The organism is Vreelandella profundi, assembly GCF_019722725.1.
Taxonomy (GTDB): domain Bacteria; phylum Pseudomonadota; class Gammaproteobacteria; order Pseudomonadales; family Halomonadaceae; genus Vreelandella; species Vreelandella profundi.
Window position 1 is genome coordinate 1,434,795 of sequence record NZ_CP077941.1, and the last position, 115,343, is coordinate 1,550,137.

General features: G+C 53.7%; 94 protein-coding genes, 1 tRNA gene and 1 other RNA gene (1 of these 96 only partly in view). 62 read left to right on the plus strand and 34 right to left on the minus strand.

Annotation, left to right across the window (positions count from 1 at the left end):
• Together KUO20_RS06620 and KUO20_RS06625 are read left to right on the plus strand one after the other, a co-directional pair.
• Positions 1–469: the 3' portion of a TonB family protein gene (locus KUO20_RS06620; RefSeq protein ID WP_235042077.1), read on the plus strand. The gene continues 299 nt to the left of window position 1, outside the view; 469 of the gene's 768 nt are visible here — the last part of the coding sequence; the start codon falls outside the window, past its left edge; it ends in the stop codon at positions 467–469.
• Between the two features lie 4 nt (positions 470–473).
• Complete coding sequence (locus KUO20_RS06625) at positions 474–1,538, plus strand: tetratricopeptide repeat protein (RefSeq protein ID WP_235042078.1); 1,065 nt, start codon at positions 474–476, stop codon at positions 1,536–1,538.
• Here KUO20_RS06625 and xthA read toward each other — a convergent pair.
• Positions 1,535–2,362: an exodeoxyribonuclease III gene (gene xthA / locus KUO20_RS06630; protein ID WP_235042079.1), complete on the minus strand. Its 828-nt coding sequence runs from the start codon at positions 2,360–2,362 to the stop codon at positions 1,535–1,537. The two genes, KUO20_RS06625 and xthA, sit on opposite strands and share 4 nt — an antisense overlap.
• The gene (locus KUO20_RS06635; protein ID WP_096280520.1) at positions 2,362–2,607 is read right to left on the minus strand and encodes a hypothetical protein; all 246 of its coding nucleotides are present in this window, start codon (positions 2,605–2,607) and stop codon (positions 2,362–2,364) included. Before KUO20_RS06635 ends, xthA begins: the two co-directional genes overlap by 1 nt.
• A 145-nt stretch (positions 2,608–2,752) precedes the next feature.
• Here KUO20_RS06635 and rhlB point away from each other — a divergent pair, with 145 nt between their 5' ends.
• Together rhlB and dinG are read left to right on the plus strand one after the other, a co-directional pair.
• Positions 2,753–4,027 carry an ATP-dependent RNA helicase RhlB gene (gene rhlB / locus KUO20_RS06640; RefSeq protein ID WP_235042080.1) on the plus strand — a complete coding sequence of 425 codons (1,275 nt, stop codon included), beginning with the start codon at positions 2,753–2,755 and terminating at the stop codon, positions 4,025–4,027.
• Positions 4,028–4,032: 5 nt separating this feature from the next.
• Complete coding sequence (gene dinG / locus KUO20_RS06645) at positions 4,033–6,162, plus strand: ATP-dependent DNA helicase DinG (protein ID WP_235042081.1); 2,130 nt, start codon at positions 4,033–4,035, stop codon at positions 6,160–6,162.
• Positions 6,163–6,356: 194 nt separating this feature from the next.
• On the opposite strand, the gene KUO20_RS06650 is transcribed toward dinG, so the two are convergent.
• On the minus strand, positions 6,357–7,433 hold the full coding sequence (locus KUO20_RS06650) for a 3-deoxy-7-phosphoheptulonate synthase (RefSeq protein ID WP_235042082.1): 1,077 nt from the start codon (positions 7,431–7,433) through the stop codon (positions 6,357–6,359).
• Positions 7,434–7,848: 415 nt separating this feature from the next.
• Between KUO20_RS06650 and rpoE the strand changes: the two genes are divergently transcribed.
• The 12 genes from rpoE to acpS all read left to right on the plus strand — a co-directional run bounded on the left by rpoE (position 7,849) and on the right by acpS (position 19,012).
• Positions 7,849–8,448 carry an RNA polymerase sigma factor RpoE gene (rpoE, locus tag KUO20_RS06655; RefSeq protein ID WP_235042083.1) on the plus strand — a complete coding sequence of 200 codons (600 nt, stop codon included), beginning with the start codon at positions 7,849–7,851 and terminating at the stop codon, positions 8,446–8,448.
• 272 nt (positions 8,449–8,720) lie between these two features.
• Entirely contained in the window at positions 8,721–9,443 is a 723-nt protein-coding gene (locus KUO20_RS06660; RefSeq protein WP_235042084.1) for a sigma-E factor negative regulatory protein, read from the plus strand.
• Positions 9,444–9,510: 67 nt separating this feature from the next.
• Positions 9,511–10,533 (plus strand): MucB/RseB C-terminal domain-containing protein, encoded by a 1,023-nt coding sequence (locus tag KUO20_RS06665; protein WP_235042085.1) that lies wholly within the window; start codon positions 9,511–9,513, stop codon positions 10,531–10,533.
• 18 nt (positions 10,534–10,551) lie between these two features.
• A complete protein-coding gene (locus KUO20_RS06670) occupies positions 10,552–11,019 on the plus strand; it encodes a SoxR reducing system RseC family protein (protein ID WP_235042086.1) in 468 nt (155 codons plus the stop codon).
• Positions 11,020–11,086: 67 nt separating this feature from the next.
• Entirely contained in the window at positions 11,087–12,499 is a 1,413-nt protein-coding gene (locus KUO20_RS06675; RefSeq protein ID WP_235042087.1) for a DegQ family serine endoprotease, read from the plus strand.
• 196 nt (positions 12,500–12,695) lie between these two features.
• The gene (lepA, locus tag KUO20_RS06680; RefSeq protein ID WP_235042088.1) at positions 12,696–14,513 is read left to right on the plus strand and encodes a translation elongation factor 4; all 1,818 of its coding nucleotides are present in this window, start codon (positions 12,696–12,698) and stop codon (positions 14,511–14,513) included.
• Between the two features lie 15 nt (positions 14,514–14,528).
• Positions 14,529–15,332, plus strand: a complete 804-nt coding sequence (lepB, locus tag KUO20_RS06685; RefSeq protein ID WP_235042089.1) for a signal peptidase I — start codon at positions 14,529–14,531, stop codon at positions 15,330–15,332.
• A 67-nt stretch (positions 15,333–15,399) separates the two neighbouring features.
• Positions 15,400–16,092 (plus strand): ribonuclease III, encoded by a 693-nt coding sequence (rnc, locus tag KUO20_RS06690; RefSeq protein ID WP_235042090.1) that lies wholly within the window; start codon positions 15,400–15,402, stop codon positions 16,090–16,092.
• Positions 16,089–16,988 (plus strand): GTPase Era, encoded by a 900-nt coding sequence (gene era, locus KUO20_RS06695; protein WP_235042091.1) that lies wholly within the window; start codon positions 16,089–16,091, stop codon positions 16,986–16,988. Before rnc ends, era begins: the two co-directional genes overlap by 4 nt.
• 8 nt (positions 16,989–16,996) lie before the next feature.
• Positions 16,997–17,692 (plus strand): DNA repair protein RecO, encoded by a 696-nt coding sequence (gene recO, locus KUO20_RS06700; protein ID WP_235042092.1) that lies wholly within the window; start codon positions 16,997–16,999, stop codon positions 17,690–17,692.
• Between the two features lie 54 nt (positions 17,693–17,746).
• Positions 17,747–18,601 (plus strand): pyridoxine 5'-phosphate synthase, encoded by an 855-nt coding sequence (gene pdxJ, locus KUO20_RS06705; RefSeq protein WP_235042093.1) that lies wholly within the window; start codon positions 17,747–17,749, stop codon positions 18,599–18,601.
• Positions 18,602–18,634: 33 nt separating this feature from the next.
• Positions 18,635–19,012 carry a holo-ACP synthase gene (gene acpS / locus KUO20_RS06710; protein WP_235042094.1) on the plus strand — a complete coding sequence of 126 codons (378 nt, stop codon included), beginning with the start codon at positions 18,635–18,637 and terminating at the stop codon, positions 19,010–19,012.
• A gap of 37 nt (positions 19,013–19,049) precedes the next feature.
• Here acpS and KUO20_RS06715 read toward each other — a convergent pair whose 3' ends face one another.
• Positions 19,050–21,767 carry an ATP-binding protein gene (locus tag KUO20_RS06715; protein ID WP_235042095.1) on the minus strand — a complete coding sequence of 906 codons (2,718 nt, stop codon included), beginning with the start codon at positions 21,765–21,767 and terminating at the stop codon, positions 19,050–19,052.
• 91 nt (positions 21,768–21,858) lie between these two features.
• On the opposite strand from KUO20_RS06715, the gene cysM reads away from it, so the two are divergent.
• The 8 genes from cysM to KUO20_RS06755 all read left to right on the plus strand — a co-directional run bounded on the left by cysM (position 21,859) and on the right by KUO20_RS06755 (position 33,524).
• A complete protein-coding gene (gene cysM, locus KUO20_RS06720) occupies positions 21,859–22,803 on the plus strand; it encodes a cysteine synthase CysM (protein WP_235042096.1) in 945 nt (314 codons plus the stop codon).
• A gap of 2 nt (positions 22,804–22,805) precedes the next feature.
• On the plus strand, positions 22,806–24,206 hold the full coding sequence (gene rlmD / locus KUO20_RS06725; protein WP_235042097.1) for a 23S rRNA (uracil(1939)-C(5))-methyltransferase RlmD: 1,401 nt from the start codon (positions 22,806–22,808) through the stop codon (positions 24,204–24,206).
• Between the two features lie 159 nt (positions 24,207–24,365).
• Complete coding sequence (relA, locus tag KUO20_RS06730; protein WP_235042098.1) at positions 24,366–26,642, plus strand: GTP diphosphokinase; 2,277 nt, start codon at positions 24,366–24,368, stop codon at positions 26,640–26,642.
• Complete coding sequence (mazG, locus tag KUO20_RS06735; RefSeq protein ID WP_235042099.1) at positions 26,642–27,496, plus strand: nucleoside triphosphate pyrophosphohydrolase; 855 nt, start codon at positions 26,642–26,644, stop codon at positions 27,494–27,496. The genes relA and mazG overlap by 1 nt, the downstream gene beginning before the upstream one ends.
• Positions 27,497–27,549: 53 nt before the next feature.
• A complete protein-coding gene (gene ppc, locus KUO20_RS06740) occupies positions 27,550–30,198 on the plus strand; it encodes a phosphoenolpyruvate carboxylase (RefSeq protein ID WP_235042100.1) in 2,649 nt (882 codons plus the stop codon).
• An 80-nt stretch (positions 30,199–30,278) separates the two neighbouring features.
• Complete coding sequence (gene rluF / locus KUO20_RS06745) at positions 30,279–31,304, plus strand: 23S rRNA pseudouridine(2604) synthase RluF (RefSeq protein ID WP_235042101.1); 1,026 nt, start codon at positions 30,279–30,281, stop codon at positions 31,302–31,304.
• 44 nt (positions 31,305–31,348) lie between these two features.
• The gene (locus KUO20_RS06750; protein ID WP_235042102.1) at positions 31,349–31,624 is read left to right on the plus strand and encodes a DUF1294 domain-containing protein; all 276 of its coding nucleotides are present in this window, start codon (positions 31,349–31,351) and stop codon (positions 31,622–31,624) included.
• A 4-nt stretch (positions 31,625–31,628) separates the two neighbouring features.
• A complete protein-coding gene (locus KUO20_RS06755) occupies positions 31,629–33,524 on the plus strand; it encodes a monovalent cation:proton antiporter-2 (CPA2) family protein (protein ID WP_235042103.1) in 1,896 nt (631 codons plus the stop codon).
• On the opposite strand, the gene KUO20_RS06760 is transcribed toward KUO20_RS06755, so the two are convergent.
• The 9 genes from KUO20_RS06760 to KUO20_RS06800 all read right to left on the minus strand — a co-directional run bounded on the left by KUO20_RS06760 (position 33,521) and on the right by KUO20_RS06800 (position 44,002).
• Positions 33,521–34,084: a hypothetical protein gene (locus tag KUO20_RS06760; protein WP_235042104.1), complete on the minus strand. Its 564-nt coding sequence runs from the start codon at positions 34,082–34,084 to the stop codon at positions 33,521–33,523. The two genes, KUO20_RS06755 and KUO20_RS06760, sit on opposite strands and share 4 nt — an antisense overlap.
• 47 nt (positions 34,085–34,131) lie before the next feature.
• Positions 34,132–34,971, minus strand: a complete 840-nt coding sequence (locus KUO20_RS06765) for a class I SAM-dependent methyltransferase (protein ID WP_235042105.1) — start codon at positions 34,969–34,971, stop codon at positions 34,132–34,134.
• Between the two features lie 6 nt (positions 34,972–34,977).
• Positions 34,978–36,726 carry an AMP-binding protein gene (locus KUO20_RS06770; RefSeq protein WP_235042106.1) on the minus strand — a complete coding sequence of 583 codons (1,749 nt, stop codon included), beginning with the start codon at positions 36,724–36,726 and terminating at the stop codon, positions 34,978–34,980.
• 74 nt (positions 36,727–36,800) lie between these two features.
• A complete protein-coding gene (locus tag KUO20_RS06775; RefSeq protein WP_235042107.1) occupies positions 36,801–37,709 on the minus strand; it encodes a hydroxymethylglutaryl-CoA lyase in 909 nt (302 codons plus the stop codon).
• Between the two features lie 11 nt (positions 37,710–37,720).
• The gene (locus KUO20_RS06780; RefSeq protein WP_235042108.1) at positions 37,721–39,793 is read right to left on the minus strand and encodes an acetyl/propionyl/methylcrotonyl-CoA carboxylase subunit alpha; all 2,073 of its coding nucleotides are present in this window, start codon (positions 39,791–39,793) and stop codon (positions 37,721–37,723) included.
• Complete coding sequence (locus KUO20_RS06785; RefSeq protein ID WP_235042436.1) at positions 39,790–40,614, minus strand: enoyl-CoA hydratase/isomerase family protein; 825 nt, start codon at positions 40,612–40,614, stop codon at positions 39,790–39,792. Before KUO20_RS06785 ends, KUO20_RS06780 begins: the two co-directional genes overlap by 4 nt.
• Positions 40,615–40,643: 29 nt before the next feature.
• A complete protein-coding gene (locus KUO20_RS06790; protein WP_235042109.1) occupies positions 40,644–42,251 on the minus strand; it encodes a carboxyl transferase domain-containing protein in 1,608 nt (535 codons plus the stop codon).
• 48 nt (positions 42,252–42,299) lie between these two features.
• Positions 42,300–43,469 carry an isovaleryl-CoA dehydrogenase gene (locus KUO20_RS06795; protein WP_235042110.1) on the minus strand — a complete coding sequence of 390 codons (1,170 nt, stop codon included), beginning with the start codon at positions 43,467–43,469 and terminating at the stop codon, positions 42,300–42,302.
• Between the two features lie 53 nt (positions 43,470–43,522).
• On the minus strand, positions 43,523–44,002 hold the full coding sequence (locus KUO20_RS06800; RefSeq protein WP_235042111.1) for a MerR family transcriptional regulator: 480 nt from the start codon (positions 44,000–44,002) through the stop codon (positions 43,523–43,525).
• A gap of 325 nt (positions 44,003–44,327) precedes the next feature.
• On the opposite strand from KUO20_RS06800, the gene KUO20_RS06805 reads away from it, so the two are divergent.
• From KUO20_RS06805 to KUO20_RS06850, 10 genes are all read left to right on the plus strand, one after another.
• A complete protein-coding gene (locus tag KUO20_RS06805; RefSeq protein ID WP_235042112.1) occupies positions 44,328–45,116 on the plus strand; it encodes an ABC transporter ATP-binding protein in 789 nt (262 codons plus the stop codon).
• Positions 45,113–45,856 (plus strand): ABC transporter ATP-binding protein, encoded by a 744-nt coding sequence (locus KUO20_RS06810; RefSeq protein ID WP_235042113.1) that lies wholly within the window; start codon positions 45,113–45,115, stop codon positions 45,854–45,856. Before KUO20_RS06805 ends, KUO20_RS06810 begins: the two co-directional genes overlap by 4 nt.
• A 75-nt stretch (positions 45,857–45,931) precedes the next feature.
• Positions 45,932–47,167: an ABC transporter substrate-binding protein gene (locus KUO20_RS06815; RefSeq protein ID WP_235042114.1), complete on the plus strand. Its 1,236-nt coding sequence runs from the start codon at positions 45,932–45,934 to the stop codon at positions 47,165–47,167.
• 99 nt (positions 47,168–47,266) lie between these two features.
• Positions 47,267–48,154, plus strand: a complete 888-nt coding sequence (locus KUO20_RS06820; protein WP_235042115.1) for a branched-chain amino acid ABC transporter permease — start codon at positions 47,267–47,269, stop codon at positions 48,152–48,154.
• A 2-nt stretch (positions 48,155–48,156) separates the two neighbouring features.
• On the plus strand, positions 48,157–49,149 hold the full coding sequence (locus KUO20_RS06825) for a branched-chain amino acid ABC transporter permease (protein ID WP_235042116.1): 993 nt from the start codon (positions 48,157–48,159) through the stop codon (positions 49,147–49,149).
• Positions 49,150–49,356: 207 nt separating this feature from the next.
• Positions 49,357–50,511, plus strand: coding sequence for an acyl-CoA dehydrogenase family protein (locus KUO20_RS06830; protein ID WP_235042117.1), 1,155 nt, complete (start codon positions 49,357–49,359; stop codon positions 50,509–50,511).
• 17 nt (positions 50,512–50,528) lie between these two features.
• Positions 50,529–51,644 (plus strand): enoyl-CoA hydratase/isomerase family protein, encoded by a 1,116-nt coding sequence (locus KUO20_RS06835; RefSeq protein WP_235042118.1) that lies wholly within the window; start codon positions 50,529–50,531, stop codon positions 51,642–51,644.
• 31 nt (positions 51,645–51,675) lie between these two features.
• Entirely contained in the window at positions 51,676–52,569 is an 894-nt protein-coding gene (gene mmsB / locus KUO20_RS06840) for a 3-hydroxyisobutyrate dehydrogenase (RefSeq protein ID WP_235042119.1), read from the plus strand.
• A 52-nt stretch (positions 52,570–52,621) separates the two neighbouring features.
• Positions 52,622–53,248, plus strand: a complete 627-nt coding sequence (locus tag KUO20_RS06845; protein ID WP_235042120.1) for a glutathione S-transferase family protein — start codon at positions 52,622–52,624, stop codon at positions 53,246–53,248.
• 650 nt (positions 53,249–53,898) lie between these two features.
• On the plus strand, positions 53,899–59,127 hold the full coding sequence (locus KUO20_RS06850) for a DUF4011 domain-containing protein (protein ID WP_235042121.1): 5,229 nt from the start codon (positions 53,899–53,901) through the stop codon (positions 59,125–59,127).
• A 75-nt stretch (positions 59,128–59,202) separates the two neighbouring features.
• Here the strand turns inward: KUO20_RS06850 and KUO20_RS06855 are convergent, their stop codons facing one another.
• Complete coding sequence (locus KUO20_RS06855) at positions 59,203–60,132, minus strand: ketopantoate reductase family protein (RefSeq protein ID WP_235042122.1); 930 nt, start codon at positions 60,130–60,132, stop codon at positions 59,203–59,205.
• Positions 60,133–60,431: 299 nt separating this feature from the next.
• Here KUO20_RS06855 and KUO20_RS06860 point away from each other — a divergent pair, with 299 nt between their 5' ends.
• Entirely contained in the window at positions 60,432–61,292 is an 861-nt protein-coding gene (locus tag KUO20_RS06860) for a coiled-coil domain-containing protein (RefSeq protein ID WP_235042123.1), read from the plus strand.
• Between the two features lie 393 nt (positions 61,293–61,685).
• On the opposite strand, the gene KUO20_RS06865 is transcribed toward KUO20_RS06860, so the two are convergent.
• Positions 61,686–63,338, minus strand: coding sequence for a sensor domain-containing protein (locus KUO20_RS06865; protein WP_235042437.1), 1,653 nt, complete (start codon positions 63,336–63,338; stop codon positions 61,686–61,688).
• Between the two features lie 479 nt (positions 63,339–63,817).
• Between KUO20_RS06865 and KUO20_RS06870 the strand changes: the two genes are divergently transcribed.
• A complete protein-coding gene (locus tag KUO20_RS06870; RefSeq protein ID WP_235042124.1) occupies positions 63,818–64,612 on the plus strand; it encodes a 2OG-Fe dioxygenase family protein in 795 nt (264 codons plus the stop codon).
• 62 nt (positions 64,613–64,674) lie between these two features.
• Complete coding sequence (locus KUO20_RS06875; RefSeq protein ID WP_235042125.1) at positions 64,675–65,115, plus strand: isochorismatase family protein; 441 nt, start codon at positions 64,675–64,677, stop codon at positions 65,113–65,115.
• A gap of 254 nt (positions 65,116–65,369) precedes the next feature.
• Here the strand turns inward: KUO20_RS06875 and KUO20_RS06880 are convergent, their stop codons facing one another.
• Positions 65,370–66,323: a GlxA family transcriptional regulator gene (locus KUO20_RS06880; protein ID WP_235042126.1), complete on the minus strand. Its 954-nt coding sequence runs from the start codon at positions 66,321–66,323 to the stop codon at positions 65,370–65,372.
• 159 nt (positions 66,324–66,482) lie between these two features.
• On the opposite strand from KUO20_RS06880, the gene KUO20_RS06885 reads away from it, so the two are divergent.
• The 4 genes from KUO20_RS06885 to KUO20_RS06900 all read left to right on the plus strand — a co-directional run bounded on the left by KUO20_RS06885 (position 66,483) and on the right by KUO20_RS06900 (position 69,773).
• Positions 66,483–67,361: an MBL fold metallo-hydrolase gene (locus KUO20_RS06885; protein WP_235042127.1), complete on the plus strand. Its 879-nt coding sequence runs from the start codon at positions 66,483–66,485 to the stop codon at positions 67,359–67,361.
• A 124-nt stretch (positions 67,362–67,485) separates the two neighbouring features.
• On the plus strand, positions 67,486–68,031 hold the full coding sequence (locus KUO20_RS06890) for a cysteine hydrolase family protein (protein ID WP_235042128.1): 546 nt from the start codon (positions 67,486–67,488) through the stop codon (positions 68,029–68,031).
• A gap of 243 nt (positions 68,032–68,274) precedes the next feature.
• Positions 68,275–68,652, plus strand: coding sequence for a DoxX family protein (locus tag KUO20_RS06895; protein WP_235042129.1), 378 nt, complete (start codon positions 68,275–68,277; stop codon positions 68,650–68,652).
• Positions 68,653–69,380: 728 nt separating this feature from the next.
• Positions 69,381–69,773 (plus strand): DUF2784 domain-containing protein, encoded by a 393-nt coding sequence (locus KUO20_RS06900; RefSeq protein WP_235042130.1) that lies wholly within the window; start codon positions 69,381–69,383, stop codon positions 69,771–69,773.
• Between the two features lie 41 nt (positions 69,774–69,814).
• On the opposite strand, the gene kynU is transcribed toward KUO20_RS06900, so the two are convergent.
• Positions 69,815–71,059 carry a kynureninase gene (gene kynU, locus KUO20_RS06905; protein WP_235042131.1) on the minus strand — a complete coding sequence of 415 codons (1,245 nt, stop codon included), beginning with the start codon at positions 71,057–71,059 and terminating at the stop codon, positions 69,815–69,817.
• Positions 71,060–71,080: 21 nt separating this feature from the next.
• Complete coding sequence (locus tag KUO20_RS06910; protein ID WP_235042132.1) at positions 71,081–72,505, minus strand: M20 family metallopeptidase; 1,425 nt, start codon at positions 72,503–72,505, stop codon at positions 71,081–71,083.
• A 177-nt stretch (positions 72,506–72,682) separates the two neighbouring features.
• Between KUO20_RS06910 and KUO20_RS06915 the strand changes: the two genes are divergently transcribed.
• Positions 72,683–73,588 (plus strand): LysR family transcriptional regulator, encoded by a 906-nt coding sequence (locus KUO20_RS06915; protein WP_235042133.1) that lies wholly within the window; start codon positions 72,683–72,685, stop codon positions 73,586–73,588.
• A 28-nt stretch (positions 73,589–73,616) separates the two neighbouring features.
• Here the strand turns inward: KUO20_RS06915 and KUO20_RS06920 are convergent, their stop codons facing one another.
• Positions 73,617–75,050 (minus strand): YfcC family protein, encoded by a 1,434-nt coding sequence (locus KUO20_RS06920; RefSeq protein ID WP_235042134.1) that lies wholly within the window; start codon positions 75,048–75,050, stop codon positions 73,617–73,619.
• A 248-nt stretch (positions 75,051–75,298) separates the two neighbouring features.
• Between KUO20_RS06920 and KUO20_RS06925 the strand changes: the two genes are divergently transcribed.
• From KUO20_RS06925 to KUO20_RS06940, 4 genes are all read left to right on the plus strand, one after another.
• Positions 75,299–75,505, plus strand: coding sequence for a ParD-like family protein (locus tag KUO20_RS06925; protein WP_235042135.1), 207 nt, complete (start codon positions 75,299–75,301; stop codon positions 75,503–75,505).
• Positions 75,498–76,286: a type I methionyl aminopeptidase gene (gene map, locus KUO20_RS06930; protein ID WP_235042136.1), complete on the plus strand. Its 789-nt coding sequence runs from the start codon at positions 75,498–75,500 to the stop codon at positions 76,284–76,286. Before KUO20_RS06925 ends, map begins: the two co-directional genes overlap by 8 nt.
• 34 nt (positions 76,287–76,320) lie before the next feature.
• On the plus strand, positions 76,321–77,040 hold the full coding sequence (locus tag KUO20_RS06935; RefSeq protein WP_235042137.1) for a ZIP family metal transporter: 720 nt from the start codon (positions 76,321–76,323) through the stop codon (positions 77,038–77,040).
• A 78-nt stretch (positions 77,041–77,118) separates the two neighbouring features.
• Positions 77,119–78,432 (plus strand): DUF945 family protein, encoded by a 1,314-nt coding sequence (locus tag KUO20_RS06940; RefSeq protein WP_235042138.1) that lies wholly within the window; start codon positions 77,119–77,121, stop codon positions 78,430–78,432.
• A 131-nt stretch (positions 78,433–78,563) separates the two neighbouring features.
• On the opposite strand, the gene KUO20_RS06945 is transcribed toward KUO20_RS06940, so the two are convergent.
• Positions 78,564–79,265, minus strand: a complete 702-nt coding sequence (locus tag KUO20_RS06945; protein ID WP_235042139.1) for an FMN-dependent NADH-azoreductase — start codon at positions 79,263–79,265, stop codon at positions 78,564–78,566.
• Positions 79,266–79,385: 120 nt separating this feature from the next.
• On the opposite strand from KUO20_RS06945, the gene KUO20_RS06950 reads away from it, so the two are divergent.
• The gene (locus tag KUO20_RS06950) at positions 79,386–80,297 is read left to right on the plus strand and encodes a LysR substrate-binding domain-containing protein (protein ID WP_235042140.1); all 912 of its coding nucleotides are present in this window, start codon (positions 79,386–79,388) and stop codon (positions 80,295–80,297) included.
• Positions 80,298–80,391: 94 nt separating this feature from the next.
• Here KUO20_RS06950 and KUO20_RS06955 read toward each other — a convergent pair whose 3' ends face one another.
• Positions 80,392–82,308 (minus strand): DNA topoisomerase III, encoded by a 1,917-nt coding sequence (locus KUO20_RS06955; RefSeq protein WP_235042141.1) that lies wholly within the window; start codon positions 82,306–82,308, stop codon positions 80,392–80,394.
• Between the two features lie 212 nt (positions 82,309–82,520).
• Between KUO20_RS06955 and KUO20_RS06960 the strand changes: the two genes are divergently transcribed.
• Together KUO20_RS06960 and KUO20_RS06965 are read left to right on the plus strand one after the other, a co-directional pair.
• Complete coding sequence (locus KUO20_RS06960) at positions 82,521–83,762, plus strand: ABC1 kinase family protein (protein WP_235042142.1); 1,242 nt, start codon at positions 82,521–82,523, stop codon at positions 83,760–83,762.
• 123 nt (positions 83,763–83,885) lie between these two features.
• Positions 83,886–85,703: an SEC-C metal-binding domain-containing protein gene (locus tag KUO20_RS06965; RefSeq protein WP_235042143.1), complete on the plus strand. Its 1,818-nt coding sequence runs from the start codon at positions 83,886–83,888 to the stop codon at positions 85,701–85,703.
• Positions 85,704–85,765: 62 nt separating this feature from the next.
• On the opposite strand, the gene KUO20_RS06970 is transcribed toward KUO20_RS06965, so the two are convergent.
• Positions 85,766–87,133: an AmpG family muropeptide MFS transporter gene (locus KUO20_RS06970; RefSeq protein ID WP_235042144.1), complete on the minus strand. Its 1,368-nt coding sequence runs from the start codon at positions 87,131–87,133 to the stop codon at positions 85,766–85,768.
• Between the two features lie 97 nt (positions 87,134–87,230).
• On the opposite strand from KUO20_RS06970, the gene KUO20_RS06975 reads away from it, so the two are divergent.
• Entirely contained in the window at positions 87,231–87,749 is a 519-nt protein-coding gene (locus tag KUO20_RS06975; RefSeq protein WP_235042145.1) for an FKBP-type peptidyl-prolyl cis-trans isomerase, read from the plus strand.
• 87 nt (positions 87,750–87,836) lie between these two features.
• Here KUO20_RS06975 and KUO20_RS06980 read toward each other — a convergent pair whose 3' ends face one another.
• Positions 87,837–89,621, minus strand: a complete 1,785-nt coding sequence (locus KUO20_RS06980) for a putative bifunctional diguanylate cyclase/phosphodiesterase (RefSeq protein ID WP_235042146.1) — start codon at positions 89,619–89,621, stop codon at positions 87,837–87,839.
• Positions 89,622–89,868: 247 nt separating this feature from the next.
• On the opposite strand from KUO20_RS06980, the gene KUO20_RS06985 reads away from it, so the two are divergent.
• A complete protein-coding gene (locus tag KUO20_RS06985; RefSeq protein WP_235042147.1) occupies positions 89,869–90,249 on the plus strand; it encodes a hypothetical protein in 381 nt (126 codons plus the stop codon).
• Positions 90,250–90,257: 8 nt separating this feature from the next.
• The gene (locus KUO20_RS06990; RefSeq protein WP_235042148.1) at positions 90,258–91,475 is read left to right on the plus strand and encodes a PqqD family protein; all 1,218 of its coding nucleotides are present in this window, start codon (positions 90,258–90,260) and stop codon (positions 91,473–91,475) included.
• A 25-nt stretch (positions 91,476–91,500) separates the two neighbouring features.
• Here the strand turns inward: KUO20_RS06990 and KUO20_RS06995 are convergent, their stop codons facing one another.
• Positions 91,501–93,219 (minus strand): proline--tRNA ligase, encoded by a 1,719-nt coding sequence (locus tag KUO20_RS06995; RefSeq protein WP_235042149.1) that lies wholly within the window; start codon positions 93,217–93,219, stop codon positions 91,501–91,503.
• A 256-nt stretch (positions 93,220–93,475) separates the two neighbouring features.
• Between KUO20_RS06995 and KUO20_RS07000 the strand changes: the two genes are divergently transcribed.
• A complete protein-coding gene (locus KUO20_RS07000; protein ID WP_235042150.1) occupies positions 93,476–93,910 on the plus strand; it encodes a hypothetical protein in 435 nt (144 codons plus the stop codon).
• 41 nt (positions 93,911–93,951) lie between these two features.
• Here KUO20_RS07000 and KUO20_RS07005 read toward each other — a convergent pair whose 3' ends face one another.
• Positions 93,952–95,172 carry a benzoate/H(+) symporter BenE family transporter gene (locus KUO20_RS07005; RefSeq protein ID WP_422823128.1) on the minus strand — a complete coding sequence of 407 codons (1,221 nt, stop codon included), beginning with the start codon at positions 95,170–95,172 and terminating at the stop codon, positions 93,952–93,954.
• A 172-nt stretch (positions 95,173–95,344) separates the two neighbouring features.
• On the opposite strand from KUO20_RS07005, the gene KUO20_RS07010 reads away from it, so the two are divergent.
• Complete coding sequence (locus tag KUO20_RS07010; protein ID WP_235042151.1) at positions 95,345–95,941, plus strand: helix-turn-helix domain-containing protein; 597 nt, start codon at positions 95,345–95,347, stop codon at positions 95,939–95,941.
• Positions 95,942–95,999: 58 nt separating this feature from the next.
• Here KUO20_RS07010 and KUO20_RS07015 read toward each other — a convergent pair whose 3' ends face one another.
• Positions 96,000–96,755, minus strand: coding sequence for a glycerophosphodiester phosphodiesterase family protein (locus KUO20_RS07015; RefSeq protein ID WP_235042152.1), 756 nt, complete (start codon positions 96,753–96,755; stop codon positions 96,000–96,002).
• 235 nt (positions 96,756–96,990) lie between these two features.
• Here KUO20_RS07015 and KUO20_RS07020 point away from each other — a divergent pair, with 235 nt between their 5' ends.
• A complete protein-coding gene (locus KUO20_RS07020; protein WP_235042153.1) occupies positions 96,991–97,968 on the plus strand; it encodes an NADPH:quinone reductase in 978 nt (325 codons plus the stop codon).
• Positions 97,969–98,066: 98 nt separating this feature from the next.
• On the opposite strand, the gene KUO20_RS07025 is transcribed toward KUO20_RS07020, so the two are convergent.
• The gene (locus KUO20_RS07025; protein WP_235042154.1) at positions 98,067–98,711 is read right to left on the minus strand and encodes a TenA family protein; all 645 of its coding nucleotides are present in this window, start codon (positions 98,709–98,711) and stop codon (positions 98,067–98,069) included.
• Positions 98,712–98,968: 257 nt separating this feature from the next.
• Between KUO20_RS07025 and KUO20_RS07030 the strand changes: the two genes are divergently transcribed.
• The 3 genes from KUO20_RS07030 to KUO20_RS07040 all read left to right on the plus strand — a co-directional run bounded on the left by KUO20_RS07030 (position 98,969) and on the right by KUO20_RS07040 (position 102,349).
• The gene (locus KUO20_RS07030) at positions 98,969–100,834 is read left to right on the plus strand and encodes an SLC13 family permease (protein ID WP_235042155.1); all 1,866 of its coding nucleotides are present in this window, start codon (positions 98,969–98,971) and stop codon (positions 100,832–100,834) included.
• A 126-nt stretch (positions 100,835–100,960) separates the two neighbouring features.
• Positions 100,961–101,719, plus strand: coding sequence for a DeoR/GlpR family transcriptional regulator (locus tag KUO20_RS07035; protein WP_235042156.1), 759 nt, complete (start codon positions 100,961–100,963; stop codon positions 101,717–101,719).
• Positions 101,720–102,124: 405 nt separating this feature from the next.
• On the plus strand, positions 102,125–102,349 hold the full coding sequence (locus KUO20_RS07040) for a hypothetical protein (protein ID WP_180096060.1): 225 nt from the start codon (positions 102,125–102,127) through the stop codon (positions 102,347–102,349).
• A 76-nt stretch (positions 102,350–102,425) separates the two neighbouring features.
• Here KUO20_RS07040 and KUO20_RS07045 read toward each other — a convergent pair whose 3' ends face one another.
• The 5 genes from KUO20_RS07045 to betI form a co-directional block, all read right to left on the minus strand.
• Positions 102,426–104,069, minus strand: a complete 1,644-nt coding sequence (locus KUO20_RS07045) for a glycerol-3-phosphate dehydrogenase/oxidase (RefSeq protein WP_235042157.1) — start codon at positions 104,067–104,069, stop codon at positions 102,426–102,428.
• Between the two features lie 231 nt (positions 104,070–104,300).
• Positions 104,301–106,787: an acyl-CoA dehydrogenase gene (locus KUO20_RS07050; RefSeq protein WP_235042158.1), complete on the minus strand. Its 2,487-nt coding sequence runs from the start codon at positions 106,785–106,787 to the stop codon at positions 104,301–104,303.
• A gap of 231 nt (positions 106,788–107,018) precedes the next feature.
• The gene (gene betA / locus KUO20_RS07055) at positions 107,019–108,692 is read right to left on the minus strand and encodes a choline dehydrogenase (RefSeq protein WP_235042159.1); all 1,674 of its coding nucleotides are present in this window, start codon (positions 108,690–108,692) and stop codon (positions 107,019–107,021) included.
• A gap of 9 nt (positions 108,693–108,701) precedes the next feature.
• Positions 108,702–110,171: a betaine-aldehyde dehydrogenase gene (gene betB / locus KUO20_RS07060; RefSeq protein WP_235042160.1), complete on the minus strand. Its 1,470-nt coding sequence runs from the start codon at positions 110,169–110,171 to the stop codon at positions 108,702–108,704.
• Positions 110,172–110,194: 23 nt separating this feature from the next.
• The gene (gene betI, locus KUO20_RS07065) at positions 110,195–110,815 is read right to left on the minus strand and encodes a transcriptional regulator BetI (protein ID WP_235042161.1); all 621 of its coding nucleotides are present in this window, start codon (positions 110,813–110,815) and stop codon (positions 110,195–110,197) included.
• Between the two features lie 216 nt (positions 110,816–111,031).
• Between betI and KUO20_RS07070 the strand changes: the two genes are divergently transcribed.
• The 4 genes from KUO20_RS07070 (at position 111,032) to KUO20_RS07085 (ending at position 113,182) form a co-directional block, all read left to right on the plus strand.
• Complete coding sequence (locus KUO20_RS07070; protein WP_235042162.1) at positions 111,032–111,967, plus strand: choline ABC transporter substrate-binding protein; 936 nt, start codon at positions 111,032–111,034, stop codon at positions 111,965–111,967.
• 87 nt (positions 111,968–112,054) lie between these two features.
• Positions 112,055–112,131 (plus strand) — tRNA-Met (locus KUO20_RS07075).
• 50 nt (positions 112,132–112,181) lie between these two features.
• Positions 112,182–112,278, plus strand: an RNA gene (ffs, locus tag KUO20_RS07080) — signal recognition particle sRNA small type.
• A 139-nt stretch (positions 112,279–112,417) separates the two neighbouring features.
• Positions 112,418–113,182 carry a DUF3750 domain-containing protein gene (locus tag KUO20_RS07085; RefSeq protein WP_235042163.1) on the plus strand — a complete coding sequence of 255 codons (765 nt, stop codon included), beginning with the start codon at positions 112,418–112,420 and terminating at the stop codon, positions 113,180–113,182.
• A 3-nt stretch (positions 113,183–113,185) separates the two neighbouring features.
• Here the strand turns inward: KUO20_RS07085 and mntR are convergent, their stop codons facing one another.
• A complete protein-coding gene (mntR, locus tag KUO20_RS07090) occupies positions 113,186–113,662 on the minus strand; it encodes a manganese-binding transcriptional regulator MntR (protein WP_235042164.1) in 477 nt (158 codons plus the stop codon).
• Positions 113,663–113,956: 294 nt separating this feature from the next.
• Positions 113,957–115,165 carry an MFS transporter gene (locus KUO20_RS07095; protein ID WP_235042165.1) on the minus strand — a complete coding sequence of 403 codons (1,209 nt, stop codon included), beginning with the start codon at positions 115,163–115,165 and terminating at the stop codon, positions 113,957–113,959.
• Positions 115,166–115,343 lie beyond the last annotated feature (178 nt).

Sequence of the window (115,343 nt, forward strand, 5' to 3'; positions counted from 1 at the left end):
GGTTGAGATGGACAGTGAGCTACCTGAGTTGACCGAAGTGACCCCAGAGCCGACGCCAGAGCCTGCGCCAACGCCACGGCCTCAGCCAGCACCCGCGGAGCCCGCGCCTACTCCGCGTGAGGCTGCGCCTAGCGCCTCGGAGGCAGCGCCGGCCGATCGTGAGGCCGCACCACAGGCTGAGCCTGCACCGTCTAACGAGCCTGTTAGCGTTGGTCAGGCTACGCCGACTAGCCGGGTTAACCCCAACTATCCATCGCGTGCGCAGCGTCGGGGCATGGAAGGCTTTGTGGAAGTGGCCTTTATGATTCGTCGTGATGGCAGCGTTGACGCTTCCTCGATACGCGTCACTAACGCGCAGCCCCGCCGGGTGTTTGAAGAGGCTGCTCAGCAAGCCATCGCCCAGTGGCAATTTGAACCCAGCGATCAGTTGCGCAATGCCACCCAGCGGATCGAGTTTCAGTTGAGGTAGCGCTATGAAACGTCTGATGTCTATTGTATTACTCAGCGCCTGGTCTGTCGGGGCGCTTGCAAGCCCCGCGCTGCCGGGTGATGTCATTGCTGATCTCACTGGATTACAGCGTCAGTTGCAGGAAGGTTTATTAAGCGATGTTGTTGAGCGGGCGACGTCCCAGGCGGAGCGATTAGCCGGCGGTAACCAGTCAGACCGCTGGGCTAGCGCGCTCTATCAGCAGCTTGCAGCCGGTGCATTAATGCGCCAGGACCAGCCAGGTGATGCAGCCGACAGGCTCGCCATTGCCCGTGGATTAAATGGCGTTGATAGCGAGCAGGCGGCGCAGTGGTTGCGAGAAGAAGCGTCATTGCGTCGCGCTGCCGGTCAGCGTGATCAGGCAATTGAACTGCTCAGTGAGTGGTTGGCTAATCATCAAGATGCCGATACGAGCTGGCAGCTAATCCGGATGCTTGCCCAGCAAGAGCGCTGGGATGAGGCCGCTGGCCGGCTTGAAACGGCGCTGGAACAAACGCCACAGCCTAGTGATACTCAGCACGCCTTAATGCTGGCCGTTTATCGAAATGCAGGTCAGGGCGAGCAGGCGCTTGGGCGTTTGCTTGAGGGTTTAGATGCTCAAAGCGATGCCGCTCAATGGCGAGAGGCGGCTGGGCTGGCGCAGCAGGCAGGGCAGGCGTACGTTGCCGCTGGCCTTTGGGACATGGCGTGGCAGCTGGGCAAGCTAACCCAGCCTGAAGATCGCTGGTTGTTAATTCAGCTGCATCTTGCGGGAGGGACGCCTGCCCGGGCGGCGGAGTATCTTGAGCAAGCGCTCAGCGAAGGCGCTATTGTCCGTGAGGAATCAACCTTGCGCCTGCTGGCCAGCGCTTGGCAGCAGGCTAAGCATGTTGAAAATGCGCTGAATGCCTGGCAGGCCTTGGCGCTACATACCGAGTCAGCCGCTGATTGGCGCACCTATGGTCAGCTAGCTTACGCCTGGGGTGACGATCAGCAGGCGAAGCAGGCATTCACGCAAGCGTCAGCGTTGGGTGATGATGAAGCGGAACAGTGGCTAGCCAGCTTTAGCTAAGCCTTAAGCGTTAGTTTAAAATCGCTCCAAATCGGCGCATGATCTGAAGGGCGCTCGATGCCTCGCAGGTCATAGTCAATGCCTGCCTCGGAGGTGCATTCGGCCAGCGGCTTGGTGACCAAGATGTAATCAATGCGCAGGCCGCGCTTAGGATCCTGGTCAAATGCTTTGGAGCGGTAGTCAAACCAGCTGAAGCGGTCATCGATATGCGGGTAAAGAAGACGATAGCTATCGGTTAATCCCCAGGCTTTAATGCCTGCCAGCCACTCACGCTCAATCGGTTGGAAGCTGGCTTTGCCTTCGCGTAGCCAGCGCTTGCGATTAGCTTCACCAATGCCGATATCCTGGTCTTCGGGCGAAATGTTGAAGTCGCCCATCACCGCTAGCCGCTCGTCAGGCCGATGCTGTTCGTTAAGCAGTCTGGCAAGCTGGCCATAAAAGCGTTCTTTATGAGGAAACTTGGTGGGGTGCGTAACGTTTTCACCCTGAGGGAAGTAGCCATTCCAGATCGTTACGGCTTCACCGTCGTCAGCCAGCAGGCGTACGCCAATCATACGGCGCTGTGCGTCTTCTTCATCATCAGGAAAGCCGTAAAACACTTCTTGCGGTGCTTGGCGGCACATTAGGGCAACGCCATAATGTCCTTTTTGACCGTGATAAAAAACGTGGTAGCCCATCGCTTCTACGTCAGCGAGTGGAAATTCGCTGTCTTGTACTTTGATTTCCTGCAGGCCAATCACGTCAGGCTGCTGAGTGTCGATCAATGCCTGCAGCTGGTGAAGACGTGCACGAATGCCGTTGATGTTGAACGAAACCAAGCGCATTACGAGTCGCTTCCTTTAGGGCTGTCAGGCTTGTCAGGATGAATCGCAATGGTTTGGCCGCTCTGCTGGCGGGCGAGCTTTTTCACCGCTTGAAGCTTGCGCTGCTGCTGCTTTTTGGCTACAAAACGCACTGAGGAAACCACCTGGTCAGGGTTGTCGTGGCGCCATTTTTTGTAATCTTTGCGCCGTCCGGTACGTATAGTGACCTTGTCGGCCAGTGAGCGAGTTTTTTTCTTACGCGTCATGTCGCGCTCCTTACGTCGATTTGACGGCTATTCTAACAGGCCTTGGGCCTCCTTCGACAGCAGGACGCGCTCTTATCGCCAAGCCCTGGTACAATGCGCACTTCTTGATGCCTAACCTCCACAGCAATGGACAGATAGACAGCCTATGAGCGAGTCGGAACAGACCACAGCACCGGCCCAGAACCGCAAGCCAAAACGCCGCCGTCGGAAGCCGCGTCGTCGCCAGTCGAGCTGGGATCTTCGTCAGTTTCAGGTGCCCGCCGTGGCCGGCAAGTGGCGCTTTCATGACTTTGATCTGCCGCTGCCACTGATGCGCGCTATTCATGCCCAAGGGTTTGAATACTGCACGCCTATTCAAGCTGAGGCCCTGCGCCAGACGCTTTTAGGCGGTGACATTGTCGGCAAAGCGCAAACGGGAACCGGGAAAACAGCCGCCTTTTTGATCTCAGTCATGAGCTACTTCCTAGAAGAGCCCACGCCCGATGGTCAAAAGCCGGGTGCACCACGCGCGCTGATCATTGCGCCTACCCGCGAGCTGGCGCTGCAGATTGAAAAAGATGCCAAAGCATTAGCACGCTTTACGCAGCTTAACGTGGCTAGCGTCGTCGGCGGTATGGACTATCAGAAACAGCGTGAGAGCCTGGGTAGCAAAATCGATATTCTGGTGGCAACGCCAGGACGCTTGCTGGACTTCCATCAAAAGCGCGATATCGATCTCAGTGAAGTCGAAGTACTGGTACTAGATGAAGCCGACCGCATGTTGTCGATGGGCTTTATCCCTGACGTGAAGCGGATTATTCGCTACACGCCGAAACCCGAGGAGCGTCAAACGTTTCTGTTCTCGGCTACCTTTACCGACGACATTCTCAATCTCGCCAGCCAGTGGACGCTTGATCCTGCCCACGTCGAAATAGCCGTGACGGTTGAAAACCAGGCAGATATAGATCAGCGCGTTTACTTGGTGTCAGATGACGATAAGCAACGCTTGCTGGTCAATTTGCTACAGCAGGAAAGCTTTGAGCGCGTCATGGTCTTCGGTAATCGTCGCGATTTGGTGCGTAAGCTGAATGATTTGCTTAGCAAAGCCGGCGTGAGCGTGGCGATGCTGTCGGGCGATGTGCCGCAGAATCAGCGTATCAAAACCCTGGAAAGCTTTCGTGAAGGCGAAATTCAGGTGTTGGTCGCAACCGATGTGGCCGGCCGTGGGATTCATATTGAAGACGTAAGCCACGTCATCAATTACACCCTGCCTGAAGATCCTGAAGACTACGTGCATCGCATTGGACGCACCGGGCGTGCAGGTGCGAAGGGCGTCTCGATTAGCTTTGTCGGTGAGGAAGATGCGTTTTCACTGCCGGAAATCGAGCAGTACATCAATGACAAGCTGCCCTGCGTGCATCCGCCGGAAGGTATGCTCTAAACCGCATGCTTGATACAGCCCTAAAAGGCGAGATTCAAGACGCTTATCGTCGCGTGGTGGAAAGCCTTGGGCTAACCCCACGCTACGGGCAGCGTATGATGATCGCCGAAATTGCTCGCACCCTCGGTAATATCGAAAGCGATAGCGAGGGTAAGCGGACTAACGATACCCATGTCTGCGTGCTGGAAGCGGGTACCGGTACGGGGAAGACACTGGCCTATTTGATTGCCGCGCTCCCGATTGCTAAAGCACGAGGCAAGCGGCTCATAGTATCGACCGCAACGGTCGCCCTTCAAGAACAGGTGCTTAACCAGGACTTACCTTCGTTGGCTAGCCATAGCGGCATTGCCTTTCGCTACGCATTAGCGAAAGGGCGAGGTCGCTATGTTTGCGTGGCGCGTTTGGATCAAGAGCTGGAAGGCACTGACCCCAACCCAACGCTTTCGCTTTTTGAGCAGTCTTTGCAAACACAAAGTAGCGATTTTAGCGTCCTCGCCACCGATATGGCGCAGGCATACGGCCAAGGGGAGTGGGAAGGTGATCGTGATAATTGGCCAGCGGCCATTGACGATGCGCATTGGCGTCGTTTAACGGTCGATCATCGCCAGTGTACGGGCAGGCGCTGCGGGCATTTTGGTGCCTGCGCGTTTTTTCGTTCGCGGCGTGAGCTTGAAAATGCCGACGTTATCGTTGCCAATCACGATCTTGTGCTAGCCGATTTAGCGCTGGGTGGCGGTGCTATTTTGCCCGACCCGGCAGACTGTATTTTCGTGTTTGATGAAGGCCACCACCTGCCTGAGAAGGCGCTTTCCCACTTCGCGCATCGTTTTGCGGTACACGGCTGTTTGCGCTGGCTGAAGACGTTAAGAACTAGCTTGACTGATCTGCACCAGGGATTGGCCGTTCAGCCCACCGTCGCCCGGCTGTTAACAAGCTTGCCTGAGCTGATTCATAATCTTGAGCCTACGCTGGGCGATGTGTTTAGCGTGGGCCATCAGCTAGCGGGGCGGCCGAACGGATTAGCCGATGAAGAGGCGACGCATCAACTGCGGTTCGAGAAGGGGCAGATTCCGGATGCGCTGCGCGAGCAGGCCCAGCAGCTGCTGGTAATGTTTGCTTCGCTGTCGCGCTGTCTTGAAAGTATCAGCGATATTTTGCGTGAAAGCCTGGACCCTGATAAGCAAACCGGCTTGGATCGCGAGCAGGCCGAAACGTGGCTGCCACTCGTGGCGCTGCTTCATGGGCGGGCCTTAGAGGCTCATGCATTGTGGCAGGCATTTAGCGAGCAGGATGCGGCTAATGAGGCGCCCAGCGCTCGCTGGATTACCCTTAGCCGCGTAGCCGGAGAGGCAGAAATTGAGTTTTCGGCCAGCCCCGTATCGGCGGCATACACTCTGGCTAAGCACTTGTGGGGTCGCTGTCATGGCGCGGTAGTGACCTCAGCGACGTTGACGGCGTTAGGGCGCTTTGAGCGCCTGCAAGAGCGCGCGGGCCTGGCTAATCGCTATCGCTATCAGGCATTGCCTAGCCCGTTTGACTATGCCAACGCCGTGTTGCGAGTGCCGAAAGAGGCGACTGACCCTAGTGATAGAGAGGCTCACGAGAGAGCCATCGTCAGCTTTGTCTCTCAGTTGGCCGACAAAGAGGCTGCGCTGGTGCTGTTTTCTTCCCGTGCACAGCTGCGCGCGGTCGATAAAGCATTGCCTGCAGACGTTAAAGCTCGCGTATTGGCGCAGGATGCACTGCCCAAGCGTGAGCTTATTGAAAGGCATCGCGCCGCGGTTGATAAAGGCGATGGCAGCATTATTTTTGGCTTGGCCAGTTTTGCTGAAGGTATTGACCTGCCGGGCGACTACCTGACGCATGTGGTCATTACGCGCTTGCCGTTTGCGGTGCCCGACGACCCGGTGGGTGCCACCTTAGCCGAGTGGATAGAAAGTCAGGGCGGTAATGCGTTTATGCGCATTAGCGTGCCCGATGCGTCTATAAAGCTGGTTCAGGCCTGTGGGCGATTAATTCGTAAAGAAAGCGATCGCGGCACGATTACCTTGCTAGATAAACGTGTCATTACCCGCCGTTACGGACAAGCCCTGCTGGACGCACTGCCGCCTTTTCGGCGTGAAATTGTTCAATAAGTACCGCTGTGACAAGAGCTCTGAGATGTTTTCTTAGATCCTGCTTTCTTAGACCCTGCTTTCTTAGATCGGCTTGTTAGAGAGAGTTGCTCAGCAAGGCGTGTTCAAAGTGGAGCTGTTAAATAACGAAAATCCCCGCCGTGGCGGGGATTAAACGTTCTTTCTTAATAAGCGCTTACTTGATTAATAAGGCCTTACTGGGCAATGCGTTTCGCCAATGGAACGGTGAGTTTGTCGTTCATGCGGTTGAATGCTTCTACCGTGGTGTCCCAGTCGATGCATGCATCGGTAATGGATACGCCATACTGAAGCTGGCTGAGATCTTCGGTTAGTTTCTGATTGCCCCAGCCAATATTAGATTCAATCATTAGCCCTATAATGGAGGTATTACCTTCCAAAATTTGGTTAGTGACGTTTTCTAGTACTAGGGGCTGTAGCGCCGCATCTTTATTAGAGTTGGCGTGAGAGCAGTCAATCATGATGTTGGGTGAGAGCTTAGCTTTTTTCAGCTCTTTCTCCGCGAGTGCCACGCTTACGCTATCGTAGTTGGGTTTGCCGTTGCCGCCACGCAGTACTACATGGCCGTAGGCATTGCCGCGGGTACGAATGATGGCCACTTGGCCGGCCTGGTTAATGCCCAAGAAATTGTGCGGGCTGGCAACAGACTCAAGTGCGTTAATAGCGACATCAAGACTGCCGTCTGTACCGTTTTTGAACCCGACGGGGCAGGAGAGGCCTGACGCCATTTCGCGGTGAGTTTGAGACTCGGTGGTGCGTGCGCCAATGGCTGACCAACTGATACAGTCTTGCATGTACTGTGGCGAAATTGGGTCCAGCGCTTCAGTGGCCAACGGTAGGCCCATTTCGGCAAGATCGACCAGCAGCTTGCGCGCGATGTGCAGGCCTTCATCGATCTCAAAAGAATCGTTGAGGTGCGGGTCATTAATGAGGCCTTTCCAGCCCACCGTTGTACGCGGTTTCTCAAAGTAAACGCGCATAACGATATACAGGCTGTCACTGACTTGATCGGCCAGCGTGCGCAGGCGGCGAGCGTAATCCAGCGCGGCGTCGACATCGTGAATTGAACATGGGCCAACAACGACCAGCAGTCGCGGGTCGTTTCCATCTAGGATATTCTGGATGGTTTGGCGACCCTCAATGACAGTGCGCTCTGCCGCATCAGTGAGCGGTACTGCATTCTTAAGGGCTTCTGGCGTGGTGAGTACGTCTTGAGCGAGGACGTTAAGGTTATTAACCTGTTGTTCTGACATCTTGCTACCTGTGCTTGCGTAATGGCTGAAAAAAAGTGAGGGAGCGATAAAAGTGGGGCCTACTATCGCTTGCCGAGCAGGTAAAAATCAATTGCTGTGGAACTATCGGTGGTCGAAAAGTGTCAGCCACAAGGTTTTTATGTATTCAGATTAAGCCCTTGATGCGCCGCACAGAACGCGTAACACTGGCGCCATATTGTTATAAATGTAGCGGGTCAATGTATTTAACTTGTTAAAAAAATATAGCTTTATCATAGAATGTGGTAACAGGTGCGGACGATGCGTTCGCCGTTTACTTTCACTTATTATTAATCAATGCCCAAGGGACGCTATGCTGCTTGCTGTGAACGCCCGCTGTTTAGGGCTAATAGGAATGGGGCTCGGCGCATGCCGTACGAGCTTGAGGAGCGTGTGAATGGGCACTCGGGAAACAGACCAACAGCTTGTTGAACGTGCTCAAAAAGGTGATACGCGCGCTTTCGATCTGCTGGTGAAAAAATACCAGCATAAAATTATTGGCCTAATTAGCCGCTACGTACACGATCACTCTGAAGTTCAGGATGTAGCGCAGGAGGCATTTATTAAGGCGTACCGCGCCTTAGGCAAGTTTCGCGCCGAAAGTGCTTTTTATACTTGGATGTACCGGATCGCGATCAATACGGCGAAAAACTATTTGGTTTCGCGGGGGCGTCGGCCTCCCGGTAGCGATCTAGATATTGCTGATGCTGAGATTGTCGATCAAAGCGGCCGGTTGGCAGACTCCGAGTCGCCAGAAGCCGCCATTGCCAGAGACCAGCTAGAGGCGGCGGTCTATCAGGCAATTGATAACCTGCCCGACGATCTGCGTACGGCTATTACCTTGCGTGAGTTAGATGGCCTTGCCTATGAGGATATTGCGCAGGTGATGCAGTGCCCGGTGGGTACCGTACGTTCGCGTATTTTTCGCGCTCGTGAAGCGGTCGATGAACATATTCGTCCGCTTGTTTCCACGGCACGGAACAGTCGCGATGAATGATGGTCATAAGTAACAGGTAATATGACTGGCAAGGAATGCCTTCACAACAATTAGCTTTTACTTTTTTGTGAACTGTCTAGGAAATGACGCGTCATAGAGCTGACTGTCTTGATTAGCAGACATTGTCTTAATTGGCAAAATGAGTGAAATGACGGGCCTTGAACAGCAGTCGTTAAGACTTGCCTTGGCCAGTGAAGTCGTCGGGGCGATAGCGCGTTTAATTCGCAACCATTGCTCCAGTACTTCTTTTAAACAGTGTGAGGGTGTGAAGTATGAGTCATAACACACGGGAATCACTTTCTGTGTTAATGGATGGCGAGAGTGATGAGCTTGAGCTACGCCGAGTGTTGAAAGCACTGCCTAATGATGACGGTGCCGCAGAGACATGGAGGCGCTACCATTTAGCACGCAGCATGATGCAGCGTGAAAGAGGGGTTGATGTCAGCATCGATCTTTCTGCTGGCATCATGGCCCGATTGCGCGACGAGTCCGCGCCTTCCATGGATGTCGAAGAACGCGTTGCTACGCGTGCCGGTGGGATTTCATTCGCCCGCGGCGCAGGTGTGGCGGCGGCCGTATCGCTAATGGTGATTACCGGCGTACAGTTCTTTGGTAACGGTTTGTCTGTGAGCCAGGACGGTGGCGGTATCGCCGCGTCGTCTCCTAATGCGACTAGCCAAGTGCAGCCGGTCAACCTAGCCGCACAGCCTGCTATGGCATCAAATGCCGATATGCCTATGTTTGAGCCTACGCCTTTTCGCATTAGTGGTCAGTCAGCCCAGAGCGGCCTGATGAATATTAGTGAAACAGGTTTCTCTAACCAGGCATCTCAGGGCGTTAGCGCCTCGCAAGGGACTAACATTAACGTTGATCAAATTGGCATGCTGCAATCCTACTTAGAGCAACATACTCAAAGTGCTGCTTATGGAAGTGGTGACAGCTGGATGCCGCTCATGCGCTCTTCAGCGGTAACTGAGCCGCTGGGCCAACGCTAATTATCTGCCGTCACTCGGTGGAGTACTGTTAGGTGAGTAGAGCGTGCTAAGAAATAGAGCGTTCAAAGTGTTAATACCTTCCCGAGCAGGGAGCGCATGGGTACTGGCACTGTCGGTCAGTATGTTTTCGCTTCAAGTGCACGCGCAAAGCGATACCCATGCTAGCTCCGGCTACGAGTGCGCGGATACCTTGATATCGGCACCCAGTAACGGCGCTGAGTGGCTTGAGCGCGGCCTATGGGCGAGCCACTGCTATGCTTTTCAGGCAAGAGCCGTGGCTATAGATGCCATCAATGTACGTACACTGGCGCTTTCGCACCGTATTCAAGACGGCATACGTCAGCAGGTCGTGCAGTATCTGGATGGTCCCTCCGTCAGCATTGAGCGGCGTTCGCCGGTAGGCAGGCTCGCGTGGACCGAAGACAGTGGCAGCGGAGGACGTCCGTCCCCTGCTAGATGGGCAGCTCACCTTGAAGAATATTACCAGATTGATTTAGAGGAAAATGCGCGAGTCGCTGGACGAGAAGCGGTAAAGCTCATTTTCGAGCCTCTTGATCAATGGCGTTTTTCTCACGAGTGGTGGTTAGATCGTGAGACCGGGCTGTTGCTCAAGCACGTGCTTATTGATCAGCAGGGTCGCATTATTGAGACCTTTCAAATCACCCAGCTTCAGTCGCCTCAGCAGTACACCGGAAATATCCGCGTAGACTCCCCCAAGGTTGCGCTCAGCACTCCGTGGCGTACGACCTGGTTGCCTGAAGGTTTTGTGGGCCAGCCAGTTGCATTCTCTGGTAACGACGTTCAACAGCGTGTCTATAGCGACGGTTTAGCCACCGTTAGTATTTTTGTCGAGCCCCTCGAGCAAGATGAAGCGGGTGGCTTGCGCGAGGGTGTGCAGCAGCTGGGTGTCTCTGCCGTGGCTATTGAGCATTACACCACCGACGAGGGGCGCTGGCAGCTGATTGCCATAGGCGAAATGCCGGTCACCACCCTCCAGCGAATTGCGCGCTCAATTGCTTTTGATCAAGACGCTGTACAACAGCCCTCTGGGAGCGACGCTGAAGGAGAGAGCGGCCGTGCAGATTCCTAGCAATTTCAGAGAGGCCGAATGGTGACAGAAACTACCTGTGCCTCACTGCTGCGCGTGGCCACGATCGTTGCTCATGCTAATTACGGGCTTGTTGTCGAGGTGGCCGCTCAACAAGGCTGCGAGCAGTGCGCTAAGGGGCGAGGCTGCGGAGTAGGGCTGCTGGCCCGGCAGCGTAGCCAGCAATTAGTCGTCGTGCTTTCTCGAGAAGCCCCAGTAGATACCGACCAGTCAATTGAACAATGCTATCCATTAGGCCAACAGGTCACCATAAGCCTGCCGCGAACCTCTGTTACGCTGCTGGCTTTTTTTGTATATGCGCTCCCCTTAGTGGCGGCGCTGTTGTTGGCTGGCTTAGCCCCGTTTGTAAGCTCCGCCCAATGGCTTGCGCCACTGGTGTTTTTTGCGGCCCTAGTCGCGGGTGCGATTAGTATGAAAGTATTATTGCGTGAGCGAAGTGAACGCTTTCGCCCGCGCTTGGTCAGTTAATTCTCCCGCACCTCGCTATGAGTTGCACGACCCTTTGATGATTATTACGTTCAGCAGGAGCTCTTGCATGAAGCGCTTGATTCTCCCTTCCACGCTCTGGGTTTGCATGGTGGCATTACTAACCGTTGGGCAGGCTGCTAATGCCCAAAGCCTGCCTGATTTTACCGAGCTTGTTGAAGCCGCCGCGCCTGGCGTGGTGAATATCTCGACGAGCCGAACGATTCAACGCAGTAATGCGCCAGGATCTGAAGGGCTTGGTGGCCAGGAAGTTCCGGAAATTTTTCGGCATTTTTTTGGAGATAACCTACCATCGCCCCCCGATGGCGGGCAGGGGCGCAGTGAAGAGCGTCAGTCGTTAGGCTCTGGGTTTGTCATTAGTGATGACGGCTATGTCATGACCAACGCTCATGTGGTTCAGGATGCTGATGAAATATTGGTGCGCCTGAACGACCGCCGTGAGCTGAATGCCGAACTGATTGGCTCTGACCCACAAACTGACGTGGCGTTGCTGAAGATTGATGCAAACGACCTGCCGACACTGAGCATGGGTGATTCCGACGAGCTGAAGGTAGGCGAGTGGGTTGCCGCCATTGGCTCGCCCTTTGGTTTTGATCACTCGGTCACAGCGGGTATCGTTAGTGCGATTAATCGCACTCTGCCAAGCGATGCTTATGTGCCTTTTATTCAGACGGATGTCGCTATCAACCCCGGTAATTCGGGCGGGCCGCTGTTTAACTTAACCGGTGAAGTGGTGGGTATTAACTCGCAAATTTTTACCCGCAGCGGCGGCTTTATGGGTGTCTCGTTTGCGATTCCAATTAACGTGGCGATGGATGTGGTGGATCAGCTGCGTGAAAATGGCCGGGTAGATCGCGGCTGGCTGGGCGTAATGATTCAGCCTGTCTCACGCGATCTAGCAGAATCTTTCGGTATGGAAAACGCTATTGGCGCCTTGATTGCTGATCTCGATCCTGAAGGGCCTGCCGCGCAGGGTGGTTTACAAGCGGGCGATGTGATTATTCAGGTGAATGGTGAAGAGGTCGAACGCTCCAGCTCATTGCCGCGCCTGATTGGCCGTGGGGAGCCTGGTTCGGAGATAGCGCTAACCTTGATTCGCGACGGTGAGGAAATTTCTCAGTCCGTTGAGCTGGGCAGCTGGCCAGACATGGAAGAGCAGTCTGACCAAGCCGGTAGTAATAATCAGGTGCGCCTTGGAGTAACGGTGGCAGAAGTTGGCGAAGAGGCGCGCGAGCAGCTAAGTATTCCTGGCGGTGTAGAAGTTCGCCAGGTTGAGCCTGACAGCGTCGCTGCTGATGCCGGCATTCGTCCCGGTGATGTGCTGGTGAGTGTTGATCATCGCAGCGTATCCTCGTCAGACGAGCTGATGAAGATTGTCGAAGAATTGCCCTCTGATCGCGCCATTCCAATACGTCTATTCCGCGAAGGCCGCTCGCTTTTTGTCGCGTTACGCCTGGAATAACCCAGCTTTTTTCACGCCTAGTCCGGCGGTTCTCGCCGGACTGCTGTTCCTATCCTGCGCATATCGCTACAATAGCGATTATCTTTTTGTCGAAAATAGCCTTTATGAAAAAAATGGCAGCTGTTTTCGAGCTTTGAATTCTCGAAGCGGCCTGCAGCTGAGGCCGCTTGCGTACCACTAAGGCAGAACAGAATCGATGTCCCAAGACGTTCCCAACGGAAAACTTAAGCACATACGCAATTTCTCCATCATCGCGCATATCGATCATGGTAAATCGACGCTCTCTGATCGTCTTATTCAGACCTGTGACGGCTTAACCGCACGAGAGCTCAAAGAGCAAGTGCTTGATTCCATGGACATCGAGCGTGAGCGCGGTATTACCATTAAGGCTCAGTCGGTCACGCTGGATTACACCGCAAGCGATGGACAAGTTTACCAGCTGAACTTTATCGACACGCCGGGCCACGTCGATTTCTCCTACGAAGTATCCCGTTCGCTTTATGCCTGTGAAGGTGCGCTATTAGTTGTTGATGCCGCACAGGGCGTGGAAGCTCAGTCGGTCGCAAACTGCTATACCGCCATTGAGCAAGGCCTAGAAGTCCTGCCCGTGCTGAATAAGATCGATCTGCCCCAAGCTGATCCTGACCGGGTGGCGCAAGAGATTGAAGAAATTATTGGTCTGGATGCGACCGATGCCTGCCAGGTGTCCGCCAAAAGCGGCATTGGTATTGATGCGCTTTTAGAGCGCCTAGTGCGCGATATTCCGCCGCCCAAAGGTGATCCAGATGCGCCGCTGCAAGCACTGATTATTGACTCCTGGTTTGATAACTATCTAGGCGTTGTCTCGCTGGTGCGGCTATTTGATGGCACGCTACGCAAAGGCGATAAGCTGCGCATCAAATCGACAGGCCGCGACTGGAGCGCCACGGAAGTGGGTGTTTTTACCCCCATGCGCAAGCAGACCGATATTCTGCGTGCCGGTGAGGTAGGCTTTGTTGTGGCTGGTATCAAAGAGATTCACGGCGCGCCTGTGGGCGATACCATTACCCACACTAAAACACCCGATGTAGAACGGTTGCCCGGTTTTCAGAAAGTTAAGCCGCAGGTTTACGCCGGCATGTTCCCGGTGAGTGCGGATGATTACGAAGATTTTCGTGACGCCCTTGAGAAGCTGGCGCTTAACGATGCCTCGCTTGCCTATGTACCTGAAAACTCCGATGCATTGGGTTTTGGTTTCCGGGTGGGCTTTCTGGGCACGCTGCACATGGAAATCGTTCAGGAGCGGCTTGAGCGTGAGTATGATATTGATCTGCTCACCACCGCGCCGACCGTTGTCTATGAGCTGGCGATGAAAAATGGTGACCTTAACTACGTCTCCAACCCGTCTAAATTGCCAGATATGGCCGATGTTGATGAAATGCGCGAGCCGGTGGTGCGCGCTAATATTTTGGTTCCTCAGGAGTATGTTGGCAACGTTATTACGGAATGCGAACAGCGCCGTGGTACTCAGCGAGACATGCAGTTCCTGGGTAATCAGATTCAGCTGGCCTATGAATTGCCCATGTCGGAAGTGGTTATGGACTTCTTTGACCGTTTGAAGTCGATCTCCAAAGGCTATGCATCGCTTGAATATAACTTCGAGCGCTTTGAAGAGGCCAAGTTGGTGCGCCTTGATGTGCTTATTAATGGCGATAAAGTAGACGCGCTAGCGGTTATTATCCACCGCGATCACGCCCATCATCGCGGTCGTTTGCTGGTGGAGAAGATGAAAGAGCTGATCCCGCGGCAGATGTTTGATGTGGCTATTCAGGCCGCTATCGGTGGGCAGGTCGTGGCCCGCTCAACGGTAAAAGCACTGCGTAAAAACGTAACGGCTAAGTGTTATGGCGGCGATGTTAGCCGTAAGAAGAAACTGCTCGAGAAACAGAAAGCGGGTAAGAAACGCATGAAACAGGTAGGGCGTGTGGAAATCCCTCAGGATGCCTTCCTTGCCGTGCTCAAGGTTAACGACTAGGAAAGAATATCGCTCATGGATTTTTCATTACTTCTGGTACTCGCCGTTGCGCTTTCGGGTGTTATCTACCTGCTCGACGTGGTGCTGTTAAGGCCTAAACGTCGCCAGCGCGTCGCAACAGCTGATGCCAATACCCAGGAAGGATTAGACGAGCCCACCCGTGAAAAGCTGCTGAAAGAGCCGTGGCCAGTCGATTACGCCCGTTCGTTTTTTCCGGTGCTGTTGATCGTGCTTGTGGTGCGCAGCTTTATTGTTGAGCCGTTTCAGATTCCCTCGGGTTCAATGCGACCTACGCTCGAAGTGGGCGACTTTATCTTGGTCAACAAGTTTTCCTACGGCCTGCGGTTGCCGGTGGTGAACACCCGTTTTATCGACGTTGATGATCCTGAGCGTGGCGATGTCATGGTGTTCCGCTTTCCTGATGACCCTTCGGTGAACTTTATCAAGCGCGTAGTGGGGTTGCCGGGAGACCTCATTCGCTATGAAGGTAAGCAGCTTTACATCAACGGCGAGCCGATTGACAAAGAGCTGGTTGAAGAGGGCCCCGAGGCTTCTCCTGAACAGCTGTTGCTAGCAGAAACGCTAGGCGACGCTGATCACTTTGTTTATAACAACCCGCGCAACCCTGGCCCGCAAATGCGTGAAGTCGAAGTGCCTGCAGGGCACTATTTCATGATGGGTGACAATCGTGATCATTCCAACGACAGCCGCTATTGGGGCTTTGTGCCGGAAGAGAATATTGTCGGCCGTGCTTTTGCAGTATGGATGCACTGGGACGGCGGGTTGCCGAGTTTTACCAGCGTGCGGCGCATTGAATGAATGTTCAGCTTTCGTTGAGTTTAGTCAGTTATGTCACTTTAGTTAACGTCAATGACGTAGGAGAGCTGTGAGTAATTCCTTGAACGCTTTTTGCCGACGAATCGGCCATACCTTTGGCGATGATATGCTATTGGAGTTGGCCTTGACCCACCGCAGCTTCGGTGGTCGTAACAATGAGCGCCTGGAGTTCCTAGGTGACTCTATTGTCAATTTTGTAATTGCCGAAACGCTTTTTCAGCGCTTTCCACAGGCACGTGAAGGCCAGCTTTCACGCCTGCGCGCGCGATTAGTCAAAGGCCAAACCTTGGCTGAGCTTGCGCGTGAAATGGAGTTTGGCGAATGTTTGCGGCTAGGGTCTGGCGAAATGAAAAGCGGCGGACATCGCCGCGAATCGATTTTGGCAGATGCGGTTGAAGCCATTATTGGCGCCATCTATCTGGATGCCGGCATGGACGTTGTGCGCGATCGCGTGTTGGATTGGTACGCAGAACGGCTTGGCAATATCTCGCTACAAGATACCCAAAAAGATCCCAAAACCCGGCTGCAGGAATTTCTTCAGTCGCGCCAAGCGGCATTGCCGCGCTATGAAGTTGTCTGCGTAAAGGGTGAGGCGCATGCCCAGACCTTTACCGTGGAATGCTATATTGACCTGCTGACTGAGCATACCACCGGTAAAGGCCCTAGCCGCCGCCATGCTGAACAGCAGGCGGCAGAAGAAGCGCTTTCGTATCTTGAAAAAAGTCCTGGAGACAAATCATGAGCCAATCCTGTGGATTCGTTGCCATTGTCGGTCGACCCAACGTGGGCAAGTCCACCCTCATGAACCGTATTCTAGGGCAGAAGGTGTCAATTACATCACGACGCCCGCAGACCACGCGGCATAAGGTGATGGGCATTAAAACGGTTGAAGAGACGCAGTTCGTCTATGTCGATACCCCGGGCATGCATATTATGTCCAAAGATCGTAATAAGGCGATTAACCGCTTTATGAACCAAGCGGCTACCCAGGCGTTGCGCGATGTTGATTGCGTGGTCTTCATCATCGACCGCACCCGCTGGACGGAAGAAGACCAGGCCGTTCTTAAGCGCTTGGAACATGTAAAAGCGCCGGTGATTCTTGCCGTTAACAAAGTTGATCGGCTGAGTGAAAAAGGCGACCTGCTGCCGTGGTTGGCAGAGGTCGGCGCGCGTCGCGATTTCGCCGCAGTGGTGCCCATTTCCGCCAAGCACGGCACCCAGGTAGATACGCTAGAAGACGAGGTGGCTAGATACCTTCCTGAAAGCGTTCACTTTTTCCCGGAAGACCAGATTACCGACAAAAGCATGCGCTTTATGGCGGCTGAGATGGTGCGTGAAAAAGTCATGCGCCAACTGGGTGATGAGCTGCCCTATCAGATGACCGTTGAAATTGAAGAGTTTCGTGAAACAGAGCGGGTGACGCACATCAGCGCGTTGATTCTGGTCGAGCGCCAAGGTCAGAAGGTCATACTGATTGGTGAAAACGGCGATCGTATCAAGAGCATTGGCCGTGAGGCGCGCCTGGATATGGAGCGCGCGCTAGACACGAAAGTAATGCTCAACCTATGGGTTAAAGTAAAACGCGGCTGGTCTGACGACGAGCGCGCGTTGAAAAGCCTGGGTTACGACCTAGATTGAGCCTAGCAATGCCGCCGGAGCCGGCTTTTTTGCTGCACCGGCGGCCTTACCGTGAAACCAGCGCGTTAGTTGACTTACTAACGCTCAATCACGGTCGGGTGCGTGCTGTTGCTCATGGCGGTCAGCGGCCGGGCTCAAAGTCGCGCCAGCGCTTGCAGCCTTTCACGCCGCTCTTTGTGACTTGGCAAGGCACACGTGAGCTGAAGCGGCTTACGCTGATGGAGTCTCGCGGGCAAACGGCGCTATTGGCCGGTGAAGGGCTGCTGTGCGGGCTATATGCGAATGAAATCGCCACTCGGCTTATGCCATTAGAGCTGTCGGCGCCGGACGTGTTCGCGTTTTATACGGTGCTGTTAGAAGCGTTGCCGGTTCCTGCCGAGCGTGCGCTGGCGCTGCGCCGCTATGAATGGGCGCTGCTAGAAACGCTGGAGGCAACGCCGCAGTTTACGACGCTTGACGGTGGCGTTTTAGACCCCCATCTGCGCTATCGTTTCGATGCCCCGAGCAGAACGTTTGCAGCGGCCGAGCGCGGCTTAGACGGCCGAACGCTACGCTACATTGAGCAAGGCGATTGGCAGCATGAAGGGCTTGCCAATGCGCTTAAAGCCGTTATGCGTGCGGCGCTGGCGCCTCATCTAGGCACCGCTGTGTTGCGCTCACGAGAGCTGATGCTTGATTTGGCTCGCCGTCGTCATCGCTCTTAATGACAGTATTTTATAATTTATGAACTCTTATCTTCTTGCTGCGTTGGAGGCACTATGCATCCCCCTCGGATACTGTTAGGCGTCAATATTGATCACATTGCGACACTTCGCCAAGCCCGAGGCACGCGTTATCCCGACCCCGTGCAGGCGGCGTTAGTCGCCGAAGAAGCCGGTGCTGATGGCATTACGGTGCATTTGCGCGAAGACCGCCGCCATATACAGCCGCGAGACGTGCGCATTTTGGCTGAAGTGCTTAATACGCGCATGAACTTGGAAATGGCCGTTACCGAAGAGATGCTGGCTCTGGCTGAGGAGGTGCGTCCTGCGCACGTCTGCTTAGTGCCTGAAAAACGTGAAGAGTTAACCACGGAGGGCGGCTTGGATGTCGTGGGTGGCTTTGACGCGATTGAAGGCGCTTGCCAGCGTTTGCGCGCAGCAGGCTGTGATGTTTCGCTATTTATTGATCCTGAGGAAGCTCAGATTGACGCAGCCCACCGTGCTGGTGCACCCACTATCGAGCTGCACACCGGTGCTTATGCCGAGGCCCGGCCCGGTAGTGATGCCGCAAATGCGGAATACCATCGCTTAACCGTTGCCGCGACTCATGCCGTGTCGCTGGGTTTAGTTGTCAATGCCGGTCACGGTTTGCATTACCACAACGTTGAGGCGATTGCCGCATTGCCGGGCGTTAATGAGCTCAATATTGGTCACGCCATCATTGCGCGCGCGCTTTTCGTGGGTCTGAAAGAGGCCGTGCAGGAGATGAAACGCCTGATAATTGCCGGTCAAGAGGCGGGCTTAATGGCAGCATTAGATGCCCATGATCTAGAACACGATCATTCACATGGCGAGAGCGCTGGCCATGAAGGCGATTCTGAACATCGCCATAATGGATGCTGTGGGCATTAATGAGAGGTTTCTTTTTTAGAGGTTATGTTGGCGATGATTGTGGGAATTGGCTCTGACATTGCCCGCGTTGAACGCTTTGCACTGGCTGTGCAACGTCACGGGCCGCGCTTTGCTCAGCGTATTTTAGGCCCTGATGAGCATGCAGCATGGCTGCAAAAGTCACAGCCTGCTGCCTTCTTGGCCAAACGATTTGCCGCTAAAGAAGCGTTTGTGAAAGCGCTTGGGCTGGGTCTGCGAGAAGGCATGCAGTGGAGTGATATTCAGGTACTTAACGACACCCTGGGCAAGCCACATTTTGTGCTCAGTGGCGATGCCGAACGGCTTCTGCTAGCGGCGGGCGTCACGGCAAGTCATGTCACGCTAAGCGATGAAGCGGAATATGCGGTGGCGTTCGTTGTACTTGAACGCTAACCGCTTAGCCAGCAGGCGTTTGTTGAAAGAATCTGCATTAATGTTTAAGTAGCAGCGTGCGATGCGTGCGCAGCCTTGCCATGGCGCGGTAAAGGTCTTCTAAGAGCTGCTTTACATGGTCTAAGCCACTGGTACGCAGGCGAGTTTCCAGCGTTTCTACCAGCAGCGCCAATTCAGGCGCCCCGCAGTAGCGGCTAGCGCCATTCAAACCGTGTACCCAATCTAGCAGCGTCGCCAAATTTTGCTGTGCGTAAGCACGGCGCATCTGCTGTTCACTCTCTTCAAGGCTATCAATTAGCCGCGTTAGCTGCTCGCGCGCTAGGCCTTCTTTTCCGCCCGCCAGGTGCGCCCCCAGCTCCAAATCTACCGCCGGTAATGTCGCAGGCGCGGTGTTGGCATAGCGTGGCTTAGTGGCCATTTTAGCGCTGCTCGGTGAGGACGCTGGCGCTGTAAAATCAGCAAGCCGATGGGTATGGCCTAAAAACCGACGCAGTAGCTGGTGCAGCTGCGCCTCGTCGATGGGTTTAATGAGTACGTCATCTAAACCTTCCGCCAGCCACTTTTCGCGCTCACTGCTGAGTGCATGGGCGGTAACGGCAACGATCGGACAGCGTGCCCAGGTGCGGCTCAGGCGGCGCAGCGCGCGAGTGGTCTGAACGCCGTCTAGCCCCGGCATGCGAATATCCATAAGCACCATGTCAACATTGTTGTTGCGTGCGAATGCTAGTGCGTGATGACCGCTGTCTACCGCCGTGATGTGAATCGTCGGGCTTTCTAATATGCTTTTAAGCAGCTCCCGATTCGATGCATTATCGTCCACAATCAGCAGCTTTAAGATCGCCGATTCCGTAGGTGGTAAGCTCGCGTGGCCTGCAGGCTTGCTGGGTACGGGCGTAGGTAACAGCAGTTGGTGCAGCGACGTTGCCAATTGCTCGCGTGAAAAGGGCTTATAAAGCGTTTCTCCGCCATGAGTTAAGCGCATGGGCGGAAGATCAAAGCTATTGCTGTTGGCTAAAATCAACACCGGGCAGGGGGTTTGATCAATCACGGTTTGCCAGTGGATTTGACGTTCGGGGCTAAAATCATTGTGCTGTAGCGCTAAAATTAGCAGCTGCTCCTGCTCTGGAGCATCCAATGACATGGGCTTTGCTTGCCAGCGCTGAAGCAAATGCTCCAGCATATGCCGGGTGGGAAGATGCTCTTCATACAGGCGGATAGAGGGGTTGTTAAGGCTAATTTCCGGGGGGCGCTCAATGGCTTTATGCGCCAGCATTGGCAGCGTAAACGAGAACGTAGTCCCCGTGCCAAGCTCGCTTTCAACGCTGATCTCGCCGCCCATACGTTCAATCAGCTGACGGCAAATGGTAAGCCCTAGGCCGGTGCCGCCAAACTGGCGCGAATGACTGGGCTCTGCTTGTGTAAACGCGTTAAATAATGCCTGTTGATGAATGTCACTTAAGCCAATGCCGGTATCACTAACGCTGATGCTCAGCACTACATGCTGACCTTCGTAGTTATCCAGCATGACGCGAACAATCACCTCTCCCTGATGGGTGAATTTAAGCGCATTGCTGATTAAGTTGTTCAATACTTGATGGATGCGTAGCGGGTCGCCGCACAGCGGTGTCGGCACGTCGTCGTATACCATCGCCACTAAATGCAGCTGCTTGCGCTGGGCTTCTGGCGCGTGCAGCCCCATGACCTCATCGACCAGGGCCACGATATCAATATCGGCTTCTTCAAGGGTCAGGCGATTGGCCTCAAGCTTGGAAAAATCGAGCACGTCATTAACCAGCATTAGCAGGTTATCGCTGGCGCGATGCACGTGTTTAAGCCATTCCTGTTGGCGGGTGTCCATTGATGAGCGGCCCAACAGCCGGCAAAAGCCGATAATGCCGTTCAGCGGTGTGCGGATTTCATGGCTCATATTGGCAAGAAATTCAGACTTTACGGCGTTTGCACGCAGCGCGCTGCGATGAGCCAAATCGAGCTTTATGTTCTGTTCTTCAATGGTTTTCATTGATTCTTGCAGCTCGCTTGTTGCCTGCTCGATTTGCGTTTGCATATCGCGCTGCGACTGCTGAAAGTGCTCCGCAAGCGTATTGACATGAGTATAGAGCTGATAGAGTTCCGCGGCCCCTGAGGGCGCTAAGCGCAGCTGATAGTCGTCGCGGGATAGCCGATACAGAGCTTGATTGGCTTCTTCAATATGCCGGGTAACGTATCGGCTGATGGCAAAGGCGATTAAAAACAGCAGCAGCCCCAGCAGCATGCCGCCCAGACTAAGGCTGGCAATCAATTTATAACGCTCAAGAGTCAGCGCACGAATATCCATTTCTACATCCAGCCAGCCCAGCACAGTTAAATCGCTAGCGTTGACCGTCGTGAGTGGAATGCGTAATCGCCACATCTCGTCATCAATAATAAGCTGCTGGTTTACCGGTGCACTCAGCGGCGCAGGCGTAGACTGGCCAAGTAGCAATACACGACTGCCTTGCTCATTAAACACCGCAACCGTTCGTAGTCCATTGAGGCTCAGTAGCTGGCGCGCTAAGTTCTTAAGCTGCTGAGCGTCGGCGTCAGCCATCGCCTCACTGAGGCTGGGGGTCAGCAGTTCGACAGCATTTTCTAGGCGTTCTTTTTTCATGATATGCGTCTGGGCACCGTTCTGTATCACCAGGAATACGGCCATGATGGCATATACCACAAGCGGTAAACCGAGCAAGGCAAACAGAAGACGGGTATTCAAAGACATGAAAGAAGCTCGCTGATTCAATGAGGTTGCCTGTCCAGGCCGGGGCAGCACCGATATAATGCAGCATAACGGTTACGATAAGGAATGTTCGATGAGCTATTTCAAGAGCGATCCCAAAAACGATATCAAGAACGATATCAAGAACTATCCTACGCTAGAAGATGTGGTGGGCAATACGCCGCTGGTGCGCCTGAAGCGTATTAGCGCAGGGCGTAACAATACGCTGCTAGCCAAACTTGAAGGTAATAACCCCGCGGGGTCGGTTAAAGACCGCCCGGCACTGTCTATGCTCATGGAGGCAGAAGCCCGCGGTGAGATTTCTCCCGGCGATACGCTGATAGAGGCAACCTCAGGCAATACCGGGATTGCGCTGGCCATGGCGGCGGCTATTAAAGGCTATCAGATGGTGCTGGTAATGCCGGAAAACGCCTCGGACGAGCGTAAGCAGGCAATGGCCGCCTACGGGGCGAAATTAATTTCGGCCAGCAAGTCAGGCGGAATGGAAGGGGCACGCGACATTGCGGATGGCATGATCGCAAGAGGAGAGGGTAAGCCGCTCAATCAGTTCGCTAACCCGGATAATCCGCTGGCGCATTACCGTACTACCGGCCCTGAGGTATGGCAGCAAACGGGCGGTGAAGTGACACACTTTGTGAGTTCTATGGGCACCACCGGTACCATCATGGGCGTATCGCGCTATTTGAAAGAGCAGAATCCGGCGATTCAAATTGTTGGCTTGCAGCCTGCAGATGGTGCCAGTATTGCCGGAATACGGCGTTGGCCAAAAGAATATCTGCCGGCTATTTTTGAAGCCCCCCGCGTGGACGTCACGCTGGATATCGGTCAGCAAGAGGCGGAAGAGCACATGCGACGTCTAGCGCGTGAAGAGGGCATCTTAGCGGGCGTGTCCTCCGGTGGTAGCTTGGCCGGTGCGCTGCGTATCGCCGAGCAAACGGAAAACGCTGTGATCGTGTTTATCGTCTGTGACCGTGGTGACCGGTATCTTTCCACCGGCCTTTTTGCCCCAGGAGTATAACGATGGCCATGTTGGGAAAGCGGCGGCCACCAAGGCCTGCATCGGGACATTCAGGCTTAGCGGGTACGCCAGGTGGCAAAGGGGTGCATGCCCTCTCCGAAGATAGCTCACCGCTGGTGATTGAACGCTTAGCGCACGATGGCCGTGGCGTTGCCCACGCGGCCAACGGTAAAACCGTGTTTGTGGCTCAGGCACTGCCGGGTGAGCGGGTTGACGTAGCCATTCACTTGACGCGTAAACGCTTTGATGAAGCGCATATCAAAACACTGCTGACCACCTCTGAGCAGCGCGTAGCGCCACCGTGCCCGCATTTTGGTCGCTGCGGCGGCTGCGATTTGCAGCATTTAAATATTGCTGCGCAGCGCGCGCATAAGCGTGAAGTAGTGCGCGACCTCTTTGCTCGTCAAGGTATTACGCTGAGCGATATTGGCTCGATTCAGGGCAGTGACCTAGGCTACCGGCGGCGTGCTCGGCTAGGCGTTAAAGTGGATAGCCAAGGCAGTACCCATCTTGGTTTTCGGGCGGCCCATAGCCATCGCCTGGTCGACATTGAGCGTTGCCCGGTACTGGTTGATTCCTTACAGCAGCTGCTAGCGCCCCTGCGTGAGCTGCTAACAACGCTAGAGGCTCCGCGCCAGGTAGGTCATATCGAACTACTGGCAACGGCCAGCGTGCAGGTAGTTTTAGTGCGTCAGTTAAAAGAACATGCGCCGGACGCCGAGCGCTGGAAAGCCTTTGCAAAAGGCCAGCGGGTAGCGTTAGGCACTTGGCTGGGGCGCGAAACGCCCACGCTGCACTGGGATGGTGCGCCGCCGGTGCTAGAAGAATCGCTGACGCTTGATGGGCAGCTGCCGCTAGCGCTGAGCTTTGCACCGGGCGATTTTTTACAGGTCAACGCCCAGGTTAACCAGCAAATGGTGGCTCAGGTGATTGCATGGCTAGCACCCAAGCCTGGGCAAAAAATACTCGACCTGTTTGCGGGTATTGGTAATTTCAGCCTGCCTATCGCGGCAGCCGGAGCTGAGGTACATGCAGTAGAAGGGAACCCCGCTATGGTCGCGCGCATTGGCGCTAACGCTGCGCGTAATCAGCTGGTGGTGAGCAGTGAGCAGGGGGATTTGAGCGACCCCGCGAACGTTAAGGCGCTGTTAGCCGCTCATCGCGATAGTGACGCGCTGGTGCTTGATCCGCCGCGCATCGGCGGTGAAGCGATTTGTCAGGCGCTGGCACATCACCGCGTGCCTAGAGTGGCCTATATTTCCTGTGATCCCGCAACGCTTGCCCGAGATGCGGCACATCTTGTGCATGCGGGTTACCGTGTGAGGCAAGTAGCCGTCGCTGATATGTTCCTTCACACTGCGCATATGGAAACGCTGGTGCTGTTTGAAGCTGAGGGTGCTTAAGTAAATGGTTATAAGTAAATAGTGTTTAAGCTGTTGTTAGTTAAGTAGATGCTTTATAGGGTGATAGGTTGGAAGTGCCGGGGCTTATGTTCGCCCATCGCATCGAGCCACGGAGGCGGTCGTGTGGAAGTCGCTTCTCTGAATGGATGAATTATTGTCATGGTAAAAGTGCGTGAAGACCAGCCGCTCACCGCTAGCGGGCAGGTAGACATACAAAAATGGTTAACGCACCTGCAAGAAGATGTGCGCCTAAGGGATCCTGAGCGATTAATCGACGCCTGTAAGCTAGCCGAAACGCTGGAACTTGAGGCCCCGCGTACGCATCGCGTTTGGCTGTCACCCGGCTCTAGTTTCCGAATGGGGCTGGAAATGGCGGATATTTTAGGTGATTTGAAGCTCGATCAAGCCACCCTGGAAGCCGCTGTGCTCTATCGCTCGGTGCGAGAGGGCTTACTCAGCCTTGAAGGCGTCTCCAAGCGTTTTGGCAGTGAAGTCTCTGGCCTAATTGATGGCGTATTGCAAATGGCCGCTATCAGCTACCCGCTAGCGCCTGACCATGCTATGGGGCAGCATAATCAGCAGGAAAATCTGCGCAAAATGCTGGTTAATATGGTTAGCGATGTGCGCGTGGCGCTGATCAAAATCGCCGAGCGTACCTGTGCGCTTCGACAGGTCAAAGACGCGCCGCTGGAAAAGTGTTTACAGGTTGCCCGCGAGGTTGCCGACATTTATGCGCCGCTGGCGCATCGTTTGGGGGTTGGCCAACTTAAGTGGGAGCTGGAAGACCTCTCGTTTCGCTATTTGCACGAAGATGAATACAAAGCGATTGCTAAGCTGCTGGCGGAAAAGCGTCTTGATCGCGACAGGTATATTCATGACGTTGTAGAAACCATCAAAGCCTTGATGGAAGCCCAGCGCATCCATCGCTACGACGTGGATGGCCGCGCAAAGCACATCTACTCGATCTGGCGAAAGATGAAGCGCAAGCGGATCGACTTTTCCCAGGTGAACGATGTGCGCGCCGTGCGCATTTTGGTGCCTGAGGTGACCGACTGCTACACCGTGCTAGGGATTATCCACTCGCGCTGGCATCACGTGCCTAACGAGTTCGACGACTATATCGCCAACCCCAAAAAAAATGGCTATCAGTCACTGCATACGGCCGTTATGGGGCCGGAAAACAAGGTACTGGAAATTCAGATTCGCACCTTCGCCATGCACGAAGAAGCCGAGCTTGGCGTTTGCGCCCACTGGCGCTACAAAGGCCACGATACCAACGCTAAAAGCCGAAGCTACGAAGATAAAATCGCTTGGCTGCGTCAAGTGCTTGAGTGGCAGGACGAGGTGGGCGGCTTTGGCGATCTTCGCGAGGGACTGTCCAGCGATGTCGCCCCTGACCGTATCTATGTTTTTACCCCCGATGGTCACGTGATTGACTTGCCGCGCGTTGCTACGCCCATCGATTTTGCGTACCGCGTGCACACGGAAATCGGCCACCGCTGCCGGGGCGCCAAAATTAACGGCCGCATTGTGCCGCTGACGTATAAGTTGAAAACAGGTCAGCAGGTGGAAATTCTAACGGCTACTAAAGGCGGGCCGAGCCGCGACTGGCTAAACCCTAGCCTGGGCTACGTGCGAACTTCTCGCGGCAGAGCCAAAATACAAGCGTGGTTTAAGCACCAGGCGAGGGATCAAAACCTCGATGAAGGGCGAGCGCTGTTTGACCGCGAGATGCGCCGTCTAGATGTAGAAGACCTTGATCTGCCTAGATTGGCGAAGGCCGTGAACTACCTCAATGCTGAGGATATGTACGCCGCGATCGGTGCCGGTGATTTACGCATTGGCCAAGTGCTTCACCAAGCGCAGCAGCTGTTCGGTGAGACCGATGACCAAGAGCAGCTCGACCGGCTGCTCGCTAAGCCGAAGCGTCAATCGAGCAAGGCTACGAAAAGCGATATTACCGTGCTTGGCGTGGGTAATCTCAAAACCAGTATGGCGAATTGCTGCCGCCCGGTGCCCGGTGAGCCTATCGTTGGCTTTATCACTCAAGGGCGTGGCGTCACCGTTCATCGCCAGGACTGCAGCAATATTCTGCAATTGCGCCTGGACGAGCCTCAACGCATTATCGAGGTAGAGTGGGGCGAGCGTGCCCAGACGCGCTATCCGGTGACGATTGAAATCCAAGCCTGGGATCGTTCGGGGCTGCTGCGTGATGTCACCAGCTTATTGGGTAATGAAAAGGTCAACGTGCTCGCCGTCAATACCTTAACCAATACCGACGAGAGCATCGCTCGTCTGCGGATTACCCTGGAAGTGGACGGCCTTGAGTCACTGGGTCGCCTGTTTTCACGCATTCAGCAGTTGCCTAACGTCACCGAAGTGCGCCGCCTGCGTAATGCCGACCCCGATCAACAAAGTCGTAAGGGAGGAGCATAATGCGCCACCGTATGGATGATCTGCTGACCCTAATGCAGGTACTGCGCGATCGTGAGCAGGGCTGCCCGTGGGATCTGCAGCAGGATTGGGACAGCATCGTTCCGCACACCTTGGAAGAGGCGTATGAAGTGGCCGATGCCATTGAACGACGTGCTTTTGATGAACTGCCCGGTGAGCTAGGTGACCTGCTTTTTCAAGTGATTTATTACGCCCAGTTTGGTGCAGAGGAGCAGCGCTTCGACTTTGCTGACATTGTCGATACGCTAACCGCTAAAATGCTGCGCCGTCATCCGCATGTATTTCCCGGCGGCACGCTTGTCTCGCGGCGTCCGCCGGGCGTCAGCGCTGAAGAGGTGCAAACTCAGCAGGTCAATAGCCGCTGGGAGTCGCTGAAAGCCGAAGAACGTGAGGAAAGAGCGCGTGCCGAAAGAGCCGCCGATACGCCGTCGGTACTCGACAATGTGCCGAGAACGCTACCTGCACTTAGCCGCGCCGCCAAGCTGTCTAAACGGGCCGCAAGGGTGGGCTTTGATTGGCCAGATGCTCAAGGCGTGATAGCTAAAATTCGTGAGGAGTTGGCCGAAGTCGAGGAGGCGCTCGCCGCCGGTGACCAGCGGCATGCCCAAGAAGAAGTGGGCGATCTGCTGTTTGCGGTAACTAATCTTGCCCGCACGCTCAATGCAGACCCTGAACAGTGCCTGCGCGCCACTAATGCAAAATTTGAGCGCCGCTTTCGCCATGTTGAACGCGAACTGAGCGCTGCCCAGCGGCCGCTACAAGATGCCTCTCTAGATGAAATGGAGGCCCACTGGCAGGCAGCTAAAGCACAAGAAAAACAACCCAGTCATTCCTGATTTAATCATGCTTAATCTAATGATAATGCGACCCCTGCAAGGAGGCCATGCCAATGAGTCAAGACCTACACGAATCCCTGCGCGATAACGTACGTATTCTCGGCGATAGTCTGGGGCGAACGATTGCCGATGATTTAGGCCAAGCATTTGTCGATAAAATTGAAACGATTCGCGCCCATGCCAAGCGCGGGCGTCAGGGTGATTCGCTGCAGCAGCGTGAGTTAATTGAGTATCTTCGCCAGCTACCCGAGCGCGACCTGCTGCCGGTCACTCGGGCGTTTAACCAGTTTTTGAATCTGGCTAATATTGCCGAACAGCACTACCGGGCGCGTTTTCGTCGCGTTGAAGATTACAAACCTGGCTTTCAACCGGTACTCGGTGAGCTGCTTGAACGTGCTAAAAAAGCCGGTAACTCACCGCGTAAGCTGGTCGAAACGCTCGCCAATATGCGCGTTGAACTGGTGCTGACCGCGCATCCCACCGAAGTTATTCGCCGTACGCTCATTCAAAAATACGATGCGATTGACGAATGCTTAACCGCCATAGAAAGCTCAGAAGATTATCCTGAGCGCGGCACCCGTGCCCAGGGGCGTCTGGAAGAGCTGATTAGCCAAGCCTGGCACACCGATGAGATCCGCCACGAGCGGCCAACGCCGGTGGATGAAGCCAAGTGGGGCTTTGCGGTCATTGAAAATTCACTGTGGCAGGCAGTGCCTGATTTTCACCGCGACCTGGATAATCTGCTGCTGGATACCGCCGGTGAGCGGCTACCTTTGGACGCAGCGCCTATACGCTACGCTTCCTGGATGGGCGGCGATCGCGATGGCAATCCCAATGTCACTGCCCGTGTGACTCGCGAAGTATTATTGCTGGGCCGCTGGATGGCCGCTGATCTATATCTGCGCGATCTTGAAAAGCTGAAAACTGAGCTCTCCATGTGGAAAGCCAACAGCGCTCTTAAGGCGGAGGCGGGCGATGTGGCTGAGCCGTATCGCGAAGTGCTTAAGCGCCTGCTGGCCCGAATGGAAGCGACTCGCGACTGGGCGAAGGCCGAGCTGGACGGACGCAACTATGACGGCGGGCCGATTATTGAAACCCGTGATCAGCTCTATTCGCCGCTGCTCGCCTGCTACCGCTCGCTGTGCGATGTTGGCCTCGATACCATCGCCAACGGCGCGCTGCTCGATACCCTGCGCCGGGTCGCGGTATTTGGCGTGACGCTAACCAAGCTGGACCTGCGCCAAGAAGCGAGCCGCCATGCCCAGGTCATCGAAGAGCTAACCAGTGCGCTTGGGCTTGGCCACTACCAAGAATGGGACGAAGCCAAGCGCCAAGAATTCCTGCTGTCGGAGCTTGCCTCGAACCGACCGTTGATTCCGCGCCGCTGGGAATGCTCGGCCGAGTCTCGTGAAGTGCTGGATACCTTCAAAGTGGTTGCTCAAGAGCACACCGAAGCGCTGGGCACTTACATTATCTCCATGGCCGCAGAGCCCTCAGACGTGCTCACCGTAGCGCTGCTGATGAAAGAAGTCGGCGGGCAGGTGACGCTGCCGATTGCACCGCTGTTTGAAACGCTCAACGACCTGGATCACGCCGGCGCCGTGGTTGATCAACTGCTCTCGATTCCGGGCTACCGTGCGCTGATTGGTGACCGCCAAGAGGTCATGATTGGCTACTCAGACTCGGCTAAAGATGCCGGTCAGCTCGCCGCGGCCTGGGCTCAGTATCGTGCCCAAGAGGCTCTGGTGGACGTATGTGAACGCCATGGAGTGGACTTAACTCTGTTTCATGGTCGCGGTGGCACGGTAGGCCGTGGCGGCGGCCCTGCCCATGCGGCGATTCTCTCTCAGCCCCCGGGCTCGGTGAACGGCAGCCTGCGGGTGACCGAACAGGGCGAGATGATCCGCTTCAAGTTTGGTCAGCCGGATATCGCGCTGCGCTCAATGGAAATCTATGCCTGTGCGGTGCTTGAAGCGACGCTGCTGCCGCCGCGTGCGCCAGAACCTCAGTGGCGCGAGGAAATGGACCAGCTTGCTAAGGTCGGCCATGCCGCCTACGTCGGCGTCGTGAGAGAAGACCCCGACTTTGTGCCGTATTTCCGTGCGGTCACGCCTGAAGGCGCACTAGGCAGGTTGCCGCTTGGTTCACGCCCCACCAAGCGACGCCAAGATGGCGGCGTTGAAACGCTGCGTGCGATCCCATGGATTTTCGCCTGGACACAGATTCGCCTAATGTTGCCCGCATGGTTGGGCAGTGGCGAAGCTTTTTCGAAGCGACTGGAACAGCCCGGCGGGCGTGAAGTGCTGCAGGAAATGCGCAAGGACTGGCCGTTCTTCGGTACCTACTTGGACATGCTTGAAATGCTGTTGGCCAAAGCTGACGTGGCGATTGCAGCGTATTACGAGCACCGCTTGGTGGATGAACCTTCGCTAAAAGCACTGGGTAAAAAGTTACGCCATCGTTTCGCATCATTGGAAGATGCGGTTCTCGATATTCTCCAGCAAGAAAAGCTGCTAGAGAACACGCCGCTGATTCGCCAGGCGATTGATGTGCGTAATCCTTATATCGACCCGCTCCACGGCCTTCAGGCGGAGTTGCTGCAGCGTAATCGTGACGCCGACGGTGCTATCAGCGCCGATCTTTCGCGTGCGCTGATGGTCACCATGGCCGGTATTGCCGCTGGCTTACGCAACACGGGCTAGTTCGCTTTTTCGTGTTTATTGAGCGCTGCTGCCATTGGGCGGCAGCGTTTTTTTGATCTATTACCGTTGGTTAACGTTTTATGCCGTTACGAAAATCTACTCGTATTAATAAGTACATTAGTGAAAGCGGTATGTGCTCACGCCGAGAAGCCGACCGCTTTGTGGAGCAGGGCAACGTATGGCTTAACGGTCGCCGTGCCACCACCGGCGACCAGGTGGTCGCGGGGGATCTGGTTAAAGTGAATGGTCAAGAAATTGAGCCTCAGGAAGAGGACGATTTAATCCTGATTGCGCTGAATAAGCCGGTGGGCATTGTCAGCACCACCGAATCCAGCGAGAAAGACAATATCGTCGAGTTTGTAAAACACGGCGCGCGCATTTTTCCCATCGGTAGGCTCGACAAAGATTCCCAGGGGCTGATTTTATTAACCAATAACGGCGACTTGGTTAATAAGATTTTGCGCGCTAATAACAATCATGAAAAAGAGTATCAGGTGACGGTGAACAAGCCGATCACCGATGAGTTTATTGACGGCATGCAGAATGGCGTACCCATTCTCGGCAAGGTGACCAAGCGCTGTAAGCTGCGCAAAGAGTCGATGTTTGTATTCACGATCACCTTAGTGCAAGGGCTCAATCGACAAATTCGCCGCATGTGCGAACACTTTGGCTATGACGTTACGCAGCTAATTCGCACGCGGATTATGAACGTACCGCTTAAAGGCTTAGCGCTGGGCGACTGGCGTGATCTAACCGCTAAAGAGATCGATACCATCGTCACTCTGACCGAAAGTTCAGAGGCTGCGCCAGAGCAGAAGAAAAGCAAACCTAAAATTGACAGGCCCAACTACAGCGCACGTTCAAATACTGAAAAGAAAAACCAGCCTGGCGCTAAGGCTGCCAGCGGCAAAGTACACAAAGACCCAAGAGCTAAAACTGCTGGATCAGGTAAGCCTCCCGCCAAAGGCAAAAGCCCTGCTGCAGGAAAGCCTGGGGCAAATAAACCCGGCGCCAAGGGGAAAACTGGCGCGAAAGGGGCGGGTAAAGGACACGTCGGGCGGGGCAAGCCTAGCACCGGTGGCAAGCCTTCACAGCGGCGTAAGTAGCCTACAGCGACGTTTAATGCTCATCTTTTGCAGGTTCAACCATATTGATCTCTATTGCGGCACTTTACGCGTTGGTTAGCGTGATCACCTACATCACTTATGTTGTCGATAAAAAAGCGGCAATTAAAAACCGCCGGCGGGTGAGTGAGAAATCGCTTCACCTGCTTGCACTAGCCGGTGGCTGGCCAGGGGCACTGCTGGCGCAGCAGCGGTGGCGGCATAAAACGCAAAAAACCAGCTTCCGGATTGTTTTTTGGCTGACGGTCGTTGTCAATTTGGCATGTTTAGTTGGATTCGTGCTCTACCCTTACAGCGGATGAAAAAATGACGGCCTACTTTGTTCAAGCGTTTATCTATCTGCTGGCCGCGGTGATTGCGGTTCCTCTCGCCAAGCGCTTTGGTCTGGGATCAGTGTTGGGTTATTTGGTTGCCGGTGTGGTCATTGGCCCCATCTTGGGACTAGTTGGCCAAGAGACCAATACGATTCAGCACTTCGCGGAGTTTGGCGTCGTGATGATGCTGTTTTTAGTCGGTATGGAGCTTGATCCCAAGGCGCTGTGGGCCATGCGTGTGCGTCTGCTGGGGTTGGGTGGGCTTCAGGTGGTGCTAACGGCGGCAGCCGGTGCGGCTATCGCTTGGTGGCTGGGCTTGGTGTGGCAAACGTCACTAGCCATCGGGTTTATTTTTGCACTGTCGTCTACTGCGATTGTGCTACAAACGCTGAATGAAAAAGGGCTTGGAAAAACCGACGGTGGGCGCAGTGCCTTTTCGGTTTTGCTGTTTCAAGATATCGCGGTTATTCCCATGCTGGCGCTGATCCCGCTGCTGGCGCTGCCTGAGTTAATGGGCGCAGGCGGTGATGACGGCCACGCAAGCTTAAGTCTGGTATCCAGCTTGCCCGGCTGGGCACATGCCCTGGTGGTCGTGGCGGCCATTGGGAGCGTGGTGGTTGGTGGCTACTACCTAGTGCCTTTACTGTTTCGCTATGTGATTGGCTCTGGTCTGCGTGAGGTGTTTACCGCCACGGCGCTAATGCTGGTGATAGGGATTGCCGCACTGATGAGTTTGGTTAATTTATCGCCGGCGCTGGGTGCGTTTCTGGCCGGGGTGGTGCTCGCTAACAGTGAGTTTAAGCACGAGCTTGAAGCCAATATTGAGCCGTTTAAAGGCCTGCTGCTGGGGTTGTTTTTTATTACCGTCGGGGCGGGCATCAATTTTTCAGTGCTGGCGGCAGAGTGGGGCACGATTGTCTCGCTAGGCTTGGCAGTTATCGCCGTCAAAGGCATCGTTTTGCTGGCCTTGGCGCTACTGTTCAAAGTGCGCGGCAGTAACGGCTGGCTGTTTACCTTAAGCCTTGCCCAGGCCGGTGAGTTTGGCTTTGTGCTGCTTACCTACAGCGTACAAAATAGCGTCATTCCGGCGGATATTGCTCAGATTCTCTCGCTCGTTGTGGCCCTGTCGATGTTCTTAACGCCGCTGCTGTTTATTGTCTACGACAGGCTAGTATTGCCGTACTACCGAACCGCTTCTAACGATGATCGTGAGGCTGATACGATCGAAGAGGAGGCGCCCGTTATCGTTGCTGGCGTCGGCCGGTTTGGGCAAATTATCTGCCGCTTGCTGCGCGCCAACAATATTCCTATCGTGGCGCTTGATCATGAAATCGAACAGATCGAGAACCTGCGTAAGATCAATATTAAAAGCTACTTTGGTGACGCCACGCGCTCTGACTTGCTTGAAACCGCCGGAATTGAGAACGCGCGGCTGATCGTTATTGCCTTAGACGACCGGGACCGCGCCGTACAAATGGTCAAGCACGTTAAGCAGTACTATCCCCATGTTTGGATACTGGCTCGCGCATTTGACCGGGGGCACGGGTATCAGTTGCGTGACGCGGGCGCCGATGATGTGGTCAGTGAAACCTACCACTCTGCTCTTGAACTGGGTGGCCACGCGCTCACCGCGATAGGCGTTCACCCCATGCGAGCTAAGCAAATGACCTGGGCCTTTGTGCAGAATGAAGAGGCCCATGAAGATGAGCTGTTTAACGCTTGGAAAGAAATCGAGCAAGGGATTAACTTCAGCCCCCGCTACGGTGAGCTGTTTATGAAGCTGGAAGAAGCGTTGAACAGCGCTATGCAGCAGGATTGGAACGAGCCGCAGCGCGAAGATGTACCAATCTGGACAGCGCCAGCGCCTTCAGAAGATGAAGGCCGTTAAAACGGCAAATGCAGCGAGGCGCTTAGCATATTGAGATGGTTGAGCGTGGGGGCGTCAATGCGTTCGTACTCTAAGCGACTGACCAGCCGGTTAATCGTCATGGTCGCACCGAAGCCTTGCAGCATCGCGCTGCCGCTTTCGTCGGCCCCTTCAACATTGCTTTCACCGCGCCATTCGGTGATGCCGGATTTCGCATAGACACTAAAGGCGCCCATGCGAACGCCGGCAATAATGGCACCGCCCAGGCTCAGTGTATCCATAATCAGCGGATTAATATTGGAGGCGATGGCGACTTCTTCGCTTTCGCGATAGGCAATTTCAGCGCCGATATCCAGCTGGGGAAGCCGCCAGGGGCTAAAGCCTGCCGTTAGCCGAAAGCCACTGGTATAGGTATCTAAGCTGCTAAGATCGCTACCTTCCAAGATAACCCCGTTGTCGAGCTGCATAAGCTCGCTGTCGGAAGCCGTATAGGCCGTTACCGGTGGAGTATCATCGGCGAAGCTGCTTAACCACGGAACAGCGCAACAAAGTAGGGTGCTTGCCAAGCGTTTTATTGGCATTTCTCGTACACCTATCGCAGGGGGAGAAAACGTTATTTGCATTCAGGTTAGCAACTGGCTTGAATCTCTACCACTTTAATTGCACCTTCAGCCAGATTATCGACTAGGTTTTTGCCCATGCTGATGAAGCGTTCTCCAAACACCCACTGGGGCGAGAGCACGGCCTGTCGCGGCGTTTGTTCTTTTTGACGCTGGCGATGGCGCCACGCTAAGGCGGTATCACTCCAATCGTCCACGTGCTCAATAGCAAAGCCACCCGCTTCAAGCAGCTGGGTTAATTCTATTAGGCTCAGCAGGTGAGAGTGCTGCTCAAGCGATACCGCCCAGGGCACCGGGAAACGAAGCTGTGCTACGTGGGGTCCGCTGACCACTTCGTGCATTATCAGCTGGCCGCCAGGGCGCAGGACACGGCGGCTTTGCGCCAGCACCCGGGCCGCATCGGGCATATTGAGCAGGCTATGCTGAAACAGCACCGCATCAAAACTATTGTCCGCAAACGGCAGGGCGCTGGCGTCGCCCGTTACCCAGGAAAGCAAGTGCGCATCAGGCTGCTGGATTCGCGCACTCAGCGCTTTATTTAGCGCGTTAAACCCGTGCGTAATATCCAGCCCGGTCATGTGAAAGCCGAGCGCGGCGCCTTGACGCATCAGCCCACCTAACCCCGCGCCGATATCCAGCACTTTCGGGTGGGTTTGAGCATCTAGGCTAGCGCTGAGCCGTTCAAGCAGCCGGGAAGAGGCCGCTACGCCGCCAATATGTAGCTGATCCAACGGGGCGAGTTGATGCAGCGTAGGGCCGTCAGGATAGTGAGCATCAATCTGAGCCAGCACGTCATCAGCGCGCAGGGCACGCTGATAGTGGTCCGCTAGCGGATGGAAGGATGGCATGGCGGATTACTTCTCTTGTTCCAAGCCTGACTCGTGATCCAGGCCCGGTTTATCCAGCCCCAGCTCTTGAATGGAAATTTCGCGCATTTTGAATTTTTGAATTTTGCCGGTGACCGTCATCGGGAACTCGTCAACGAACTTAAAGTAGCGTGGGATTTTGAAGTGGGTGATCTTGCCTTTACAGAACTCGCGTAGATCGTCGCTGGTGATGTCGCCGGCGGTGCCGTTGAGTTTTACCCAAGCGATCAGTTCTTCGCCGTACTTTTTGTCGGGCACGCCGGTGACCTGCACATCGGAGATCGCCGGGTGAGCGTACAGAAATTCCTCGACCTCTTTAGGGTAAACGTTCTCGCCGCCGCGAATCACCATGTCTTTAATGCGACCTACGATCTGGATATAACCTTCTTCATCCATGGTGGCGAGGTCGCCGGTGTGCATCCAACCGGTACCGTCGATTGCCTCTGCGGTAGCTTTGTCATTGTTCCAGTAGCGCAGCATTACGCTGTAGCCCCGAGTGCAGAGTTCGCCGATTTCACCCCGAGGTAGAATGCCGCCGTTACCAGGGTCGACAATTTTGTTTTCCAGGTGAGGCTGGGTACGGCCTACGGTAGAAACGCGTTTCTCAATAGGGTCAAAAGCGCCGGTCTGGCTAGAGACTGGGCTGGTTTCGGTCATGCCGTAAGCGATTTGGACACCCTTCATATTCATCTTGTTGACCACCTGCTTCATGATCTCGGTCGGGCAGATCGAGCCCGCCATAATGCCCGTACGCAGGGATGAAAGGTCGGTGGTTGGGAAGTCAGGATGATCAAGCTCTGCGATGAACATCGTTGGCACGCCATAGAGAGCGGTGGCTTTTAGCTCATCAACCGCTTTAAGCACCTTGCCTGGATCAAAGCCTTCATCCGGATAGATCATCGTTGCGCCGTGAGTGATACAGCCTAAGTTACCCATCACCATGCCGAAACAGTGATACAGCGGCACCGGAATGACCAGCCGGTCTTGGCTCGTAAAGCCCATGCTTTCAGCGACAAAAAAACCATTATTAAGAATATTGTGATGAGAAAGCGTGGCGCCTTTGGGAAAGCCGGTAGTGCCAGAGGTGTACTGAATATTGATCGGATCATCAAATTGCAGCGTGGCCTGCAGATCGTTGAGGTCGGTTTGGCTAACCCTGTTGGCTTCCTGCATCAGATCTGACCAGCGCCACATACCGGGCAGCTTGTCGGGGCTTAAGTTTATGATGCATTCAAGACCTGGCAGCTTTTGCGACTTCAGTTCACCTTCCGTGCAGGCGTTAAGCCCCTGTTTAAGTTCTGGCGCTAATTCATATAGCATCTCGCTGTAGTCGGAGCTTTTAAAACGATGGGCGGTGACTAAAAAGCGCGCGCCGGAATGGTTCAGCGAGTATTCAAGCTCATGAGTGCGGTAGGAAGGATTGATGTTGACCAGAATGGCGCCAATTTTAGCGGTGGCAAACTGCGTTAGCGTCCACTCGCTGCAGTTGGGTGCCCAGATCGCCACGCGATCGCCTTTGTTAACACCAATAGACAGCAGAGCCCGGGCGCAGCGGTTAACTTCTTCCTGAAGCTTTCGATAGCTCCAATGGATGTTTTGATGCACGACGATTAGCGCATCGTTATCGGCATGCTGAAGCGCAATTTGATCGAATTTGTCGCCGATGGTCATGCCGAGTAAAGGTTTGTCTGCCGTGCTGCTGCTGTAGCTGGGTAAGGTGAGTGCTGATGAAGGCATGGTCGATCTCTCCGATATTTTTTTCTTGTCAAACGGATAGCCAGAGGCTAATTGGCGGCTGCCATGGGCGTTCGCTATTGTTGTAAAAGGCCTTTCGCCAACGCCACTTTAGAGCTGGGCTTGCGACCTAGCTCGCCTGTTATCCAAAAGGCGGTATCGATAATGGCCTGCAGGTTGATACCCGTTTCAATGCCCAGCCCCTCAAGCAAATACAGCACGTCTTCGGTGGCTACGTTGCCGGACGCACCTTTAGCATAGGGGCAGCCGCCAAGGCCCGCCGTGGCGGCATCGATAACGCTAATGCCTTCTTCCATTACCGCATATAAATTAGCCAGCGCCATACCGTAGGTATCATGGAAATGAGCGGCAAGATGCTCGATAGGCACGTGCTGCCGGGTGGCTTCAACCATACGTTTGGCCGCAAGCGGGGTGCCGACACCAATCGTATCGCCCAGTGACACCTCGTAGCAGCCCATCTCATAAAGCGCCTTGGCTACTGCTGCTACTTTAGCGGGGGCAATATCACCCTCATAAGGGCAGCCCAGCACACAGGACACATAGCCGCGTACCCGCACACCCGCCTGGTGAGCACGCTCAAGCACGGGCTCAAAGCGCGCCAGCGACTCAGCAATCGAGCAGTTGATGTTTTTCTGTGAGAAGGCTTCTGACGCAGCACCAAAGACCGCGACTTCTTCCACGCCGACAGACAGCGCGTTTTCCAGCCCTTTAAGATTGGGAGTAAGCGCTGAGTAAACCACGCCCTGCTGGCGCTGTATGCCGCGCATCACTTCAACGGCGTCACCCATTTGCGGCACCCACTTGGGCGAGACGAAGCTTGCGGCTTCAATATGCGTGATGCCGGCTCGCGATAGCCGTTCGATAAGGGCAATTTTGGTTGCGGTAGGGACAATTGCCCCCGGCTCGTTTTGTAGGCCGTCACGGGGGGCCATTTCGAAAAGCCTGACTGACGTAGGCAGTGACATCGGTGAGTTCCTTATTCGTCGGCCGCAAAATCGAGCAATACGGCACCTTGATTGACGGTGTCGCCTGCCTGGAAATGGAAGGTTTCCACGCTGCCGTCGGCAGGCGCAATCATGGTGTGCTCCATTTTCATCGCTTCCATGACCATCAGCGGCATGCCTTTCTCAACGGTCGCGCCGGGCGCTACCAGCAGCGCGACGACGGTGCCATTCATGGGCGCTGTCAGGGTAGATTCCGCCTCATGCTGGCCATGATTAATGGCATCAATTCGTCGCCAGAATAGCCGGGTTTCACCGCTGGGGTCGGCCATGACAACGACGTGGCCGTCTCGACGCGCCTGCAGGCGGCGGCGGTGGCCGTTCAGCGTCACCGCTACCGCATCGCCGGTCAGCGGCTGCACGCTGGCCGTGAGGGTTTCATCGCCGATAGTCAGGTTCCAGAGTGACTCGCCGGCGTTGCGTTTGCCTTCCACCGTTACCACGGCATTGTCGCCCTCGGCAGTCTGGGCGTTTGCCGGATCGCACAGCGCAATGCGGATAGTATGGGGCGCGTTCAGGCGAAAGCCATCGTGACGATCCCAGGGAGAATCGCTGTGGCATTCGTTGGCCAGCTGATTAAGACCAATCAGCGCGGCGCTGGCGTAGTCTTCGTTGCTATAGACGCGCGGGGCAAACAGCGTGGCTTCGTTGCGCTCGATAAAGCGCGTATCCAGCTCGACGTTCTTAACGCCCAGGTTTTTGAAGTTAGGGTGAGTCGCCAGCCGCATTAAGAAGGCGCGGTTCGTCACGACACCCTGCACGTCCAGGGCGGCCAGCGCGCGGTTCAGCGTCGCGAGTGCCGCATCGCGGTCAGCGCCGTGAACAATCAGTTTGGCGAGCATGGGGTCGTAGTGCATGGACACCACATCGCCGCTTTCCACGCCGCTGTCCAAGCGTACTTGATCCTGGTTTTCAAAAGAGCCGAAACCAGCGCCTTCTAAATCCAGCTCAAAGCGAGTGAGCAGGCCGGTCGCGGGTAAAAAATCCTGATCGGGATCTTCAGCGTAAATACGTGCTTCAAAACTGTGGCCGGTAATGGTCAGCTCGTCTTGGGAGCAGGGCAGCGGCTCGCCCATGGCAACGCGCAGCTGCCACTCGACCAAATCTTGGCCGGTGATCATCTCGGTCACCGGGTGCTCGACCTGAAGACGAGTGTTCATCTCCATAAAATAAAAAGCGCCGTCCTGCCCGGGTGCGCCGTCGAGCAAAAACTCGACAGTGCCCGCGCCCACGTAGCCAATTTCTTGGGCGGCGCGAACGGCTGCGTCGCCCATGGCGCTGCGCAGCTCGGCGGTCATGCCGGGAGCGGGCGCTTCTTCGATGACTTTTTGATGGCGGCGCTGAACGCTGCAGTCGCGCTCGAACAAATACACTCCGTTGCCGTGGCGATCGCAAAATACCTGGACTTCCACGTGGCGCGGCTGCACCAGATATTTTTCGATCAGCATGCGGTCGTCGCCAAACGCGGCTTTGGACTCGCGTCGGCAGCCGTCTAAAGCGGCCTGAAACGCATCGCCGCTTTCCACCACGCGCATGCCTTTACCGCCGCCCCCCGCGCTGGCTTTTAGCATCACCGGGTAGCCTATTTTGTCTGCTTCAGCGCGCAGCAGAGCATCGTCCTGGTCGTCGCCGTGGTAGCCGGGCACCAGCGGCACGCCGGCGTTGGCCATGCGCACTTTCGCCGCTGATTTATCCCCCATCGCAGCGATGGCCGATGCGGGCGGCCCCACAAAGGTAATTCCCGCCTGCTCTAATGCTTTAACGAAATTGCCGTTTTCAGATAAAAATCCGTAGCCCGGGTGGATCGCCCCGGTACCGGTGCGCTTGGCGGCGTCAATGACCGCATCGATATTAAGATAGCTTTCGCGCGCGGCAGCGGGGCCGAGGCGAATGGCTTCGTCGGCTTCACGCACGTGACGAGCGTTGGCGTCGGCATCTGAATAGACCGCGACGGTTTTTAACCCCATACGCCGCGCGGTGCGCATCACCCGGCAGGCAATTTCACCCCGGTTAGCGACCAGTAAGGTATCAAAAGGCGAGTGACTCATGAGCGACGCTCCGAAGCGTGAGATGCATGGTTAGATTCGGCCCAGGCGGGGCGGCGCTTTTCAAAGAAGCTGGATAAACCCTCTTGGCCTTCTGGGCTTACCCGCAGCTTGGCGATCACCTGGCAGGTATGCTCGCGGGTCTCCTCAGCATCAGGCGCTTGAGCAACCGTGGCCATCAGTGCCTTAGAGGTACGTTGAGCTTGGGGCGACCCTGCCAGCAGAGTGGCTATCATGTTATCTATGGCGGTATCTAATGCCTCGTGTTCTACGACCTGGTGGCTTAAACCGAGCGCCAACGACGTGGGGGCATCGATGATTTCCGCCGTAAGCGCATAGCGGCGCATCTGGCGCTCACCTAAAGCGCGCTGTACATAGGGGCTAATTACCGCAGGCGAGAGACCGATTTTGACTTCTGACAGGCAGAATTTGGCTTTATCTGAAGCAATCACCACATCGCAGCAGGCGGCAAGACCCACCGCACCGCCAAAGGCTGCTCCCTGTACACGGCAAACCGTGGGGCAGGGCAACGTGTCCAGTCCGTGCATCAGCGCTGAGAGCTTGCGGGAATCGGCAAGATTGTCTTCAAGATCGTAATCGACAATGCGTTTCATCCAGTTTAAATCGGCACCCGCTGAGAAACTTTTGCCTTCGGAACCCAGCACAACGACGCGAACATCACCCGCTTTAGCAAGGGTATGCAGCTGCTCAAGATGCGCGTTCAGCTCGGCGATCAGGCTGTCGTCAAAGGCGTTGTGTACCTCTGGGCGGTTTAAGGTCAGGCGCGCCACGCCGTTCTCAATGATCAGTGTTGAATAAGTCATCAGTGCTGAATCAGTCATCGTGTTTGCCCCTACATCCGGAACACGCCGAAGCGCGTCTCTTCGATTTCAGCATTCATCGCAGCGGCGAGGGAAAGCCCCAGCACATCGCGGGTTTGCAGCGGATCAATCACGCCGTCGTCCCATAGGCGGGCGCTGGCGTAATAGGGGTGGCCCTGATGTTCATACTGCTCGCGGGTGGGTTGCTTAAAGGCTTCTTCTTCCTCTTTGCTCCACTCGCGGCCTTCGCGCTCATGCTGCTCGCGTTTTACCTGCCCCAGCACCCCTGCGGCTTGTTCTCCGCCCATCACAGAAATACGCGCATTGGGCCACATAAATAGCAGGTTGGGGTCGTACGCGCGGCCACACATGCCGTAGTTGCCTGCGCCAAAGCTACCCCCAATCAGCACGGTGTATTTAGGCACCTTCGCGCAGGCCACGGCGGTAACCAGCTTAGCGCCGTGCTTGGCAATGCCTTCATGCTCGTACTTAGAGCCGACCATAAAGCCGGTAATGTTTTGTAGAAAGATCAGCGGAATCTTGCGCTGGGCGCACAGCTCAATAAAGTGCGCACCCTTTACGGCGCTTTCTGAAAACAGCACGCCATTGTTAGCCACAATGCCAACCGGGAAGCCATGGATATGCGCAAAGCCGGTCACCAATGTTTCGCCGTAATAACGTTTGAACTCATCAAAGTCGGAGTCATCAACAATGCGGCCAATGACTTCGCGCACGTCATAGGGCTTTTTAAGATCGGTGCCGACAATACCGTAGAGCTCAGCAGGGTCGAGTTTGGGTGGCTTGGGCGCCTGCATAGCCAGTTGGCCGCGCTTTTGCCAGTTCAAGCGCGAGACGCAGGCGCGAGCAAGCTGCAGCGCATGGACGTCGTTTTCGGCATAATGGTCGGCGACACCGCTGACCTTGGCGTGAACGTCTGCACCGCCCAAATCTTCTGCGCTGATGCTTTCCCCTGTCGCGGCTTTTACCAGTGGCGGGCCGCCGAGAAAAATCGTGCCCTGTTCTTTAACGATAATCGACTCATCGGCCATGGCCGGGACGTAAGCGCCGCCAGCGGTACAGGAGCCCATGACCACGGCAATTTGCGGAATGCCTTCCGCAGACATGGTGGCCTGGTTGTAGAAAATGCGCCCAAAATGGTCGCGATCAGGAAAGACTTCATCCTGGCGGGGCAAAAAAGCGCCGCCGGAGTCGACTAAATAAATGCACGGCAGGCGATGCTTGCGGGCGATCTCCTGGGCGCGAATATGCTTTTTAACCGTCAGCGGGAAATAGGTGCCGCCTTTAACCGTGGCATCGTTAGCCACAATGACGCACTCAACGCCAGACACGCGGCCAATGCCGGTCACAACGCCCGCGGCGGGGATATCACCGTCGTAGATGTTATGGGCCGCCAACGCGGAAAACTCTAAAAACGGTGAGCCTTCATCAATCAAATGATCAATGCGGTCGCGCACAAACAGCTTGCCGCGGCTCTCATGGCGCTCGCGGGCTTTGGCACCACCACCTTGGGCTAGGGCGGCCGTTAGCTCGCGTAGCTTGTTAACTTCGCCGAGCAGTGAGGCTTCATTGGCTTGAAACACATCGCTACGCGGATTGACTTGGCTATTGATAGTGCTCATGGCGCGACCCTACTGACGTTTGTTAAAGACGTTGATGAAACCCGTTTACTAAACGGTTTCGTTGAAGAGTTCGCGGCCAATCAACATCCGCCGAATCTCGCTGGTGCCTGCGCCGATTTCATACAGCTTGGCATCACGCAGCAGGCGCCCGGTGGGGTATTCGTTGATATAGCCATTGCCGCCCAGCAGTTGGATAGAATCCAGCGCTACCTGAGTGGCTTTTTCCGCGCAGTAGAGAATGACCCCCGCCGCGTCTTTGCGCGAGGTTTGGCCGCGGTCGCAGGCTCCCGCCACGGCATACAAATAGGCGCGACAGGCGTTCAACGTGGTGTACATATCAGCGACTTTGCCCTGCACCAGCTGAAACTCGCCAATCGACTGGTTGAACTGCTTACGTTCGTGGATATACGGCATCACCACGTCCATGGCGGCCTGCATAATGCCAATCGGGCCCGCGGCCAGTACGGTGCGCTCATAGTCCAAGCCGCTCATTAACACGCGAACACCTTTGCCTTCACCGCCCAGGATGTTTTCAGCGGGTACGGCGCAGTCCTGAAACACCAGTTCGCAGGTGTTGGAGCCACGCATGCCGAGCTTGTCGAGCTTCTGGGCGGTAGAAAAACCGGGCATGCCTTTTTCGATGATAAACGCAGTGATCCCTTTGGAACCGGCCTCTGGGTCAGTTTTGGCATACACCACCAGTACGTCCGCATCCGGGCCGTTGGTGATCCACATTTTGTTGCCGTTAAGCACGTAGTGATCGCCATTTTTCTTGGCGCGAAGCTGCATAGAAACTACGTCTGAACCGGCGCCAGTTTCTGACATTGCTAGCGCACCTACGTGGTCGCCGCTAATCAGTTTGGGCAGGTATTTAGCCTTTTGCTCAGGGGTCGCATTAATTTTAATCTGGTTAACGCACAGATTAGAGTGAGCGCCGTAGGAAAGGGCAACCGAGGCGCTGGCGCGCGAAATTTCTTCCATGGCGATACAGTGAGCCAGATAGCCCATGCCGCTGCCGCCGTCTTCTTCAGAAACAGTAATTCCCAGTAGCCCCATGTCGCCAAACTTCTTCCACAGGTCGTTAGGGAATTCGTTGTTGCGGTCGATCTCAGCGGCGCGTGGGGCAATTTCGCTGGCTGCAAAGGCATTGACCTGTTCGCGCAGCATGTTCAGTTCGTCATCGAGGCCAAAATTGAGTTCTGAGTAGTGTGAAAACATGTTCAATCACCTTTTATAAATTGTACTGATAACGGTTAGTTGAGCTGTGATGACTAGACGCGGGCGGAAGAGGGGGATTGGGGATGCTTGTTTGTATCCAGCTGTTCTTCTTTCGGCTGTTTTTGCTTGGGCGTTTTTTCGCCGGGATCTTTTTCGAACAGTTCTTCCAGCGCTTGGCGGCAGCGTATCTCGGCGCTTTCAAGCTCTAGCTGCACCATAGTGATGTCTTTCATTTGCTGATCAAGGGCCGCTTGCCGCTCGCCAATTTTACTGAGCATTAGATGCAGCTGCTTTTTACTGCCGCTGCGGGTTTCGTCCCAAAGCTCGAACAGTTCGCGAATTTCAGCCAGTGAAAATCCCAACCGCTTGCCGCGGATGGTGAGCTTTAGCCGCACCCGGTCTTTGCTACTGTAAACACGCGTTTGGCCGCGCCGACTAGGGTGAAGCAACTCTTGGTCTTCATAAAAACGGATGCTGCGGGTAGTTAAGTCAAACTCGCTGGCCAGCTCACTGATCGAGTAAGTTTTGCTCATAGTGACGTTCTCTCAAAAGACGTTGTTCCCAAGATATGACACCTATGGAACACTGCCACTGAGGCTAAAACAAGTTTACGTTAACGTAAAGCTATTGTTGTGAGCAGTTGAAAAGCGTTGAAATTAGGTAAGCTATTGATATTTATATTCTGAAAGCAGTTGTTAATTCAGGATAATCTTGCCGATAGACCAAAGTTGTAATTGTATTGCTATAGCGACAGTTGCTAGTTTGCACATGAATCTTACGTTCAGGTAAGGCAGTCGCCGCCGCTTCTGCCATGTCTGTAAAGATCTAGCACAAAAACAATAAGAGGCTTGTCACTCTATGAGTGCAAACGATGTCATTCAGGGACCTGTCCTCGAAACACGAGGGCTGACCAAAGAGTTTCGCGGCTTCACCGCCGTAGACAACGTCAATCTTCAGGTACAGGAAGGGCATATCCACGCGTTGATTGGTCCTAATGGCGCGGGCAAGACCACCGTCTTTAATCTACTGACCAAGTTTTTACCGCCCACACGCGGCGATATTTTGTACCGTGGCCAGTCGATCACCAGTAAAAAATCGAACCAGATTGCTCAGCTAGGCCTGGTGCGTTCGTTTCAGATCTCAGCCGTATTTACCCATATGACGGCATTAGAAAATGTACGAGTGGCGCTGCAGCGCAAGCTGGGGACATCGTTTCATTTCTGGAAATCAGAGAAGTCGCTCGATTATCTCAATGAACGCGCTCTTGAGCTGCTTGAAGAAGTGGGTCTTCGTGAGTACGCCGACACCTTAACGGTGGAAATGCCCTATGGGCGCAAGCGGGCGCTTGAGCTGGCGACCACTTTGGCGCTCGACCCCACCATGATGCTGCTAGATGAACCTACTCAGGGCATGGGCGCGGAAGATGTTGATCGTATCGTGGCCTTGATTAAGCGCGTATCGAAAGGACGCACCGTTTTGATGGTAGAGCATAATCTGAGCGTTGTTAGCCGCCTGTGTGATCGTATCACCGTGCTGGCGCGAGGCTCGGTATTAGCAGAAGGCGACTACCAAAGCGTGTCTCGTAATCCGCTGGTTCGCGAAGCCTACATGGGCAGCGATGCCGCCGAAGAGGAGGCCGCCGTATGAACACCGCTGAAGCCCAAGCACCTGTTGAAAACAATCAAAGCCTGGAAATGTTGCGAGTGCAGGATCTACACGCGTTTTACGGCGAGTCACATATCCTGCATGGCGTAAATTTTAACGTAAAGCGCGGCGAGTTGGTGACACTGCTTGGCCGCAACGGCGCCGGGCGCAGCACCACGCTTAAAGCGATTATGAACATGGTGGGGCGGCGTACGGGCTCTATTGTGATTAACGGCAATGAAACGCTTTCGATGAAGCCGCATCATATTCCACGTTTAGGCATTGGTTATTGCCCGGAAGAGCGCGGCATTTTTGCAAGCCTTGATGTCCACGAAAATCTGCTTTTACCCCCAACCGTTCGCTCAGGCGGCATGAGCCTGGATGAAATCTACGCCATGTTTCCGAATCTTTATGAGCGGCGCAAAAGCCAGGGCACGCGGCTTTCCGGCGGCGAACAGCAGATGCTGGCCATGGCGCGTATTTTACGCACCGGCGCGCGCATGCTGCTGCTTGATGAGATTACCGAAGGCCTCGCTCCGGTGATTGTGCAGAAACTAGCCGAGGTGTTAATGCAGCTTAAAGAGCGCGGTATGACCATTGTGCTGGTAGAGCAGAACTTTCGCTTTGCAGCACCGCTAGCCGACCGCCACTTCGTGATGGATCACGGCCAGATCGTTGAAGAAATTACCGCTGCGCAGCTACCGTCGCGCCGCGAGCACCTCAACTCAATGTTAGGCGTATAGCGCGCCGATAAAACGCACTCTGCTCAAAGTATGTCGTTACACAACAAAAAAGGCCTTAAGGGCCAGGAGACGAACATGACCTTTATGAAAAATCTTACCAAAACAAAGCTGGCAGCCAGCATTGCCGTTGCTGCGGCCGCTAGCTTCGCTGTGTCCACTGCTCATGCGGACATGAGCGATAGTGAAGTTCGCATTGGCTACCTGGCCGATATGTCCGGTACTTATCGTGATCTTTCTGGCCCAGGCGGGCTAACCGCGCTAGAAATGGCCGTTGCAGATTTTGGCGGCAGCGTAAACGGTAGTCCGATTGTGGTGTTCAGCGCGGACGACCGTAACAGTGCCGACGTGGGTGCCAATACGGTGCGTGGCTGGATCGACCAGAATAACGTCGATATGGTGGCGGGTCTTGTCGCCTCTTCGGTGTCGATTGCGGTCACTAAAGTGCTTGAGGAAAATAACGGACTAGGCATTGTGTCTGGCTCTGCGGCGTCCAGTATTACCAACGAGCACTGCACCCCTAACCACATCCACTGGGTATACGATACCTATCCGCTCGCTAACGGTACTGCGAAAGCGGTCGTAGAGCAGGGCGGCGACTCCTGGTTCCTGCTGACAGCAGACTACGCCTTTGGCCATGCCCTGGAAGCCGATGTGACCAAGGTAGTCGAAGCTAGCGGCGGTGAAATCGTCGGGGGTGTTCGCCATCCGTTCCCGACTAACGATTTCTCGTCTTATATCCTGCAGGCGCAAGGGTCGGGTGCCAAAATTGTTGGCCTAGCCAATGCGGGAGCCGATACCGTTAATGCCATCACCACGGCCAGCCAGTTTGGCCTGACTCAATCCGGTCAGCAGCTAGCGGGTCTGTTGATTTTCTTGAACGATGTTCACGCGCTTGGTTTAGAGGCCACTCAAAACCTGCTGCTGACCACCGGCTGGTACTGGGATATGGACGAGCAGTCGCGTGAATGGGCGCAGCGCTACTTTGATGAAGTGGGCAGTATGCCAACGATGGTTCAGGCCGGCATTTACTCCAGCACCATGCATTACTTGAAAGCCGTTGAAGAGGCAGGCACCGACGATCCTGAAACCATTCGTGCGCAGATGGCTGAGATGCCGATCAACGATTTCTTCGCACGCAATGGCCGTATTCGTGAAGACGGCCGCATGGTGCACGACATGTACCTTGCCCAGGTGAAAACGCCTGAAGAGTCTACCGGTGAATGGGACCTTTACGAGATCCTCAGCACTATTCCCGCCGAAGAAGCCTACCGTCCGCTATCCGAAAGCCAGTGCAAGCTGGTACAGAACTAATTTGGATAAGAGCTCATCTGGCGTGATTTTACACGTGATGTGTAGCAATGGTTGGCGGCGTCATGCCGCCAACCGCTTGATGGCGAGGAGATTCACATCATGACGATGATATTCGGCGTGCCTATGGCTGTCTTCATGGGCCAGCTAACGCTGGGTCTAGTGAACGGCGCCTTTTACGCACTGCTTAGCTTGGGCCTGGCGGTCATCTTCGGCCTACTGAAGATCGTCAATTTTGCCCATGGGGCTCAATACATGCTGGGCGCTTTCGCTGCGCTACTGGGCTTTCGCTATCTGGGCATTAACTATTGGCTGGCGCTGTTCTTAGTGCCGCTAGTCGTTGGTGCTTTCGGTGTGTTGCTGGAGCGGTTTTTACTGCGCCGCATCGCGCATTTGGATCATCTCTACGGGCTGCTACTGACCTTTGGCTTGGCGCTTATTTTTGAAGGTACGCTGATCAATTTCTTTGGCGTTTCCGGGGCGCGCTATGCAACGCCCGAGATTCTTCAAGGCGGCTTGAATCTTGGCTTTATGTTCTTGCCCACTTATCGCGCCTGGGTGCTGGTGGCCGCTTTGGCGATGTGCCTATTTACCTGGTTTATGATCGAGCGTACGCGGTTAGGCGCCTACCTGCGGGCGGGCACTGAAAACTCCCAGCTGATGCAGGCCTTTGGCGTCAATGTACCGCTGCTGATCACGCTTACCTATGGTTTCGGCGTAGGGTTAGCCGCGTTTGCCGGCGTGTTGGCGGCGCCGCTGTATCCGGTGTCACCGACCATGGGCTCAAGCTTGTTAATCGTGGTATTTGCGGTGGTGGTCATCGGCGGCATGGGGTCGATTTTAGGCGCTATTATCACCGGTTTAGCCATGGGGATTATCGAAGGCTTAACCAAGGTGTATTACCCCGAAGCATCTAACACGGTGATCTTTCTTGTCATGATCCTTGTGCTCATGTTGCGCCCCGCTGGGCTATTCGGTAAGGAGGCTTAAACATGACAGAACCTCAAACGACGCCAGCGCCAACGGCCGTACTTGAACGCCAAAAACGCGCCAAATTTCGGCGCAATATGTTTTATCTGGCGTTGATTGTAGTGGGGCTGGTGGCGCCTTTTATGGTTTACCCCGTTTTCTTAATGAAAGTGCTTTGTTTTGCACTGTTCGCCTGCGCGTTTAACCTGCTGCTTGGCTATGCGGGGCTATTGTCCTTTGGGCATGCGGCTTTCTTAGCGACCGGCGGCTATGTGACCGGCTACCTGCTGGCCAGCTACCCAGGGTTAACGCCGGAGCTAGGCATTCTCGCCGGTACGTTAATGGCAACGTTGCTAGGTGTACTGTTTGGCGTGCTCTCTATTCGGCGCCAGGGTATCTATTTCGCCATGGTGACCTTGGCGATCGCTCAGCTGGTGTACTTTATGTATATCCAGGCGCCGTTTACCGGCGGTGAAGATGGCCTGCACGGCGTACCCCGAGGGGAGCTGTTTGGGTTGATCAGCCTGAGCAGTAATCTGTCGATGTATTACTTTGTTTTTGCGATATTCATCGCAGGCTTTGCGCTCATTCAGCGCACCGTGCACTCACCGTTTGGCCAGGTGCTCAAGGCGATCCGCGAAAATGAGCCTCGGGCGGTATCGCTGGGCTATAACGTCGATGCCTATAAGCTAGTGGCGTTTGTGATCTCTGCGGGCTTGGCGGGCTTAGCCGGCTCGACCAAAACGGTTGTGTTTCAGCTGGCCTCGTTGACGGACGCGCACTGGCATATGTCAGGTGAGGTAATTTTAATGACGCTGCTAGGCGGCGTGGGTACCTTGCTGGGGCCTTTGATGGGGGCCGGGCTTGTGGTTAGCCTTCAGCACATTCTCGCGCAATCGCCGTTAGGCAACTGGGTTAGCGTGATTCTGGGTCTCATCTTTGTGGTGTGTGTGCTGAGCTTTCGTAGCGGCATTATTGGTGAGCTGGACAAAATGTACCGTAAAAACTTTAAATAGAAGCGTCGCTGTAACGCTGTTTTTTTCCGATGTTGGGCGCCTTATGGCGCCTTTTTTTTGCGCTATGTTTGTCTCGGCTGATGCTTTCTACGCCTAAGGTCGCACGCTTGGGTGTGTTGCTTGTTCTGGGGTAAATAGATAAGTTAACGTTAACGTCAATTACAACGATAACAGCTAGTGTGTTCGCACATTAGCGGAGATCCGCCCATGAATTTTGAGCTTAATGAAGACCAGGTTGCCTTTGCTGATATGGCGCGTGCCTTTGCCCAAAACGAGCTAGAGCCGCACGCCGCCGAATGGGACCAAACCTCGTTTTTTCCCGTTGATGTGATTCGCAAAGCGGGGGAGCTGGGGTTTTGCTCGCTTTACGCACCCGAGAGCGTGGGCGGGTTAGGGCTTTCGCGCTTAGATGCCAGCATCATTTTCGAGCAGCTTTCCATGGGCTGCACCTCGACCACCGCCTATCTCACTATTCACAATATGGTGACCTGGATGCTGGCGGATTTCGGCACGCCGGAAGCGGTCTCTCAGTGGGGCGAAAAACTCGCCACTGGCGAGCTCCTAGGCTCCTACTGTTTAACCGAACCCAATTCAGGTTCAGACGCCGCTTCATTGAAAACCACTGCCAAGCGTGATGGCGATGACTACGTGCTGAACGGCAGTAAGATGTTTATTTCGGGTGCCGGTAGTACCGACTTTCTGGTGGTGATGGCGCGCACCGGTGGTGAAGGCGCCAGCGGCGTTTCTGCCTTTGCGGTAGATGCCAAGGCTGAAGGCATAAGCTATGGGCGTAAAGAAGAGAAGATGGGCTGGAACAGCCAGCCGACGCGCATGATCACGTTCGAAGACGTGCGGGTGCCCGCTAATCATCTGCTTGGCAATGAAGGTGACGGTTTTAAAATTGCCATGAAAGGGCTCGACGGCGGCCGAATCAACATTGCGACCTGCTCGATTGGCACGGCGCAGCAAGCGATCAACAAAGCGCGCGAATACATGCTGGAGCGTAAGCAGTTTGGTAAACGGCTGGCAGAGTTTCAGGCGCTACAGTTTCGTTTAGCCGATATGGTCACCGAACTGGTTGCCGCACGGCAGCTAGTGCGTATGGCCGCGGCCAAGTTAGATGCAGGTCACGCCGATGCGACGGCCTACTGCGCCATGGCAAAACGCTTTGCCACCGATGTGGGCTTTAAGGTATGTGACGAAGCGCTACAGCTTTACGGCGGTAACGGCTATATCAAGGAATACCCCATGGAGCGCTACGTGCGGGATACTCGGGTACACCGCATTCTTGAAGGCACCAACGAAATTATGCGCCTGATCATTTCTCGCCGGGTATTGGCAGACGGCGCCACCGAGCTTTAAGAGAATAAGGACGGCCAATGAGCAGCGTACTGTTTACCGAACATGCCACCCGTGATGGGCATGTGATTGCAGAAATTAAACTCAATGCCGAGCGTTCGCTCAATGCGCTAACGCTTGAGATGTGTGAAGAGATGTTGCCCCGCTTAAACGCCTGGGCGTTAGACCAGCGGGTAGTCGCGGTACTGTTGGACAGCGCTGGTGAAAAAGCATTTTGCGCCGGTGGCGATGTGGTCAATCTGTATAAAGCCATTGCCGGCGAAGGCGACTCTAGCTTTCCCGAGCGCTTTTTCGAGACCGAGTATCGGCTCGACTATCTCTTACACACCTTTCCTAAGCCGGTCATCTGCTGGGGCAATGGCATTGTGATGGGCGGCGGCATGGGGCTGTTAAGTGCCAGCAGCCATCGTGTTGTCACGGAAACCTCACGTTTAGCCATGCCGGAAGTCACCATCGGCCTTTATCCTGATGTGGGTGCCAGCTGGTTTTTAAATCGACTGCCGAACGGCGCCGGGCGCTTTCTGGCCATGACCGGCTGCCAGATTAACGCGCCGGATGCGGTACACCTTGGCCTAGCCGACCGCTGTATTGCCAGCCACCACCGCGATGCCTTGATACAGCAGCTAACCGATGCTCGCTGGGGAAAAGGCGAAAATACCGATGCCAACGGCGTGGTGAACCGCATTATGCGTGAGCTTGAACAGACATCGCAGCCGGTGTTTGCTGAGCTTGAAGCACCTATTTACCAGCATTCACCGCTGATTCGCGAATTAATGGATCACGACAGCGTTGAGCAAATCGTCGCGGCCATTGCGGCAGTCAAAAGCGACAACAAGTGGTTCAGTAAAGCCCAGCAAACCTTGGCACACGGCAGCCCGGTGTCCATCAAGCTGATTGATGAACAGCTAACGCGCGCCCGGCATATGTCGCTGGCTCAGGTGTTTCAGTCAGAGATGGCGCTTTCAGTGCAGTGCTGCCGACACCGCGAGTTCCCTGAAGGCGTGCGGGCGCTGCTAGTCGATAAAGATGGCCAGCCGGCATGGTCCTATCCTGACGTTGCATCGGTTGAAGACGCCTTTATCACCGAGCTGCTAGCGTCGCCCTGGGATAACAATCCGCTTGCCGATCTGTCTTAAATCTTGTCACTAACAAATAAGGATAATAACAATGACCACTATTGCGTTTATTGGCTTAGGTAATATGGGTGGCCCGATGGCGGCCAACCTTTCTAAGGCAGGCTTTAACGTTCGCGCGTTTGATCTTTCGGCCGAGACGCTTGAGGTCGCTAAGTCTCATGGATGTGAAGTGGCTCGCTCTGCCCAGGAAGCCGCCACGGATGCCGACTTTGTGATTTCCATGCTGCCCGCAGGTAAGCACGTGCGTGGGCTCTATGTGGACGGCGAGGCGCCGCTATTTGATGTCATCAAGCAAAGCGCGCTGGTGATTGACTGCTCTACCATCGATGCTGATACCGCCCGCAGCGTGGCCGCCGCCGGTGCTGAAAAAGGCATTGGCTTTGTGGATGCGCCGGTGTCTGGCGGGGTAGGTGGTGCGCAGGCGGGCACGCTGACATTTATTGTGGGCGGCAGCGGCGCTCAGTTTGAGCAAGCTAAGCCCGTGCTTGATGTAATGGGCAAAAATATCTTCCATGCCGGTGATCATGGGGCGGGGCAGGTGGCTAAAGCGTGTAACAACATGCTGCTATCCATCCTGATGGCGGGCACCTGTGAAGCGATCAATATGGGCGTCAAAAATGGCCTCGACCCTGCCGTGCTGTCAGAAATTATGAAGCAAAGCTCTGGCGGCAACTGGGCGCTGAATGTGTATAACCCCTACCCAGGCGTGATGGAAAACGCACCGGCTTCCAAAGATTACCAGGGCGGTTTCCAAGTGGACCTGATGATCAAAGATTTAGGTCTCGCCATGGATATCAGCCAGCAAAGCGTCTCTGCCGTGCCCATGGGTTCTGCTGCGCGCTCGCTGTTCACCCTGCACAAAGCCAAAGGTAACGGAAAGCTCGATTTCTCAAGCCTGATGCAGTTTTATCAAGATAAACAGTAGCGATGGGAGGTAAACTCAGCCTCCTTACTATGCTCAAACAACAAGGATTGCCATGATTACGCTTTGGGGCCGCAACAACTCCACCAACGTTAAAAAAGTGCTGTGGGTGTTAGAAGAGCTTGAGCTGCCCTTTGAGCTAATCCATGCAGGGCTTCAGCACGGGGTGAATGACACTGCGGAGTACCTCGCCATGAACCCTAATGGCCTGGTGCCGCTGTTCAAAGACGATGCCACCGATAGCCTGCTTTGGGAATCCAACACCATTATTCGTTACCTTGCCGCGCTGTATGGTCAGCGCAGGCTTTGGATTGAGGCTCCCGCCGAGCGGGCACAGGCTGAAAAATGGATGGACTGGTCGAATAGCACGCTCTCGCCTAAACACCGTGCCATCTTGATAGGCTACGTAAGAACCCCGTTAGAAAAACGCGATAGCGCTGCCATTGAAGCAGCGATTAAAGAGTGTGAAGCGGCCTTTGCCATCATGGATAGCGCGCTCGCAAACCAGCGCTGGTTTTCCGGCGATGCTTTCGGCTTGGGCGATATTGCCATCGCCCCGTTTTTCTACAACTTATGGAACAGCGGCATTGCTTGGCAACCGCACCCCCACCTAGAGCGCTGGTACCAGCAGCTTACAGAACGTGCGAGCTTCCAGAAAATCGTAATGATTCCCGTTACGTGATTAGGCGGAGAGTTGCGCACTCACTGAACCGTTCAAACCTCAATGAAGGCACGAACAGTAGCGCGCGGTAACGAGCGCTAGCGAGGCACCCGCGAAAGGGCAGCGCACAGCTGCCCTGGCTGTTGTCTGAAACTTTAATTATCTGGTGAAAGCACTTCAGCGCGCGACGATCAAGCCACCCCCACCGCCCCTAAAACCCAGACTTCAACAATGCCACTTTCCGTCCATCTCCTTGTAAACCTCACACTGCAAACCATAATGCTCGTGGCCTTTCCCAAAAAATGACTTTACTCATTTGGACCGAGCATGGTGTAGCGCTAACTAAACAGCCGCTAGTAAAGATTGGTCAGGATGATAAAAATAAAAATAAAAATAAAAATAAAAATAAAAATAAAATTTAATTTGGTATAAATATTTGAAAAACATTGATTAATTTAATTTCTTTTCGCTTTGCCCACAAGAGTTTAAACGTAGGTGCTGGGAAGTGGAGAGCCAAGATAATACTATCTGCTTACATTATGATTCGTAAGATGTTTGGTGATACTAATCAACTTGGCCATTTAAAATATTGGTAGGGGTTGGGCATGGTGGGCTAGGCCGAAACGCGCATCTTGTGAACGGTTTATTAGAAATTTTGTTAAGGATAGCTCATGTCTCAAAATGGTCCATCGGCCCTTAAGCTGCACGTGACATTGGTAGAAAAGATTAACTTTGCCTGCCACCAAAGTGCCTTTGCAGTTCTGCGTGATTTGCGGATTGAAAATACCAATGAAGAACACGACCTCTCTGACCTAACCGTCACGTTAGATGCCTCTCCTGCCTTTGTTAAACAGAAAAACTGGAGAGTTGATCGTTTGGCAGCGGGTGGGCTATTGGCGTTAAAGGATCGAGATCTTGAACTAGATGGTGGCTTTCTTCTCGGCCTCACAGAATCAATGCGTGGGACGGTAACGTTTACGGTTCGACAGAGTGGCGAGGTTTTAACTGAGCAGAATATGCCGGTGGAGCTGTTAGCCTGCAACGAGTGGGGCGGGGCTTCCTATATGCCTGAGCTATTGGCAGCCTTCTGTACACCTAACGACCCAGCGGTAGACAAGCTGTTGGGACAAGCAAGCCACATTTTGCGCAAGGCAGGCAAGCCAGACCAAATCAATGGTTATGATGCTAATAGCCGTGAGCAGGTATGGCTAATGGCTTCAGCCATTTACAATGCAATTGTAAAGCTGCAACTAGGTTATGCGCTACCGCCAGCCAGCTTTGAGAAAAACGGCCAGAAAGTTCGTCTTCCTCACCTTATTGAAAGTGCTAAGGTAGCCACCTGCTTAGATACCACCTTATTATTTGCGGCCGCACTAGAGCAGGCTCAGCTGAATCCACTGGTCATTCTTACTGAAGGTCACGCGCTGGTGGGTCTTTGGCTCGAAAAAGAAGATCTTGCCAGTGTAGTGATTGATGAAGCAGAAACGTTACGTCAGCGCATCCCTTTACAAGAACTCATTCTCATTGAGACTACCTACACGACTAGCCATCCTTCGCCGCCTTTTTCTAAAGCGGTTGAGGCGGGTAATAAGCAAGTCTCGTTGGATAAAGACCATGAGTTTATTGCAGCGGTCGATATTCGTCGGGCGCGGGCGCACCGTATCAACCCTATTAGCTTAAAGTCTCAGGCAGAGTTGAGCAGCGAAACCAGCGAAACCAGCGACACAGCCGATATTTTTGAACCGACATTAGAAGAAGCCCCAGACCTACCGGCAACTACTGTTCATATAGAACAAGAGGTATTTGAGGATTCGCCAAGCGGGCGTTTAGAGCGCTGGCAGCGTAAGTTGCTAGACCTATCAGCTCGAAACCCATTGCTAAACCAAAAGCCCAGCAAAAGTAGCCTGCAGTTGGTATGCGGTGACCCCAGCGGGTTAGAGGATTTATTGGCGACAGGCGCGCGCATTTCAATCGCACCTTTTCCTAGATTACAGGCTCAAGAGCAAGACCAGGATATTCATCAGCAGCGAACGGGTGAGAATCTGAAAGATGTTTACTCCCGCGACGCGCTGACTAAGAAGCAAGTATTGGTAGAGCTGACCCAAGAGGAGCTAGAGAAACGCTCGGTAGACATTTACCGTAAGGCGCAAACTTCATTGAAGGAAGGTGGCTCTAATACTCTATTTTTAGCGGTTGGTTTTTTATTGTGGAAACCAAACGATAAAGGTAGCCGCCGTTATCGCGCTCCGCTGATTTTGCTGCCTGTTTCGCTAGAACGAAAGTCGGTGCGTAGTGGTGTGAAGATGGTCGCAAGCGATGATGAACCGCGATTCAACACAACGTTGCTGGAGTTATTGAAGACAGATTTTGCTATCGATATCAAAGGCCTTACTGGCGCTCTGCCCGAAGACGAGAGTGGAGTAGATGTGAGCGGCATTTGGAACCGGGTGCGCCATGCCATCAAGGCGGTGCCTGGCTTTGAGGTGGTGGAAGATGTAGTGCTTGGGCACTTTTCTTTCGCTAAGTATTTGATGTGGAAAGACCTGATGGATCGCTCCGAAGCGCTAAAGGAGAGTCCAGTGGTGAAGCATCTTCTGGATACTCCTCGCGAGCCCTACGACAGCGATATTCGTTTTGTAGAAGCTAAAGATATTGATCGTGAATACACGCCTGCGGATTTATTAACCCCACTGCCTGCTGATTCTTCCCAGATGTCGGCCATTGCCACAGCAGATAGAGGGAAAGATTTTGTCATTATCGGCCCGCCTGGTACGGGTAAGAGCCAAACGATCGGCAACCTTATTGCCCATATGCTAGGCAAAGGAAAAAAAGTACTTTTCGTATCTGAGAAGACAGCAGCTCTTGACGTGGTGCATCGCCGCTTACGTGAAATTGGACTTGGCCAGTTCTGCCTTGAGCTTCATTCCAATAAAGCTAAAAAAGCAGATGTGTTGGATCAGTTGCGGACTTCCTGGACTAGCGCTTCTGCATCGTCAGCGAACGATTGGAAGGCAGAGGGTGAACGGCTTAAAACACTGCGTGATCGCTTGAATCACGTCGTGAATGCCTTGCATCGACGCCACCGTAACGGTTTGACAGCGCATTATGCGATGGGCGTTAAAATTCGCGATGCCGGCTTGGCTGCTAAGGTGAAGCTTAGCTGGGCTAAAGCCGAGATTCACGATGAGCAGCAATTGGAACAACTTCGCGCAATAGCGTCACTGTTAAGCGTTCAGGCGAAGGCAGTGGGCAACTTGGTGGATCATCCTCTAAGCGTCATTCAACAACACGATTGGCGTCCTCAGTGGCAGGAAGAGGTCGTCAGTGTTGCCCGGCAGCTAAAGAAAAGTGCCGATAAAATGTCGCATGAACTGTCAGCCGTTGAGAAAGCTTTGGGGATTCGCTTAGGTACGCTCAATTTTGCCAAGTTCTCTGCCGTGGCGGAGTGCTGCCAAGTGTTGTTGGATGCCTATCGCCAATCAGCTTCGTTCGCTCTTGAGCCCGATGCACCTGACCTCTTTGACGCGCTAGAGGAGGCGGTAATTCAGCTTAAAACCTATATCGCCACCCAGGCTAAACTAAGCTGCAGTTATGCGCCTTTGGCTTGGCAGCAACTAGACACTACGGTGCTAGGCCCGGCTTGGGCAGCAGCCAATCAAACGTGGTGGCCAAAAAGCTGGTTTGCCAAGCGTGGTGTGGTGAAGCAGTTGCGTGAAGGAGGAGCGCAAGGCACACCAAATCCAGACAACGATATTCCTGTTTTAACGCAGCTACGCGAAACGGGCAGCAATATTGATCGTTTAGATGCCCTACTGAAAGGGATTAAGGGATGGGACGCTTATAATTCTGATCCGGAGGCCATGGCTGCGTTAAAACTCTTGGGGACACGTGCACGTGTAGCGGTGGGTAAACTGGCTGATGATGCTGAGACCTTGACGTCGCTGCGCGCTAAGATTCGCTCGTTGTTATACGACGCCAATGATTTGCTAGCACCTGAGGCCCCGATAGGTCGAGTCATTATTGATTTTCAAGCAACCTTTGACGAGTTTACTGTACTGAAAAGCCAGTTCGAAGACTTGATTGGTGCTGTTCTGGAAAGACATTTACCTGCCGAAGAGCCCGCGTTAACCGCAGTGAGCGCGCACTGCCAGCAGATTGTAGAACACCATATTTCACTTAAAGAGTGGTGCGCTTGGATGCGTCGGCGTACTGAGGCACTAGATTATCAGCTTGGGCCTCTGGTCGATGCTATTGAGCAGGGGAACATTGATACTGATCAAATAGAAGATGTGTTTGAAGCCGCCTACTGTGAATGGTGGTCGTCAGCAGTCATTGGCGAAGATGACGTACTGCGAACTTTCTCATCGCCTGAGCATCAGGCTGCAATACAAAATTTCCGCGAGCTTGATACTCGTTTCAGTGCTCTGACAGCCAAGTATATTGCCGCGCGCTTGTCTGGTGAGATTCCCGACCAAGATGCGATTCAGAAAAGCTCTTCTTGGGGTGTGTTGCGACACGAATTGCAGAAAAAAATGCGTCATAAGCCCGTTCGGGAAATGATGGAAACCATCCCCGGTGTGATTACTACGCTTGCTCCGTGCCTGATGATGTCTCCGCTATCTATCGCGCAATTCCTCTCGCCAGGTCAGGCATTGTTCGATGTGGTGATTTTTGATGAAGCCTCACAGATCACGGTGTGGGATGCGGTTGGCTCTCTCGCCCGAGGTAAACAAGTCATTGTGGCAGGCGACCCGAAGCAAATGCCCCCAAGTAACTTCTTTGGTCGCTCTGATGATGACCCTGATGGCGATGTGGATGGTGAGGGCGATCTTGAAAGTATTCTTGATGAACTAATGGGCGCTAGCATTCCCCTGCGAGTACTAAATTTACATTACCGCTCTCGCCGAGAGAGTCTGATTGCGTTCTCTAATAGTCGTTACTATGACAATTCACTCGTTACCTTTCCTGCGCCTGTTCATCCTGATAAAGGTGTATCGCTGGTGCGCCCAGAAGGTTTTTATGCGCGTGGCAAGGCGCGGCATAACCAAGGAGAAGCTAAGGCAATTGTCTCGGAAATTATACGGCGTCTTACCTCTGAAGATGCCGCGGCGCGTCGGCAGTCAATTGGCGTGGTTACCTTTAATACCGAACAGCAGAGCTTAATTGAAGATCTGCTTGATAAAGCCCGTGGGGAAGACCCAAGCATTGAATGGGCGTTCTCTGATGACGAGCTAGAACCGGTATTTGTGAAAAACCTGGAAACCGTGCAAGGCGATGAGCGAGACGTCATATTGTTTAGCATCACCTACGGGCCCGACGAATCCGGGCACGTAACGATGAACTTTGGCCCGTTGAACCGTAATGGTGGTGAGCGACGGTTGAATGTCGCCATGACTCGCGCTCGCTCTGAAATGGTGGTGTTTTCCACGCTAGCACCGGAGCGCATCGATTTATCCAGAACGTCCGCTAGGGCGGTCGCCGATTTAAAACACTTCTTGGAGTATGCCGAGCGGGGGGCTTCAGCGTTGGGCGCAGCCGTGCATGGCTCTATCGGTGACTTTGAATCACCTTTTGAAGTCGCCGTAGCGAGAGGGCTTCGCGAAAAAGGCTGGATAGTGCATCCACAAATCGGTGTGTCTGCCTACCGTATTGATATGGGGATCGTGCACCCGGATAAACCCGGTGTTTATCTGGCAGGTATTGAGTGTGATGGTGCCATGTATCACAGCTCCGTTTATGCCCGTGAGCGCGATAAAGTACGCCAGAGTGTGTTGGAAGGCTTGGGCTGGACGCTATTCAGAGTCTGGTCAACAGATTGGTGGATTCATCGTGCGAAAGCGTTAGACATATTGGATGCATCTTTAACCCAGCAGTTGGAGAAGAGCACTGCTGACAAATAGTGAAGCCAGCCAATGCAGCATCCCCCGAGCTTCGGGGGATGCTCGTTCTGCTGGACGGTGAAATATAAGTGGGGGTTAGCTCAAGTACCGAGCCTCCAATGCCTCTATCTCTCTATTAAGCCCATTTAACACCTCACAACTCAATCCGTGATGTTCTGCACGCTCAATCAGCGGGCCTAAAATTGCCCCGCGCTCGGTAGGGCGTTTCGCTGCCACATCCTGCAACATCGACGCCTTATTATTAGCGGTGTTCCTCACTACCTGCCACACCATCGACAGCCAGGCGTTTTCATCGGTTGCTCCCTTCGGCGGCTGAATGCCCTCAGCTAACATAATCGCCGCGACTTCCTTTACCACTGCCTCCACCTGGCCTGAATACGCCGCATCTCGTAACTCGCCGTTACGCACGCCATTTAGCGCCACCAGCGGATTAATCGCCGCGTTCACCGCCAGTTTCTGCCATAGGCGACTACGAATATCATCCACCGCGGTTGCAGCAAGCCCTGCCTGGTTTAATGTTTGGGCAAGCGTTTGCGCGAGCCCGCCGTGCTGATTGTTTAGATCCCCTATAAACGTATGCCCACGCCCCGCATGCACCACGCCATCATCGCCCGTTAAGTAAGCGCCTTCAGTGGTGGTGGCACACAACACAGGCCCGGGCCACGCTTGAGTAATACGCGGCTGCGCCAAAAAACCGTTTTGCCACAGTACCAGTGGAGTCGTCGCAGGAATCACATCCGCAAGGCTTGCCAGCGCTGCCTCAGCGGCCATCGCTTTAGCGGTGATATGCACATAGCAGGGCAGGCCATTTGCTTTAAGCGCGATCTGCTCCAACGTGTACAACTTCAAACGCTGTAAACGCTGCTCGCCTTCTGGCGTGGTAACCACTTGTTGTTCAGGCAGTGCACGGCGACCGATGAGCGTCGTAGTGGTTAAAGGTGAAAGCGAATGGGCCAACAGACGGCCAATGGCCCCAGGGCCGATAATCCAGTGGGTGTCTTTCATTGAGTACGTTACTCAGCAGAGAGGTTGCCCCAAGCTTACCGCGTTCATTATCCAGAAATGAAGGTAGCCAATGGCGGATGATGTGGCTAACTATTGTCTGTGCATTACTATCTGCTCATTGCTATCTGCTAACGTCGAGGCTAAAAGATGTCGTTTCAGGGACTAACAGCCACACTGAGATCACTCGTTGCAGTATTGCCATGATAATATTTAATCAGATAACGAGCCGCTGGCCTTCGGGCGCTAGCTGCCCTCATTAACGATACCAGTAGATGCTAATCAACACAGAGGATGCACCAATGGCAGGGACGAATTCATCATCAACAACCGCACTGTTAAGCGATAACCGTGTAAAGGTGATTTTAGCCATCACCGTTATTGCCGTGATCTGGGCCGCCGTCGCGCACACCATTGCTGGATCGCGAAAAGATAGTATGGAGGCACTGGAAACACGGCTAGCTGAAACTGAGCGCCAGCATCAGCAGATTCAAGCACAGATGACCGAAGTAGAAGCGGCAGAGCTTGACTTAGCAACGCTGCAGCAGCGGATGGGCAACCTTGAGGTTGAGCAAGCCGAGGCTGAAGCGGCGCTAGCGTCGACACGCGCAGACATTGCTAATACGGAAGACGATTTGACCGCGTTACGAGGTGAGCGTGAGACCCGCGAGAAAGAAACGGGCACCCTTAATGAGCAGATAGACGAAAGGCAGAATCGCCTTGATGAACTAAATGAGACGTACGCCCAGGTCGAAAAAGACAATGAAGAGGCCGAAGCTGCCCGTGACGAGGCTCAACAGGCGCGCCAAGAGGCAGAAGAGGCCCGCAGTGAAGCCGAAGCACGACTCGATGACCTAAACGCCCAGATTGATGAGGCCAATACGCAACTTACCGCGGTTGGTGAACAGGTAAGTGAAATCGAAAAAGACAATGAAGAGGCCGAAGCTGCCCGCGATGCTGCCCAACAGTCGCGCCAAGACGCAGAAGAGGCACGCGGTGAAGCCGAAGCTCAGCTCGATGAGCTAAACGCCCAAGTTGATGAGGCCAATACGCAACTTACCAATGTTGGTGAACAGGTAAGTGATTTAGAAAAAACGCGTGATGCGCTTAGCATTGAAATCAACTCGCTCAATGTGATGCGCGCCGAAGCGCAAACGCCTTAACAAGCGGCATCGCTCAGTGCAGCGGCCTCTCCGCTAATTAAGCAGAGAGGTCGTTCAGTATTAGCTTCTCAGGCGGACTACAGCGACCAATCAGCTTGTATAGCCGCTATAAGGGAATGGGTAAAGCTACCTGACAGACGGCTAATGGCTAATGAAGTGATCACGCATAATCTGCGAAACTTGAGGTTCATTAGGATTTGTTGATTTTCCCAGCGAGTACGTTGTTCACGACCTATCTTCCCAAGCCGATGACATCGCCAAGTCAGGCAAAGCGGCTCAGAAATGTGAGCACGGAAATGAGTCTTCATGTGTTGGCTTACAGCCTGAAGCGCGTCATAAAAATATTGGGAGTCAATGCGTTGATGAGGATTGTGCGTCAAATCACGGCGAGTCTCAGTTCAACAGCCCTTCGTGACTAGGCACGAAACCGCCCAGCAGGCGGTCGATTTCCTTAGCAGGCATCGGACGGTAGAAGAAGAACCCCTGGACGAGGTCGCAATGCATTTCGCGAAGCAATGACCACTGTTCGGCGTTCTCGACGCCTTCGGCCACCACCTCCAATCCCAACCGATGGCCGATGAAGATAGCACCCTCCAGGATGGCCCTATCCTTCGGCTGTGTGGGAGCGTCGTGGATGAAGGAGCGATCGATTTTCAGGGCGGTGACTGGAAAGTGCTTGAGATAGCTCAGGGAGGAATAGCCGGTCCCGAAGTCGTCAATAGCAATGCGAATACCGCGATGATAGAGGCGCCGCAGGTCCTCGAGGACAGTCTCATCGGCTTCGATCAGGACATTCTCGGTCAATTCGATGCCAATATCCCGCGGACCTAAGCCGTGACGCTGTAACGAGTCCTCGAAGCTCTTGAGGGTATCGGGACACACCAGTTGACGCCCCGAGACATTTATGTCGATGCGGTGCTCATGAAATCCCTTGGCACGCCATTCCACCTGCTGGCGGCAAGCCTCTTCGATGACCCAGTCGCCCAGACGATGGATCACACCGGAACGCTCGGCCAGCGGGATAAACTCGGCAGTCGAGATCGGCGGGCCCTCGGCAGGCTGCCAGCGTATCAAGGCCTCGAGATTCTCTATTCGCCCACTGGCCGCCGAGACCTGGGGCTGGTAGTGAAGGGAGAATTCACCGTTATCCAGGGCTTCATCGAGTCGTGCCGAGAGATAGTGCTGGCGAACCAGCTCATCATGGAGCTTCTGTTGGAAGAAGCGTACATCACCCCGGCCATCCAGTTTGGCGCGATTCTTGGCAACATCGGCATTACGGATCAATTCGCGTGATGATTCACCATTCTCGGGAAAGAGCGCCACGCCCAGGCAGGCCGTGACCTGACGCTCCCGACCATCCAGGACAAAAGGTTCCCGAAAGACATTCTGGACATGGCGAACGACCCGTCTGGCATCGGAGTCCAAGTGGATGCCGGGAAAGGCCAGCACGAATTCATCGCTAGAGACACGGGACACCAGGTCAGTGGCTCGCTGGCACTCTCTCAGTCGCCGAGTCAGCTCAATGAGCAGGAGATCGCCCTGATCATAGCCAAGGGCATCATTGATCTCGACGAAGTGGTCGATGTCCAGGTAGATGGTTGCCAGGCCATTGCCCTGGCGTCGACAGGAATCCAACAGACTGTCCAGGTCGGCCTCGAAGGTCTGGCGGTTAGGGAGGTGGGTGAGCCTGTCGAAACGGGTGGCGAATTCCAGGTCACGGTGGGCGCGCTTTTGGTCGGAAAGATCGACATCCACGCAGAACATTAAGGGGGAGTCGGTATGCTCATTAAGCATCAGATGCTGCGAAAAGACCGATATCAGTTCACCGGTTTTGTGCTTGAGCTCGAGTTCCTCAGCGGGTATATCCATCCCTTCTTTGATCCAGGCACTATGAGCCTGGATCACCCCATCACGCATGAAGGCAGGAATGATAAGATCTTCCAGTAGCTGTCCCTGGGCTTCCTTAGCGGTATAGCCATAGAGACGAGTGCTACCCTCATTCCAGTAAATCACTCGCCGATCGCGATCATACCCCTGAACCGCCATCTTCGGCAGACTCTCCAGAAGGGCGCGGAATCGCTGCTCACTCTCCAGATACTGGCGGCGTACTAACTCGACTTCTTCTCTGCAGGCATCATGCGAATCGATGCCATCAGTGGAAGGTGTCTTTGACACCTCCAACACGAGCGCACCGGCAAACTCCCTGCGGTTATCCTTCAGGCGCTCCGGATATCTTTGATGACGGGAATCGCTGGCACTCATGGGATTCACTTAAAGAAAAAACACTGTCAAGAGCCATCATAATGGCAACAATAAGTACTTTATTGTGATTATCCTACACCTATGTGTAAGAGGAACCTACACATATACGTCATCAGCGGTCTGATCCTGTTTTCAAAAAAATCACTCTTTCTTATTACATTTGTTGACATATCGTTGCAAATATTTTCACTTCTCTCCTGTTGACCGCGTTCTTACACCGGCAACACAGGGCGATTCCGCCCAGTTAACAGGAGAATACCAACATGAAACTCGATACCCTCAAGCACGGTTTCGATCTCACCTCCATGCCCGCCGATTCACTTGCTGATTATTGGAATCCGGGAGTGACCGAGGCGCTGAAGCATCAGGATTGGGCGAAAACCGATATTCGGGAGCGAATCGATCTGACAGCCTGGCAGGAGTTTGCCGCCGATCTTCCGCGGGATCCCTATGTCAACCAGCGGTGGAAGCGGATGTCCTGGCTCGCTCTGAACGATCATGGAGATGTCGAGGACATGGGCCAATGCCCGATGGCCCAGGGGGGATCCTTCAATGACGCGGAAAGCATGGCCGACCGCTTGCGTTTCTATGATCCGCTGACAACTGAATTCATGGCACGCCCGGATGTGAAGGCCTTCGTTGGCGCCTGGGCAAAGCTGTGGAGTATCGGTGCGCACGAACCGATCCTGATGCAGATCACCGGGGTTCGCGGAGAAGGCAGCATCGACCCCCTTCAGGGTCAGGGGATTCATGCCGATGGCTGCAAGGCCCTGAGCATTCTGGTCCTCAATCGAGAAAACGTGGCAGGGGGTGAAAACCACCTCTACGGCGACAAGGCTGGCACGCAGCCCTTGGTCGATATCATCCTGGATCCGGGTGATATCCTTCATCTGAGCGATGACCGGCTATTCCACAGTGTCGATGGGATCGAACAGCTCGACAGCGAAGCACCTTTCGAGCGGTTTATCATCATCATCAACAGCCGCTTCGTGGACGACTTCCAGAACCGCATGTTGCGTCGCCACTTCCCGAAAGCGGTCCTCAATGAGATCGACTGACACTCTCGGTAAATTGAGAACCTAGCAACACCAACGCCCCCAGAACTCCGGGGGCGTCTTGATTGCGGGCCAGAAATGGCGCGCAGCGCCTGACTGGCGCTGTTCCCGAAGGTGATGCTGGGGGTGAAAGTCCTCTGCACGCCCGGCAAGGGGAGGTGCTAGTCGAACAGAAAGCCAACATGGCGCGGGCTCACCGAAGGGTGGTTGCCAACAAAATGAAACAGCGAGCTTTAATTTTAATTGACGTTCAAAAAGGACTAAGTGGTTTAGTAATTGTCGGAGTGACGACAGACTATTGTGTTTCAACTACCACGCGCATGGCGGGCAATCTTGGTTTCAATGTTGAATTGGTACACGACTGCACAGCAACCTTTGACCGCAAGGGCATCAACGCTGAAGTGCTGTGCGCAGATGAAATGCAGCGAATAAACGTGGCAAGTTTGAACGGTGAATTTTGTAGAGTCGTCGATACGTCAAAAGTCTTGTCGGTCATAAGGGCATAACGAGGCGCTGCAGTTGACCGCTCAAAACACTGCGTGTTTTGGTTCTCTCCGCGCTACAGCGGCAACTGAGCTTCGGCGTTATGCTGCATAACAGGAACGTGAGCTTTCTAACCAACGATGATTTTCAACCCATATGTCGATTAACGCGCCATCGGCCTTTGCAACATGGCCTTCTCACCACCAATAATGGATTCTCGCTCGTCGCTCGTCGCGCCGACGAAACCATTAACGCAGGGTGCGCGGTCCAGCAAAAGTCAGGCGCTGTGGCCGAAGGTCTTACGCCAGTCGCGCGGGCTGACCTGATGATGCTGTCTAAAATGCTGACGAAATGACGTCGCTGTATGAAAACCAACGCTTTCTGCAATCGCTTCTACCGACAAGGATGTGGTTTCCAGTAGTTCTCGCCCACGTCGTAACCGCTCGTTCACTAGCCACTCCACTACCGTCATGCCGGTGGCTTTTTGAAAGTGACGAGTGAAGGTGCGTCTGCTCATGGCGGTACGATCAGCGAGCGCATCAATGCTATGCGAAGCGGCTAGGTTTTCTCTTAAATAGTCCAGTAATCGATTGATATGGGCGTCTTGAGTGGAGACGGCCACCGGCTGCTCAATGAATTGTGCCTGCCCACCTTCCCGGTGTGGCGGAACGACCATGAGTCGGGCAATTTTGTTGGCAATCGGCGCGCCGTAATACTTGCGTACCAAGAACAAACAGCAGTCCAAGCCAGCAGCCGTGCCTGCAGATGTCACCAGGCGATCTTCTTCTACATAAAGCGCATTGGTGTCGAGCTTGATGCTTGGGAAGCGGTCGCTAAAGTCCTGCTCGGCCATCCAGTGAGTTGAGGCTTTTTTACCGTTTAGCAGCCCCGCGTAGGCCAGCGCATAAGTGCCGTAACAGAGCCCCACTACATAAGCGCCCCGCTCATGACAGCGGACGAGTGCCTCAGCTAACTCAGTGGATGGCGGTTCATTCAGATCGTGCCAGCCGGGCACCACGGCTATATCCACGTTGTCCAAGAGCGTTAAATCGCCATCGGGCCTTATGGTCATTACTCCCTCACTCTCCAGTGATTTCCCCGCTGGTGCCACGATAGAAAGATCAAATAGCGGTTGATCGGGCAAGCCCATGCCGAACACCATATAGGGCACAGAAAAGTGGAAAGGGCTGATACCTGAGTGGAGAATTAATCCGACACGTGGCAGGGACAAGGTTTATCTCCTAAGTTGGTTCCTAAGATTTTCTTTGCTTAACATTACCGTGTTGGCCCAAAATTTTCGATCATTGTCTTTCAGGCCAATTTTTTTAATGATTGCTCTGCTTTAAACTGCTTGGTATCGATCCAACAACGTATTGAAGGAAATAGTTAGATGCCTATGAAACCCTTAGCCAGTTCACTTCTCTTAGCCTCGGCTGTCATCACCGGCAGCGCATTCGCAGAATCTAACTCTCAGGAGACAACGCAGCAGCTACAGCAGATTCGCAATGCAACGGTGAAGGTCACCTATGGAGATACCACTTTCCTGATTGACCCAATGCTGGCCGACAAGGGCACCTACCCAGGCTTCGAGAATACCTATCGTAGCGAGTTGCGCAATCCGCTGGTGGAGTTGCCGATGCCTGCAGAGGACGTGATCAATGGCATAGATGCTGTCATCGTCACCCACACTCACCTTGATCACTGGGATGACGCCGCTCAAGAGCTGTTGCCGAAGGACATTCCTTTGTTCGCTCAGAATGCTGCCGATGCTGAGCTGATTCGCTCTCAGGGTTTCACCGATGTGCGCATTCTTGAAGATGGCACCGAATTCGGCGGAGTTCAGCTTCACAAGACGGGCGGCCAGCATGGCTCGGACACCCTCTATGCTGTTCCTGAACTGGCGCAGTCGCTCGGCGAGGTTATGGGCGTAGTCTTTGAAGCGCCAGGGCAGAAGACCACCTATGTGGTCGGCGATAGCGTATGGCGCGACGAGGTTGAGCAAGCGCTAGAGCGCTTTAACCCGGAGGTAATTGTGCTGAATACGGGTGCCGCCGTGGTGACTGGCTTTGAAGGTGATCCCATTATTATGGGCAAGGAAGACACCTTGCGCACCCATCAGGCGGCTCCTAATGCGACCATCATCACGGTGCATATGGAGGCCGTGAATCACTTGACGCTGAGCCGTGACGAGCTAGCCGAATACGTGCAGGAACAGGGGCTTCAGGATCACGTCTTGATTCCCGCCGACGGCGACGTTGTCTCCTTCTGATCTCTAAGGGGCTGCTATACTTATGGCGGCCCGTTTATTTCTACCAGCGAGTCGGTAGAGCTCTCGATCAGAGAGCGATGACGCTAAAACGCTGGGTAAACGCCACTGAAAGAGGATTAATTACATGACTAACCGTGCCATTATTGTTGTCGATATCCAGAATGAATATTTTCCCGGCGGCAAGCTTGTGCTAGAAGGTATTGAACAGGCCGCAACGAATGCAGCCAAGGTCATTGAGCATGCTCGATCGGCAAAAGACCTCGTCGTGTATTTTCGACATGAGTCCGCCGATGCGAACGCACCTTTGTTTACCCCTGATACGCAGGCAGTGACTGTCCATTCCATCGTCGCCCCCCTTGAATCAGAAAAAGTGCTAATGAAGCATTTCCCCAATTCGTTTCTTAACACCGGTTTGAAAGAGCTACTAGACCAGCAGGGTATTGAAGAAGTCGTGGTCATCGGCGCCATGAGCCACATGTGCATTGATGCAACCAGCCGAGCGGCTTCAGACTTTGGCTATAAGACAACGATTATTCACGATGCCTGCGCCACAATGGATCTTGAATTCGCTGACGTGAAAGTGCCTGCTCATCAGGTTCACGCCTCGATAATGGCAGCCTTGGAATTCGGTTACGGCAAGGTAATAACCACGGGCCAATATATCGAGTAACGCCTCTGTCTTTGCAACGCAGCCCTCACTGTCGCCTTCATAGCACTGCTAATGAAAGGCGTCGGTGAGGGCTGAATCGCCAATAATGGATTCCCGCGCTAAGCGGGTTGATGTCGTTAAACCAGCTATAAGTGTAGGGCCGCTTCTGGACGAAAGCAGGTAGCAAAAGAGCGTTGGCATGCTGTATAACCAACCTTGCTGTGTTTTTTATAACGCACAAGAATATAATGTTTAGGAAATAACATGCCAAGAATTCCGTTGCTTATCATCGCTTTATTCTTTCTTATTGGCGGTGTTGCTCATTTTGTCTTTACTGATTTTTTTGTAATGGCCATGCCTGACTATTTGGGTTATCACAAAGAGCTGGTATTGATTAGCGGCATTTTTGAATTGCTAGGCGCTATGGGTATTTTGATTCCCAAAACTCGGTTTCTGGCAGGGTGCGGGTTAATCGCTTTAATTGTTGCGGTTTATCCGGCCAATATCAACATGGCGTTACATGCAGAGAGATACCCTGATATTTCGGAAATATTTCTATATGCCCGTTTGCCTTTACAGTTTTTGTTTGTCTGGTTTGTTTGGTGGGCTATTCATCTTGAAAAGCGCAAAACAGCTATTTGATTATATTTTTTTAATTATCATTGATTAGGGGGTAGCAATTAAGGCTTTAGGGGGAAGAAAAGTAACAGCAGAGCCGTTGTTACTTTTCGTTGTTTGTTAGCGTATTTTGTTCAAATTAACACGCTGTTTTGGCCGTACTAAATCTTTCAAGCTGGCTCTGGCTAAATTCTAAAATAACTAATTGTTAGATGCCCTTAATGACCTAGTACGTTGGTTTCATTTTTCTTTGTCGCTTTGGCTGCTTTCTTTTCCTTGGGTGTTAAAAGCGGTTTCTTTTTAAGATTTTTTTTACTATCTTGACCTTTGCTCATGATGTTATTCCTGTCATTAATAAATGAAGTTGCCTAGCATCAGTAAGAACCAATCTGAGGATAGTTTTGCAGTGTTGCCACAAATGCATCGAATCCAGAGTGCATTGTTTTTCCAGTATGGCCCTAATCAGGGGTAACTGAAAGACATTGTTTTATTCGCGACTTTTTCACGCTTTTGGTACCTCTAAGCCTTAGGCTTTAAGTCGGCTACTCAATAAATTGCGAATAATAAATTGTTTATCGATTAATAAGATGTTGATTTTTAAATGAAAATAAATAATCGAAGAAGACGTTGCAATAGCCGCTGGAGGGGAATGTCCACCAGTGCCAACGGACAGATGTAACATGTGCTGTTTTTTTCAGTGGCCTTGTAAATAAATGGCTATTTTGCGTATCCACCTTGATTAGCCTTTCCCTATGTCAGAATTATTTTTACTACGCTTAGCCGATGTTATTCTCAGTGTCCACGTGCTGTTTGTGGCCTTTGTGGTGCTGGGGTTACTCGCCGTTTACGTAGGATTTTTCCTGAACTGGCAATGGGTGCGCCACAGGGCGTGGCGGATTATTCACCTATGCGCCATTGGCTACGTGGTGGGGCAAGCTTGGCTCGGCGCGGTTTGTCCGTTAACGACGTTGGAAATGGCGCTGCGCGAAAAAGCGGGCGCCATAGCCTACAGCGGTTCGTTTATTCAATATTGGCTCCAGAGCCTGCTTTACTACAGCGCGCCGGAGTGGGTATTTCTTATGGTGTATACGATTTTCGGTGGCCTAGTGTTGGCCAGCTGGTTTGTTGTGCGCCCTAATCGCTAGGCGAGTAAGCGGGATCCAGGGCTGTAGTGAGTAAGATTCCTCTACGTGACCGCGCCACGAACATGAAACTGTGGATCTTGGTACTCGCCGCTTTCAACGACGTCTCGAAAGTGGTTAGCCGCTTGCCAAACGTCTTCAAAGCTAAGGTAAAGCGGCGTAAAGCCAAAGCGCATGAGCCCCGGTTCACGGTAGTCGCCGATAACACCGCGAGCAATGAGCGCTTGAACGATGGCGTAACCGTTTTGGGTGTCGATGAGCGATACCTGACTGCCGCGCTGGCTGGCCGCCGGGGTGATATCTTCAATACCGTAGCGGTTAAAAATATCGCCTAAACACTTAAGAAATAACTCGCTCATTGCCACGCTTTTAGCCCGTACGGCCGCCATGTCGACCTCTGCCCACAGAGTTAGCGAGGCTTCCAACGCTGCGTAAATGATGGCCGAATGTGTGCCTGTGCGAAAGCGAGCAATACCGCTTGCGGGGGTGTAGTCGGCATCAAACGCGAAGGGCGATGCATGCCCGTGCCAGCCAGAAAGCGGCTGCCAGCCACGGTCTTGATAGTCGCTGTGCACGTACAGAAAAGCCGGTGCGCCAGGGCCACCGTTGAGATATTTATAGGTACAGCCCACCGCATAGCGGGCGCCGCTGTTGTTAAGCTCGATAGGTAGCGCGCCTGCCGAGTGAGCTAAGTCCCAAATCACCTCAGCGCCATGTTCGTGAACCAAGCGGGTGGTGGCCGCCATGTCGCGAAGCTTGCCGGTGCGATAGTTGACCTGGCTAAGCACTACTACCGCCACGCCGTCCAGATGCTTGGCCAGGTCGCCATCTTCAGGCAGAAAACGATGCTCTGCGCCGCTTATCCGGCAAAAACCCTGGGCGATATATCCATCGGTAGGGAAGTTGCCACCCTCGCTAAGCACCGCTTGGCGCTCCCCCTGCCGCTGGCCGATGATATAACCAAGCAGCTTGAAGATGTTCAAAGTGATATTGTCCGTTACGGTAACTTCACCGCGTTGGGCGCCAATCACCGGTGCTAATAGATTGCCTAATCGTTCGGGAGCGTCAAACCAGCCTTGGTTCCAGCCTTTAATCAGCTCATCACGCCACTGGTCTAAGGTATCGTCCACGGCCTTTTTGGCGGCGATAGGCTGAGCTCCAAGGGAATTGCCATCCAAGTACAGCACGCCTTTGGGTAGGGCGAAGCGGCGCTTAAAACTGGCTAAAGGGTCGTTTTGGTCCATCTCTTGGACACTGGTCAGACTCACCCCGTTTTGACTTGCACTCATATCTCTACTCCCGAAAATTGTTTAGATTGCCTCGTTCGCCACTAGTTTTTTTGCCTGAGGTTCGCCTAAATCCCAGAATACGCCAGCGGCCATTTTAAGTCCCTGCTCAACGATGGTTTCAAGCAGGTGCTCGTCGGGCGCATGCTGATTGCAAGATGGGTAGGAGTGGGGCAGCCAGACCGTCGGCAGGTTGAGTGCCTCCGAAAAGCAGTGATTAGGAATCGTGCCGCCAAGGTTAGGCAAAATATACGCGTCTTCTTTGAGGCTTAGACGGGCTGATTCCGCCACAAAGCCGACCCACGGATGCTGAGGGTCTAGCCGAGTTGCGGTATAGCCTCCCAGCATTTCAATCTGAATAGTCTGAAAACCGTGGGCGTCTAAATGCTGACGTAAATGGCTTTCTATGGCCTGCCAGTCAGTTCCTTTCACAAAGCGCAGCTGTAGAACGGCTTCAGCGCTTTCAGGAATCGCGCTCACCGGTTTGTCTGTTCTGCCTGCGCTCATGCCTAAAATCTCTAAGGTGTTAGCACCATACAGGCGCTCGCCATCGCTAAGCTGTTTTTCACCCCAGGCGGGATTAATCGTCGGATCGGTTTCGCCTCCGCCCACCGGCAAGTCGCGAATTAGCTGGGAAACCTCTGCTGGGATCGCCGGTGCTTTGAGGAAGTCGACTTGAATTCTGCCTTCTGCGGAGAGCAGCGTGGCAATGGCGTTACAGACCACGACGGCGGGGTTGGTGATGATGCCGCCCCAGTTGCCTGAGTGGCGCCCGCCGTTGCCGGTCGCCAGTGAAAGCTTCAACTGGAGTATGCCCCGCGAACCCAGAAATAGCGTGGGCATGTCGTGGCGGATACGCGGGCCATCCGAGGCGAGAAATAGGTCAGCTTTCAGCGTTTCCTTGTACGCCAGGCAGGCCGCTTCCAATCCTGGTGAACCGATCTCTTCGCTCATCTCAAAGAGTATTTTGACGTTATAACCCAGCTTACCCTGGCGGGCCTTGATCACCGCCTCAAGGGCGCTGAGGTTAACGCTGTGCTGGCCTTTGTTATCGGCAGTGCCGCGGCCATAAACGCGACCGTCAATGAAGGTCAGTGCCCATGGGTCGATGCCATTGGTCCATTTGTCTTCCTGACCATCGGTGACATCGCCATGGCCATAAAGTAACAGCGTAGAAAGCGCGAGGTCTTCTATGCGTTGGCCGATCAATAAAGGCGGTAGGCCAGCGATTGGGTTGGCAATGATCTGGCAGTCAAACCCTAGCTCGGTTAGCAGCGGCGACATTTCATTGTTCAAGTAGTCGTGCAGAATGTCGTGACGAGTTGGGTCTTGGCTGACCGTTTTAAGCGCCACACGGCGTGCCAGGCTGCGATAAAAGTTGCCGTTAGAAAGCTCGTTAACCGCCAGTTGAAGCGCGTGTTCGCGACCTGAAAGCTGCGTTGTATCCATGAACCATCCTTATGGTCGTTGGAATGTTGGAAGTCGTCGAAAAAAGTGTGCGTAAGACGTCACTAAAAAGAGTAATTCTTGGCTACCTTTGCGACTATTATGAATCTTTCAAGCTCTCTTTCTAATCATCAGAAATCAGCTGCGCTCGCCAGGCGTTAATCAAAAAAGGAGAAGAGCATGGTGCAGGAACTCAACTTGCGCTTTTTTCACAGCGTGGCTAAAACGGGCTCGCTTTCTGCCGCGGCAGAAGAGCTGCACGTTGCTGTCTCTGCGGTGAGTCGTCAGGTCACGAACCTTGAGCAGCGCCTGGATATCAAACTGTTCAATCGCCAGCCTCGCGGCATGCAGCTCACCGAAGCGGGCAGGTTGCTGCAAGCCTATGCGCTGCGTAACCAGCTGGAAGTCAGCAGCGTCATCGAACAGATGCACGACGTGATGACGCGTCAGCAGCGTAAAATCACCGTGGCATGTCCCGATGGTATGGCCTGGCATTTTCTGCCCAGCGTTATCTCTGAATTTATTACTCAGTGCCCGGACACGTGTTTTGATCTACATATGGTGGACTCAGTGCGCGCCTCGGAACTCGTCAAAGAGGGCGAGGCAGATATTGCCCTGACCTTTAGCCTTGCACCGGACATCGGTATTCACGTCGTCTCTAGCCATAACGCCGCTATCCGGGCGCTGATGTCTAAACATCATCCTTTGGCCAGCAAGGCTGAACTGCACGTGGCTGACCTGCGCCAGTATCCGCTTAGCATGTCCTTAAATGGGTCCACCATGCGCTATTTGTTTGATGTGGCATGCAGCCTTTCCGGTATCAGCATACAGCCCAGCTTTTCCTGCGACTCGTTGGGCGCTACTTACACTATGGTGTGCGAGCACCCTAATATGGTTGGGCTGTGTAGCGCCGTGGCGGTGAGCGGTAAAACGCAAGCGGAAGGCCTGGTGTTAAAACCGCTGCTGGATCCGCAGCTGGCGCTTCGCGGCCTTCAAGTGCAGGTCATGGCAGAGCGCCAAATGCCCGCTCACATGAAGGCGTTTCTGGGCTTTTTAGACCACCGGCTCATCACTGCCTCGCAATAAATACCGGTACTGTTACGCTAGAAGGGCCCTAAAAAGGCCCGTAATTAATGCTGACCGCAATGGCCACGAAGGCGCTACCTGCGGCAACCCACAGTACCACCAGCGGCAATACAAACTTGAACCACTCCACATAGGAAATTCGGGCGATAGCCAAACAGGCCATTAGAGTGCCGGAAAGCGGCGTGACAATATTAGTGACGGCATCGCCTAGCTTGAAGGTAATGAAGGTGGACTGACGGGTTACCTCAAGCATGTCGCCAATGGGCACCATAATAGGCATGACGATTGCCGCCTGCCCTGTACCGGAAGTAATAATGCCGTTAAAGGCCAGGTTAAAGAGGTAAAGAAGCTGCATAGCCATGATTTTGCCATGACCATCCAGCGAGCTGGCGACGCTATGCACAATGGTATCAATCAGCTGGGCCTGCTTGAGCAATACGATAACGGCTGCCGCTACCCCGACGACCAGCGCGCCATACATCACTTCACCCGCGCCATTCATCAGCCGCTTGATAAACGCATTGGGCGAGACCTTGCCGACTGCTGCGGTAAGAACTCCCAGCATAAGAAAGGTCGCGGAAAGCTCAGTAATGCCCCAGCCAAACGAAAAGCCGCCGTATAAAAAGAAGGCAAAGGAGGCGGCAAACATCGTTAAAATAACTTTGTGTGAAAAAGTGAAATCAGGCGCAGGCTCTTCTTCATGGGCTTCACCTGTCGCGGTAAGCGTTACATTTTCAGCGCTGCTGTTAGTCTGTTTGTTCTTAACTCGCTTGGCGTAGTGGCAAATATAGGCGGCAGTAATAGCGAGAAAGACCACAAAAATCGCGCTGCGGTAAACAAAGCCTGAAAACAAAGGAAGCTCGGCAATAGTCTGCCCGGTAACGGTTACCGTGGGGTCGAAAACGCCGGCGGCAAAGCCCGCATAAGAGCCCAGAAAGATAATCGCTACTCCAACAATGGGGTCAAGTTTCAATGAGCGCGCCAGAAACAGGCCGATAGGGATAAATGCAATGGCTAGGTTCGCGCCCACGCCCACGGAGGCTAGCGTTGCAAAGGTGGTGCAGAAAATCACGATGAGAACGTTTTGCCTACCCTTGGCCAGGCCAATCATGCGATGAATGCCGGCGCTAAGAGCGCCCGTCGATTCGATAACCTTAAGAACGCCACCGACAATCAAAATCAGAAAGATGACGCCAGAAGCTGCCACCAATCCCTTATGAATGGAGGTGAATAAATCCATTAAATTTAGTGACGGAGCCGTGATATAGCGAAAGCTGTCGGTAGATACCTGGGTCAGGCCATTAACGCTACTTCTCTCGTAAGTGCCCGCTGGAATGAAGTAGGAGGCCATCAGCACTAAAATCATGAAGCCAAACAAGATGATAAAGACATCTGGCATCGGTAGCTTTTTCTTTTTGTGCTCTGTAACGCCGATTTCGCTTGAGTTTGCCTTTAAGGACATCGTTGTCTCCACTTCAAGAGGATTGTCATTTTAATAATGAGGGATATACGGAAGGCATATTTATATGAAAATCAACCTACCAAGGAAGGCTAAAGCGAACAATTGTGGATTAATCAAAGGTGTTTTCTATTTTTGGTAAGCGAGCCCTTGGCTAAATGGTGTGCATGGCATACGGGCTTGTAGGTAATGCCCGCTGAGCATATGATTCGTATATATTCCGTATGCTTTGATGCTTTAAGGATGTACTTATGGGAATTGTGAAAATAGATGACCAGCTACACGAAGATATTCGCAGGGCCAGCGCTGTGATGGTGCGCTCTATTAATGCGCAGGCTGAATATTGGATAAAAATCGGCATGCTGGCTGAGACCAATCCAAGCATGACGTTCTCAGAGATTGTGCGAGAGCAAATGAAACAAGCCGATATTAATGTCAGGGAGGTGGTCGGTGGCTGAAGTGATTCTGAAAAATGAAGAGGAACTGAGCCTAATGCGCGAGGCCGGTCGGCTGCTTGCATCGGTATTCAGCTATCTTGATCAGCACATTATGCCCGGTATTTCCACGATGGATATCAATCATTGGGCAGAGCGATATATCGTTGATGATCTGCAGGCCCGCCCCGCGAGTAAAGGGCAATATGATTATCAGTATGTGCTCAACACGTCGGTTAATCAGGTGGTCTGCCACGGCGTCCCCTCCGATGCTCAAACGCTCAAATCAGGCGATATTGTCAATGTCGACATTACCTTAGAGAAGGGTGGGTTTATTGCCGACTCTAGCAAGATGTACATGCTGGGCGATGTAAAGCCCATAGCAAAACGGCTGGTTGATAAAACCTACGAGGCTATGTGGCAAGGAATAAACGCCGTTAAGCCCGGCGCTACGCTGGGTGATGTGGGCTATGCGATTCAGCAGCATGCTGAAAATAGCGGGTACTCGGTTGTGCGTGAATACTGCGGCCACGGTATTGGTCGGGAAATGCATGAAGAGCCGGAAGTGTTGCACTATGGCCAAAGAGGAAAAGGCCTGGTTCTAAAAGAAGGCATGGTGTTTACCATTGAGCCAATGATCAATCAGGGCAAGGCTAAAATAAAAACCAAGAAAGATGGCTGGACGGTCGTCACCAGTGATAAAACGCTGTCGGCACAGTGGGAGCATACGATTGCGGTTACCTCCCAAGGTTTTGAGGTGTTAACGCTGCGTAACGACGAGCCTCTTAACTCAACCAATGATTGATATCCTAATAACTGGGTGTGATAGCTAATATTCTATGGCGACTATTACTTACATATTGCTGTTATCGCTGCTGGCGGGTGCGGCAATGCCCGCTGGGGCGCTATTGGCAAGACTCGATGTTGTCCATCCCGCGTTATTAGGCACTTCTTGGCGGCATTTTATTGTCGCGTTTGGTGGCGGTGCTCTTATCTCAGCGGTGGCGCTGGTGTTAATTCCCGATGGTGCTAGCAAGCTTTCTCTTCTACCGGCTGCTTTATGCTTTGCTGCCGGTGGCGCGTGCTTTTATTTGTTAGATGCCTATTTGAGTAAACTTGATAGCGCAATGGGCCAGCTGGTCGCGATGCTTTCAGATTTTATTCCAGAGGCTATCGCGCTGGGCGCAGCCTTTGCGGTAGGCGAAAGCACGGGTTTATTGCTCGCTTTGCTGATGGTTTTACAAAATCTGCCAGAAGGCTTTAATGCTTTTGAAGAGCTCAGCAGCCGCTCTCAGCTCTCTTCAAATAAAATCCTTTGGGCTTTCAGCTGCCTGGCCTTGGTGGGGCCAATATCCGCGGCAACCGGCTATTACCTATTGGCTCAGTACGAAGCGCTGATGGGCGCTTTAATGCTATTCGCCAGTGCGGGCATTTTGTATCTGGTCTTTCAGGATATTGCACCGGGCTCAAAGCTTGAAAGTCGCGGCATGCCCGCCCTAGGCGCAGTGGCGGGTTTTTTATTGGGCTTGATCGGCAACATGATGCTTCAAGGCGCTTAACGATAAGTATTAATTAGCGATAGGTTTTTATTGTTAAATAAAGGACAATTAATAATCATTTTTATTAAGGATACAGACATGCCTGCAACCTCAAAGACGTTAATTTTAACTGCTGCTGGCGTCGTGGTGCTGGGTGGTGGGGGATATTTAGGTGCGCAGGCCGTCGTGGGTAATGAGGTTGAAAAAGCGCTTACCCAAAGCTTTGCGCAGTTGGATGACTCGCTTTCCTGGTACGCAAGGGATGTGACGATTGATAAATCGCTGTTTAAAACAACGGTGACCGCGACGATCGGCATGGAAGGTGTTGAAAATGCCAACGCGCAGGTAAACCTGCTGGTCGATCATGGCGTTATTAAAAGCCCGATCACGGGTACGATTCACCCTAATGAACAGTTTGTAACGGGTGATATCGATGTTGATTTGGTAGCCACCCGCAGTTCGATAAACGGCCAGCTTACGGCTAATTCTTTAAGTACGGTTGAAGCCGACAGCACGCTCCATGATCTGGTTGTGGATTTAAATCGCGAAGATCTCAATGCCTGGAACGTTGAAGGGCAGGCACGTGAAATTGTTGTTAATAATGAAAGCGACTCGGTGCGGATAATATCGCCTCGCGCTACGATGCATACACAGGGAGATGAGAGCCGTGTAATGCAGCAGCATTTGGTAATACCGAGAGCCGAGTTTTTGGCGCAGGGGGTCAGTGTCTACATGGAGGATATCGAGCTTGAGGCCGAGTCTGAATCCGTGGACGGTACGCCAATTGTTAATTCAGGTGCTTCTTTCAAAGTCGCCGATTTGGGTACAGATGATACATCTATAGGCAGTATTTCGCTTGAGATGACGGCCAATAATTGGGATGTGCAGGCCTTTCAGACGTTGCAAGAAGCCTATACGCCGCTAGAAGCGATGCGTTTAGAATACGAAGAAAGCGGCGAGCGGGGTGACGAGCAAGAAGAGCGTGAACTGCTAACCCAGGCCATCGAGAGCGGCTACAATGTACTGATCGCCAATCCGTCGATCGCCTTCCAGCCTTTGGAAGCGCATGTTGTGCTGCCGATGATGGGTATCGACTTCAAACCGCGCCTCACGGCAGACATAAGCTTTGATGGCGCCGATCTTTCTAAACCTGCTTTATATAGCGCGCTTTGGGATGAAGATCTGCCACTTCCCGAGCCGTTGCAGGCCTCAGATGACGTGATGAGCGAAGCCGATGCTTTAACGTATCTTGCCAATCGAGTGAGTCTAGATGTCAGCCTGACCACGCCTCCTGATCTCGTTATCGGTATGATCCCAATGCCGTTTGCAGGCTTGGTGGACCCGACGAGTGATGAGCAGCACGTCGTGTGGAAAGACGGCCAGTTAACGGTCAATGGTCAGCCAGTGATGTAAGGCGCTTGAAAGGTGCGGAGATGATGAATGACATAATCTCCGCACTTACTCATCTCAAGGACTTCTGGAAAGATAGCTCTTCAACGACAGCTCTTCAACGACAGCTCTTCAAAGACAGCTCTTCTGCGTATTTAGGCGAGTTCGGGCGTTGGAGCGTCCTTAAACGTCCTCTGCAACTCACTCACCAGCATTTCAACGTTGCGCAGTGCCTTGGCAATAGATGCAGCCAGGACTTCGCCACCTAGTTCCTGTCCCTCAATGGCAATGTAATGAATACGGGTAATACCCATAAACTCGAACGCTGAGGCCAGATTTGGCTCCAGATGATTCATGTGCGCCATTGCTTCGCCGGGTGCCATATCCACGCCGCCTCTGGCGGTGAGAACGACAGCATGCCGTTCTCGGTCGGTGAGCTTAGCGATGTATGGATCGTCCGGCTGGGTCTTATCAATACCCACCGTTCGTCCCGCTCTGATTACCTGATCGACCCATGCTTTGAGGCTTGCCGGCATGCCGAAATTGTATAGCGGCGTGCCAATGACCACGATATCTGAGGCAATTAACTCATCAACCAGCTGGTCGCTTTCGACTAGTGCCTCCTTCATCCAGGGTTCTCGTTGCTCTTCAGGTGTGAAAGCAGATGCGATCCAGTCGTGATTAATAATGGAGGGCGGGCGTTGGCCTATATCTCGACAGGTGATCGTGTCTTGCGGGCGGCGTAATTGCCACTGAGTGACGAATTGATGGGAAAGATGGCGACTATGCGAGCCGTGGTGATCAACGCCTGCAATGCCGGGGCGGGCGCTCGCATCTATATGTAGAATATGTGGCATCTCTTGTCTCCAGTTGTGAGCTAAACTCATCTATTCTTAATCGTAGATGCAGCTTATTCCCTGCTTATAAACTTCAACAAACGATCATTTCTTGCCGTTATAGATGAGTAAAAATCACTTATGAATCCACGCCCATTACCTTCGCTTTCGGCGCTTCGCTCTTTCGAGGCCGCTGCCCGTCACGAAAGTGCCAAGCAGGCAGCACAGGAGTTGTCGGTAACGGCCACCGCCATTAGTCATCAAATCCGAGGGCTTGAAAGGGCGCTGGGCGTGTCTCTGTTTGTGCGAAAACCTCGTCAGTTGATACTGACACCCCAGGGCCATGAGCTGTTTCAAGTGCTGGAGACCGCGTTTGATAGCATCAGCAATGTTGTTGGGCGGCTGAATGCTGCGCCGGTTCGTCATCCCGTAACGCTCTCAACTACGCCTGCGGTGGCGATGCGCTGGTTGCTTCCCTGGGTGTGTATGCTGCGCGACGCTCATCCTGATATTGATCTGCGCGTTCATGTCTCACACGAGCCGGTCGCATTAGATGCAGTAACAACCGATATTGCGATTCGCTATGGCGATGGACGCTGGCCGGGGCTAGTGGCAGAGAAGCTGTTTGATAATACCTTTGTACCCGTCTGCAGCCCACGCCTTGGCTTGAGCGATGTAGCTCAGCTGCCTTCATATTCACTGATCCACTTCTCGGCCCAGGGGGAAGTATCTTCGCGACTTGATTGGGCTTTTTGGCAGAAACGGGCAAGGGTTGCGGGGCTTAACGTCAAAGCCGGGCTAGTGTTTTCTGACGAAACTCACGCTATTTCTGCTGCTGTCGGTGAACAGGGAGTGGCGCTGATGAGCCGTCAACTCATCAGGGATGAATTACAGGATGGGCGGCTAATCCAGCCTTTCGGCCCAGAGTTAGAAGGTAAGCCGTTCTTCCTGGTCTACCCAGAAGCCCGCCGGCACGATCCGACGATTCTGGCTATCCGTGATTGGGTGATGGCGTTGCCGGGTATGTTGACGACAGTGTCGAAAGATAAATAAACATTTATACCGTTATATTGTTGTTTGTGCAGATGAAAAACTCTGCGCTCAAACCCCAGCGGTGCAGGGGCTGGATAGCACGCAACAACTCCCTTCAATTTGTCTTCTTCCTCCCACCGGTGCTTTTCTTTCTCGTATAGCTCTTCCTCGGCTTACCCGTGCGCTTTGCCGGGCTGCCGACTTCACCCTGGGCGGTCTGTAAGCTGTGGCGTAATTTCCCCGCATCGCTTTGGGTGAGCAGGCCACGCAAATCATCCAACAACGCTTGCTGAAAAGCAGTGGCATCGTCCTGGCGTTCTGAAATCGCGCGCAGCCGCTGTTCCCACAATGCTGTGCGCTCGGGGGTGCTGACGGCGCTGGGCAGGGCGGCGATTAAAGCGCAACCGAGCTTAGTCGCGCGAAGGGCTTTTTGTTGGCGTACCAGATAGCCGCGTTGTACCAGTGTTTCAATAATGCCTGCGCGAGTCGCTTCGGTGCCAAGCCCATCGGTATCGCGCAGGGTGCGGCGCACGGCGAGGTCGTCCACATAGCGGCCGATGTTCATCATCGCTTTAATTAAACTTGCATCGTTGAACGGCTCTGGGGGGCGGGTTTCGCGCTCCTCTACGCCTGCGCCAAGTGCTTGGCAGGGCTCGCCTTGGCTAAGCGTTGGAAGTGGCGGCGCTTCTTCCTTGGTGGTAAACAGCGGCTTCCAGCCCGGGTCTAGAATACTTTGACCCCGGGCACGAAAAGCCTCATTCAGTACGGTGAACTCTGCTTTGACTTCAAAGATGCGCAGCGGCCGATAAAATTGCGCCATCACGTTGCGTACCACCAGTCTAAAAACGTGGCCTTCAGTGGCGGAAAGCTGGCTGAAATCCACGGCTTTGCCGGTAGGCGCGATGGCATGGTGCGCGCCCACCTGCTTATCGTTCCAGGCTTTGGAGCGCAGGGTGAAGTCGGCACCTTTTAGCCACTGCCCAAGCGTTTCATCGTTTTGGCAAGCGCCGGTTAAGCTGCGCTGGGCAAGCTGAAGGTGCTCTTCAGGCAGGTAGCGGCAGTCTGAGCGTGGGTAGGTAATGAGTTTGTGGCGTTCATAAAGACGCTGGCAAATATCCAGCACCATCTGTGCGGAAAGCCCATAGCGTCGAGCAGCATCCACCTGCAGAGCGGAGAGTGAGTAGGGCAGCGGCGGCGCCTGACGTTTTTCCTGCTGATCAAGCTGAGTCAGTTGGCCAGATGCCCCAGGTAGCTGAGCCGCTAGAGCATCGGCGGGCGTACGATCAACTAAGCGGCCTTGGTCATCAAGCGGTTCATGCTCTTTAGGAGCCCACCAGGCGCGAAGCTGGCCTTGGGCGACTTTTAGATCTACCCACAGCGGATAAAACGGATGCGGCACGAAATCACGAATAGCGTTGTCGCGACGCACGATCAGCCCTAGCACCGGGGTTTGTACTCGGCCCACGGAAAGCACGCCATCGTGACCGGCTTGGCGGCCCGTAAGCGTCCAAGCGCGAGTCAGGTTAATGCCATAAAGCCAGTCGGCGCGAGAGCGTGCCTGAGCCGCTTCAAAGAGCGGTTGATAGTCCGTATTGGGGCGTAGCTTAGCAAGCGCCCGGCTTACCGCAGGCTTGTTAAGATCGCTGATCAGCAGCCGTTGAACGGGGCCGCGATACTTCATGTATTCAATGACTTCCTGCACTAGGAGCTGGCCCTCTCGATCAGGATCACCAGCGTGCACTACATCCGTTGCTTGCTTAATCAGCTTTCGAATAACGGCCAACTGCCCGCGCGCTTTGGAACGCGGCATCAGCTTCCATTGCTGCGGCACAATCGGTAAACGGTCTAATCGCCACTGTTTATCGGCCGCATCATAAGCTTCAGGTGGAGCCTGCTCTAATAAGTGCCCCAGGCACCAGGTGACGGTGGTATCACCACACACCACCGCGCCATCTTCACGCTTGCTAGTGCCGGGTAGCGCTTCGGCAATGGCTTGGGCGAGGCTAGGTTTTTCGGCAATTATCAGGCGCATAGCGGCGAAGCCTTCATCGTATCTTGTGATGGCGCCTATGGTAGCAGACGCGCGTATCGAGTTAGAGCGATGTGTCAGCGCAGGGCGTATAGTGATGCTATATATTCATTTTTTTTCCCGGGCGTATATTATTTGTACAGGTAATTGAAATAAGTAGCGCGGCTCAATCTGTGTACGCGATGTGGCGCGATAAATTAAAGGAGGAACTGCAAATGCGTGAACGCGGTAGAACACGTCGTTTAATGGGCTTGGGCGCACGCACCGGCGGTGCGCTGCTTAAAACGCGGTTAGGTGGGCAGGCGGATTGGCGTGCCCTCGGCGAGGCGCTTTTTGAAGGGTTATCAGAGTTAAAAGGTCCGGCCATGAAGCTCGCCCAGATCATGTCTCAGTGGGATGATCTGCTGCCTCCCGATCTAGCCGAAGAGCTTGCTCGCTTGCAGCGTCAGGCCGAGCCGATGCCCTGGCCGCGTATTCGTGAAGCGCTGGTGCTCCAGTATGGCGATATTGATCATTACTTCAGTGAGATTGAGGAGCGTCCTTTCGCCAGTGCTTCTATGGGGCAGGTGCATCGCGCAACTACTCACGAGGGCGAAACGATCGTGCTCAAGGTGCAATATCCTGGCCTTGCCGACGTGCTTGAAAGTGATTTGATTCAGGTGCGGCGCATCATGCGTCTAGGCCGCTGGTTCAAAGTACCCCAGGCACGTTTGGATGCGCTGTTTGAAGAGCTGGCCGAAAGCCTGCGAGGAGAGCTGGATTACTATGCCGAGGCTGAAGCACTTGCGCGCTACAGTGAGCGCTATAAGGATAATCCACGCCTGAGGATTCCCGAGCCACTCCCGGCGCTTTCCGGCCAGCACGTATTGGCGATGCGTTTTGTTGATGGCACGCCGCTGCGTGAATTGTCGGAGGCCGATGATGCAACGCGCCAGGCAATTGCCCAAACGTTGGCGGATTGGATTACCCAAGAGCTGTTTACGTTCGGTGAGCTACACGCCGACCCTCACGCGGGTAACTTTGCTGCCGATGCCCAGGGCCGGCTGGTCATTTATGATTTAGGCGCGGTCATTACGGTCCCCGAGGCGCGGATAAAGGCAATGATGCAGCTGCTGGATGCCACTCTGCAACATGACCCTATGGGGATGGATGAGGCATTAATGCAAATGGGCGGTCGCCAAGGGCAGGGGGCGCCGCTAGCGCTTTACCGCGAATCAGCCGAGTGCATTGCGCCGCTGTTTGCGCCGGGCGAGCAGGATTTTAGCGATGTGCGAGTCCACCGTCGCCTGCGTGAGCTTACTCCAAAAGTGTGGGCTGCCATGGACCGCCTGCAACCTCCTGCGGATACGCTTTTGCTTTCCCGTGCGCTAAACGGTCACTACTGGAACTTGGTACGACTGGGGGCTCGGCTGGACATGCATGCGCGAACGTTACCTCTCATAGCGCGGGCCCATTAACGATAAAACGATTGCCACTGCGGCGATGTCGGCCTTCGTGATAAACTATGTCGCTTTCATTTTAGACATCGTTCTTTATAGACACACGATTGATAGACATCGGTTAACGCAGTGGAGACGGCAATGCTAGCGGTATGGGTCGATCAGCTGCTGGGATTTGCCTCCGGGGCACTCTCGGCAATCAGGCAGCAAGAACATTATCCGGACTTCATGACCTGGGTGCGTGCCAAAGGCGCCGACGCCTTTAACGGCGACGTGGCCATGGCACAGGCGCTGGCCCCGGTACTGTGGTCGCAGGCGCCGTTAGAGCGGCTGGGTTTTGGCAGCGAGCCGCTTGCCACGCCTGGGCGCAACGAGCCGTGCTGGTGCGACTCCGGGCGCAAGTTTAAGCAGTGCTGCTATCAGGTTGAGTTCCCCACTGACATTCCCGAGCAGATGATGTGGATGCTCTCGCTGCGCGAATGGAAGGGCGCTACCTTGAAAGCCGCGCTGGATAGCCAGCAGGCGCCCGCTCAGGCGCTGTTGGAAGCTGGCCTCATCGCTGCTGAAAGTGGCCAGACCGGTCGCGCGATGCAAATCCTCGAATCGCTCTTTGACGGCAGTGATTGGTCACGCCTACCCGAACAGGCTGAGCCTGCCTTCGAAATCCTGCTGGATATTTATCAAGAGCGCGGCTTTACCCGCAAACGCGCCGATTTGCTCGACGAAGTGATGGAGCGCGGGCCGTTATTTTTACGCGGCGTGGCGCTTGAGCGCTTATGTCTAATGCATCTAGATAACGATGATTTGGACAGCGCTCGCGGTGCTTTCGTTAAAGCGCAGCAGGCGCTGCCTGATTCGCCCACGCTGGCGTACATTGAGGCCATGCTGCTGCTTCATGAGGGTCATGAGCAGGAAGCTAAGGAGCGAGCTGATTTCTGGTATCGCCGGTTGGTTCGTCAAGGTGATTTAGACGAAGATCAGCTGGAGTTTTTGGCCGCGCTGGCGGAAAACCCCGGCGCGACGCTTGCTGATCAGCTGCTCAGCGCAGAAGAAGATTTGGCCACGCCGCTGGTCGCGCTGCAGGCGTTGCTTGCCGCACTGCCTACTGCTCCCAAAATCGATATTCAAACGGACCCAGAAAGTGGGCGATTGCTTTACCACTCAAGCGCCCGTGAGGCGACGTTATTTGCCGGCTGGCATGAGCAGTTCCAAGTGCTGGTGGATGAAGATGTGGCGCTGGGCTTTCGTGATGACCCCTGGGGTAATGCGGTTGAGTGGATGTCGGCGCTATGCGCGCACCCGGAATGGCTAGACGCGCCGCAAGTGGTACAGGATCTGACCCTGGCATTGACTAGCCGATTTGGCAGCCTGCCGTGGATGGCGCCAACCCTGCTAGAGCCTCTGGCGCTGCGTCTTTCACGCTGGCTAGAGCAAGCCCGGGCAGCGGGCAACGGTAACCTATGCTGGGACGACGCAGATAATGCGATGTTGCTGCGCACCGGGTTAGCGTTGGTGGTCGGCATGGAGCGCGGAGCGCGTCAGCATTCTCGCGAATTAGCGGAAGAGCTGCTGCTTATCGATCAAGAAGATAGCCTTGGGCTGCGTGAACTGGTGCTTGATCAACTGTTACGTGACGACCGCAACGAAGAAGCGCTGGCCTTGGCCGAAGAGAACGACGATGACGGTTCGCTAGTGCTGGGGCTGTTAATGGGTAAAACCCTTGCCCTCTATCGGTTACAGCAGCTTGAAGCGGCAGAGACTGCGCTTAGCGATGTGGTTGGCCATAATCGCCATGCCTTAGAGCTTATTTGCGCTGAAAGTCCGCGCCCCTCAATGCCGCATGCCGATGGCCAAGTTGACCCCGGCTCCCGCGCTGAAGCATGGCAGTACCGAACCTTGATGCGCGACCAGTGGCGCACCACCTCTGGCGCGTTGGATTGGTTAGAAGCCCATCGCTAGGCGCTTTACCTGGCCTGCGCTCATTAGGCTAATGAATGTCTTCTGGTGAGATGTCGTTGAGCTTAATGAGCGTAAGGTTCAGGAGTAGGCACCAGCTGTTTATCTCGGCTGATCCAAATGGCTAAGACGATAGCGGGTATTCCCAGCAGGGTCGCGACCACAAAAAAGCTCGGATACCCCTGCGCTGTGACAACCAGCCCGCCAAAACCACTTAAGAATTTCCCAGGTAGCGTCATCAGCGACGAGAACAGCGCGTACTGTGTTGCGGTGTAGGCACGCGATGTAAGGCTTGAGAGAAAGGCAATAAAGACTGCGCTTGCGAGCCCGTTGGCAAGGTTGTCGCCAATGATCGTAACCACCAACATGGGCAGCTGATTACCGACGGTGGCAAGCACGGCAAACAGTAAGTTGGTCACCATCACTAATCCTGCACCGATAATAAGCAGCGGGCCGATGCCATAGCGCGCGACCAGCAGCCCACCTAAAATCCCGCCAGCAATGCTCATTCCAATACCAAATATATTGGTGACATTGGCAATGGTCGCCAGTGAAAATCCTAAATCTATATAAAGCGGGTTAGCCATCGAAGCCATGGCCAGATCGCTGATTCTAAACACCGCAATAAAAACCAGAATCCACAGTGCTTTTACCCCGTAGCGTCTAAAAAAGTCAGTAAACGGGCAAACCAGCGCACCAATGCTCCAGGCACCAAGACGGCGTAATACTTTGGGTTTTCCGCGGCTTGAACGAATAAATGCACGTACTTTAGGCTCATGGATTAACTGAATAGAGAGCGATGCACGCTTTGGCTCGGGGCGCAGTAATACGGTGAGTACGCCAATGCTCATCAGCGCTGCCATGGTCAGATAGGCCATGCTCCATGAGGCCGATGCGGCGATGTAGAGCGCCCCAGCACCGGCGGCAAGTAGCCCGCCGCGATAGCCAACAATATAGGTGGATGCCATGGCTGCCTGGACATCGTCCTCGGCAGACTCAATACGATAGGCATCGATGGCAATATCTTGAGTGGCGGAGCCAAAGGCTACCAGCAGCGCAAAAACGGCTACCCAGCCCAGGTTGCCAACCGGGCTTAGACCCGCCAGCCCAATTAAGCCTGCTGCAATCAAGCTTTGTGCCAAGAGCATCCAGCCGCGTCGTTGGCCGAACGCACGAGTGAGTAGCGGCAACGCCAGCCGGTCAACCACCGGCGCCCAGAAAAATTTTATCGAATAGAGCATGCCGATCCAGGCAAAAAAGCCTATGGCCGCTACTTCAACGCCGTCGCTGCGCAGCCAGGCTGAAAGCGTTGAGAACACCAATAGAAAAGGCAGGCCTGCTGAAAACCCCAAAAAAAGCATGGTAATAACGGACGCGCGGCAATAAATAGCCAGCGCTGCAAGCCAACTGCGCTGGGGAAAAAGGCTGGGCATTAAACGCTACTCCTGGAAAGACGTTGGCAACGACCAAGTGATAAACTGGGGCTGTCATTCATCACAAAGCCGACAGCTTACCGGAGAGGAGTTTTCAATGTCGATTAAGGCGCATCAGGTTGTGACGTTGCACTATGTCCTTAGAGATATTCTCAGCGATGGCAGTCAGCGAATATTGGACGATTCCAACGCACGCAGTAAGCCGCTTGAGTACCTCCACGGCCACGATAATATTGTCCCTGGCCTAGAAAATGCGCTGGTGGGCCAAACGGTTGGCGCTGAATTAAGTATCCAGCTGTTGCCCGCAGATGCCTACGGTGTTCGCAATGAGGCATTGATTCAAGACGTCAGCCGAGGCTCGTTTGGCGGCGCAGAACTGGTCCCCGGCGGCAGTTTTCAAACTGAAGGCGAGGCGGGGCCACAAATTGTGACCGTGTTAAACGTTAATGGTGATCTGGTCACTATCGATACCAACCATCCTCTGGCGGGGCGTACGCTTAACTATCAGGTCAATATTCTTGAAGTGCGTGAAGCAACGCGTGCCGAGCTAGCCAAAGGGCATCCGCTTCCGCCGGGTACTGAACATAGTAAGGTGGAAGATCGTAAGGTGCTGTAGAAATATAATACATGAAATAAGCGGTATCCTGACGAGGATGCCGCTAGCACTGCTAGTGTTTCTATAGAGTTACTTATTCTGTAAGTTTTAATCTTTAAATTTTATAGTTTCAAACTTTTTTAGCCACTGAATGACTTGATGGGCTGGCATCGGTTTTGCTATCCAATAACCTTGGAGAAAATCACAGCCTAACTTAGCTAGCGTATTGGCTGCGTCAAAGTTTTCTACGCCTTCCGCAATTATTTTTAGGCCCAGCGTATGGCCTAGCTGTATTGTCGAACTGACAATCTCTAAATTTCGCATTTCAGTGTTTAGGCGGAGTATGAAGGATTTATCAATTTTTAGTTCGTCGACAGGAAGTAGTTTTAATTGTGAAAGTGAAGAATAGCCCGTACCAAAATCATCAATAGCGAGAGAGATACCTAGCGCTGAAATTTTATTTAGCACATTGATAGCGGTGTCAATGTCCTTAAGTGCCGCACTTTCGGTGATCTCTATTGAAAGTTGCCAAGGTGCTAGCTCGTAATCAGCCATTAGTGTAGATATTTTTTCAGGTAAGGTTTGGTCATTAATATCGTTTGCAGATAAATTAATCGCAACAGACAGTAAATGGCCACTTTGCTGCCAGGTGTGAAGCTGTTGGCACACATGTGTTAGAACCCATTGGCTTAATTGCTTAATGCTGCCTGTTTGCTCGGCGATTTCAATAAATTCATCTGGAAAGATCAACCCAAGTGTAGGGTGGTTCCAGCGCATCAGCGCTTCAAAGTGGTTAACATTTCCCTCTGATGTTTTTACTTTTGGCTGGTAGTCCATCCATAGCTCTTGGTTAGCAATGGCAGTGTTCAAATCGTTGATGATAATGGATTTTCGTAGATTTATCTTTTCAATTGACTCACTGTAAAATTCATATTGAGTCGTGTTTTTGTGTGCCTCATTTAGCGCAATATCCGTTCTTCTCAACAGGAGGTGGGCGTCGCGTCCATCCATTGGAAAGCGCGCGATGCCCGAGGAAAAGCTAGGCCTTATAGATGAGCTGCTGTGTAAAAAAATAGGTGAGCAAAGAAAGCTAAAGAAATCGTCAAGCCAGTCTTTATCAACTTTTTGTCCATATATAATGAGTAGGAATTCACTGTTGTAAAGCCGGAAGGAGTGAAGGTTGACGGTTGCTAGTTGGTGTAGCCTATTGGAAAGCTCTGTTATTATTTCATCCCCTCTGATATAGCCCAGCGTACTGTTGATAGAGCTGAATTCATTAAAAGAGAGGCGCATGGCGGTGATTTCTTGATTGCGTTCTTTGTTTGTATCTTGTTCAAGTGTTTCTAGTGCTGATTGATAGTTTAAGAGATTGGTAAGCTTATCGTGTCGTGTATGGTGGCGTATAACGCTGTCCTGCTTTTCAATGTTGGCTTTTAATGATGCAAGTGTTGTCGCCAATGTTCTGGTTTCTTTATATCGATAGGCATTTTTTGAAATAAATATTTGCTGGCCGCGGTCTATTTTAAAGGCTGCTTTATAAACAGATAAAATAGGCTTGGCAAGATATTTAGAAAGCCAAATCGAAAGAAGTGATAGTGCAGAGAAAGAGCCCAGGAATATATACAATATTTCTTTATGTGCTCCAGTCAGTAATGTTGCTAATGGGGTGTTGGTAACGTCACTACTGTTTTCATTGCCAGTGCCGTTTGCGGGCTCAGATGAGTTTAAAATTGCCATGTTTTGTAACGACGAGTCACTGTTAAATATTAGCGTCTGTTTGTGTGGGTGACCAGTATTTTTTGACGTTAGATAGGATGCGGCTGATAATAAAACAACGTGTGTCGTAATAACTAAAGCTAACAATGTTATCAAAAGATGAAGTCTGAAGCTCATTATAACCTCGGGCTACTTAAGAGTGAACATTAAGTGTCTTGTTAACAAATTTCCAGTGCCTCGTTACTAAGCTTGCAGGCTAGCCACTATGCATTGTTATGGTGTGCGTTAAATCATAGCAGTATCAGAACAAGCAGCACAATGAGCAAACAATAGGGAAAAGTCTCAACTGAGTGGCACTCTGATGACGCCTTGGTTAAAGTGAATGCAGAAATAAAACAGTGTTCGATAACTGCGGAGAGAAGATATGAGCCAAATCGAAGAGCCTACCTTATTAAAGCAGCGTCGTTCCCGCCGTCAGGTGTTGGCCAGTTTAGGCCTAGGCGCGGCAGCTCTTTATGTAGCGCCTACGCTGCTTTCGATGGATCAAGCACAGGCCCATGACCATCATTCTCGGCCTGGTCACTCAAAAGCGAGCTACTCAAGACCCAGCCATTCCAGGCCGCGTCACTCGCGCCCTAACCATTCACGGCCCCGCTACGCAAACTCGCACGATAATCGTCGCCATGGATCATCCCGCGGCTATGAGTCTCGGGCCTACAGGTCACGCCCCGATGAGCTTTCACGATTTGAACGCGACGGTGTGATCGAGCTGCGTATCAGCCGTGTACTGAAGCACCTATGGTGAGGTGAGTGATGAAAGCCGCAAACTGTCTTGCCAATGATTATGCGTTAGCCGGTATCGGTCCTTATATTCGACTGGTGGGGGCGCAGCCACTTCTGCCGGTTATGCAGGCGGCGATGCCAGGGTGGCCGTTAACGGAGTGCCCGCTTCAGCCAACGGCCCCTGAGATTTGTGTTTGGCAGCAAGAAGATGGCTTTTGGCAGCAGGCGCCAGCGCTGCCAAAAGGTATGTGGCTAGATACACCGGTCAGCGCTTCATGCAGCGTTATTGCCGATTTAGCCGGGGCGTTTTTGCATCGTCATCCTGATTACATTGGCCTGCACTGTGGGTCTGCGCAAATAAACGATCAGCTCGTGATTTTTCCTGACTCGCATCGTGCGGGTAAGAGTATGCTTACCGCCGCTTTCGCGGCTGCCGGTTACCGCGTGTTTGGCGATGATGTGGTGGCATTAACGCCTGAAGGTGAGGGCCTGTCGCTGGGCGTTGCTCCCAGGCTTCGTTTGCCGCTTCCCGCTTCTTTGGACGATGAATTTCGGGACTTTATCAATCATCATCAGGGGCCAAGCGATGACCGCTATGGCTATGTCGCACTGGATGAAACGCTGCTAGCCAGTCATGGCGAAAAGTGCCCGGTTGGCGCGATTATACTGATTGATCGTGATGATAGTGTTGCTTCTCCGCAGCTAACAGCGCTTCAGCACGGCGAGGGGCTCTGGCAACTGTTAAAGCAGAATTTCGCTGACACGCTCTCAGATCAAGCACTAGTCGCTAAGTTTTGGTCCTTGATGAAGCATATCCCTTGTTTTCTTTTGCGTTACGCCGACGCTTTTCAAGCGGCCGAGTTCGTGGGGCGTGAGCTAGAAAAGGTGATGAATGCGCGGCCGTCAAACGATGCGCTAGCGTCACAAGATCTGCCTGCACGTGACGTTGCTGCGTTAGATCGAAACGATCCGCGCTGCTGGCACGCCTGCCAAGCCGCGTATGAATATCCGCTGGGCGATGAGCTATTTGTGATTGTCGAAGAGGGTGGTGCCATTCATAGAATGAATGTGACGAGCCGGGCGGTGTGGGCGTTATTGCAACATGAGGGGCTTACTATTGAGGAGCTTAGCCAAACGCTGGTGGCCTTTTTTATGCCGGTCTCGCTTGAGCAAGTCCGCAAAGATATTGCTGAATTGCTGGGGCAGTTTTTAGCAGCTGGTTTGATTGAAGAGCCACCGCGCCGTTAGCCGCGCGGTGGCTTTTACTCATGTCTTAGCTTGCTTTTTCGCGCAGAAAATCAATGATTTGATCCGCAGAAACCATGGTCGCTTCGCTGTCCCGGCGACCTTTATATTCCAGTTCGCCGTTGTCTAAGCCACGATCACCAATCACTAAGCGGTGAGGAACACCCATCAGTTCTAGATCGGCGAATTTAACCCCTGGGCGAGTATCGCGGTCATCCAGCAATACGTCTAAACCCGCCGCGCTCAGTGCTTGGTATAAGCGTTCAGATTCTTCGCGGACGCGCTGCGATTTGTGCGCATTCATCGGCACCAGCGCCACTTGGAACGGGGCAATTGCGTTGGGCCAGATAATGCCGGATTCGTCGTGATTTTGCTCAATGGCTGCCGCGACCACGCGTGTTACGCCGATACCGTAGCAACCCATCCACGGGTGGCTGGTTTTACCGTTGTCGCCCAGCACGCTTGCGTTCATGGCCTGTGAGTATTTTTGACCCAGCTGGAAAACGTGGCCTACTTCGATGCCGCGCTTGATAGACAGTGTGCCTTGGCCGTCTGGAGAGGGATCTCCTTCGACCACGTTGCGCAGATCGGCAACGTCGGGCAAGGCGACATCGCGTTCCCAGTTAACGCCGAAGTAGTGTTTGCCATCCACGTTGGCGCCTGCGCCAAAGTCGCTCATAAGGGCAACGCTTCGGTCAATAATGATCGGCATCTTAAGATCTACGGGGCCAAGTGAGCCTGGGCCAGCCCCAACGAGTGCGCGAATTTCTTCTTCTGTAGCCATGGTCAGCGGAGCGGCTACCTGGGGAAGGTTTTCTGCTTTAACGTCATTTAACGTGTGATCACCGCGTATCAGCAGCGCGATCAGCCCACCCTCGGCTGCTTGCACCATCAGTGTTTTAATCGTTTTCTCAATGGGTAGATCGAACTGCTCAACTAAGGCGGCGATAGTTTTAGCATCCGGCGTCTCGACCAGGCGCAGTTCTTCGCTAGGCTCAGAGCGCGTGGCCTGGCTGCCAAGCGGCGCAGGCAATGCCTCGGCTTTTTCTATGTTGGCGGCGTAGTCAGAGGCGTTAGAGAACACGATATCGTCTTCGCCTGAGTCCGCTAAGACATGAAATTCGTGCGAGCCTGAACCACCAATGGAGCCGTTATCCGCGATCACGGGGCGGAAATTAAGTCCTAAGCGCGTAAAGATACGCGTGTAGGCGTCGTACATGTCTTGATAGGTCTGTTTCAGCGAGTCTTCATCAAGGTGGAAAGAATAAGCATCTTTCATGATGAACTCACGCGAGCGCATCACCCCAAAGCGTGGGCGAATTTCGTCACGAAATTTGGTTTGAATTTGGTAGAAATTGACCGGCAGCTGTTTGTAGCTGGCGATTTCTTTGCGCACTAGGTCGGTAATAACTTCTTCGTGAGTGGGGCCCACGCAGTAGTCACGGTCGTGACGATCTTTCATACGCAGAAGCTCAGGGCCATACTGCTCCCAACGGCCTGATTCCTGCCAAAGCTCTGCAGGTTGAACGGCGGGCATCAGTACTTCTTGAGCGCCTACGCGGTTCATCTCTTCACGCACAATGGCTTCCACTTTTCGCAGCGTACGCAGGCCAAGCGGCAGCCACGTATACAGGCCAGACGTTAAGCGGCGAATCATCCCGGCGCGTAACATTAACTGGTGGCTAATGACTTCGGCATCGGCCGGCGTTTCTTTTAACGTGGCAATCAGTAGTTGGCTGGCGCGCATGGGCGTGAGCATTCCTTGGGTACGTGTACTTAAGCATCAGGGCTTAATCGTAGGGCGTTATAGCCCCGTTAGCGTTGAATGACGACATTGTACGGCCTAGTCGTTAAAGCGGCAAAATCCTACCTATCACGATCGCCCTATGCTTTTGATAGATTGTGCTAAACTGCTTTGGTTTACGGTGCGGTCATCGGCAATAAGACGTCAGTCACAATAGCTATATCGACGACCGTTATTCTTATTACTTGAGGGAACCTTCATGCATCATGCAGTGCGTCGCTGGTTGACGGGAGCCGTCGTTGGGGCTTCTGTGGTGGCACTAAGTGGTTGTGGTACGATTTTTCATCCTGAGCGAAAAGGCCAGCTAAGCGGCGATATTGACCCGGTTATTGCTATCGCCAACAGCGTAGGGCTGCTGTTTTTTATCGTCCCTGGGGTGATTGCTTACGCCGTGGATTTCTCTAATGGCACCATCTATCTGCCGGGCCGCAATAGCGCGTCAGTGGATGTGCATCATTTAGACGACGCTATGGACGTAGCTTCATTAGAAAAGCTGTTGTCAGAGACCGCCGGCAAGCCGGTGAGCTTGGAAAATGAGCTGGTGATGATTGAAGAAATGGGCAGCCTGGATGAAGCCTTGGCGATGGTCCGTATGTCAGGCGTGTTGGATGATGAGAAGCTGTCAGCGATGTAGTTGAGCCGTGTTTAACTGGCTTTAAAAGCCCAGCGCTGGCTTCACGCCGCGCTGGGCTTTTTTGTGGTTATCGTTAATACCACTAAACCCGCCACCAGCCCCCAAAATGCGCCGCCAATTCCCAGTAGAGTAATCCCTGAACCGGTTAGCAAGAACGTAACGATGGCTGCATCACGCTGCTTAGGCTCATAAAAAGCATTAGCCAGTCCACCGCCTAAGGTGCCTAGCAGGGCAATGCCTGCTAAGGCCATTACGAGTGCCGAAGGCAATGCGTTAAAGATGCCCGTAACGGTGGCACCGAAAATGCCTAAAACGATATAGAACATACCCGCCGCCACGCCTGCCGTGTAGCGCCGGTGTGGATTCTCATGAGCATCAGGGCCCAGGCACACCGCCGCGCTAATGGCCGCCATATTAAGTGCAAAGGCGCCAAACGGCGCTAATAGCAGCGTAGTGGCGCCTGTCCAGCTTATCAGTGGTGAGCTGTTAGGGTGATAGCCTGCCGCGCGCAGCACCGCGACACCCGGCAAATTTTGCGTGGCCATGGTGATGACAAACAGCGGTATGCCGATGCCAATGAGCGTAGAAAGAGTAAATGCCGGGGCCGTAAAGACCGGCATGGAAGGGGACAGCGGAACATCGTGCAGGCTGATTTGCCCTTGCAGGGCGGCGATAGCCAAACCCGTTATCAAGACGCCAGGCACTGCCAGCGATGGCCACAAACGTCGTCCTGCTACCCAGGCGGCGAGCATTACCAGCGGTATCAGCCACTCGTTTTCCATGACCACGAAAAGATCTAACCCAAAGCGCAGCAGAATGCCCGCCAGCATCGCTGAGGCAATCGCACTGGGTATGTAGCGCATTAGGCGTTCAAACATACCGGTGACGCCGCACACGGTAATTAACAGCGCAGAAAACATAAAGGCGCCGATAGCCTCTTGCATGGGAATACCAGGTAGGCTCGTTGCTAGGAAGGCCGCACCGGGAGTAGACCATGCGGTGAGCAACGGCATGCGATAGCGTAATGACAGGCCCAGCGAGGTCGCACCCATGCCAAGGCCCAGCGCCCATAGCCAAGAGCTGATTTGTGCCGGTGATGCGCCGGCAGCGGCCGCCGCTTGGAAAATAATCGCCGCCGAGCTGGTATAGCCAATAGTCACGGCGACAAAACCAGCGGTTACGGTTGAGACACTCATGTCGCGCCATAGCGAAGGCCTGCGCGCTGGCGGTTGGGGTGAAGAGTTTTCTGATGTCACTTGCATGAGGCCTCCCGCAAAGCGTGCCAACATAAGTCGTCAAATAGCGCAACACTGTGCGTTATAGCGCACATTTCAAGCATGCTATCATTGTGCGTTATAGCGCACAATGCGCGCGGGCATCTCACGTGTTGGCGCGGATGCGAGCAAATGACTTACATAAGCAGGAGCGAGAGGGATGTCAGCGAATGAAATCAGCGCACCGGCTATCGCGGGTCACATGGCCGCCACGGTAAAGCGATTACGCAAGGATCGTCAGTGGAGCCTAGACCGGGCCGCGCTTGAAACAGGCGTCAGTAAAGCCATGCTGGGGCAAATAGAGCGCGGCGAATCTAGCCCGACTGTTTCCACGCTGTGGAAGATTGCCAGCGGCTTTCGGGTATCGTTTTCAACGCTTTTTGATAGTCAAAAACCGGCATTAGGCGAGCTGCATCGCAATGGGCTGGAGTCCGTGTGGGGGGCAGACAGTGTCGGTATGCAGGCGAGCCTGCTATTTCCCTACGACCCACTGCTCGGTTTTGAAATGTTTATGATTGAGCTGGCGCCTGGGGCTATGAGTGAATCTTCCGCGCATGCGAGCGGCGTGGTTGAGCATATGGTGGTGATTGAAGGTGAGATGGAGCTGCGTATTGATCAGCGCTGGCAGACGCTGCGCGAGGGCGAAGGTATACGTTTTTTTGCTGACCGCCCTCACGCCATGCGCAACGCTGGCGATGCACGGCTACGCTTTCACGATGTGATCCACTATTTGCCTGGCGCCGCGTCAGGTGATTGAGCCAGCGCCTTCACCGCGTCCACGCATATTTCACCGTTTCCAATAATGTTTCACAGCATCAATGGCTATCTAAAAAGCGTTTAAATGCGCCCGGCTCATCGGTGATAACGCTGCTTATGCCCCATTCCCAGCGGCTATGAAAGGCACTTGGGTCGTTAGCGGTGTAGCAGAGTAGCTGGTAGCCATCGCGCAGTATGGCTTCGGCTTGGATACGCTTTAAGCGCGGCCAGTCGGGGTGCACGCTGAAAGCCTCAATAGCCTCGCACTGTGCGCGCCAGGTTTTAGGAACACTGCCGAACAGCACGCCCAGAGCTAGTCGGTCGCTGTTCGCAAACTGACGACAGTGGGCAAGAGCGTGGCTATCAAAGGAGGAGATAATCAGCCGTTCGGAGGGCAGCGTATCCAGCATTACCGGCAGGGTGCGCTCAACCAGTGCGATGGGATCACGGCCTTTGTTGACCTTAATCTCCATATTGACGCCCATGCCCAGCTCGTTAAGCAGGGCTAGCATCGTCTCTAAGCTGGCCATTTTCTCGCCCGAAAATGCATCGCCAAACCAGCTGCCCGCGTCTAAGTTCTGGGCATTAGCCCAGTCCATCGATGAAAGTGTTCCGCGGCTATTTGAGCAGCGCGCGACGTCTGCATCGTGCCAAATTACCGGCGTACCGTCCCCGAGTAGCTGCACATCTAACTCTACCCAGTCGACCCCGGCCTGGTGGGCGGCGCGCACCGCCGCCAAGGTGTTTTCAGGGGCAGCGGCTGAATATCCCCGGTGGGCAATCAGCGTGGGCAGTTGAATTGCGGGGTGCGTCATGACAAATCCCTAAGCCTTCGACGATAGATATATGTTGAGTCTAGCATGGGTGCATGACAGCAGCGTTTCAGTGTTCAGGTGCAGGCACGTATTCAAATGCGCTAGCATGCGAGCTTGATTTATAAGGCGCAACACGCTTCGATAGCACTATCAGTTGCACGTCCGCTATTCACTCACTGTCTGTTATTGGCCAGCTGAATAGTGACCAAACTCAACAATCAATAAGGATGATCTAATGTCTCAGCGTATCCAATTTACATGTACCGGCGCATCCGACGTGCTTGAACTGGTCAATGTGACCGCTGCTGATCCTGGCCAAGGTGAAGTGCGTATTGCCAATAAAGCGATTGGCCTTAACTTTATTGATATTTATTTTCGTACCGGCCTTTATCCAGCGCCTTCTATGCCTTCCGGGCTGGGTACTGAGGGCGCGGGCGTTATCGATGCCGTTGGTGAGGGCGTCACGCATTTAAGCGTTGGTGATCGCGTCGCCTATGCCCAAGGCCCGCTAGGCGCCTATGCTCAGCTGCACACGCTGCCGGCGGCAAAAGTCATTAAACTGCCCGACTCAGTTGATTTTGAAACGGCGGCTGCAAGTATACTCAAGGGCCTGACCGTGCAGTACCTGCTTCGTCAAACCTATGCGCTGAAAGGCGGCGAAACCATTTTATTCCATGCGGCCGCCGGTGGCGTTGGTTCGATTGCCTGCCAATGGGCGAAAGCGTTAGGTGTCAAGCTGATAGGTACGGTTAGCTCGCAAGAAAAAGCGGATCTCGCCATGGCGAACGGTGCCTGGGCGACGATTAATTACAGCGAAGAGAACGTTGTTGAGCGCGTACGTGAGCTGACAAACGGTGAAATGTGCGACGTTGTCTACGACTCTGTGGGCAAAGATATGTGGGAAACATCGTTAGATTGTTTAAAGCCACGCGCCCTGATGGTTAGTTTTGGCAACTCTTCCGGCCCGGTTGACGGCGTGAATATCGGTATTTTGAATCAGAAGGGTGCGCTGTTTGTTACCCGCCCTAGCCTTAATGGCTATGCAGACACTCGGGAGCGTTTGGAAGCAATGTGTGAGGACTTCTTCGCTATGCTTGAAAGCGGCAAAATCACTATTGATATTGCCAACCGCTATCCGCTGGCCGAGGCCGGCAACGCGCAGGATGCGCTACAGAGTCGCAAAACCACGGGTTCAACCGTATTGCTTCCCTAAGGCATCATGCTAATAACAAAAGCCGCCGTGAGCGGCTTTTGTTAGTTACGGCCTAGGTTATTTAAAGCATTAATAGCTATCGCTTAAATAGCAGCAATTTAGTGTTGTAACTCAAAGGCCATATCAAAAAAACGCTGCTCAATTTGGCTGGCTTCAATAAACGGCTTGCTAAGTGTTTCAAAATCACGCTCGGCGCCTACGCGGTTTAGCTCGTTACATAAAAAATTAACCCAACGAACAAAATCAGGCTCGTTATGGAGCACAATCCAATCGCGGTGTTCAGAGCGTATAGGCAGCGGTTCTTGAGCACGCTGAGCCCACTCAAGATAGAGCCATTCAGCGACTACCAGTACTACCAGGATAAAGGCGTAATCCTGTGAATTGCAGGCGCTTTCCATTAGCGCAATAAACGCGCGGGTTGGCTCGGCCAGCTCAGGGTTTTTCCACTGTGCTTCGGGAATATTTAATGCTGCAAACGAATCGATAAAATAGCGATATTCGCTGCCCGCCAGTACCGACAGCTGGCGTGCATGCGTTAAACGGGCATTTGGATCGTCGGCGACACAAACCGCAGCGCCAAGTAATCGTACAAAGCTATCGCAAAAGTGAAAATCTTGAATCAAATAGCGAGCAAAAACGCTATCCGCAATATTTCCTTCAATCAATTGGTCCACAAAACGATGATTCACCGAGGCATTCCAGTGGGGCTCGGCAGCCTCGCGCAAGCGGTGACATAAATCCATACGATCTCCAGTGTGCTGAATACCCTTGAACCTTTATCTTATCGATTTCAACGGCAGAGTGCAGTGAATGCTTGTGCAGGCAGAGAGTTAGTTATATTTTTACGCGCCATCTGCAGGTCATATACGGCTGTATAAATATCGCCTAATGTATAGGTGATGTATGCACCGTTAGCTTATGAGGCAGTTAGACAAGTAAACCGATAGGGCGGTGCAATCGCCTTGTTCTTATTCAATGGCGGCACACGGAGGTGATTGGCATGGCAGCAGACGTTATCGGTTTGGCACCAAGTACACTAGTGTTTATCGTACTTGGACTAACGCTGGTTGCTTTTATATGGGGCCGGTTTCGCTATGATTTAGTCGCGCTGGCAGCACTGCTTGGGTCTGTGATGCTGGGGCTGGTGCCCGCTGAAGGCGCCTTCGCCGGTTTTGGCCACCCGGCGGTCATTACTGTCGCTGCGGTGCTGGTAATTAGCCGGGGGTTTGAGCGCTCTGGCGTGGTCGATATTATTTCAAATCAAGTGCTCAAAGTGGGTGAAAACCTGTTTCTTCAGCTTCTGGTGTTGGTCGGTACCGTTACATTGCTATCGGGTATTATGAATAATGTGGGTGCCTTGGCGCTACTGCTTCCCGTGGCGATGCGGCTGGCCCGTGAACACAATACCTCGCCTTCTTTACTGCTGATGCCGTTGGCGTTTGGGTCGTTGCTCGGTGGCCTGACCACGCTGATTGGTACTCCGCCCAATATCATTATTTCTAGCTATCGCCGTGAAGTGACGGGTGATGCGTTTAGTATGTTTAGCTTCTCTCCGGTGGGTATTGCCGTCGCGCTGGCGGGGCTGGCTTTTATTGTGTTAATCGGCTGGCGCCTGACGCCCAAACGCAGCGGGCAATCCTCTACGGATGAAATGTTTGATACCGCTAACTATTTGGTCGAATTAAAAGTGGCAGAAGGATCAAAAGCCAAAGGTTTAACGCTGCAGCAGCTGCGCGACGAGCTGGACGAAACGATCCCTGTGCTGGCAGTGGTGCGTGATGATGATCGGCGTGCAGGCTATAACTTTCACGGTGCTTTGGAAGAGGGCGACATTCTGCTGTTAGAAGCAGGGCCCGATGAGCTCCAAATACTGGAAGACAAAGTAGGGCTTAGTGCGATTGCCGAGCTGGAAGAGGACGCTGAGGAAGAGCCAGAAGCTTCCGAGCATCCTGATGCTGAGCCGGCTAAAAAGAAACAGCCGGCGAAGGAGGCCGCACCGGTCGACACCGAAGGGTTACAGCTAATCGAAGCGGTGGTGCGCAATGATTCAATGATGATTAATCGCAGCGTTCGGCAGCTGCGTTTAAACCACCAGTTTGGGCTTCACTTAGTGGCCGTTGCTCGGGACGGTGGGCGCTTGAAACAGCGCTTGCGCGATATTCGTTTTAAAACCGGTGACGTACTGTTGCTGCAAGGCAGTGAAAATGAAATTTCCGAAAGCCTGGCCTCACTAGGCTGTCTCCCACTTGCTAAGCGTGAGCTGCACTTAGGGCAGCCGCGTAAATTGGCACTGTCTATTGCCATTTTTGCGTTAGCCATTGTGGCCATGCTGTTTGATTTATTGCCTGCCGCCGTCGCTATGAGCACCGCGGCGCTCATTTCACTACTGATCGGGGTGCTGCCGTTACGCGAGGGCTATCAGGCGATTGATGGCCCTGTGATCGTACTGCTAGCGGCGATGATTCCGGTTGGCGAAGCATTAGAAACCAGCGGAGGCGCGGACATGGTGGCCAGCGCGCTGCTGCGTTTTGGCAGCGACTGGCCAGTGGTGATTACGATGATTGGGCTGTTCCTGCTAACCATGCTGCTTTCTAATGTGGTGAACAATGCAGCCGCTGCTCTGCTGATGGCCCCGATTGCGGTCAGCCTAGCGAATGGCTTTAATGTCTCTCTTGACCCGTTCTTGATGGTCGTCGCAATCAGCGCATCCTGTGCGTTTTTAACCCCGATTGGGCATCAGTCGAATACTTTAGTGATGGGGCCGGGCGGGTATCGATTCAGTGATTATTGGAAACTAGGGCTGCCGCTTTCGATCGTGGTGTTGGCGGTTTCTATACCGCTCATTATGCTGGTATGGCCGCTTTAGAAGGGCGTGACATTGCTCGGCCTGTTAATAGATATAGGGCGAATGGTTGATGGTTGTTATTAGGTTTCGAAAATTTTGCTAACCTACTACGTTCAGATACCAATAAAAATCGAACAGGCCGGGCTTATGAACCAACAATTTCGTCAGGATGCCATTGTCGAGCTAGTTCGGCAGCAAGGCTATATGAGCATTGAACAACTCACCGCCCACTTTTCGGTGACGCCGCAAACCATACGCCGCGATTTAAACACACTGGCGGATGAAGGGCGGGTTCGACGAGTTCATGGTGGCGTAGGGGTCGAGTCCAGTACGGTCAATACTGCCTACAGCACCCGCAAGACGCTGCACCTGGAAGAGAAAGAGCGCATCGCCCACTGCTTGGCTCAAAATATTCCGAATCACTCTTCACTGTTTATTAATATCGGCACCAGTAATGAAATGGTCGCTCAGGCGTTGCTAGAGCATCAGGGGCTGGAAATTATTACTAATAACCTTAATGTTGCCGCTATCTTGCAGCATAAAGAGGATTTCACCGTCATTATTGCCGGTGGCCAGGTGCGCTCTCGCGATGGCGGTATCATTGGCGAGGCCACTATCGACTTTATCAATCAGTTTAAAGTGGACTACGGCATTATCGGCATCAGCGGTATTGATGAGGACGGCTCGCTGCTGGAATTTGATTATCAGGAAGTCCGCGTTGCTCAGGCCATTATCGCGAATTCGCGGCGTATCTATTTGGCGGCAGACTATTCAAAATTCCACCGCAACCCGGTAGTACGCCAAGGTAATTTGGATCAGCTTGATGCGTTGTTTACCGACCGTAAGCCCTCAGAGGCGATTCAGCGTTTACTCACCCAGCATGATGTTGCGCTGTATATTGCCTAATAAGGCGGAGCCGTCATGTCTGCGCTTTTTGCACTCCTCATGAAATACTTTAACACCGCCAGCGCCTAATCGGCGTTGATGTAGTCGGGTTACAACCGCGCCTGCGGCCAATGATGCATTGTTAGCTTTGGTGTCGTCACCCATAGTGAATCTATGGATTAGGCGAGTGTTTCGTTATCCCGAGCCACTTCACTGATCCCTGCTACAGAACCCATAGCGCTTCATGATTACCCCAGTGCTAAAGGCGAAGGTCTTGTAACGCTTGTGACCATCTTGCAGTTACCGAACTGGACACTTATCCGGTCCAGCATGAGTAGCAATGTCACCCTTCTTTCTCAATAAGATGGCTGCTTGGTAACCGATTAACGGACAGGCAGTGGATGACCATACCATGAGGTATTACTAATGAACTGCATCGAACTTAGCCAACAAGCTGATAGCATCGCCAGCTCTTTCAGCAAGCAAGATCTTGCCAGGCTGGTCGTGGCGCTAAAGGGCAATCGTGAGTCACTGCAGCATGCGGTTGAGGTCATCGATACCGTGGATAGCCGTTCAGGCTGCACATTGGAAGAGGCCTGGGATGAAGTGCTCTCTGGAGATTCTCAGCTGCGCATCGAGGATGAAGAGTAGGGCGGGAGGTTTTAGCGGGTACGTAATGATTAGCCCCCTTATTAAGTAAGGGGGCTTTTTTGTAGCGGTGAAAAGATTAAGCGTTGGCCGCGGGCACCAGTGGGAGTGAGGTATCCCGATGCTGTTCAAAATAGCTGTTAAAGCGATCTTCGGCATCGTCGCCAAATAAGACGCGGCAGGCTTCTTTTAAACCACTTGATTGGCGCAGCTGCTCATGGCGTACGACGAGCGAGACTTTAGCGCGACGACGTAGAAAGTCTTCAAGCTGGGTGATCATTTCATGATCGCGGGCGTGCTCTAGCTCGCAGCGAATATACTCGGTGCCTTCAATTAAAATGTCAGCTTGAGCAGGGTCATCTTGGATTTTGGCTAGCATCTGAACGGCTTGGTCAGCGTAGCGCCGCCAGAGTCGCGTCGAGAGAGGCTCTGATGACGTCGCTGCGGTCATCGCATCTAAGTTCATATGTTTGGCCTGATCCATAAATTGCTGTTTCACGGGATCTGCTGGCTCGCCGTACCATTGAAAATCAGGCGCAGATAGCGTGACGCCCAAACGCGTCATCTCCTCGGCAATTTCATCGCCAACGTTTAAACAATCGGTGAGCTTGCCGCCAAAGATACTGATATGGGCGCTTTCGTCATTGGTATCGATCACGTGCTTGCGTGACAGCTGCAGGAAATCACGGTCACTGCCTTGATCGCCCTTAATCGCTAACGGCCGTACCCCGCAACGGGTCGAGATAATGTCGTCTTGGCTAAGCGGTTTGTCTAACGTTAATCGCTTGTTGATGTTCTCCAACACAAAGGCGATGTCGTCTGCAGTGACGTCAACCTCAGGGTGCTCCATATGCGTATCGGTGGTGCCGATGCAGGTACGATTACCCATGGGAATGACAAAAAACAGCCGACCATCGTCGGCAAAAAACGCCAGCACGCGTTGGGAATCGGTTAACTGCGGGACAATAAGGTGAATGCCTTTGGAATAGAGATGATGATGCGTCGTTTTCTCTCCTGTCATCTCATTATGTTGATCTACCCAGGGGCCAGCCGCGTTAATCAGTACCTTGGCGCGAATATCAAAGGTACTGCCGTCCATCACGTTGCGCGCCTTGGTGACCCATAGATCACCCTCACGCTCTGCACCAAGTGACTCAACGTAGTTGGCGGCCACTGCGCCATAGTTGAGCGCGTGGCGCACAAAGTTAAATACAAATCGCGCATCATTATCGTGCAGGTAAGCATCGGAGTATTCAAAACCACCGACGGCGCTCTGCGTGTTGATGATGGGCTCTTCATGCTTAATCTTTTTCGATGAAAGTAGGCGTGGCAATTTGGTAAAGCCATTACCCATTAGCCAATAAAGCCAGGTGCCCGCCCATAGGTAGAGCGGTGAGTGGCGAAAACCTTTTGAAATAGTGGTTAGGAAGCGGATTTCCTGCACCGTAGAAGGATAGCTCTTAATCAAATGATTGCGGCTTTTACACAGCTTTCGAACCAGTGAAAAGTCGTTGCTTTCCATGTATTTAATGCCACCCCAGACTAAGTTGGAGGAGTGCATGCTGGTGCTGCCAGCGAAGTCACCGCGGTCAATCAAGGCAACTTTTGCGCCTTTACCTGCCAGTGCCGCTGCCGTGGCCGCGCCATTAATACCGCCACCGATAATGAGCGCGTCAAAAATACCGGTAGGTAACTTTTCAGTGTTTCGATTTCGCAGTGTCATGGCGGGCCCCGTTAACATAAAAAACTCGCTTACTGTCCTGGTGTGAGCAGTAGGAAGCTGATTGTTTTTTCACTAACGAAACTATAGGTGATCATTTTCGAACATTCAATGTTCTTTTAGGCGCACTAGGCTGGTCTCGCCTCATGGCCTGTGCGTTAGGTAGATAACGTGGTCGCAAAAAAACGGCCCCTTATTATCAGGGGCCGATTGAAGGCGAGCAGAGCAAAAAAGTTACTTAATGCTGGTTTCTTCCTGCTGAGGTGCTGGAGAGGATTGGCCGTTGTGATCAATTAGCGTCGACTTGTCCTTGGCAAAAGCATCGTAGGCGAAGTCATCGACAGTGAGCATTTCCAACACTTCCGCTTCAAAGGTACGCATGAAGACGGCATCGTCCTCACTGATGAGGCCTTTTTCCAAACCGGCCTCAATACGGGCTTCAGGGTGTAGCGCCGTTTGCGGTATCTCACCTTTCGAATAGGCTTTGTTCACCGTGCGATAGAGTGCCTCGGCGCGGTCATAGTCAATTAGCAGAGCGTTATAGCGCGCTAGCGGGTTGCGCTGTTCACTGTCATCCGCGTCCCACGTGTTATCCAGAAGCTTGGTGCGCAGAGCGCTGTGGGTGGAAACGCGCTTGGCGATGTCTCGGGCAAGATCGTCGTGGGGCTTGTTCCAGCGGCGACCGGCAGGCATGACCAATGCGTTGAGCGTTTTGCCCAGGATGCGATTGGGGAGATTATCAAAAATTTCCACAAACGCCTGCTCGGCGCGCTGAAGTAGGAAACGGCAGCTGTAATGCAGCAGCGCTTCTTCGCCTTCTACCTTACTGCCGGCTTGCCACTGCTTGAGCACCATCGAGGTGAGATAAAGGTTCGACAGCACATCGCCCAGGCGAGCAGAAAGCATCTCGCGCTTCTTAAGCGCTGAGCCCAGGCTTGCCATCGCGGCATCGGCACATAGCCCGAAGCCCGCAGAGAGGCGCGCCACGTCTTGAGCATACATGGCCGCAGGGGCATCGAAAGGTACGCTGGCTTTACCCAGGCCGAAGCCCAGGGTTAAGGCGCGGGCTGCGTTGCCGAAAATAAGCCCTGCGTGGCCGAAGAAGGCCTTATCAAACGCCTGGATATCGTTTGCATCTTTAGCAGCCAGTTCATCCAGCACATACGGATGACAGCGGATAGCGCCCTGACCAAAAATCATCAGGTTGCGGGTCATAATGTTGGCGCCTTCCACGGTGATCGCCACCGGGTTTGCGCTGTAGCCGATGCCCAAATAATTGCGCGGGCCAAGCGTCACCGCCTTGCCGCCATGCACATCCATGGCGTCACTAAGCAGAACGCGCTGAAACTCGGTTAGCTGACTTTTCAGAATCGCGGAAGGCACCGCGGGCTTTTCTCCGTGATCAATCATGTTCGCGGTTTGGTACACGGTTGCCTGGGAAATGTAGGCCATCGCGGCCATGCGTGCGAGTGGCTCTTGCACGCCTTCCATTTCCGCAACCGGCACGTTGAACTGACGACGGACACGGGTGAAGCCGCCGCTCCAACCCAGGGCGTAGCGCGCAGTGCCGGTAGCGCCTGAAGGCAGCGTGATACAGCGGCCAATAGACAGGCATTCGACCAACATGCGCCAGCCTTGGCCGATCATGTCCTGGCCACCGATGATGGTGTCCAGCGGTACAAAGACGTTGCTACCCACAATCGGGCCGTTCATAAACGGGCTGCCGATAGGATGATGGCGACGGCCTATTTCCATGCCGGCGGTGTCACGTGGAATTAAGGCCAGCGTTATGCCGCGATCTTCTTCGTCACCCAGCAGTTTCTCTGGATCAAACAGGCGGAAGGCCAAACCCACAACGGTGGCGATGGGGGCGAGGGTGATCCAGCGCTTTTCGAAGTTAAGTCGAAGACCCAGCACCTCTTCGCCGTTAATGATCTGCTTGCAGACAATGCCGGTGTCGGGCAGGGACGTCGCGTCTGAACCCGCGCGAGGGCCGGTAAGGCCAAAGCAAGGGATTTCACGGCCGTCGGATAAGCGCGGCAGGTAGTGATCTTTTTGCTCTTGAGTGCCGTATTTTAGCAGCAGTTCACCGGGGCCGAGCGAGTTGGGAACGCCCACGGTGACCATCAGAGTTTCATTGGCAGAGAGTTTTTGCAGCACCATCGACTGGGCTTTCGCGGAGAAGCCAAGCCCGCCGTACTCCTTCGGAATAATCATGCCGAAGAAGCCTTCTTTTTTCAGGTAGTCCCAAAGCTGCTGAGGCAGGTCGGCGCGCTCATGGGCAATATCCCAGGCATTGCACATCCCCGCCGCTTTGTCGCACTGATTGGCTAAAAAGGCTTTTTCATCGTCGCGCAGGCCATCGTCTTTAAAGGCCAGCAGTTTGTCCCACTGAGGTTTGCCTGAAAATAATTCCCCATCCCAGGAAACGCTGCCAGCTTCTAAAGCCGTGCGTTCTGTCGCCGATACTTTCGGCGCTACCTTTTTAAACATGGTAAATAGGCGCGGCGTTAGCCATTGGCTGCGCAGCGCGGGGAGGCCGGCTGCGGCAACGGCAGCTGCGCCAATCAAGAGCAGTACGCCAATGACTTCCGCGTCAAACAGCAGGCCAACAAGGCCCAATACGCCAAGCACGGCCAGCGCCGCGGGCGCGCCAGCTTCGCGACGCATTACCACGAGCAGGCCAGCAATGGCGAGCACGATTAGGAGTAGGGTGAGCATAGACTCTCTCTCTGTTTCAGGCCTTTTATTTCAGCCTGCTGTTGTTAGTAAAAAGGCAATACAATAGTAGGTCGAACGCCTGTTTGAATATTGGCAGATGGGTGCCGTTTGGTGCAAGTATTTAGGTAGGAGTAAGGCCATTATAGCCACACACGCTCTAAAAAAACGCCATGGCAACAAGCCATGGCGTTTTGAGTGAGAAACGGACTCAATGTTCAGGTGCGCTTCTGGTTAGATACGCTGCGCGGGCGCGCCGTTTGCAACGTAGTAGTCAACGCTGGCACGAGGCAGCGGCGCGTTGCCTTTTATACGGTCAGCGATTTTTTCCGCCAGCATAATGGTCGGAGCGTTTAGATTGCCGGTAGGGATCACTGGGAAAAGTGATGCATCGACCACGCGCAGACCTTCAATGCCATGGACGCGGCCCTGGCCATCGGTGACGGCCATGTCATCGCTGCCCATTCGACAGCTGCCGCAAGGGTGGTAGGCAGTTTCGGCGTGTTCCTTAACGAACGCATCGAGTTCCGCGTCTGACTGGACATCCGGTCCAGGGGCTATTTCACGGCCGCGGAACTTCTCAAACGCTGGCTGGGCGATGATGTCTCGAGTGAGGCGAATGGCGTCACGAAACTCTTGCCAGTCGTTCTCTTTCGCCATGTAGTTGAACAAAATGCTCGGCGCCGCGTGAGGATCTTTCGACGTTAAGCGGATACGGCCACGGCTTTCCGAGCGCATAGAGCCAACGTGGGCCTGGAAGCCGTGGGCCTGCACCGCGCTTTTTCCGTTGTAGCTAATCGCGATGGGCAGAAAGTGATACTGCAGATTGGGCCACTCTTCTTCATCGCGGCTGCGGATAAACCCGCAGGCTTCGAACTGGTTGCTGGCGCCAACGCCGGTACCATTGAATAGCCATTCAGCGCCAATCTTAGGCTGGTTGTACCACTTCAGCGCCGGATAGAGCGAGATAGGTTCTTTGCACTCGTATTGAATGTACATTTCCAGATGATCCTGGAGATTTTCACCTACGCCGGGCAGGGCGTGAACCGTCTCGATATTAAGCTCTTTCAGCAGTTCTGGATTGCCTATACCTGAGCGCTGCAAAATCTGCGGCGAGGCGATAGCGCCTCCGCATAGAAGTACTTCACAGCGGGCATACGCCTGCTGCTTTTCGCCTTTCTGCTCATAGCGAACGCCAACGGCGCGCTTGCCTTCAAATTCAATAACGTCAGTAACCGCGTGAGTTTCAATGGTTAAATTTTGGCGTTTTTTGGCGGTGTCTAGGTAGCCACGAGCAGTGGACGCACGGCGGCCCTTCGGCGTCACAAAGCGGTCCATGGGACCGAAACCCTCTTGCTGATAGCCGTTTACGTCTTCGGTTTCCGGGTAGCCTGCCTGCTTACCAGCTTCAATAAAGGTGCGATAGAGCGGGTTGTTATCCGCTTTTGGCGTGGTCACGCTGACCGGGCCTTCGCCACCGTGGTAGCTATTAGCGCCGGTGTCGCGGGTTTCGCATTTTTTGAAGTAGGGCAGGCAGCTTAAGTAGTCCCAATCTTCAAGACCGGACTGTTTAGCCCAGTTGTCGTAGTCGAGGGCGTTGCCGCGGATATAGCACATGCCGTTAATTAGCGAGGAGCCGCCCAGGCCTTTGCCTCGGCCACACTCCATGCGGCGGCCATCCATATGCGGTTCTGGGTCGGTTTCGAACGCCCAGTTATAGCGTTTTCCCTGCAACGGAAAGGCCAGTGCTGCCGGCATTTGGGTACGAAAATCTAAGCGATAGTCAGGGCCGCCCGCTTCCAGCAGCAGCACGCTGACGTTGCTGTCTTCGGTCAGGCGAGTAGCAAGCACGTTGCCCGCGGAGCCTGCGCCGATAATGATGTAATCAAATTCGCGTGGTTGGGACATAATACCTCCTTAAAACACTGACTCAAACGGGCCCATTTCAATCTGTACGGACTTGGTTTGGGTATAGTGATTAAGCGTCTCAATACCGTTCTCGCGACCAATGCCCGATTCTTTATAGCCGCCTACCGGCATCTCGGAAGGTGACTCACCCCACGTGTTGATCCAGCAAATACCGGCTTCCAGCTGGTGAATCACGCGGTGGGCGCGATTCAGGCTTTCGCTGAAGACACCGGCGGCAAGTCCATAAGTGGTGTCATTGGCGCGGCGAATAACTTCATTTTCGTCATCGAAAACCAGCACTGACATTACCGGGCCGAAGATCTCTTCACGCACGATACGCATCTCGTCGGTGCAGTCGGTGAATACCGTCGGTGCAGCCCAGGCGCCATCTGCAAAGCTGCCTGTGTTCCAGTCGTCGCCACCTGCCAGCAGGCGAGCGCCTTGCTCTTTGCCCAGAGCGATATAGGAAAGCACTTTCTCCTGATGCTCGAAGCTGACCAGCGGACCAAAGTTGACGCTAGGGTCCATCGGGTCACCCGCTTTAATGCGCTTGACGCGTTCCACTAGCTTGGCCTCAAAGGCATCTTTAACGCTGCGTTCAACAAACACACGCGTGCCGTTGGTGCAGATTTGGCCACTGGAGTAGAAGTTGGCCATCATGGCGGCGTCAGCGGCACGATCCAGGTCGGCATCGGCGAAGACCAGCAGCGGCGATTTACCGCCCAGCTCCATAGTGACGTCTTTTAGCGTCGAGCTTGCGGCGGCGGCCATAACTTTCTTGCCGGTGCCCGCCTCGCCAGTGAACGAGACTTTGGCGATACCAGGATGTTCAGTGAGCATTGCGCCTACGCGCCCATCGCCTTGCACCACGTTAAAGACGCCGTTAGGCAGGCCTGCTTCCGTGAAGATCTCGGCCAGTTTCATGACCGTGAGCGGGGTGACTTCGCTAGGCTTAAATACTACTGCGTTGCCTGCGGCCAGCGCCGGCGCCGCTTTCCAGCAGGCTATTTGGATTGGGTAGTTCCACGCCCCAATGGCACCAATTACGCCCAGCGGCTCGCGGCGGGTGTATACAAAAGAGCTATCGCGCAGGGGAATCTGGCTACCTTCAATGGCCGGCGCCAGGCCAGCGTAATACTCAAGCGCATCGGCGCCGGTCACGATATCAACACTTGCCGTTTCGCTGATTGGCTTGCCGGTATTGCGGGTTTCCAGTTCGGCAAGCTCGTCATTACGTTCACGTAACAATGCCACAGCGCGCAATAATACGCGCGAACGCTGCATGCCGGTCATGGCCGCCCACTCACGCTGTCCGCGCTGAGCGGCTTCAACCGCGGTATCAACATCGGACTGGCTGGCTTGTCCGATCGTAGCGATCAGGCTGCCATTAAAGGGATTGGTGACGGTAAAGGTTTCACCTGACGTGGCGCTTACCTGGCGACCATCAATATAGAGAGGCTGTATGTCTTGAGCGGCCATGTAGATCTCCTCGGATAAAAAAACTAGCGGTATGTGTCGCACGCAGAGGTTGCGCAGCCATGATGAGCAAGCAGCTGATCCAGATAGGCCTGTGCGATAAGCCTGGCCTCATCTGCATCAAGCCCGGCGGGCGTTAACGCCCCGCGTAGCCACAGACCATCAATCATCGCCGCCAAACCACGGGCGGCGCTGCGGGCATCATGACGTGACATAACGCGTCGAAACTGGTGACATAAATGCGTGTAAAGACGGCGGTCATTGACGTTTTGCAAACGCTGAAGCATAGGCTTGTGCATGCTGCTCGCCCAAAAGGCTAACCAGGTCTTGGCAGCGGGGCCGGTGACTTGAGTGCGGTCAAAGTTCCCCTCAATAATGGCGCTGATGTGGGCGCGGGGAGAGTCGTCTGTTAACGCATGACGGCGCGCGGCAACGGCCTCGGTGAGGTCGGTCAGTATTTGCCGCATGGTTGCTTCCAGCAGACCATCTTTGCCGCCAAAGTAATGGCTGATGATGCCCGCAGAGACCCCGGCATGGCGAGCAATGCGCATCACGGTAGTTTCGGCTAAACCGACTTCGTCAATGGCGGCCATCGTTGCGTTAATTAACTGCTGGCGGCGTATTGGTTCCATTCCCACCTTTGGCACAGCTATCTCCTAGAGACTCTCATAATCCGTTGAATGCCTTACGTGGGCCTAAACTTGAAACCCAGGCGAAGGCATGATTACCTAACCATGATGTCATTTTTTTATTGAACGTTCAATCAATAAAAGATCAGTCAGTAAAAGACGCCAAATTTTTTAGGAATGCGAAGGCTGCGGTCTCAGAGTGCTCGCATCAAACGTTTCAAGGGGACAACGAACATGAGTAAAATTTCGACGCGTTATGCCGGTGCTTTATTACTGGCCGCCGGATTGCCAACGGCGGCTTATGCCGATGAATGCAGCAGCGTGCGCTTTGCTGAGGTTGGCTGGACAGACATTACCGCGACCACTGCGCTGGCTAGTGAGGTGCTCGAAGGGCTTGGCTATGCACCCAGCGTCGATACGGTCTCTGTGCCCATTGCCTACGCCGGTATGCGCAACAATGATTTTGATGTCTTCCTAGGCAACTGGATGCCTTCAATGGCATCGATCAGCGACCCTTATATTGAGCGAGGTGAGGTTGAGCGCTTGGTAGCTAACCTTGAGGGAGCCAAATACACGCTGGCCGTGCCGCAATATGTGTACGATGCGGGTGTGACATCAGTGAATGATTTAGCCGAGCATGCCGATCAGTTTGATAGCAGCGTGCACGGCATTGAAGCGGGGAACGATGGTAACGAGCTAATCGAGCAAATGATTGATGATAATGCCTATGAATTAGGCGATTGGCAGGTGGTTAACTCCAGCGAGGCAGGGATGTTGGCGGAGTTGCGCGCGCGCGTTCCTAACGAGCAGTGGATGGTGTTTTTAGGTTGGGAGCCACACCCCATGAATTCTAACTTTGAGATGGCGTATCTTTCCGGTGCAGATGACTATTTTGGCCCAGAACTAGGCGGCGCGACGGTGCATACGAATACGCGCGCTGGGTTTGTGGATGAGTGCCCAAATGTAGGGGCATTATTGCGCAATATGACCTTTACGTTGGAAATGGAGAACCAGCTGATGAGCGCGATTATGGATGGTGGCGTCGCACCCCGTGACGCCGCGCGTGACTACTTAAAAGCCAATGACAGTATCCTGGACGAGTGGTTAGACGGCGTAACGACCCGCAATGGCGAGCCTGGCGCAGAGGCCGTGCGCGCTGCCATTCAATAAGCTAATTTAGGTGGGGGAGGTGAGTCGGAATCCGGCTTGCCTTTCGCATTTAAGATAGGCATAATCTGCACCCGTTGATGAGGAAAAGGCTACGTAGCTCAGCTGGTTAGAGCACATCACTCATAATGATGGGGTCCCCTGTTCAAATCAGGGCGTAGCCACCACATCAGCATTAGCACACTCACGTCAACAGAGTGTGCCGTTATGGTGGCCCCTTAGGTCCTCCCGCAACGCTAAACTGCGAACCCCGCCAGGCCCGGAAGGGAGCAACGGTAGTGGTGGCTGCGTGTGCCGGGATGTGGCTTCTGGGGCTACCACCATTTCTAGCATCATTCTTTTTTATTTCCCTCCTCTAAATACTACTGACGCATCAACTCGTCACGCAATACGCTTGCGTCTTGTAAGCTATCGCGGTACTTACAGTTAACGATTAGCCTTATGGGTATTACGATGAAAACGCTACTGCGATGGCTGCTCAGTCTCGTGGCGCTTTTGGCGCTGCTGTTAGTGGGCCCTGCATGGATATTGGCGAGCAATCAGGTGGTCACGGATGTTCACTGGTCATCGTTAGATCGCACCTCAGTGGGTATTGCGCCTGATCCATCAGAGCATTCCGAGGCCGTTGTGCAGGTCTATTCGGCCCGGGCATACAACTGGCGAGGGGCGTTTGGGGAGCATATTTGGATCGCTACCAAAGCGGAAAACGCTGATAGCTATCGGCTTCATCAGGTATTGAGCTGGCGGCGGCCGACGGTGGTGTCGTCTATTGATACGCCTGACCGGGCTTGGTTTGGAAATCCGCCTACGCTATTGGCCGATTACCGCGGCGAAGCGGCTGTCCGGATGATTCCGAAGATAGAGGCCGCTGCCATGGATTATCCCCAAGCCGACCTTTACCGCGTATGGCCTGGACCTAACAGCAACAGCTTTATTGCCTGGGTAATACGTGAAGTTCCAGGGTTTGAGGTAACGCTGCCTGTGACGGCTATCGGCAAGGACTATATTTTTAACGGCGTGTTTGCGCCCACCCCCAGCGGCACCGGCTACCAGTTTTCACTGGGTGGCGTGATCGGCGTTATGCTCGCGCTGGAAGAGGGTATTGAAATTAACTTTTTAGGGCTGAGCGTTGGTCTTGATGTTATGCGGCCTGCGCTAAAATTGCCTGGCATCGGGAGGCTGGGAATGCCCGCCCGAGTATCAGGCAGTGGCGGTTAGCTTTTATTTTTGCTGCTGATCGGTAAAGCGTTGCATGATCGTGAGTGTTTCATCGCTTACGTGATGCTCCATGCCTTCAGCATCAATGCGGGCGGTGGCATCTTTAACACCCAGTGCACGCAGGAAGTGCAGCACGATGTCGTGGCGAGCACGCGACGTCTCGGCCATTTTTTGGCCAGCCTCTGTGAGGAACAGCGATCGGTAAGGCTTGCTAGTCACTAGCTCCAGCTCATTTAAACGCCGAATCATTTTCGATACCGTCGCCTGGCTAACCGCCATGCGGTTGGCTATATCCGCTGCACGGGCTTCGCCGCGGTGCATTAGTAAATCACCTATCAGCTCAACATAGTCTTCAATCAATTCGGTTTCGTGAGCGTTGCGCACCGTCGCGTATTGCAGGGCGTGCTGCTCCACGGGGGGCAGCGCATCGCCAGGAATGCTGGCGGCGGGCAATGAGGCGTTCGGATTAGATTCAGTCATCGGCAGATTATATCGGAGGCTGGTGTAACAATCATTGGGTAGTCGCGTATTTTTACGCACAAAGCTTGCCAGTTGATAATACAGAAAAGAGATCCGCTAAGAATCAGTCATCTGCTGATATCGTTTTAGTTACAAAATTATCACTCAGCTGCCTAGTCTCCGGGTAAGGAGCCTAGCAAAGGCGCGTTCCCATTAGCAGCAAGGTTGCATCAGCCTGCTGCCAGCCCCACCACGCAAGCATGAGGCCGCATAGCAGCAGCGCTGCCGTTGCTATCTTGAGAAGCCTCTCAATTTTCATGAGGTCATCACCGTTGACGGGGAGCGCTCAAGCGGCTTTTCGCTAATAAACCAATGGAGTGCCGCGGCTACCACAGAGAGCACAATAGCAATTTGCCATACCGTGTTGTAGTTGCCGGTAAGATCGTAGAGATAGCCGCCCAGCCAAACACCCATAAAAGAACCTAGTTGGTGAAAGAGAAAAACGATGCCCCCCAGCATGGAAAGATGACGAACGCCGAAGACTGATGCAACGATACCGTTAGTAAGTGGCACGGTGGACAGCCAAAGAACGCCTATGATGATGCCAAACGCATAGGCGCTGATCGCGCTCAGTGGTAAAAATAAGAAAGCGCTAATGACGACGCCACGTAGTAAGTAGAGCCAGGTTAGCAGCCTGGGCTTAGACCAGATGCCGCCCATCCAGCCAGCGATATAGGTGCCAAAGACATTGAATAGCCCAATCAGTGCTAACACGGTTGTGCCCACCTGTACGGCGAGCCCGTTATCAAATAAGTAACCGGGAAGGTGTACGGCAATGAACACGACCTGAAAGCCGCAGACGAAAAACCCTAGGCAAAGCAGCCAAAACCCTTTTTGCCCGGCCGCTTCATTGAGCGCATCTTTCAAGCTTAGGTCAGAGGCGGTTTTAGTAGTGGGCTTGTCACGCAGCATGGCTCCCAGGGGAATAATCAGGGCTGCAATTGCCGCCATCGCTATCAGCGCCGCGGCCCAGCCGAGCCACTCAATTAAACCAAGAGTGCCGGGAAGCATGGCGAATTGGCCGAATGAGCCTGCTGCGCTCACGATACCCATGGCCATACTGCGTTTTTCGGGCGCTACCGCACGGCCAACGGCACCTAAAATCACGGAGAATGTCGTGCCTGAAAGGCCAAGACCAATTAGTAGGCCGGCACTTAACGCCATGCCCAGCGCTGAGGTAGAGAGGCCCATCAACAGGAGTCCTAGCGCGTACAGTATGCCCCCAACAATAATTATTTTTGCCGCTCCAAAGCGGTCAGCGAGCGCACCGGTAAAAGGTTGCGACAATCCCCATACCAGATTTTGTAAGGCAAGTGCGAAGGCAAAAACGCCGCGGCCCCAGCCAAGTTCACTGCTTAGCGGCTCCATAAAAAGCCCAAAGCCATGGCGTAATCCCATCGCGATGGAAAGCACGAGGCCTGCTAGTACAATTAGTAGTAGTGCGTTGTGGCGAACAAAGGCCATCGTGTTCTCTTTATGGGCTGGCTTACGATGTAGTCAATAGTGCATGTTATGGACTATGACATGAGATGTGTGGATTTAGAAGCTGCCTCATAGGGTGTCGAGATGAGCGAATAAAGTAGTGCGTTTGCTGAGTCCTCCGCTTAGGTTTGTCGTTTTATTCTGCTAAAATTCGCCACCT

Bases quoted from the DNA above. Each gene is read 5' to 3' on its own strand.
- KUO20_RS06625 (WP_235042078.1), top strand. From the start codon at position 474: ATGAAACGTCTGATGTCTATTGTATTACTCAGCGCCTGGTCTGTCGGG.
- xthA (WP_235042079.1), bottom strand. From the start codon at position 2,362: ATGCGCTTGGTTTCGTTCAACATCAACGGCATTCGTGCACGTCTTCAC.
- KUO20_RS06635 (WP_096280520.1), bottom strand. From the start codon at position 2,607: ATGACGCGTAAGAAAAAAACTCGCTCACTGGCCGACAAGGTCACTATA.
- rhlB (WP_235042080.1), top strand. From the start codon at position 2,753: ATGAGCGAGTCGGAACAGACCACAGCACCGGCCCAGAACCGCAAGCCA.
- dinG (WP_235042081.1), top strand. From the start codon at position 4,033: ATGCTTGATACAGCCCTAAAAGGCGAGATTCAAGACGCTTATCGTCGC.
- KUO20_RS06650 (WP_235042082.1), bottom strand. From the start codon at position 7,433: ATGTCAGAACAACAGGTTAATAACCTTAACGTCCTCGCTCAAGACGTA.
- rpoE (WP_235042083.1), top strand. From the start codon at position 7,849: ATGGGCACTCGGGAAACAGACCAACAGCTTGTTGAACGTGCTCAAAAA.
- KUO20_RS06660 (WP_235042084.1), top strand. From the start codon at position 8,721: ATGAGTCATAACACACGGGAATCACTTTCTGTGTTAATGGATGGCGAG.
- KUO20_RS06670 (WP_235042086.1), top strand. From the start codon at position 10,552: ATGGTGACAGAAACTACCTGTGCCTCACTGCTGCGCGTGGCCACGATC.
- KUO20_RS06675 (WP_235042087.1), top strand. From the start codon at position 11,087: ATGAAGCGCTTGATTCTCCCTTCCACGCTCTGGGTTTGCATGGTGGCA.
- lepA (WP_235042088.1), top strand. From the start codon at position 12,696: ATGTCCCAAGACGTTCCCAACGGAAAACTTAAGCACATACGCAATTTC.
- lepB (WP_235042089.1), top strand. From the start codon at position 14,529: ATGGATTTTTCATTACTTCTGGTACTCGCCGTTGCGCTTTCGGGTGTT.
- era (WP_235042091.1), top strand. From the start codon at position 16,089: ATGAGCCAATCCTGTGGATTCGTTGCCATTGTCGGTCGACCCAACGTG.
- recO (WP_235042092.1), top strand. From the start codon at position 16,997: ATGCCGCCGGAGCCGGCTTTTTTGCTGCACCGGCGGCCTTACCGTGAA.
- pdxJ (WP_235042093.1), top strand. From the start codon at position 17,747: ATGCATCCCCCTCGGATACTGTTAGGCGTCAATATTGATCACATTGCG.
- acpS (WP_235042094.1), top strand. From the start codon at position 18,635: ATGATTGTGGGAATTGGCTCTGACATTGCCCGCGTTGAACGCTTTGCA.
- KUO20_RS06715 (WP_235042095.1), bottom strand. From the start codon at position 21,767: ATGTCTTTGAATACCCGTCTTCTGTTTGCCTTGCTCGGTTTACCGCTT.
- cysM (WP_235042096.1), top strand. From the start codon at position 21,859: ATGAGCTATTTCAAGAGCGATCCCAAAAACGATATCAAGAACGATATC.
- rlmD (WP_235042097.1), top strand. From the start codon at position 22,806: ATGGCCATGTTGGGAAAGCGGCGGCCACCAAGGCCTGCATCGGGACAT.
- relA (WP_235042098.1), top strand. From the start codon at position 24,366: ATGGTAAAAGTGCGTGAAGACCAGCCGCTCACCGCTAGCGGGCAGGTA.
- mazG (WP_235042099.1), top strand. From the start codon at position 26,642: ATGCGCCACCGTATGGATGATCTGCTGACCCTAATGCAGGTACTGCGC.
- ppc (WP_235042100.1), top strand. From the start codon at position 27,550: ATGAGTCAAGACCTACACGAATCCCTGCGCGATAACGTACGTATTCTC.
- rluF (WP_235042101.1), top strand. From the start codon at position 30,279: ATGCCGTTACGAAAATCTACTCGTATTAATAAGTACATTAGTGAAAGC.
- KUO20_RS06755 (WP_235042103.1), top strand. From the start codon at position 31,629: ATGACGGCCTACTTTGTTCAAGCGTTTATCTATCTGCTGGCCGCGGTG.
- KUO20_RS06760 (WP_235042104.1), bottom strand. From the start codon at position 34,084: ATGCCAATAAAACGCTTGGCAAGCACCCTACTTTGTTGCGCTGTTCCG.
- KUO20_RS06765 (WP_235042105.1), bottom strand. From the start codon at position 34,971: ATGCCATCCTTCCATCCGCTAGCGGACCACTATCAGCGTGCCCTGCGC.
- KUO20_RS06770 (WP_235042106.1), bottom strand. From the start codon at position 36,726: ATGCCTTCATCAGCACTCACCTTACCCAGCTACAGCAGCAGCACGGCA.
- KUO20_RS06775 (WP_235042107.1), bottom strand. From the start codon at position 37,709: ATGTCACTGCCTACGTCAGTCAGGCTTTTCGAAATGGCCCCCCGTGAC.
- KUO20_RS06780 (WP_235042108.1), bottom strand. From the start codon at position 39,793: ATGAGTCACTCGCCTTTTGATACCTTACTGGTCGCTAACCGGGGTGAA.
- KUO20_RS06785 (WP_235042436.1), bottom strand. From the start codon at position 40,614: ATGACTTATTCAACACTGATCATTGAGAACGGCGTGGCGCGCCTGACC.
- KUO20_RS06790 (WP_235042109.1), bottom strand. From the start codon at position 42,251: ATGAGCACTATCAATAGCCAAGTCAATCCGCGTAGCGATGTGTTTCAA.
- KUO20_RS06795 (WP_235042110.1), bottom strand. From the start codon at position 43,469: ATGTTTTCACACTACTCAGAACTCAATTTTGGCCTCGATGACGAACTG.
- KUO20_RS06800 (WP_235042111.1), bottom strand. From the start codon at position 44,002: ATGAGCAAAACTTACTCGATCAGTGAGCTGGCCAGCGAGTTTGACTTA.
- KUO20_RS06805 (WP_235042112.1), top strand. From the start codon at position 44,328: ATGAGTGCAAACGATGTCATTCAGGGACCTGTCCTCGAAACACGAGGG.
- KUO20_RS06810 (WP_235042113.1), top strand. From the start codon at position 45,113: ATGAACACCGCTGAAGCCCAAGCACCTGTTGAAAACAATCAAAGCCTG.
- KUO20_RS06815 (WP_235042114.1), top strand. From the start codon at position 45,932: ATGACCTTTATGAAAAATCTTACCAAAACAAAGCTGGCAGCCAGCATT.
- KUO20_RS06820 (WP_235042115.1), top strand. From the start codon at position 47,267: ATGACGATGATATTCGGCGTGCCTATGGCTGTCTTCATGGGCCAGCTA.
- KUO20_RS06825 (WP_235042116.1), top strand. From the start codon at position 48,157: ATGACAGAACCTCAAACGACGCCAGCGCCAACGGCCGTACTTGAACGC.
- KUO20_RS06830 (WP_235042117.1), top strand. From the start codon at position 49,357: ATGAATTTTGAGCTTAATGAAGACCAGGTTGCCTTTGCTGATATGGCG.
- KUO20_RS06835 (WP_235042118.1), top strand. From the start codon at position 50,529: ATGAGCAGCGTACTGTTTACCGAACATGCCACCCGTGATGGGCATGTG.
- mmsB (WP_235042119.1), top strand. From the start codon at position 51,676: ATGACCACTATTGCGTTTATTGGCTTAGGTAATATGGGTGGCCCGATG.
- KUO20_RS06845 (WP_235042120.1), top strand. From the start codon at position 52,622: ATGATTACGCTTTGGGGCCGCAACAACTCCACCAACGTTAAAAAAGTG.
- KUO20_RS06850 (WP_235042121.1), top strand. From the start codon at position 53,899: ATGTCTCAAAATGGTCCATCGGCCCTTAAGCTGCACGTGACATTGGTA.
- KUO20_RS06855 (WP_235042122.1), bottom strand. From the start codon at position 60,132: ATGAAAGACACCCACTGGATTATCGGCCCTGGGGCCATTGGCCGTCTG.
- KUO20_RS06860 (WP_235042123.1), top strand. From the start codon at position 60,432: ATGGCAGGGACGAATTCATCATCAACAACCGCACTGTTAAGCGATAAC.
- KUO20_RS06865 (WP_235042437.1), bottom strand. From the start codon at position 63,338: ATGGCGGTTCAGGGGTATGATCGCGATCGGCGAGTGATTTACTGGAAT.
- KUO20_RS06870 (WP_235042124.1), top strand. From the start codon at position 63,818: ATGAAACTCGATACCCTCAAGCACGGTTTCGATCTCACCTCCATGCCC.
- KUO20_RS06885 (WP_235042127.1), top strand. From the start codon at position 66,483: ATGCCTATGAAACCCTTAGCCAGTTCACTTCTCTTAGCCTCGGCTGTC.
- KUO20_RS06890 (WP_235042128.1), top strand. From the start codon at position 67,486: ATGACTAACCGTGCCATTATTGTTGTCGATATCCAGAATGAATATTTT.
- KUO20_RS06895 (WP_235042129.1), top strand. From the start codon at position 68,275: ATGCCAAGAATTCCGTTGCTTATCATCGCTTTATTCTTTCTTATTGGC.
- KUO20_RS06900 (WP_235042130.1), top strand. From the start codon at position 69,381: ATGTCAGAATTATTTTTACTACGCTTAGCCGATGTTATTCTCAGTGTC.
- kynU (WP_235042131.1), bottom strand. From the start codon at position 71,059: ATGAGTGCAAGTCAAAACGGGGTGAGTCTGACCAGTGTCCAAGAGATG.
- KUO20_RS06910 (WP_235042132.1), bottom strand. From the start codon at position 72,505: ATGGATACAACGCAGCTTTCAGGTCGCGAACACGCGCTTCAACTGGCG.
- KUO20_RS06915 (WP_235042133.1), top strand. From the start codon at position 72,683: ATGGTGCAGGAACTCAACTTGCGCTTTTTTCACAGCGTGGCTAAAACG.
- KUO20_RS06920 (WP_235042134.1), bottom strand. From the start codon at position 75,050: ATGTCCTTAAAGGCAAACTCAAGCGAAATCGGCGTTACAGAGCACAAA.
- KUO20_RS06925 (WP_235042135.1), top strand. From the start codon at position 75,299: ATGGGAATTGTGAAAATAGATGACCAGCTACACGAAGATATTCGCAGG.
- KUO20_RS06935 (WP_235042137.1), top strand. From the start codon at position 76,321: ATGGCGACTATTACTTACATATTGCTGTTATCGCTGCTGGCGGGTGCG.
- KUO20_RS06940 (WP_235042138.1), top strand. From the start codon at position 77,119: ATGCCTGCAACCTCAAAGACGTTAATTTTAACTGCTGCTGGCGTCGTG.
- KUO20_RS06945 (WP_235042139.1), bottom strand. From the start codon at position 79,265: ATGCCACATATTCTACATATAGATGCGAGCGCCCGCCCCGGCATTGCA.
- KUO20_RS06950 (WP_235042140.1), top strand. From the start codon at position 79,386: ATGAATCCACGCCCATTACCTTCGCTTTCGGCGCTTCGCTCTTTCGAG.
- KUO20_RS06955 (WP_235042141.1), bottom strand. From the start codon at position 82,308: ATGCGCCTGATAATTGCCGAAAAACCTAGCCTCGCCCAAGCCATTGCC.
- KUO20_RS06960 (WP_235042142.1), top strand. From the start codon at position 82,521: ATGCGTGAACGCGGTAGAACACGTCGTTTAATGGGCTTGGGCGCACGC.
- KUO20_RS06965 (WP_235042143.1), top strand. From the start codon at position 83,886: ATGCTAGCGGTATGGGTCGATCAGCTGCTGGGATTTGCCTCCGGGGCA.
- KUO20_RS06970 (WP_235042144.1), bottom strand. From the start codon at position 87,133: ATGCCCAGCCTTTTTCCCCAGCGCAGTTGGCTTGCAGCGCTGGCTATT.
- KUO20_RS06975 (WP_235042145.1), top strand. From the start codon at position 87,231: ATGTCGATTAAGGCGCATCAGGTTGTGACGTTGCACTATGTCCTTAGA.
- KUO20_RS06980 (WP_235042146.1), bottom strand. From the start codon at position 89,621: ATGAGCTTCAGACTTCATCTTTTGATAACATTGTTAGCTTTAGTTATT.
- KUO20_RS06985 (WP_235042147.1), top strand. From the start codon at position 89,869: ATGAGCCAAATCGAAGAGCCTACCTTATTAAAGCAGCGTCGTTCCCGC.
- KUO20_RS06990 (WP_235042148.1), top strand. From the start codon at position 90,258: ATGAAAGCCGCAAACTGTCTTGCCAATGATTATGCGTTAGCCGGTATC.
- KUO20_RS06995 (WP_235042149.1), bottom strand. From the start codon at position 93,219: ATGCGCGCCAGCCAACTACTGATTGCCACGTTAAAAGAAACGCCGGCC.
- KUO20_RS07000 (WP_235042150.1), top strand. From the start codon at position 93,476: ATGCATCATGCAGTGCGTCGCTGGTTGACGGGAGCCGTCGTTGGGGCT.
- KUO20_RS07005 (WP_422823128.1), bottom strand. From the start codon at position 95,172: ATGCAAGTGACATCAGAAAACTCTTCACCCCAACCGCCAGCGCGCAGG.
- KUO20_RS07010 (WP_235042151.1), top strand. From the start codon at position 95,345: ATGTCAGCGAATGAAATCAGCGCACCGGCTATCGCGGGTCACATGGCC.
- KUO20_RS07015 (WP_235042152.1), bottom strand. From the start codon at position 96,755: ATGACGCACCCCGCAATTCAACTGCCCACGCTGATTGCCCACCGGGGA.
- KUO20_RS07020 (WP_235042153.1), top strand. From the start codon at position 96,991: ATGTCTCAGCGTATCCAATTTACATGTACCGGCGCATCCGACGTGCTT.
- KUO20_RS07025 (WP_235042154.1), bottom strand. From the start codon at position 98,711: ATGGATTTATGTCACCGCTTGCGCGAGGCTGCCGAGCCCCACTGGAAT.
- KUO20_RS07030 (WP_235042155.1), top strand. From the start codon at position 98,969: ATGGCAGCAGACGTTATCGGTTTGGCACCAAGTACACTAGTGTTTATC.
- KUO20_RS07035 (WP_235042156.1), top strand. From the start codon at position 100,961: ATGAACCAACAATTTCGTCAGGATGCCATTGTCGAGCTAGTTCGGCAG.
- KUO20_RS07040 (WP_180096060.1), top strand. From the start codon at position 102,125: ATGAACTGCATCGAACTTAGCCAACAAGCTGATAGCATCGCCAGCTCT.
- KUO20_RS07045 (WP_235042157.1), bottom strand. From the start codon at position 104,069: ATGACACTGCGAAATCGAAACACTGAAAAGTTACCTACCGGTATTTTT.
- KUO20_RS07050 (WP_235042158.1), bottom strand. From the start codon at position 106,787: ATGCTCACCCTACTCCTAATCGTGCTCGCCATTGCTGGCCTGCTCGTG.
- betA (WP_235042159.1), bottom strand. From the start codon at position 108,692: ATGTCCCAACCACGCGAATTTGATTACATCATTATCGGCGCAGGCTCC.
- betB (WP_235042160.1), bottom strand. From the start codon at position 110,171: ATGGCCGCTCAAGACATACAGCCTCTCTATATTGATGGTCGCCAGGTA.
- KUO20_RS07070 (WP_235042162.1), top strand. From the start codon at position 111,032: ATGAGTAAAATTTCGACGCGTTATGCCGGTGCTTTATTACTGGCCGCC.
- KUO20_RS07085 (WP_235042163.1), top strand. From the start codon at position 112,418: ATGAAAACGCTACTGCGATGGCTGCTCAGTCTCGTGGCGCTTTTGGCG.
- mntR (WP_235042164.1), bottom strand. From the start codon at position 113,662: ATGACTGAATCTAATCCGAACGCCTCATTGCCCGCCGCCAGCATTCCT.
- KUO20_RS07095 (WP_235042165.1), bottom strand. From the start codon at position 115,165: ATGGCCTTTGTTCGCCACAACGCACTACTACTAATTGTACTAGCAGGC.